Origin of the sequence: Cryobacterium luteum, assembly GCF_900110125.1 — a bacterium.
Lineage (GTDB): Bacteria > Actinomycetota > Actinomycetes > Actinomycetales > Microbacteriaceae > Cryobacterium > Cryobacterium luteum.
The window spans coordinates 1-113,904 of the sequence record NZ_FOCN01000009.1 but is presented as its reverse complement, the minus strand read 5'-3'; the positions used below and the strand labels follow the sequence as shown (position 1 = coordinate 113,904).

Sequence of the window (113,904 nt, the reverse complement as noted above, 5' to 3'; positions counted from 1 at the left end):
CTTGCTCGGCTCCGAATCGGGAGAGCCGGTCACGCTCATCAGCCCACCGACCGCCTGCACGAGCAGGTCATAACCGGGCAACGCAGCACCGCCGGAGCGGCCGAATCCGGTGATCGAGCAGTAGACGAGTTCGGGGCGCACGGTTTGGAGCGCGGCGTAGTCGAGGCCGTACTGCTCCATGACGCCGGGGCGAAAGTTCTCGATCACGACGTCGGCGTTCAGCGCGAGTTCGCGCGCCTCGGTCAGGCCGCTGTCGGTGCGCAGATCGCACACCACCGAGCGCTTGTTACGGTTGACGCTCGCGAAATAGCTGCCCATTTCGTTCTCATCGACCGGCGGCACCCAGGCGCGAGTGTCATCGCCGAGCGGATGCTCGATCTTGATGACATCGGCACCGAAATCGGCGAGCATCATGGTGGCGAATGGCCCCGCGAGCACGCGGGAAAAGTCGGCCACACGGATGCCGTCCAGCGGCCCGGTCGCGGGTGTCACGTCCTCAATACCAATCATTTGGATACTGTATCCAATTCTTCCGAAAAGGGAAAGTGAAGGGCGAATGACCACGCTGTGACACCGGGCTTGGTGGGCAAATGGGGGACAAAAAATGGTAAAGAGCCCGTCATTCTGCGAGACTGAAGCTTTGAGCTTGCCCGGCACCTCGGGTAATCACGTCCAGTACGTCGGGCATCCCAACAAAGGAATCCCATTGACGGATCAAACATTTCAATTAATCGCCATCGTTTTATATCTCGCCGGCATGGTGGCCATCGGCTACTTCGCCTTTCGCCAGACCAAGGATCTTGACGACTACATGCTCGCCGGCCGCGGACTCAAACCGGGCACAGCAGCCCTGAGCGCCGGTGCCTCTGACATGTCAGGCTGGCTCCTCCTCGGGCTCCCCGGTGCGATCTACGTGTCCGGGCTGGTCGAAGCCTGGATCGCCATCGGCCTCACCATCGGCGCATGGCTCAACTGGAAGTACGTGGCCCCGCGGCTGCGCTCCTACACCGAGGTATCCAATGACTCGATCACCATTCCGAGCTTCTTCGAGAATCGGCTTAAAGACACGTCTCGCCTGTTGCGGGTCGTGTCCGGCGCGATCATCCTCGTGTTCTTCACGTTCTACGTCTCCTCCGGCATGGTGGCCGGTGGCGTGTTCTTCGAGGAGTCCTTCGGCTCTACCTTCCTCATGGGCATGCTGATCGTCGGTGGCGTCACCCTGCTCTACACGCTCTTTGGAGGTTTCCTCGGCGCCACCCTCACCGATGTCGCCCAGGGACTTCTCATGCTTGCCGCGCTCATCGCCGTTCCACTCGTGGCGCTCAACGCCACCGGTGGAGTCACGGCGACCCTCGAATCAATCCGCGAGGTCGACCCGAGTCTGCTCTCACTGACCGCCGGCGGTTCCGTTCTCGGCGTCATCTCCGCCGCAGCCTGGGGGCTCGGCTACGTCGGTCAGCCGCACATCATCGTGCGGTTTATGGCCATGCGCAGCCCGCAGGACGCCACGGCCGGCCGTCGCATCGGCATCGGCTGGATGATCGCGACCGCGCTCGGTGCCGTTGCCACCGCCCTGATCGGCATCGCGTACTTTCAGCAGAACCCGGACCTGTCACTGACCAACCCGGAGACGGTCTTCCTGCTGCTTTCACAGACCCTGTTCCACCCCTTCATCGCCGGCTTGGTGCTGGCCGCCGTTCTCGCCGCGATCATGAGCACCATCTCGTCTCAGCTCATCGTCTCATCGTCGGCGCTCGTGGAGGACTTGTACAAGATCGTGGGCAAGGAGGCCTCGCCGAAGCAGCTGGTCATGCTCGGCCGGATCGGCGTGCTGCTCGTTGCGGTCGTCGCCGGACTCATCGCCTTGCAGCAGAACTCGACCATTCTCGACCTGGTCGGCTTCGCCTGGGCCGGGTTCGGTGCCGCCTTCGGTCCGGTGGTGTTGCTCTCCCTCTATTGGAAGAAGCTTTCCACCTGGGGCGCCCTGGCCTCCATGGTCACCGGTGCCGTCGTCGTGTTCATCTGGGGCAGCTCGCCGCTCGGCGACGTGCTTTATGAGATCGTGCCTGGCTTCGGAGCCAGCCTGCTGGTTGCCGTCATCGTCTCGCTGGCCACCTACAAGCCGAACACCGCCATCGACGCCGAGTTCGACGCGGCTGCCGAACAGGCCCACCCGAAGTACCGGTCGCCCGAAAAGGTTTCCGCCTAACCAGCCTGCACGAACTGCAACGGCACGTGCCGTCGACTTCACGGTCGGCGACGGGTGCCGTTGGTGTTGGCGCGAGCGGGGTGGGCGCTAGCGAGGCTGTCTCTGCAGCCAGGGGCGCAGCATCCGGGTGACCCACGGCAGCACGAAGTAGGCCATGAGCGGTGTGAGCACGAGGGTGGTCAGCAGCACCTTCAGCGCCGTGGCGACGTCACCCCAGGCGGGAACCAGCCAGGTCACGAGCAGGGTGAAAGCAAGGTTGACCGGAAAAAAACCGAGCCAGATGCTGATCGCCTGCTTCCAGCGCGGCGGCGGCAGCAGGGCGGGCGTTCCTGGTGGGGCCTGCTGCATGGTGTCGAACCAGCCCTCGATGCCGGTGCGCTTCTCCACGTGGGCGTCGAGCACGAGGTCGGTGCCGGCTTCGAGCCATTCGGTGCGCTCATCCGAGTTCTCCCAGGCTTCGAGGCTCTCGTGGTTGGAGAAACGGTAGAGCATGTTCCAGGTCGCGGATTCTTCGCTGCCACGCACCCAGCCTGACCCGAGAAACCCGGGGTATCTGTGCGCGAGGTTGATGCCGAACTGTACCCATTCGCTGGCCTCGGTGAAGCGCGCCGGGTCGACCGTGCGAGTGATGGAAACGGTCACGGATGCTGACGCGGGCGGTGTTACCGGTGCGAAGGGATCCGACTCTTGTGAAGTCATGGCTCCAGTATCCCCGACCGGGGTGACTGGTCAGTTCTGAGGCTGCACGACGAGCAGATCGTCGATGCTTCCAATGACCGGCGTGTTCGTCGCCGAACCCGACACATAGAGGCTGACCCCGACGCCGCCGGCCGCCTGGAGCGCGGCCGTCGCATCCGTTGTGGATCGCTGCCAGGTCGCGGGTTCGGTCGTGCCGAGCTTCCATACTTTGGCGCGCATCGTGGTCGGGTTCGTTCCGGTGGCCTACACCCGAACCTTGAGCTGATCGCCGGCGGCGAAGCTGAGTCCCGGTGCGTTGATCGCCGACTGCAGCGACACTTCCCCGCCGCCCGACGAATTCACGCGCACGAGTGAAATCCCGACGAGGCCGGTGGAGCGCAGCACGATCTTGGCGCGGTAGGCGCCCACGCCGACGACATTTCGACCGCTGGCCGAGACGTAGGTGCCCGTTCCGATCGGGGCCTTATCGACCGACACGGTGAACAGCAGGTCGCTCGCGGTGGAGGACAGCTGGTTGAGAAAACCGTTTGCCGTCGTGCCTGCCGTAGCGAGGCGCAGTCGGCCGGTGCCGTTGACGGAATACATGCTGGCCGTTCCGGTCGTCGACCAGGTGCCGCCGACCGGTGCCGTTCCGAGGCCATTGGCAACCGTGCGCGTGAACGCGTCGGTCGCGAGCACGGTGGCGTCCGGAGGCTGCGTCGGAGCGACACCGCGCGTGGCGGTCCCGGTCGCGCGGGCATGGTCGGTCACAGTCAGGGTGACTGTGTAGTCACCGGCAATCGCATAGTCGTGGGAGGTGACCCGGCCGGTTCCGGTTGTTCCATCCCCGAAATTCCAGACATAGCCGGAGAGCGTCCCGTCCGGGTCGGACGATTCTGATGCATCCAGGCTGCACGTCAGGTTGGTGCACGATGCGGTGAACGACGCGACCGGAGGCAGGTTTTGCTGCGGACCCCCCGCCGCAATCGTGAAGGAATCCGTGAACGCGCCCGTTGCCGGCACGAATTGGGCGGTGAGTGAGTCTGGGGTGGCTGACACGTCGAGGTTGCCGAAGCTGGGACTGCTGTTGAGTCCGGAGGACGCGGCAAAATAGGGCGCCTCCGGGTCGGTGGCGAACACATCTCGCAGCGGAGTCCCGCCGGTTCCGACAATGGCGAATACCGTTCCGGCTCCCCGAACCAGGGTGCTGTCGTCATCGGCGACGCAGCCGGCGGAGTAGCTGCCTGGCACGATCTGGGAACAGGAAGCGCCGAGGGCCAGCTGCTTACTGCGGGCATACAGGTGCTCATGACCGTTCAGCACGAGGTCCACCCGCTTGCTGACCAGCAGGTTCATCAGCGCAGCCCCTGGGTCACACCCGTACTGCCCGACCGTCAGGCACGGCTTGTGCATTCCCACCACCACCCAGGGAATCGCTGCTGACCTGGCATCATCGATGGTGTCGGCGGTCCATTGATAGCGGGGGCTGCCGAGGGCGTAGGACCAGACCCCATCGGGGTAGGTGAGCGCCGGGGAGATCATGATGAAACGCACGAGCGGATTGACCTGCGGAACATCGACGTAGTATTGCCGCCCGTACGTTCCGACCAATCCCGCGAGCTGATTCGGCAGGCAGGCCGTGAAATCGTTGACGTTGCCGTTCAGACCGTTGCTCTCGTGGTTTCCCGACACGAGTTCAAACGGGAACCCTGCTCCGACCCGCGCGGTGACGAAGTCACACCAGGCCTGCTCGGCGCCGGTCTGACCGTAGGACAGGTCGCCGAGAGCGAAGTGGAGATCCGGAGCGATGGCACCCACCTGGTTGAGTGTGGCCGCTGCCGCCGCACTGGAGGAAATGTCGCCGGAAGCGGTGAAGTGCACCGACGTGGCGGTCGCGGCACCGGCATCGTCGAAGTGGTCGGGCGTCTGGGTCGAGCCCGCGCAGGCGGTCAGAACGAGGGTTGCACCCGCAACCACTGCGAACAATGAATAGACTGCCCTCGTCACCTGAGATCCTTGCGTTCCCAGAGAACAGTAGACCCCGCCGGGGAGTGCGACAACCCCATCCGGTGAGAAGCAGGGGTACGACCTAAAAGATCATCGGACGGTCGTCGTCGTCGTCGCCCAGATCGAGGTCGACGAGCACCGGAACGTGGTCGCTCGGGGCATCGCCCTTGCGCTCATTGCGGTGGATGCTGGCATCCGTCACGAGGTCAGCGAAGACGGGCGAGCCGAGGATGAAGTCGATGCGCATACCCTCGTTGCGCGGAAACCGCAGCTGCTTGTAGTCCCAGAACGTGAACCCCTCCGGCACGATCGGCCGCACCACGTCGGCCAGCCCGGCCTGTTCGAAAGCGTCGAACGCCGCCCGTTCCTCGGGTGAGATGTGGGTGGACTGACCGGGCACGAAACTCGGGTCGCCCATGTCTTCGTCGCGGGGGGCGACGTTCCAGTCACCCATCATGGCCAAAGCGAGCGTGGGGTTTCGGCTCAGTTCCCCGGCCGCGTGGGATTGAAGGGCCTTCAGCCAGGCCAGCTTGTAGGCGTAGTGCGGGTCGCCGAGGGCGCGCCCGTTCGGCACATACAGGCTCCATAACCGCAGTTCGTTCACCGTCACGCCGAGGGCACGCGCCTCGAGCGGCTGATCCGGCCCGACCGCACCCTTCAAAAAGCCGGGCATATTCGGGAAGGCGGTGACGACATCCGTCATGGGCTCACGGCTGGCGAACGCCACACCGTTCCACTGACTCAGGCCGTGGATGGCCAGGTCGTAGCCGGCGTTTTCGAACACCTGCGACGGAAACTGTTCGGGTTTGCACTTGATCTCCTGCATGGCGAGAACGTCGATGTCCTCGCGTTCCATCCAGTCGACGATTCGCCCGGAGCGGGCACGAACGGAGTTGACGTTCCAGGTGGCAATTCGCATTTCACCAGCCTATAAGGGGCAGTGGATGATGCGGGGCAGTGGACGATGACGGGCAGCGGATTATGACGGGCAGCGGCTGGCGCCTTCGCGGTATCGAATGCGCGCCCGCTCGTGTTGCGCTTGAATGGGGACAAAACACCGATGCACAGGAAGGTCACAAATGACGGAGTTGCAGATTGGCTACGCGGCCATGTTGGAGCAGTTCGCACCGGCCGAAGCGGTCGCACTGTCTGCCTACGCCGAGGAGCACGGTTTCACCGGCGTCATGGCGGCCGACCACTTTCAACCGTGGGTTCCCGCGCAGGGCCAGTCGAGCTTCGTCTGGAGCGTGCTCGCCGCGGTCGCCGAGCGCACCAGGGGAGATTTCGGCCCGGGTGTGACCGCCCCGACTTTTCGCTGGCACCCGGCCATGGTCGCCCAGGCCTCCGCGACACTCGCCTCGATGTACCCCGGCCGGCACTGGCTCGGCCTCGGCTCCGGTGAGGCCCTGAACGAACACATCGTCGGCGGCTACTGGCCCGAAGCACCCGAGCGCATCAACCGCATGTTCGAAGCCATCGAGATCATTTCCAAACTGTTCGCCGGATCGATCGCCGGCAAGGACGTCAAGCATTCCGGCCAGTTTTTCAAGCTCGAATCGACCCGGCTGTGGACGATGCCCGAGGTGGCCCCCGAGATTCTGGTCGCCACCGCCGGCCCGGTCACCGCCAAGCGCGCCGGCCGACTCGCCGACGGCCTCATCACGGTGGGTGCGCCGCTCGAGAAGATCTCGATGCTGTTCGGAAAGTTCGACGATGGCGCCCGCGAAGCCGGCAAGGATCCCTCGCTGATGCCCAAGGTGCTGCAGCTGCACATGAGCTGGGCCGAGACCGACGAAGAGGCCATGACCAACGCGTTGCACGAGTGGCCGAACGGCGGGATGAAGTTTCCGAAGGGAGACATCCGTTCGCCGTTCGAGTTCGAACAGATGGCCAAGCTGGTGCGACCGGAGGACTTCGAGGGCCGCATGATCATCTCGGCCGACCCTGACGAGCACCGCAAATACATTCAGAAGTTCGTCGACCTTGGCTTTGATCGCATCTACCTGCACAACGTGGGCCGCAATCAGAAGCAGTGGATCGACGTGTTCGGCGCATCCGTTCTGCCGAAACTCGTTCGGTAAATGCCGCACGACGCGCTGCCCGACGCCGCCGCTGCAGAAGTCGGCGCCATGAACCTGTTCGGCCTCAAGGTGTTCACGCTCGGAGGATTCGGCGAGATCAGGGCCGGCGACGACCTGGCCGCCCTCATCGCGGAGGCCGCACAGTCGCGCCTGCTCGATGGCGACATTGTTGCGGTGACCAGCAAGATCGTCTCCAAGGCCGAGGGCCGCACCGTGCTGGCTGCCGACCGGGAGCAAGCGATCACCGACGAGACCGTGCGCGTCGTGGCCTCGCGGGAGCACCCGGGCGGGGTGACCCGCATCGTCGAAAACCGGCAGGGACTGGTGATGGCCGCGGCCGGCGTCGACACGAGCAACGCGCCCGACGGTCTCGTCTTGCTGCTGCCGGTCGATCCGGACCGGTCGGCACGGGCCATCTGCTCGGCTTTGCGTGAGCGCACCGGGCTGCGACTCGGCGTGCTCATCACCGACACCGCCGGGCGCCCATGGCGCGAGGGCCAGACCGACATCGCCATCGGCGCGGCCGGACTTGCGGTGCTCGACGACCTGCGCGGCACAGCGGATGCCTCCGGTCGCCGCCTCGACGTCACCGTCGCTGCGGTTGCCGACGAGATCGCCGGTGCCGCCGATCTGGTCAAGGGCAAGACCAGCGGTAACCCGGTCGTCGTTGTGCGGGGACTCGGCCGGCTGGTCGGCGACCTCGATGCGGTCGGCGCTCGGGCGCTGCAGCGCCCGAGCGACACCGACATGTTTCGGCTGGGCACGGCGGAAGCGTACGCCGAGGGGTTTGCCGCCGGGCTTAGATCGAGATCGTGAGGGCCTGAATCAGGCCACTGTCGGCGTCGAGCTCGAAGCGGTAGTTCAGGTCGACGCTGCGGCCGGGAAAGTTGCCCTCAACGCGGTTGACGACGGTCGTGGCCGTTTCGTCTTTCTCAACGCGCAGCTGGGTGGTCGTGTACTCGAACTCCGCAGCGGAGCCGGCCAGCCAGGCGGCGATGGCAGCTTCGCCGGTGTAGGTCTTGCCATCATCGACGACGACAGCGTTCTCGGTGAAGGTCGCTCTGGCTGAGGCGGGCTTGGCGCTCGCGCTGCGCTCGAGGTAGGTGACAATCGCCATGGGGAGCGTGCGCGACTGGGTGGTGAGTGACATGGAGCCTCCTGGGCCGTTCAAAGGAACGAGTTCGGGCCGACGGATGTTTGCAGTCGACCCTTCAGGCTACCGCGCGTCGGGGGTGCGCGACGCTGCTAGCGTTTCGCCATGGACGAATTGCGCGCCGAACCACGCTGGGTGGTCGTCGTTCCGGTGAAGGGGAGCGTAGGGGCGAAGAGCCGACTCAGGGGCGTCCCTGGGCGAGCGGCGCTCGCCGACGCCTTCGCGCTCGATACGGTGGCGGCGCTGGTGGCGGCATCCGCGGTGGAGTACGTGTTCGTGGTGACGGGCAATGCACGGCTGGGCGAGCTGCTCACCGAGCTCGGCGCGATCGTCGTCCCGGAACACCCCGCGGCAGAAACCTGGGCGGAAACCTGGGCGGAAACGGGCCAGGCCCGCTTGAACGCCGCGATCGAGCAGGGCCTGGCGGCTGCTCGCCAGACCTGCCCCCAAGCGAATCTGGCCGTGATGACCGGGGACCTGCCCGCCCTGCGACCGGCCGACCTCGAAACCGGATTCGCCCTCGCCGCAGCGCACCCGCGCTCGATGGTGGCCGACGCCGAAGGAGTGGGAACGACGACCCTGTTCGCCCGCGCGGGCGTGGCTCTCACACCACGGTTCGGTCTCGACTCCCGCGCCGTGCACGAGGCCGCCGGCCACGTGGTGCTCGCCCTGCCGGCAAGCTCCTCCCTGCACCGCGACGTCGACACCGCGGCCGATTTAGCTGCGGCCCGCGCTCTCGGGCTCGGGCCGCATACGAGCGCGCTGCTCTGAATCACAGCATCAACACGGCAGCGGCCATCGCGGTCGTCGACGCCAAGTCGGTCATCCACAATGGCACGGCAGCAGAACGGATGTCGGCGGCCGCCAGCGCCGGCAGCGCGGCGGCATCCGTTTCGTCGATCAGCCAGGCATCGAGGAGTCCACCGGCGCTGCGGGCGCCGTAATGCCGGCCGACGGCGAGGGCGCTGGTCTCAACGCCGATCGTGTGCAGGCAGGCATCGGCCATGCCGCGCACCGCCGCGCCGCCGATGATCGGAGACACGCCCACCACCCGGGCCGCCGTGGAACGCAGCGCCTCGCGCACCCCCGGCACCGCGAGGATCGTTCCGACCGAGACGACCGGGTTTGACGGCGGCAGCACCACGAGGTCGGCCGCGGTGATGGCCTCGAGTACGCCCGGCGCGGCCACGGCCTCGGCCAGTCCGCGCTGCTCGAACCTCGTGATCGCGACCCGGGCCCGGTAACGAACCCACCATTCCTCAAAGTGAATATAGTCACCCGCGGCGTGATCGTCGATATTCTCGGCAAGGCATACGTGGGTTTCCACCGGCTGGTCACTCATCGGCAGCAGCCTGGCCCCCGGCTGCCAGCGGCGACAGAGGAATTCGGTCGCCTCGCTCAGAGTTGATCCGCTGCGCAGCAGGTCGGTGCGCACAATGTGCGTCGCGAGGTCGAGATCGCCGAGGGTGAACCAGGACCAGCCGCGACCATAGGCGGCGATCTCGGACGAAGCCCGCCGGGACTCATCGGGACGCCCCCAGCCCTGCTCCTCGTTGATCCCGCCACCGAGGGTGTACATGACGGTGTCCAGGTCGGGGCAAATGCGCAGCCCATCCAGCCACATGTCGTCACCGGTGTTGACGATCACCGTCACGGCCGCCTCGGGCGCCGTGACGGCGAGGTGGGCCAGCAGGCCGCGGGTGAACCGGGCACCGCCGACGCCGCCCGCCAACACGGTGACACGCGTCAGATCGGGACTCATCATGACGCCGCCGAATACACAATGACCGGATGCCCGCCGCGCGGATGTTTCAGGATGAAGCACTCCACCCCGTAGACGTTGCCGATGACCTCGGGGGTGAGCACCTCGGCTGGCGTGCCCGAAGCCACGAGCATGCCGCCGTCGAGCAGAAGAATATGGTCGCAATAGGCCGACGCGAGGTTGAGGTCGTGCAGGGCCATGATCGCCGTCACCCCGAGATCCCGCACCTGGCCGAGCAGCGACAGCTGGGCGCTCACGTCGAGGTGGTTGGTCGGTTCGTCGAGCAGGAGCAAGCTCGGTTGCTGCGCCATCGCTCGGGCAATCTGCACCCGCTGCTGCTGCCCGCCGCTCAGCGTGTGCCAGGAGCGATCGACAAGCGCCCCGGCGCCGACGGCTGCGAGGGCGTCGAACGCGACGGCGTGATCCTCGTGGCCGCTGAACGAACCCATGAGTTTCGTGCGATGCGGAATGCGCCCGAGCAGCACGACCTCGAGCACGGTCAGCTCCACGCTCGGCGCCGCATTCTGTTCGAGCAGGGCAATGCGTCGGGCCGCGTCGCGCCGGCTCAACGAGCCGATCGTGACGCCGTCGAGCGTGACGCTGCCGGCATCCGCTGTGTCGATGCCGGCGATGAGCCGCAGCAGGGTGGATTTACCGGCGCCGTTCGGGCCGAGCAGGCCGGTCACCGTGCCGGTCGGCAGCGACGCCGACACGTCGCGCAAAATCGGGGCGCCGTCGATGGCGAAGGACAGCCGGTCGAGGTCTACGCCCACAGGTGTGACTTCTTTCTCTTGATGAGCAGAATGAACACGGGCACGCCGATGAACGCGGTGATGATGCCCACCGGCAGTTCGCGCGGGTCGAACACCGTGCGGGCGAGCGTGTCGGCGATGACCAAAAACAGGGCACCGCAGACCGCGACGAGCGGCAGCAGCCGGCGGTGTCCCGGCCCGCTGATACCGCGCACGAGGTGCGGCAGAATGAGCCCGACGAACCCGATCGAGCCACTGACGGCCACCATCGAACCGGTCAGCAGGGCGACGGCCCCGAGCAACGCCCAGCGGGTGCGGTTCACGTTGATGCCGAGGCTCGCCGCCGAGGTGTCGCCGAACGCGAACGCGTCGAGCCGGGTCGCCGAGACGAGGATGCCGGTGCCCACGACGGTGACCGCCGTCACCGCAATCGCGACGCTGGTCCAGGTGGCGCCGGCCACCGAACCCAGCAGCCAGTTGAGGATCTCCCGGTAAGAGTCACCCTTGGCCGCCCAGAAGATGATGAATGAGGTGAGGGCTCCCGCGAGCTGCGCGATGGCCAGCCCGGCGAGCACCGCCCGCACCGGAGTGATCGTGCCGCCGACCTTGGCGATGCTCAGCGTCGCCACGAGGGCCAGCAGCGCGCCGGTAAAAGCGGCGGCCGGCAAAACAAAGCCGATACCGAGAATGACCGCGCAGACCGCGCCGACGGATGCCCCGCTCGACAGCCCGAGCAGGTAGGGGTCGGCGAGCGGGTTGCGCGTCACGCTCTGCATCACCGCTCCGCTCAGCGCGAGGCCGACACCGACCAGAGCGGCGGTGAGCACCCGGGGCAGGCGCAACTGCCAGACGATCGAGTCGATGAGCAGCGGCACCGGCTCGGTCGCGAGGCCCAGGTGCGCGCCGATGCTGCCGGCCACCTGCGCGAGGCTCACCGCGGCCGGCCCGATGGTCACCGCCATCCCGCACACCAATATCAATGCGATGGCGGCAGCGACGAGCCACCCGAGGTAGCGAGCCCGAGTCACTCCAGCCTCCGCGAGACGGGGGAGGGTGTCACTCGTTCAGAGCGGCCAGCTGCGCGATGGTCGACGCGGCGGCTTCGACGTTGCGCAGGCCGGCCTCGGTCGAGGCGAACGGCAGGATGATGTAGCGCTGGTTCTTCACGGCGTCGAGCACCTGCGTGGCCGGGTCCGATTCGAGGTGGGCGATCTTCGCGGCGGCCGTGTTCCAGCTGGCATCCACGAGCACGATGATGCCCGGATTGGCCTCGATGATCGACTCCCAGCCCACCGACGTCCAGGTGTCACTGACGTCGGCAAAGATGTTGGTGAGCCCGGCGGCCTCCATGATCATGGCTGGCGAACCGATGCCGGCGCCGACGTAGGGGGTGGTCGTGCCGCTGGAATACCAGAGCGCGGTGGCACCGTCGGTGGATGGCACCAGACCGGCGAGATCGGATTCCAGGCTGCGCACGAGTTCGTCTGCGGCGGGCTGCGCATCGAAGATCTTGCCGGCTTCCTCAATTTCGGAGAACACCGTCGGGAAGGTCAGCGGGTCGGGCATCCGCTCGCCCTTGCACGCGGCCGGTGAGACATAGCTGCCCACGCCGAGCGCTTCGAGGGCAGCGCGTTCACCCACCCCGTCGGCGCTGAAATTGGACTCCCAACCGCCATAGATGAAGTCAGGGTTCAGACCGAGCACGGCCTCCTGGCCGGGAAGGAAATCACTGATCACGTTGAGATCGGCTCCGGCGGTGGCGAGCGATTTTGGCAGCGGGCCGTCGAGGAAGGCCGAGCCCACGATGCGGTCACCGACCCCCAGCGCGAGCAGCAGCTCGGTCGCCGAGGACTTGATCGACACGATGCGTTCAGGGGCCGACGTGACCGTGACGGTCGATTCGCAATTGAGCACCGTGAGCGGGTAGTTCGCGCTGGTCGCCGGGGTTTTGGCGGGCGTGGCGGCGGGGGTGACCGTTGCGGCGCATCCGCTGAGCAGCAGGGACGCGGCGACCAGTGCGGTGACTCCCCCGGCCGTGCGCACGATGATTCGATTCATGAGGTCTCTTTCGGCTCAACTGGCGGAATAAAGGTGGACCTCAGCCCAAATCCAGGCCAGCGGGGCCGGTCAAAGCAAACCGGTGGTCTGCCCTAACCCTAAACCCCTGCCGAGGCCTGCGCCCTCCCGCGGCTACGCCCAGCGCGCCCCGACCGGGTGCACGGTCGATTCGAGCGGATGCGCCGCCGCGGCCAGCGCCTCCGCCACCGGCGTAACGTCGTCGGGCAGGGCGCCGGCGGTCACCCGAATGAACGCGGGGCCATCGTCCGTGGCGAGAAACGGCGAGCCGCCAGCCACCCTAATACCGGAAGCGGCCAGGCGCACGAGGGCGTCACGCTCGTTCTGCACCGGCAGCCAGGTGTTGATGCCGTCGGCCTGCACCACGTCGAGCCCGAACCCGGCGAGGGCGTCGGCGAGGGCGCGCTGGCGGGCAAAGTAGATGCGGCGCGCCTCGCCGACCTGCGCCATGCTCTCGCCGTTGGTGAGCAGGTCGTGCAGAATCGTCTGCAGCATGCGGCTGGTCCAGCCCGGGCCGAGCATGCGCCGCGATACGATCGGGTCGATCAGCGCGGCCGGTCCGCCGAGCGCCGCCATGCGCAGATCGGGGCCGTGCGACTTCGAGAAACTGCGCACGTGCAGGGTGCGGCCGGGCAGCCAGAGCCCGAGACTCACCTCGGGCGCGATGCTGATCTCGGCGGAGTGATCGTCTTCGATCACGATGGTGTCGGCGCTCGCCGGGGTGTTTTGCATCAGCCTGGCCAGTTCCTCAGCCCGCTGCGCGGTCATCGACGCTCCGGTGGGGTTCTGCGCCCGCGGCTGCAGCAGCACGACGGCCGGACCGAGCTTCAGGGCTGCGGCGAAGTCGGCCGGAATGATGCCGTGCTCGTCTACGGGCACCGGCAGGCGTTCCAGGCCGAGCTGGTCGAGCAGGTCGAAAAACGGCGGAAACGACGGGTTCTCCACAATGACCCGGTCACCGAACCGGGTGACCGCGTCGAGGCAGCGAGAGATGGCGTCGAGGGCACCGTCAACGATGGTGATGGCCTCGGCCGGGTACGGCCACGACCCGCGCAGCACCTCGAGCAACTCCGGAAGGATGGGCAGGTCCTGGTAGCTCGGTGTCACCGCCCGCTGCGCCACTCGGGAGAGGGCCGGCCCGAGTGACGGCAATAACCGCGGGTCCGGCGTGCCGCGGGACAGGTCGAGGCGGGCGGGACCAACCGCGCCGATCATTGACTGGCTGCGCGCCGGCAGCCACTTGGGGGCGGCATCCTGCACGAACGTGCCGCCCCGACCACGCGACACGATCAGGCCGACCGCTGAGAGCGCCTGCCAGGCGTGACTGACCGTCGCGGGACTGACACCGAGCTCGCCGGCGAGCACTCGAACGGTGGGCAGGCGATCGCCCGGGGCGAGTCGACCGGACGCGATCAGCCGGCCGATGGCCGCAGCGATGCCTGCGGGCGTGCGCTGCTCGATTTCGTCGATAAAGTTCTGCATTGCTCTTGCCTCTGGCTGCGTCGGGCGACAGGATGATTAATGCGTGCGATACACAGAGAAACACATTTGAAATGTTTACGTCAAATAATAACAATACGAACAGCGCGGTTCGTATCGGCCCTTGACTAACGAAGCAAGTGGAAGGCACAGCATGACTGTTGACACAAGCCAGATTGTTCGAACCGCCATCACTCAGGCCACCTGGACCGGCGACGAAGAATCCATGATCCAGAAGCACGAAGGGTTCGTGCGCACCGCCGCCGCCCAGGGCGTGCAGGTGATCTGCTTCCAGGAACTCTTCCACGGCCCGTACTTCGGCATCGTGCAGGACGCCAAATATTACGACTACGCGCAGGCCGTACCCGGCCCCATCGTCGAACGATTCCAAAAGCTCGCGAGCGAGTTCAAGATGGTCATCGTCGTGCCGATGTACGAAGAAGAACAGCCCGGCGTGCTCTACAACACCGCCGCGGTCATCGACGCCGACGGAACCTACCTCGGCAAGTACCGCAAACACCACATCCCGCACCTGCCGCAGTTCTGGGAAAAGTTCTACTTTCGACCGGGCAACACCGACTATCCGGTCTTCGACACGAAGTACGGCAAGATCGGCGTCTACATCTGCTACGACCGCCACTTCCCGGAGGGCTGGCGTGCGCTCGGCCTGAACGGCGCCGAGATCGTGTTCAACCCTTCGGCCACCAAACCCGGGCTGTCGAACCGCCTGTGGGAACTCGAACAGCCCGCCGCCGCCGTCGCCAACCAGTACTACGTCGGCGCGAACAACCGCATCGGCAACGAACAAGCCGAGTTCGGCGACGAAGCCGTGACCTTCTACGGTAGCTCCTACTTCGTTGACCCCAAGGGCAACTACGTGGGAGAACGCGCCTCGACCGACACCGAGGAGATCCTGGTGCGCGACCTCGACCTCGGCGTAATCCGTGAGGTACGCAACTCCTGGCAGTTCTACCGCGACCGTCGCCCCGACTCCTACGAGCCCCTCGTCGCGCCCTAGTTCGAGCTGACCCAACGGAGGATGCCATGAAGACTTTGATCAAGAACGGTACCGTGGTCAACGCCACCGGCCGAGGGCTCGCCGACGTGCTCATCGACGGCGAGAAAATCGCCGCCGTACTCGCACCGGGCTCGACCCTGCTCGGCTTCGATGTGGCGGCCAACGTCGACCGTGTCATCGACGCCGGCGGCAAATACGTCATTCCCGGCGGCATCGACGCCCACACCCACATGGAGATGCCGTTCGGCGGCACCCAGGCCAGTGACACCTTCGAAACCGGCACCCGCGCGGCAGCCTGGGGCGGCACCACGAGCATCGTCGACTTCGTCGTGCAGTACGCCGGCGAAGACGTACTCGAGCGCTACGCCACCTGGCAGCAGAAGGCCGCCGGACAGTGCGCCATTGATTACGGTTTTCATCAGATTCTCAGTGATGTGCAAGACAGCTCGCTGACGGCGATGGACGAACTCGTCGACGAGGGTGTCACGAGCTTCAAGCTGTTCATGGCCTACAAGGGGGTGTTCCTCAGCGACGACGGCCAGATCGTCAAGGCTATGCAGCGCGCGGCGACGAACGGCAGCATGATCATGATGCACGCCGAGAACGGCAGCGTCATCGATCTGCTCGTGCAGCAGGCGGTCGCCGCCGGCAACACGGGCCCGCTCTACCACGGCCTCACCCGGCCCTGGCAGGCCGAGGAAGAGGCCACCCACCGCGCGATCATGCTCGCCAACCTCACCGGCGCTCCTCTTTATGTAGTGCACGTGTCGGCCAAGCAGGCCGTGGACCAGATTGCGCAGGCTCGCGATAGCGGCCAGAACGTGTTCGGCGAGACCTGCCCGCAATACCTCTACCTCTCACTCGAAGACAACCTGGGGGCAGAGAGCGAGGAATGGGGCAGGTTCGAGGGCGCCAAGTGGGTCTGCTCCACGCCGCTGCGCGCCAAAGCCGAGGGCCACCAGCACCACATGTGGCAAAGCCTGCGAACGAACGACATTCAGATGGTCTCCACCGACCACTGCCCGTTCTGCATGAAGGGCCAGAAAGACATGGGCCTGACCGACTTCTCCAAGATTCCCAACGGCATCGGCTCCGTCGAACACCGCATGGACCTGCTCTACCAGGGCGTCGTCGACAGCAAGATCTCGCTCGAACGCTGGGTCGAGGTGTGCTCAACCACCCCGGCCCGCATGTTCGGCATGTACGGCCAGAAAGGCGTGATCGCCCCAGGCGCCGACGGCGACGTGGTGATCTACGACCCGAACGGACACACCTCCATTGGAGTAGACAAGACCCACCACATGAACATGGACTACTCCGCCTGGGAAGGCTACGAGATCGACGGCCACGTCGACACCGTCATCTCCCGCGGCAAAGTCGTCGTCGACGATAACACCTACCTCGGCACCAAGGGTGACGGTCGTTACATCAAGCGCGGCCTGAGCCAGTACCTCATCTAAGGGGCTGACATGGATTTTGGAGCAGTACTGCAGACCAACCCGCCGTCGGCGCGCACCGTGCAACTGGCCAAACTGGCCGAGGCGCACGGGTTCAGCCACGTCTGGACCTTCGACTCACACCTGCTCTGGCAGGAACCCTACGTGATCTACAGCCGAATCCTGGCGGAGACCAGCAAGATCATCGTCGGCCCCATGGTCACCAACCCGGCCACCCGCGACTGGACCGTCACAGCATCCGCTTATGCGACCCTCAACGAGATGTACGGCAACCGCACCATCTGCGGCATCGGCCGCGGCGACTCGGCGGTGCGCACCACCAACGGCGCCCCGACCACGCTGAAGACGCTGCGCGAGTCCATCCACGTCATTCGGGAGCTCGCCAACTCCCGCCCGGTCGCGTACAACGGTGCCACCGTGCAATTTCCGTGGAGTCGTGGCTCGAGCCTCGACGTCTGGGTCGCCGCCTACGGTCCTCTCGCACTCAAGCTCGCCGGCGAGGTCGGCGACGGCTTCATTTTGCAGATGGCCGACCTCGATGTCGCCGAGTGGATGATCGACAGCGTACGCACCGCAGCCTCCAACGCCGGCCGGGACCCCCTGGCGATCAAGTTCTGCGTCGCCGCGCCCGCCTACATCGGTGAGGACTGGGATCACATGCGTAACCAGTGCCGCTGGTTCGGCGGCATGGTCGGCAACCACGTGGCCGACATCGTCGCCAAGTACGGTGCTGACTCGGCCGTGCCGAAAGCGCTCACCGATTACATCAAGGACCGCGAGGGCTACGACTACAACCAGCACGGCAAAGCCGGCAACGAGCACGCCGCGTTCGTGCCCGACGAGATCGTGGACCGGTTCTGCCTGCTCGGCACGGCCAGGGACCACATCGAGAAGCTCGAGGCGCTCAAAGACCTCGGCGTCGACCAGTTCGCCGGCTACCTGCAGCACGACAACAAGGAAGAGACCATGCGGGTCTACGGCGAAACCGTGATCCCGGCCCTGACCGACGCCATCACGGCCAAGAAATAGCCAAGCGGATGCCCACCCAGACCGAGCGGACCGCCCCGCTCAACCGCGGCGCGCTCGGAGTACCTGAACTGCGGGTACCCCACCGCCGGAGCACCGTTGTGCGCCCGCGCCTGCGCGCGGGCGTGTTCGGTCTGGCCGGCCTGGCGCTGCTCGGCCTGGTCTGGGAGCTCTACAAAACCGTCGGGCCGGCCGACGGCGTTGTGCTCGGCGGCGTCACGGTGCTGCCGCGCACGACCGACCTCGCGATGCCGCACCTCGCGGTCATGTTCGAGCGACTGTTCGAGCCGGTGACGGGCGCGGCATCCGCTCTGCCGCTGTGGCAGGCGGTGCTCGCCGGTTCGCTGTTCACCCTCGGCATCGCAGCGGTCGGCTGGCTGGTCGGCGTGACCGTCGGGCTCGCGCTCGCACTGCTGATGCAGCGCCTTCGCCTGGCCGAGTCGGCCATTCTGCCCTGGATCATACTCAGCCAGACCGTGCCCCTCATCGCGATCGCCCCGCTCGTGCGGCGCTGGGGCGCGCAGCTCCAGTTCGGCGAATTCACCTGGGAAAGCTGGATGTCGGTGGCCTTGATCGCCTCCTACCTCGCGTTCTTCCCCGTCTCGATCGGCGCCCTGCGCGGCCTGGGTTCGCCCGACGCCAACCACGTCGACCTCATGCGCTGCTACGCGGTGGGCTGGTGGAAGATCCTGTGGCGGCTGCGCCTGCCGGCCAGCGTCGGCTACCTGCTGCCGGCCCTGCGCCTGGCCGCGGTCAGCGCCGTCGTCGGCAGCGTCGTGGCCGAGGTGTCCATCGGTCTGCGCGGTGGCATTGGCCGGCTCATCGTGGAGTACGCCGGCGCCGCCGGCGGTGACCCGGGCAAGCCTTGGGCGCCCATCTTCGGATCGATCCTGGTCGGCCTCGTTGCCGCCGGATTTGTCGGTCTGATCGGCCTGTTCCTTCGCCGTTTTCGCAGGGGAGAAGTGTCTACATGAGCACGAGCATGACTAACGATGTGCCCGCGGTACGTGTTCAGGGTGTGACGCGCATCTTCGCGGCCCGCAAAGGCTCCGGCGTCACCGCTCTCGACGATGTGAGCCTCACGGTCGCGCCCGGCGAATTCGTCAGCCTGATCGGGCCGAGCGGATGCGGCAAGAGCACCCTGCTGCGGCTCGTCGCCGACCTCGACGTGCCGACGAGCGGCAGCATCGAGGTGTTCGGCAAGCCGGCCCGACAGGCCCGCATCGACCAGGACTACGGCATCGCCTTTCAGCAGGCCGGCCTGCTGCCCTGGCGCACCGTGGCGGGCAACATCGAACTGCCGCTCGAACTGCACGGGGTCGGTAAGGCGGCCAGGCGGGCGCGCGCAGCCGAACTCATCGCCCTGGTCGGGCTCGCCGACTTCGCGAGCCACTACCCCGACCAGCTCTCCGGCGGCATGCAGCAGCGCGTCGCGATCGCCCGCTCGCTCGCCGAAAGCCCGAGCCTGCTACTGATGGACGAACCGTTCGGCGCCCTCGACGAGATGACCCGCGAGCGCATGCAGAACGAACTTGTGCGCATCTGCGCCGAAACGCAGGCGGCCGTGGTCTTCGTGACCCACTCCATCCCCGAGGCGGTGTTCCTCTCCAACCGGGTAGTGGTCATGTCGCCCAGACCCGGACGCATCCGTTCCATCGTGAGTGTGGGACTGGGCGAAATGAGTGGCCGCGGTGAAGACCTGCGTGAAGACGAAGGATTCTTCCACGCGCTCAGCCAGGTGCGTGAGCTGCTGCACGGTGACGAAGCCGGAATCAACCCGACGGGCGTTCGCGGGGTTGAGACGCGATGAGAACCGCTCAGCCAGGTCTGCTCCAGATCGTGCTCGCGCCGATCGTGTTCGGGGTGGCCGTCATTCTGCTGTGGCAGGGTCTCGTCACCGGGCTCGCCATCAAGGCGTTCATTCTGCCCGCTCCGTTTGCGATCGGCGCCGAATTCACCGCCAACCTGCAGAACGTGGCCAACGGCATGGCGGTCACCGGTCGCAATGCCCTGATCGGCCTCGTCATCGGTGCCCTGCTCGGCATTGCGCTCGCGATCGTGTCGGCGCTGGCCCGCCTGTTCGACGGGATGGCCGCTCCGGTCGTCGCCGCCCTCTCGGTGGTGCCGATCGTGGCGCTCGCCCCGGTGCTCTACACGATGTTCGGCGCCGGCGCTGAGACCGCCCGGCAGCTCGTCGCGGCGCTCGCCGTGTTCGTGCCGGTCTACTTCAACACTCTCAAGGGGCTACGCATGGTGCGCCCGGTTCACCGCGACCTCATGCGCGCCTACGCCGTCACCAACTGGCAGGCCACCCGGGCCGTCACTCTGCCGACCGCGCTGCCCTTCGTCTTCACCGGGCTGCGCATAGCATCGTCGCTCGCCGTGATCAGCGCCCTCATCGCCGAATACTTCGGCGGACCGGTCGGTGGCCTCGGCAAATCGATCACCTCGGCCGCATCGAGCAGCAACTACGGCCTCGCCTGGGCCTACGTGCTCGGCTCCATCATTCTCGGCCTCGCCTTCTACTGTGCAGCTCTCATCGTGGAGACGCTCGTCACCCGCAACCACACACAGCACCAGTAACCAAGGAGGCACCATGAAACACCGCATCAACTGGCTCGGCACCGTCGGCGCGATCACGGCTGTCGGCGCGCTCGTACTGTCTGGCTGCAGCACCGCCAGCGACACCCCTTCACCGGATGCCGCCGGCGAACTCACGCCCATCACCCTGCAACTGCAGTGGGTCGCCCAAGCCCAGTTCGCCGGGTACTACGCCGCCGTCGACCAGGGCTTCTACGAAGATGAGGGACTCGACGTGACCATCGTCGAGGGTGGCCCCGATATCGTGCCGCAGGATGTGCTCGCGGCCGGTGACGTGGACTACGCCATTTCGTGGGTTCCCAAGGTTCTCGGCTCGATCGAGCAGGGCGCGAACATCACCAACGTCGCCCAGATCTTCGAGCGCAGCGCCACCACCCAGATCTCTTTCAAGGACCAGGGCATCGAGACTGCCGCCGACCTGGCCGGCAAGAACGTGGGCAGCTGGGGCTTCGGCAACGAGTGGGAACTCTTCGCCGGCATGCAGCAGGCCGATGTCGCTCTCGATGATATTTCCCTGATCCAGCAGGCTTTCGACATGAACGCCTTCCTCTCCGGCGACATCGATGCGGCCCAGGCGATGACCTACAACGAATACGCCCAGGTGCTCGAGACCGTGAACCCCGACACCAATGAGCTGTACCAGCCCGATGAGCTCAACGTCATCGACTGGAACGACGAGGGTACGGCCATGCTCCAGGACGCCATCTGGGCCAATGCCGACCAGCTGGAGAGCGACGCGGACTACGCCGCCAACACGGTGAAGTTCATCAAGGCTTCCATCAAGGGCTGGATCTACGCCGGCACCAACCCCGAAGAAGCCGCGGCCATCGTGACCGCCGCGGGCTCCTCGCTCGGCCAGAGCCACCAGCTGTGGATGACCAACGAGGTCAGCAAGCTCATCTTCCCCTCGGAAAATGGCGTCGGACTCATCGATGACGCTGCCTGGGCCAACACGGTCGACATCGCCCTCAACACCAAGAACGAGACCGGCGCGACCATCATCACCACCGAACCGCCCGCCACCGCCTACTCCAACGAGTACGTGCAGCAGGCGCTCGACGAGCTGACGGCCGACGGCGTCGACGTGAAGGGTGCCGACTGGACGCCCACCGAGGTCACCCTCAACGAGGGCGGCAACTAACTACACCCGGCCGGGCGGCCCCGACCGGGCCGCCCGGCCCCACAAACTTTCCGATTCACACCACCCACAGAGAAAGCCAGCGATATTCGTGACTGACACCATTACCCAAAGCCTCAACGCGCGCACCAGCGAACTCGACCGGGCGCACGTCTTCCATTCCTGGTCGGCACAGGCGGCATTAAAGCCGCTCGTCATCGCCGGCGGGTTGGGCTGCCGCGTCTGGGATCATGACGGTCGACATTATCTGGACTTCTCGAGTCAGCTGGTGAACGTGAATATCGGCCATCAGCATCCGGCCGTGGTGCAGGCCATCACAGAGCAGGCCGCGCTGCTGACCACCATCGCGCCCTCAACGGCCAACCTCGCCCGTGGCGAGGCCGCCAAACGCATCACCGACCGGGCCCCGGCCGGCTTCAACAAGGTGTTCTTCACCAACGGGGGAGCGGATGCGAATGAGAACGCCATGCGCATGGCCCGCCTGCACACCGGACGCGACAAGGTGCTCTCGCTCTACAAGTCGTACCACGGCAACACCGGTGCGGCCGTGGTCGCGACCGGCGACTGGCGCCGCATTCCCAACGAATATGCGCGCGGCCACGTGCACTTCTTCGGACCATTCCTCTACCGCAGCGAATTCTGGGCCACCAGCGAGGCCGAGGAATGCGCCCGTGCGCTGCACCACCTCGAACGCGTCATTCAGGGCGAAGGGGTAGCGTCGGTCGCCGCCATTCTGCTCGAGTCGATTCCCGGTACCGCGGGGATCATGATGCCGCCGGCCGGTTACCTGCCCGGCGTTCGTGCGCTCTGCGACAAGTACGGCATCGTGCTCATCCTCGACGAGGTCATGTGCGGCTTTGGCCGCACCGGAAACTGGTTCGCCTTCCAGGCCTATGACGTCGTTCCCGATCTGATCACCTTCGCCAAGGGCGTCAACTCCGGGTATGTGCCCACCGGTGGCGTGGTCATCTCCGACGCCATCGCCGCCGACTTCGACGAGACGGTTTTTCCCGGCGGACTCACCTACAGCGGGCATCCGCTCGCCATGGCGTCGATCGTCGGCGCCCTCGACGCGATGGAGGCCGAGGGCATCGTTGAGAACGCCGCCCGCATCGGCCGCGACGTGCTCGAGCCGGGCCTGAAAGCCCTGCAGGCCAAGCACTCGATCATCGGCGACGTGCGCGGTGTCGGAGTGTTCTGGGCGGTCGAACTCGTGACCGACCTCGACACCCGCGAACCGGTGAGCGCCGCCGTCATGGCCCGCGTCAAGGCCGAACTGCTCGGTCGCGGCCTGCTGCCGTTTCTCATGGAGAACCGCATCCACGTCGTGCCGCCCTGTGTCGTCACCGACGACGAGGTGGCTGAGGCGCTCGCCATCTACGACGAGGTGCTCAGCCTCGACCTTCTTTCCTAATCGCATCAACTGAAAGGCACCACTCATGACCGACCTCCCCACCATCACGCACTACGTCAACGGCGCACCGGCCGCCGGCACGTCCACCCGCACCGCACCCGTCTACAACCCGGCCACCGGCCAGGTTGCCAAGAACGTGTTGCTGGCCAGCACGGCCGACCTCGACGACGCCGTCGCGGTCGCCCAGGCCGCCTACCCGGCCTGGCGCGATATGAGCCAGGCCCGCCGCCAGACCATCATGTACAACTTTCGCGAGCTGCTTAACGCGCGCAAGGGTGACCTCGCCGAGATCCTCACCGCCGAGCACGGCAAGGTCACCTCTGACGCGCTCGGTGAGATCATCCGCGGGCTCGAGGTCGTCGAATTCGCGCTCGGAATGCCGCACCTGTCCAAGGGGGAGTACTCCGAGAACGTCTCGACCGGCGTCGACGTGTACACGCTGCGCCAGTCCCTCGGCGTCGTGGGCATCATCAGCCCGTTCAACTTTCCGGCCATGGTGCCGCTCTGGTACTTCCCGATCGCCATCGCGGCCGGCAACACCGTCGTGCTCAAGCCGAGCGAGAAAGACCCGAGTGCTTCGAACTGGCTCGCCGAACTGTTCACCGAAGCCGGACTTCCCGCCGGGGTGCTCAACGTCGTACACGGCGATAAGGAGGCCGTCGACGCGCTGCTCGTGCACCCCGACGTGCAGGCCATCTCCTTCGTCGGCTCCACCCCGATCGCCCGCTACATCTACGAGACCGCGGCCAAGCACGGCAAGCGCGTTCAGTCGCTCGGCGGAGCCAAGAACCACATGCTGGTGCTGCCGGACGCCGACCTCGACCTGACAGCGGATGCCGCCGTCAACGCCGGTTTCGGATCCGCCGGTGAGCGCTGCATGGCGATCAGCGTCATCGTCGCCGTCGAACCCGTCGCCGACGAGCTCATCGCGAAGATCGCCGAACGGGTCAAGGGCCTCACCGTGGGTGACGGAACCCGCAACTGCGATATGGGACCGCTGATCACCCAGGTGCACCGCGACAAGGTCGCCGGCTACATCGACATCGCCCAGGCTGACGGTGCCGACATCGTCATCGACGGTCGCGGTGTCAAGGTTGACGGCGACCCGAACGGCTTCTGGCTCGGCCCGACCCTGTTCGACAAGGTCAGCGTCGATTCGGCCGTGTACCTCGACGAGATCTTCGGCCCGGTGTTGTCGATCGTACGGGTGGCCACCTATCAGGAGGGCCTCGACCTGATAAACGCGAGCCAGTACGGCAACGGCACTGCCATCTTCACCAACGACGGCGGAGCCGCTCGCCGGTTCCAGAACGAGGTGCAGGTCGGCATGGTCGGCATCAACGTGCCGATTCCGGTGCCGGTCGCGTACCACTCCTTCGGCGGCTGGAAGAACTCCCTGTTTGGTGACGCCAAGGCCTACGGCCCCGCCGGCGTGAACTTCTTCACCCGTGAGAAGGCCGTGACGAGTCGGTGGCTGGACCCGAGCCACGGCGGCATCAACCTGGGCTTCCCCCAGAACCAGTAGTTATTGGCCGCTACCGCACAGAAGTGCCCGATTGGACCGTCCAATCGGGCACGTGGTGCATTCTGGCGGAGCTACGGAGCGGTGTGGGCTTGCTGCACCCGCGCGGCCTCGGCGCGCAGGGCCTCAACGACGGTGCGCACGGCCAGCCGTTCGGCTCGGTCGGGGCGCATCAGGGCCACGATCTGACGCTCCGATTCCACACCGCGCAGCGGTTTGAGCACGACGCGGCCGGGCTGCCCGCCGCCCGAGGTGTACCGCGGCACGAGCGCGATGCCCAGCCCGGCAATCACGAACGATTCGATCAGGGCGAGGTCGGCAAAGCGCTGCGACATCGACAACCGCGAGCCGGCTTCCTGCTCGATCGCGTGCAGAATGCGCTCGAACGGGTAGCCGTCGGTCACGCCGATCCAGGTCTCACCGACGAGGTCTCTGGGGCCGACCCAGGCGCGATCGGCCAGCGGATGCCCCACCGGCAGGCCCACATCCAGCGGCTCGGTCATGAGCGGAACGACGCTCAACCCGCGGCCCGCCCAGGACAGCTGGCCGCTCATCGAGTGGGCGAGCACGATGTCATACTCGGCCGTGAACGCGGGAAAGTCGCTCAGTTCGGGGTCTTCGTCGGCGCAATTGAGCACGAGGTCCGCCCCGAGCTGCTTGATCACGCCGGGGAGCAGCATCTGGCCGGCGGTGGGAAAGGTGACCAGACTCACCTCGCCAGAGGCGTGGTTGCGAAATTCGTCCCAGAGCGCGGTGGCCTTCGCGAGTGACACCGCGACATCCGTTGCGCTGCGGGCGAGGGCGCGGCCGGCGTCGGTGAGTACGAGGCCGCGCCCCTGCCGCTGGGTGAGCGGCAGGCCGGCCTCACGTTCGAGCACCTTGAGCTGTTGGGAGACGGCCGAGGGGGTGCGGTGGGTGGCGAGGGCGACCGCCGTGACGCTGCCGCGGTCGGCAAGTTCGCGAAGCAGTTCGAGTCGTTGCACGTCCATGTAGCTAGTCTAAAGAGTTCATGCAGAATAAAGCCATTGTGCTGCACGGTTAGGGGTGATCAAATGAGAGGGTCAAACACGAGCAATGTCGCCTCCGTGCCGGGCCACTCCACCTCCTTCGAAAGGCATCTCGTGTTCGTCCTCATCGCAATCCTGCTCGTTACCATTGCATCCATCGCCGCCCTCGTCGTCGAGGTTCACCGCGACGGCTATCGCCAGACCGAGCGTCGCAACCTGGTGCGCATCTTCTAAGCACCCCCCTAAACTTGCCTGTGTGACTGATACACGGCAGAAACTCATCGACTTCATCTCGGCCGAGGCCGTTTTTCACGGAGACTTCGTTCTCACAAGTGGTAAGAAAGCCACGTACTACGTGGACCTGCGCCGGGTGAGCCTCGATCACCGAGTCGCCCCGCTGATCGGGCAGGTCATGCTCGACCTCATTAAGAACGTTCCCGACGTCGTCGCTGTCGGTGGCATGACTATGGGCGCTGACCCGATCGCCGCAGCCGTTATGCACCAGGGCGCCGCCCAAGGCTTGAGCTATGACGCCTTCGTCGTGCGCAAGGAACCGAAGGACCACGGCCGCGGCCGCCAGGTTGAGGGACCTGACCTCGCCGGCAAGCGCGTGATCGTGCTCGAAGACACCTCGACCACCGGTGGATCGCCCCTCGCCGCCATCGAAGCCCTACTCAAGGTTGGTGCCGAGATCGCCGGCGTCGCCGTTGTCGTCGACCGCAACACCGGTGCCCGCGAAGTGATCGAGGCCGCCGGCTACCCGTACTTCGCCGCGATCTCCCTTGAGGACCTGGGGCTGAACTAGTGTCACCAGACGACGACGAGCGCGGAATCGACTGGCTCGCGTCGCAGCTCGACCCGAACCCCCAGACCGACCCGGCCGATGGCACTATCGACGCTGATGCTGGCCTCGACTCCGAGGAGTCGCCAGCGACACCGACGGCCGCCGAACAAGCGGATGCCCCGGCGCCCGCGACCCGATTCGGTCGCCGCGCTCGTCGCTCCGCTGAACCGGTGGCTGAACCAGCTGTCGAACCGGTCGTCGAACCGATCGTCGAACCGATCGCACCGCCCGTTGCTGCCGCTCCAGCAGGGCCGGCCCCCTGGTGGACGACTCCGCTGCCGCAACCGGTTGCCACTGAGCCCGACGCCGCTGATGCCGCTGACCCCCAGTCCGCTGAGGCCGGCGCTCCTGCTGACACTGTGACCAGTGAGCCTGACCTTCCGCCGGCCGACGTCGAGCCGGAACGGCACGACGCGCTCGTCGTCGAGCCGGCCGCCGTCGAACCCATCGCCGTTGAACCGGTTGAATCAGTCGCTGTCCAGCCAGAAAGTATTGAGCCGCCCTCCGCGATCGCCACGGTGCTCCTGCCCGTCTCTGACACCGAGGCCGACGCGCCCGACCCGGCGCCGGGCATCCGCCTGGGTGAAACCGCTGCCGATCAGCCGACGGTGCTCCTGACGAAACCGGATTCCACCGCCGGCAACGTCGACGCTGGCCTTGAGCCACCGAGCCGCCACCGCTCGCGCCGTAGCGCCCCCGGAACGACCCAGGCCACCCTGATCTGGACGGCCGTCGGGCTGCTCGCCCTCATCGTGCTCGTCGGGCTGTACTTTCTGGGCCAGCGGCTCGTCCCGAGCCCCGCAGCCGCACCGGCACCGACGGCATCCGCTGCGCCGACGCCCACCCCGACTCCAACGCCCATCCCGGAGATCGCGGCCGCGCAGCCCGCCGGTGTGCACGAGTGGAACACCCTGTTCGGGGGCGAGTGCCTCGAACCGTATGCGTCACCGTGGGAGGAAGACTTCACCGTCGTCGATTGCGCTGCCGAGCACACCGCCCAGCTGGTCTATCGCGGAAACTTCGGCGGCGACGCGACCACCGTGTTTCCCGGCGAGGCCGCCCTGGCCGCCCAGATCAACCTGCTCTGCACGGCGCCCGGCATCCTCGACCTGACCGCGGCCGGCGCCTACCCGAACCTGCAGATGCAGGGCAGCTACCCGATCACCGCCGAGCAGTGGAGCGCTGAACCGCGCAACTACTACTGCTTCGTGAGCCGAGCCTCGGCCGAGCCGCTCACCGCGAGCATCAAGGGGCCCGGCCCGACCGCCTGACGCCCGGCCTACAAGGCGGTATAGCCACCATCAATGACGATGGTCTGGGCGGTGCTGTCTGCATGCATGTGTCTACTCCAGGTCTGATGGTGAGTACGAGGTCGTGCCGACGGCGCACCCTACGCCGGCTGGCTCAACAGCCGTTGCGCCAAACCGGTATCGGTGACGAGCGAGGTGACCAGTCCGCTGTCGATTGCACTGCGCACCGCCGCGGCCTTCAGGGTGCCTCCGGCCAGGCCGATGACATCGGGGATGGCATGCAGTTGCGCCGAGCTGATGGCGACCGAGCGGTCGGCCACGGCATCTATTTCCTGGCCGCGTGAATCGAGCAGGGTCGCTGCCACCTCGGCCAGAACGTTTCGGCGGAGGAGGTCATCGAGTACGCCGATATTCCGGGCGTTGTCATACAGCTGGGAATCCGGCGGGTTCCAGCTTCCGATCGCGACGACGGCCTTGGTGACCCCGTCGAAACGTCGAAACGTCTCGTGGATGACCGGATCACTGCGCAGCGCGATCGCTGTGGCGCGATCTTTCACCAGGAGGGGGGCGAAAATCGGATAGGCGTTTCCACCGGATGCCAGGGCGATGCGGCGCACGATATCGATGCCGTTCTCGCGAACCGGCCCGGCAACCCCGGCCAGTTGTACGACCTCGCAGCGGGCGATCTCACCGATGTGGTGCGCCATGTGGCTGAGCGTACGCCCGGCGGTAACGCCCAGGACGTCGCCGTCGACGAGGATTTCGCTCAGCAGCTGAGCGCCGACCCGACCCAACGCCTCTTGCACGACCTCGGGTCGCGGACTGGGGGTCATCACGGCGATCGCGCGTTTGAGCCCGAATCGTTTCTGCAGGGCAATGGACAGGTCGAGGTCCACGACACCGGGCAGGCCGATATCAATCGTGACAATTCCCAGTTCAATGGCCTGCTCGAGCAACCGGGCCACCTTGAATCGAGAGATTCCCAGTTCCTCGGCGATTTCGATCCTCGAGAGGTTGCCAATGAAGTGACGCGTTGCGACGTCGGCCATACGCTCTTCATCGTTCCGTTTCAACGCAACTCTCTTCCATTGAGTTTGCCTGCGCTCAAGGGTAGCACTTCGCTCATTTGTGCATGGTGGTTTCACATATGTATTTTTTGTGGTTAGAGTTTGAAAACATTCGTTTTCGATGGTTGATCGCAAAGAGGCTCTATCGCCAGCTCTCCTTGCACGAAAGGTGAGGCTGATGGCAGATGAACTGGGCACCTTGGAATGCCGCGATCTGACCAAGGCATTTGGTGGGATTCCGGTGCTCAAGGGCATCTCCCTCTCGCTCGCTCCGGGAACGATCACCGCACTGGCAGGTGAGAACGGCGCCGGAAAGTCTACGCTGATGAAGATCGCGTCCGGGCAGTACCGGCCGGACTCCGGCGAGGTGCTCGTGCGTGGCGAACGCCTTCCGAGCGGCAACCCGCAAGCGGCCTACCGGCTCGGGGTGGCGATCGTTCCCCAGGAACTGGCCTCCGTGCTGGAGATGACGGTCTACGAGAACATCTTCATCGGGCGCGAATTGAGCGGACCGTTCGGCCTGCGACGCCGGGCGATGATTGAATCGGCCCGACAGATTCTGCACGTCTTCGGCGTCGACATCGAGCCGACGCGGCGCATGGGCAGCCTCCCCGTCGGTTTGCGGCAAATCGTGGAAATCGTCAAGGCGACCAACACCGGAGCTCGCGTCATCCTGCTCGACGAGCCATCCAGCGCCATCGCCGAGCGTGAAGTCGGAAAACTGATCGAGGTGATGCGCACACTGCGCGACCGCGGTGTGGCCCTGCTTTTCACGACCCACAAAATGGAAGAAATGCGCGCTCTCGCGGACCGCGTCCTGGTCTTGCGGGACGGCGAGCTCGTGCTCGACGAGGCCCTGCGCAACCTCACCGACGATGACATCGTCACGGCCATGATCGGTCGTGAGCTCGAAGGCCTCTTTCCCGCCCTGCCGGAGCCCGGTACGGAAGCCGTGCTCGAGATCGACAACCTGCACGTGTCCGGCGCGGCCGCGCCGCTCAGCCTCACTGTGAGGCGGGGCGAGATCGTCGGTCTGGCCGGACTCGTCGGGGCCGGCCGCACGGAATTGCTGGAAACGGTGTTTGGTATTCGTAAGAGCACCGCCGGTTCGATCAGGGTCAAGGGAACCACGATCAAGGGAGGCACGCCCGCAGCAGCGATTGCGGCTCGCATGGCCTTCGTTCCGGAGGACCGCAAGGGTGCCGGAGCCGTGCTGTCGATGAGCGTACTCGACAACGCCACACTGCCCCGGATGGACAAATTCTCGGTTGGCGGACTGCTTCGACAGGGCTTTCGCCGGTCGCAGGTGCGCGAGGCCATGGACGCCGTCAAGCTGCGCAGCCGCGGGCTCGACCAATCGATGGAGACGCTCTCCGGTGGCAATCAGCAGAAGGTCGTGCTGGCGCGCTGGCTCACCTCCCCCGTAGATGTTCTCATCCTCGATGAACCAACCCGTGGCGTTGACGTCGGCGCTCGCAGCGAGATTTACCGCATCATCGTGGACCTCGCTGAGCAAGGGATGGCGGTGGTCATGGCCTCCAGCGACATGCCGGAGATCCTGAGCTTGTCCCATCGGGCGCTCGTCCTGCGCAACGGCATCATCGCCGGTGAGCTCGATTCCGAGCAACTGGCGCATCCAGGCGTGCAGGACACCATCTTTCGGCTGGCCAGCGGACTCGAGGGCATCGAATCCTCCGACCCCGACCCCGCCGACCCGTCCACGAACAATCAGAAGGACAACTGAGCATGACAATTACCCAGGACACCACGCGGCGTTTCTCCGCAAAATGGTTGCAGGACCTTGCGGTGCGCTACGCGATGGTCATCGTGATGGTGCTCATTATCTCGTTCTTCCTCTATCGCAGCGCCCGGTTCGGGACCGTCGACAACGTCGTCACGATCCTCATCGCTGCCGCACCGTTCGCCCTCATCGCTCTCGGCCAGACCCTCGTCATCCTCACTGGCGGTATCGACCTGTCGGTGGGCAGCATCATCGCCCTCAGCGCCATGTCGGGGGCACTGACCGCCAAAACCTTCCCCGATCGCGTCTGGCTGGCATTGCTGGTTGCCGTGGCCGTCGGGCTGATCGCCGGCTCGATCAACGGGCTGGTGGTCTCGATCATCAACGTGCCACCGTTCATCGCCACCCTGGGCATGCTCACCCTGGCCTCCGGCCTCGCATTCGTCGTCGGTGGTGGCGCACCGATCAACGGACTGCCGGCTGCCTATGGTCAGATCGCCAACACCGAAATCTTCGGGCTGACGATCCCCGTGATCCTGATGATTGTCAGCATCGTGGGTTTCGGAATCCTGATGAAGCGCACCGCCTACGGCATGCGCGTCTATGCGGTGGGCGGCAACCGCCTGGCCGCCGAGATCGCGGGGGTCAAGACGGGACGCATCCTGTTCAGCGTCTACGCGATCAGCGGAGCGCTCGCGGGGCTTTCCGGAATCATGCTCTCATCCCGCGTGATCAGCGGGTCACCGAACCTGGGCCAGGGGTACGAACTCGATGCCATCGCGGCGGTCGTGATCGGCGGAGCCAGCCTGCTCGGTGGCCGGGGCACCATCTGGGGCACGGCGCTGGGCCTTCTGCTCATCCAAACCCTCAACAACGGACTCGACATTCTCACCGTTCCCGCCTACTGGCAGGACGTCATCAAGGGGATGCTCATCGTCACGGCCGTCGCCGTCGACGTGTGGGCCTCCAAACGGCCCGTTTAGTTTCGTCACCACGCACTTGGCCCACGCGCATTCGCGCTGGCGCCACGCACTCCCGGCACCGGGAACCCAACACGGAGGAATCAATGAAGATCACACGCACTATCCGTCGCGCGACCGGAATCGCGATCGCCGGGCTGACAGCGCTCTCGCTCACCGCGTGCGGGGCAGGGGACCCCACCGCCAATCAGGGCGACGACGCGGGCGACCGAGTCACTATCGGTGTGACGGTCTATGACATGTCGTCGTTTATCACCGAGGGCAAAGAAGGCATCGACCGCTACGCCGAAGAGAACGACATCGACATTCTCTGGAATTCAGCGGGAATGGACGTCAGAACCCAGGCCAACCAGATCGACCAGTACATCAGTGCCGCAGTTGACGCCATCGTCGTCGTTCCGGTGCAGCTCGAGACCCTCCAGCCGCAGGTCGCGGCTGCGAAGGCAGCCGGCATCCCCTTCCTCGACGTGAATGCCACCCTGAACAACTCCGAGGTCGCCGGCAGTGTTCAGCCCGACGACGTCGCGGCAGGCGAGCAGGAAGCTGAAATGATGATGGAGGCGCTCGGTGGTTCCGGCAACGTGGTGATCCTGCAGGGACCGCTCGGTGGATCCGGTGAGATCAACCGCGGCCAGGGAATCGACAACGTGCTGGCCGAAAACCCGGGAATCACCGTTCTCGCCAAGGACACGGCCAACTGGAGCCGCGACGAAGCCATCAACAAGGTGAAGAACTGGATCTCCGCGTTCGGCGGCGAGATCGATGGTGTGATCGCTCAGAACGATGACATGGGTCTCGGTGCCGTGCAGGCCCTGCGCGAAGCCGGCATCGAGGGTGTACCGGTCGTGGGCATCGACGGAATCGAAGACGGCCTCAACGCCGTCGAGAACGGCGATTTCATCGGGACCAGCCTGCAGAACGGCACCGTCCAGCTCGCCACGGGTGTCGCCGTCGCTGCCAAGATCGCCCGCGGCGAAGAGGTCGACAAGAACCTCCTCTACCTCATGCCCCCGATCACCACCGACAATGTCGGTGACGCCATCGAGCACGTCGTGTCCGACCGCCCGACCTTCCTCGACGCTCTCAGCGAGCTGATCGCCGGCAACCTCATCACGGGCGATATCGCCTTCGAGAACCTGCCAGGTCAGGGCGAGTAAGGCACCGCCTACCCGAACACAAACGTGGTGCCGCGGTCGAGAATTCTCTCGACCGCGGCACCACGCATTTGCTCCCGGGGGTTCACCTGGCGCGCGGCGCGCCGTCCAACAGCCGCTGGGCCATATGCGAATCGGTGGCCAGGATGGTGACGACCCCGGTGTTCAGCGCCGCCCGCAAGGCCTCCGTCTTCTGGGCGCCACCGGCCACGACGATGACTTCGGGAATGTTGCGCAGCGCCTCTACGTCGATCGCGAGCGTGCGTCCTTCCAGCGCAGGTACCCGCTGGCCGCGTTCGTCGAGCAGGGTCGCGCTGATTTCGGCGCGAACGCCGCGGGCGAGCAACTCGGCGCGCTCGTCGTCGCTGAGGGCGTCGCTCAACTGGGACTCCGGCGGCTCCCAACTGCCGACCGCGAGCACCGCCTTCGTCACCCGGCTCATCCGCTGGAAGGTGGCTTGAACGGATGCCTGGCGCTTGAACGCTTCAGCGGCCTGCGGATCGGAGACCACGAGGGGGGCGTAGATCGGAAACGGTCGACCGCCCGAAATCTCGCAGATGCGCCGCACCAGGTCGCTGGACGTCTGGTTCGGGTCGCCGGCCATGCCGGTGAGCTGCACGACATCGCAGGGCGCGAGCCGGTCGAGTTGGTCGACGATGGCCGTGAGGGTGCGCCCGCTGGCGATGCCAAGCACGTCGGATTCCGTGACGATCTCGGTCAGCAGATTGGCCGTGATCCGACCCAGTTCCGCCCGAATAGCCGGGCTGAGATCGGTGGTCGTGTTGGCCACGATCGCCCGGTTCAGCCCGTAGGCCGCCGCCAGACGGCGAGCAAGTTCGGCGTGCAGGGTGCCCGGCGCGTTCACCCGAATGGTGACGAGTCCGGTCTCTCGGGCTCGGGCCAGAAGTCGCGCGACCTTGAAGCGGGACATGTCGATATCGTCAGCGATTTCAACGAGCGATTTTCCGACACGATAGTGCTGCTGCGCCACATAGGCCATTTGAACGAGCTCGCTGGGACCGATATTCATGACTCTCCTCTGCCTCGCCACTCTGCGCCGAATTTCAGGTTCGCAAGACGATTCTCTCATATGAGCGCGTGACTTGACATTTGAGTACGGCGCCGCGAGGATGAAGATCTAGACAAAAGAGAGCGTTCGGGGTTCATGTGAGCGACAACGGTGTTGAGGTGCTGGAATCCGCGCGCGCCTTCATTCGTCGAGAAGCGGCCGCGATCGACCAGCTCGCGCACTCGCTCGAAGGTTCCCTTGACGTCGTGAACCGGGTTCTCGCAACCACGGGAAAGGTCGTCACCACCGGAACCGGCACGTCGGGCATCGCGGACGACCTGCACGGTCTCGAGGCCGTTGGCCGATTCGCCGGCACCGTGCCGGTCGGCGTGGACGGCGGGGTCACGGGTGCGGTGGCCGCCCTGGCCGTCTCGCGTGGTGCCGGCTATATCGTCTCCGGACGCGGCCTCTTTTTCAGTCCCCACGAATCACATCCTTATCAGAGAGAAGACTAGTCATGGACAGTTCACCCACGCTGCCGACGACAATGCGCACGAGCGTTTTGCTGAAACAACAGGAGCTGACGATTGAGGATCGACCCGTGCCCACGGCCGGTGCCGGCGAGGTGCTGGTCGAGGTCGCCGCGGTCGGCGTCTGCGGCTCAGACGTGCATTACTACCGCGAAGGCCGAATCGGCGACTTCATCGTCGACGCACCCCTGGTTCTCGGCCATGAGCTCAGCGGCACCATCGTGGGGGTCGGAGTCGACGTCGACCCCGCCCGCATCGGGGAACGGGTGGCCGTGGAACCCCAGCGTCCCTGCCGCCTGTGCCGGGAATGCCGCGCCGGTCGGTACAATCTGTGCTCGAAGATGGAGTTCTACGCGACACCGCCCATCGACGGTGCCTTCTGCGGCTACGTGACGATCCAGACCGAATTCGCCCACGCGATTCCCGACTCGGTCTCCTTTGAGGCTGCCGCCCTGCTGGAGCCTCTCTCCGTCGCCATCGCGAGTATCCGTAAGGCCCAGATTGTTCCGGGCTCGTCGATCCTCATCGCCGGGGCCGGGCCGATCGGCATCATCACCGCCCAGACCGCGCGGGCCTTCGGGGCAAGCGAGATCATCGTCTCCGACCTCATCGCGGCGAAGCGGGAGCGGGCCTTGAAATTCGGCGCCACCAGGGTCATCGATCCGGTGGCCGAGGACCCGGCAACACTCAACCTCGACGTGAACGCGTTCATCGACGCGAGCGGGTCTGCGCGGGCCGTTGACAGCGGCATCCGCTCGGTACGGCCGGCCGGCACGGTCGTTCTGGTGGGGCTGGGAATCCCCGAGATGATTCTGCCGGTGTCGCATATTCAGAACCTGGAAATCACGGTCACCGGCATCTTTCGCTACGTGGACACCTGGCCGACGGCCATCCACCTCGTCGCTTCCGGCCAGGTCGACCTCGACTCGCTCGTGACGGGCAAATTTGACCTCGAGCACGTCGCGGAAGCCCTCGACAGTGATCGAAACGACGACAGCCTCAAGTCCATCGTCTACCCGAACTAATTTAGAGAGAAACCGGAGCACCACCATGGACGTATTCAGCCTCGAGGGCAAAACCGCCCTGGTCACCGGCGGCAACCAGGGACTGGGCAAGGCCTTCGCCTTCGCGCTGGCCCAGGCCGGCGCGCACGTCGCGATCGCCGGGCGAAGCGCGGAGCGCAACGCCGCCGTCGCCGTGGAGGCAGCGACTGCCGGCCACGACTTCGTCACCATTCAGGCCGACATCACCAAGGACGATCAGGTCGCGCGCATGACCGAGGAAGCCATCGCCGGCCTCGGCAAGATCGATATTCTGGTGAACAACGCGGGTACCTGCTACCACGCACCGGCGTTCGATGTGACCGATGATGAGTGGGCCGCGGTCTGGGACCTCAACGTGCGTGCGCTCTGGAAGGCGAGCCTTTCGGTGGGCGCGCACATGCGCACTGAGGGCAAGGGTGCCATCGTCAACATCGGCTCGATGTCGGGCATCATCGTGAACCGCCCGCAGATGCAGCCGGCCTACAACGCATCCAAGGCTGCGGTGCATCATTTGACCCGTTCCCTGGCCGCCGAGTGGGCGCCGCTGGGAATCCGGGTCAACGCGGTCGCCCCCGGCTACGTAAAAACGGACATGGCTCCCGTCGACCGGCCGGAATTCCAGCGTTACTGGGTCGAGGACGCGCCCCAGAAGCGGTTCGCCCTGCCCGAGGAGATCGCACCCTGTGTCGTCTTCCTCGCGAGTGAGGCTGCGTCGTTCATCACCGGTTCGGTGCTCGTCGCCGACGGCGGATACACGGTGTACTGATCATGACCGTTCTCACCAACCGTCGCGTCGTCGTGAATTCCGTCACGGACATTGTTCTGGAACGGATAGCGGTACCGGTTCCCGGTGCCTACGACCGCTTCTGGTCGATCTCGACCTGGTGCAGGACCGCGAGCTGACCCTGTGCGGAAACCTGATGTACGTGCGTGAGGACGTGGCTCGGGCCATCCGTTTGCTGCAGACGAAGACCGTGCCGATCGAGGAGATCATCACGGCCACTTTCGATCTGGCCGATGCCGCCAAGGCATTTCGCGCCTCGGACGACCCCGAGCAGGTCAAGGTGCTCGTCACCGTAGGAACGAGCGTCCCCACTACGGCCTAGATCTCGTCGCTCTCGATCGGCTCGGTGACGAGGAGCTCGTGCACGCCGGCCACGATCTCGTCGGGTCGGAACGGGTAGCGGTTGATCTCGGCTTCGTCGCTGATGCCGGTCATCACCAGGATGGTGTGCAGCCCGGCCTCGATGCCGGCGACGATGTCGGTGTCCATGCGGTCACCGATCATGCCGGTGTTCTCCGAGTGGGCACCGATCTTGTTCATCGCCGAGCGGAACATCATGGGATTGGGTTTGCCGACAACGTAGGGGTCCATGCCGGTGGCTTTGGAGATCAGCGCCGAAATGGCGCCGGTCGCCGGCATCGGGCCATCCTTGCTCGGGCCGGTCGCATCCGGGTTCGTCGCGATGAACCGCGCTCCGGCCAGGATGAGCCGAATCGCCTTGGTGATCGCCTCGAACGAGTAGTTGCGCGTCTCGCCGACGACGACGTAGTCGGGGTCGGTCTCGGTCATGATGAACCCGGCTTCGTGCAGAGCGGTCGTGATTCCGACCTCGCCGATCACGAACGCGGTGCCGCCGGACACCTGTGACTTCAGAAAGTCGGCCGTGGCGAGTGCCGAGGTCCAGATTCGGTCCTCCGGCACGTTGAGCCCGCTCGAACGCAGCCGGGCGCTCAGGTCGCGGGGCGTGAAGATGGAGTTATTGGTGAGCACCAGAAACGGCGTGCCCGCGTCGGTCCACTGCTGCAGCAGCTCGGCCGCCCCCGGGAGGGCCTGGTTCTCGTGCACGAGTACACCGTCCATGTCGGTGAGCCAGCATTCGATTTCGTCGCGTCGTGCCATCAGGCGCTCCATTTCGTCGACTCCCAGCCTAGCCGCGCGACGTTTCCCCACGGTTACGGGTATCGCACGAATAAGCGGATGCCCGCCACGCGTCAGGCGGTCACCCAGATGGCGGCGGTCGCAGCGGGCGTGACCAGCCGGCTCTGGCCATCCGCTAAAACGATGGTGAACGGGGCCGCGAGCGTGAACTCGGTGCCCGGCCCGATGAGGTCGGCGGCGAGCTCACGCAGCACAGCCGGGTCGCGGTCGCTGATGCGCAGCACCGTGCCACAATGCCCGACCGCGGCCTCGGCCAGCAAAAGTGCGGGCGGCCGCACCACGGTGCCGTCGGCGGCGGGAATGTGATCACCGTGCGGATCGTGCGCCGGAAACCCGAGCCGTGCGTTGATCGCCTCGAGCAGTCGATCCGAGATGGAGTGCTCGAGAATCTCGGCCTCGTCGTGCACCTGATCCCAGTCGTAGCCCATCTCGCCGACCAGCCAGGCCTCGATCAGGCGATGCCGCCGCACGACGGCGGTCGCACGCAGGCGGCCGGCATCCGTCAAGGCCAGCGGGCCGTACGGAACGTGGGTGATGAGGCCGTTCGCGGCGAGCTTCTTGACCATCTCGGTGACGGATGACGGCGCCACGCCCAGCCGTGCCGCCAGCACGGACGGCGTGATCAGGTCGGGCTGCCACTCGGTGTGGGCATAGATGGTCTTGAGGTAGTCCTCAGCCGCGCCGGTCGTATAGGTCATAGCTGTTTCAGGGTAGCCGTTCAGGCGCCGCTTCCCTTAGAACTCGCCGAACACGAGCACCAGCAGCACCAGGTTCAGCGCCACGAGGGCTAGCGCACACACGGCACCGGCGGCCGTGGTGAACCACCGATTGGTGAAGGTTCCGAGCAGACCGCGCTGGGCGGTGAGCCAGACCAGCGGAATCAGCGCGAACGGAATACCGAACGACAGCACCACCTGGCTGAGCACGAGCGCCTGGGTGGGGTCGAACCCCACGCCGAGAATGATCAGCGCCGGAATCAGGGTGACCAGTCGGCGCAGCAACAACGGGATGCGCACGTGCAGCAGTCCGTGCATGATCTCGGCACCGGCATAGGCACCGACCGAGGTCGACGCGAGCCCCGACGCGAGCAGCCCCACCGCGAACAGGGTCGCGACGATCGGCCCGAGCGTGTCTTTCAGCGCCGCATAGGCCCCTTCTAGGGTGTCGGTTCCGTCCACACCCTGCAAAGCGGATGCTGCGAGCAGCAGGATCGCCAGGTTCACCGTTCCGGCGATCGCCATCGCGATGGTGACGTCCCACTTGGTGGCCCAGAGCAGGCGGCGGGTGGCGACGGTACCCTGCCACTCCGGAAACCGGTCACGCGTGAGTGAGGAGTGCGCATAGATGGCGTGCGGCATGATCGTGGCGCCGAGGATGGACGCGGCGAGCAACACCGAGTTGGAGCCCTCGAACCGCGGCACCAGACCATCGAGCACCCCGCCACCGTCGGGCGGAGAAATGAAGACGCCCGCCGTGAAACCGACGGTGATGATGAGCATGAGCATGATGATGACCCGCTCGAATATGCGCGGGCCCCGCCGGGAGTGCACCATAAGCACGATCATCGAGATGGTGCCGGTGATCACGCCGCCCCAGATCAGCGGCAGGTTGAACAGCAGGTTGAGGGCGACGGCCCCGCCGATGATCTCGGCGAGGTCGGTGGCCATGGCAACCAACTCGGCCTGCACCCAGTACAGCCGCCTGGCCATCGGCCGTTTCATGCGCACCCCGAGAATCTCGGGCAGGCTCGCCCCGGTGACGATGCCGAGCTTGGCCGAAAGGTACTGGATGAGCCACGCCATGACGTTGCCGGCCACGACCACCCAGACCAGCAGGTAGCCGTACCGTGCGCCGGCGGTCATATTGCTCGCAACGTTGCCCGGGTCGAGGTAGGCGACCCCGGCCACGAGGGCCGGACCGAGCAGCCAGAGCAGCCGGCTGGAGGCGACGGTGGTGGGAGCTTGCGAGAGCACGCGGTCGGGGGCCGGGGCATCCGTTTTAGTCATACCGAAACCCTAGCCAGAAGTTAGGCGCACCGAAACCCCGAATTGGGGTGCGGTCGGCAAGATACGGTTGGGTAGTGACAGAATCAGCAGCCCCAACGTTCGCCGCCGACGTGCCGGCCAACGGCAGCCCCACGCCGGAACGCTCGACCTACGGCGTCGGTCCCTGGCCGGGGGAGTGGCCGAGCGAAGATCGGTACGACGCTGACCTGCTCGAGCACGGCGACACTCGCAACGTGATCGACCGGTATAGATACTGGACCATGGCGGCGATCGTGGCCGATCTCGATGAGCGCCGGCATCCGTTTCACGTGGCCATTGAGAACTGGCAGCACGACATGAACATCGGTTCGATCGTGCGCAGCGCCAACGCCTTCGGCGCCGACACCGTGCACATCATCGGCCGCAAGCGCTGGAACAAGCGCGGTGCCATGGTCACCGACCGCTACCAGCACGTGCTGCACCACCCGGATGTCGCCGCGTTCGTTGAGTGGTGTTCTCAGGGTGACCTGCCGATCATCGCCATTGACAATGTGCCAGGCAGCGTCATCATCGAGACGTTCCGCTTTCCCGAACGCTGCGTGCTGCTGTTCGGCCAGGAGGGCCCCGGACTGTCGGACGAGGCCATCACCGCCGCCGATGCCGTCGTCGAAATCAGCCAGTTCGGATCGACTCGGTCGATCAACGCCTCGGCCGCCGCTGCCGTTACCATGCACGCCTGGGTGCTTCAGCACCGGTTCTGATTTTTCTGACCAAACCGCCGCGGCAAGGGCTAGCGTGGCGGTATGACTGCGATCACTGACGATCTTCCGGCCCGGCTCCTCCACGAAGAAAACGCCGGCTGGCAGGCCATCCTGGGCGGCGAGGGCGGCGCGTACTACCAGCGCGAAATGACCGACGACGGCCTGATGATCGTGCCGGGCGCCATTATCACCCGCGACGAGGTCACCGCCTACTTCGACCAGGCGGCGCCGTGGGAGAGCTACGGCATCCACGAACCGGCCATCATCCGGCTCGGCGAGCACGCCGGAGTCGTCGTGTACAAGGCTATCGCCCGCCGCGGCGAGGAGGTCGCCGAACTGAACATGTCGACGACCTACCTGTTCGTCAACGGTGGCTGGCGCGTCGCGGCCCGACAGCAAAGCCAGGCCTAGCGTTCCGGACTAGCGTTCCAGACCTGGTGTTTTAGGCCTGGTGTTTTAGGCCGGCCGGGCCCGTCGCCGGGATGAGGGCACCGCGGCCTTGGTAGGATTCAGTGTGACCGGCGACAATTTGATTTCAGAGCCCGAGACCCTTCTTCCCGCGGAACCGGAGGTGCTCGAGGCCCTGCGCCGAACCGCGAGGAGCCAGCTCGCCACCGTGGTGCAGGTGCACCCGACCTCCCCGCTGGCCTGGGCCGAACTAGCCGATGCCACCCACCACGAGGGTCGCATCCTGGAGTCCTACGCCTACGCCCGGGTCGGCTACCACCGCGGACTCGACGCCCTGCGCAAGGCCGGCTGGCGCGGCCACGGCCCCATTCCGTGGCGCCACGAACCCAACCGCGGGGTGCTCCGCGCCCTGTTCGCGCTGCGCCGCGCTGCCGATGAGATCGGCGAGGCCGACGAAGTTGTGCGCCTCACGGCTTTTCTGACGGATGCCGACGCGAACGCCATTGACATTATCGCCACGCTGCACACCGGCAGCCCGGGTTTCGACCCGGCGCCGCCCACCGAAGCTTTTGTTATTCGAGGAGAAGACTAATGCCCGCGATCGTACTCATCGGAGCCCAGTGGGGCGACGAGGGCAAGGGTAAGGCCACCGACCTGCTCGGCAGCCGGGTCGACTATGTCGTCAAGTTCAACGGCGGCAACAACGCCGGCCACACCGTCGTCGTGGGCGATGAGAAGTATGCCCTGCACCTGCTGCCGTCCGGTATCTTGAGCCCCGGCGTCACCCCGGTCATCGCCAACGGCGTCGTCGTCGATGTCGAGGTTCTGTTCGAAGAGCTCGACGCCCTGTCCGAGCGTGGCGTCGACGTCTCCCGGCTCAAGGTCAGCCTCAACGCCCACGTCATCACCGCCTATCACCGCACCCTCGACAAGGTCACCGAGCGTTTTCTCGGCAAGCGTCAGATCGGCACTACCGGGCGCGGCATCGGCCCGGCCTACGCCGACAAGATCAACCGCGTCGGCATCCGTGTGCAGGACCTGTTTGATGAGAATATCTTGCGCCAGAAGGTCGAGGGAGCCCTCGACCAGAAGAACCACATGCTGGTCAAGGTCTACAACCGCCGCGCCATCGAGGCCGAGGAGATCGTCACCGAACTGCTCGGTTACGCCGAGCGTCTGCGCCCCATGGTCGCCGACACCGCCCTGCTGCTGCACCAGGCGCTCAACGACGGCAAGACCGTCTTGTTCGAGGGCGGCCAAGCCACCATGCTCGACGTCGACCACGGTACCTATCCCTTCGTCACGTCGTCGAACGCCACCTCGGGCGGCGCAGTGACGGGCAGCGGAATCGCTCCGAACCGCATCGACCGCGTCATCGCCGTGGTCAAGGCCTACACGACCCGGGTCGGCAGCGGCCCGTTCCCCACCGAACTGTTCGACGAGTCGGGCGAATACCTGCGCGCCAACGGCTTCGAGTTCGGTACCACCACCGGTCGCCCACGTCGCTGCGGCTGGTACGACGCCCCAATCGCCCGCTACACGGCGCGCGTCAACGGTGTCACCGACTTCGTGCTGACCAAACTCGACGTGCTCACCGGCCTGGCCGAGATCCCGGTCTGCGTGGCCTACTCGGTCGACGGCGTGCGCGTCGACGAGGTGCCCGTCTCACAGAGCGACTTTCACCACGCCGTTCCGATCTACGAGAACTTTCCCGGCTGGACCGAAGACATCACCGGTATGCGCACCTTCGAGGAACTGCCGCAGGCAGCGCAAAACTATGTGCTCGCCCTCGAGTCGATGAGCGGATCGCGCATTTCGGCGATCGGCGTCGGGCCCGACCGTGAAGCCATCGTGGTGCGTCACGACCTGATCGACTAGATTTATCGGCGGGTTGCCGCGAACCGCGCACGATTCCTCACTTTGGCGTGTCACACTGGGCGAGTGAACGCCGTGAGACCCCATTCCCTGACCCTGACCGGTCGCTTTGTTCAGCTGCAACCGCTCGGCAGTGCAGTGCTCCCCGAGTTGGCGCGTGCCATCGCGCACCCGGAGGTGTTCGCCGCCGGCTACGGCGGCGGCCCGGCTGCCCTGCGGCAGGGCGAGGGCTTCATTAAGTGGGCGCACGACTACTTTCAGTGGGAAGGCCTGCCCTATGTGGTGCGCCTGCTCGGCGGTCCGAACGACGGCGACGTCGTCGGCACCACGACCCTCGGTGACATCGACGTCGTCAATGAGGCGATCCATCTCGGCTGGACCGCCTACGACCCGCGCGTTTGGGGCACCGCCGTCAACGCTGAAACCAAACTGCTCGTGCTCGGCACGGCCTTCGACAACGGCTTCGGCCGGGTCAAAATTCAAGCGGATGCCATCAACGCTCGTTCCCGCGCCGCCATCCTCGGCATCGGCGCCACGTTTGAGGGCATCCTGCGCCGCGATCGTCCCCGCGCCGACGGTACCTGGCGGGACAGCGCCGTCTACTCGATCCTCGCTGAGGAATGGCCGGCGGTGCGTGCCGGGTTGGAAGCTCGTCTCAACGCGATGCCTGGCCGATTCGTGACCTACCGCAGCCGGCGCCCGGCTGCGCCCGGCGGCACCATTGTCGGTGGCGGACCGCAGGGCGGAATTCGTGGCGGCCGCCCGGCCGGAACCGACACCGAACGCAATGCCGGGGCCGACGCGTCGTAGCGGGGGCGGCATCCGCTCGTACCCGGTGGGTTTGGGGGTTAATTCAGGAAAAACCTCAGGCGCGAGTGTCTGAGGCACGGAACCGGGCGGGGTGCCGGCGGCCGGCTGGCCGGATTTCCTGAATTGGCCACGGGCAGGGCGTGCGGGCGGCATCCGCTGCCATGTTTCGGCGCTTTTCGGACGTCGAGTTGGTGCCGACCTCCAGCGGGCGACCTGCGCTATAGGCTCGTGGAGTGCCCCAGACCCCTGCAGCCAGCAAGACCCTCGTCGTGGTGCAATTCCTCGGGATGGGCCTGATCTGGGGCGCGAGCTTTCTGTTCATGAAGATCGCCCTCGACGGCGTCAGCTTCGGCCAGATCGCCTGGTCACGGCTGGTTCTCGGCGGGTTGACGCTCGGGCTGATCGTGCTGGTGCGCCGTCCGCGCATCGGGACCGGGCCGGTATTGCCGCGGGAGGGCGTGGTCTGGCTGCACTTTCTGGTGATCGCGGTCAGCGGATGCGTGATCCCACACCTGCTGTTCGCTTGGGCCGAGCAGTATGTCTCGTCGAGCCTGGCCAGCATTTACAACGCGGTCACCCCGATCATGACGGCGGTGATGGCGACGCTCGCCTTTCGGGTGGAGAAACTCGTGCGCGCGCAGGTCGCCGGTGTCGTGCTCGGCATCGTCGGTGTCGTCGTGATCATTGGTCCGTGGCAGTATTCCTCACTCACCGGCGACCTCTGGGGCCAGCTCGCCTGCCTCGGCGCGGCCGTCTGCTACGGCTTCACCTTCGGCTACACCCGCCGCTTTCTTAGTGGGCGGCCGATAGCTGCGTCGACCTTCGCCTTTCTCAACATCGGCCTCGCCGGGTTCATCATGCTGCTGCTCACCCCGGTGCTGGCCTGGAGCCCGGTGGTGCTGACCTATTCGATCGTGCTGTGTCTGCTGGCGCTCGGTGCGCTCGGCACCGGCCTGGCCTACATCTGGAACATCAACGTGTTGCGGGCCTGGGGGCCGACCAACGCGTCCACGGTGACCTACGTGACGCCCGTCGTGGGAGTGGTGCTCGGAGTGCTCGTGCTCGCCGAAACATTCTCCTGGCACGAGCCGGCCGGGGCGCTCCTGGTGCTGCTGGGCATCCTGCTGACCCAAAAACGGTTGCGGCTCGGGTCGTTCGGGGCGCGCGGCCGGGAGGCGGCGGCATCCGCTTAGGGCATGCATTATCGTAAAACCATGGCCGCACACGAGGAACTACCCGCTGATGCCGACGCTGCGGCAATCGAGCAGCTGCACAGCATTCGCGAGAGTATCGACAATATCGATGCCGCGCTCATTCACCTGCTGGCCGAGCGATTCAAATTCACCCAGTCGGTGGGCCGGCTCAAGGCCGCCCACGGACTGCCGGCCGCCGATCCGGCCCGCGAGCTCATGCAGATCGACCGGCTGCGCGGCCTCGCCGAAGAGGCGCACCTCGACCCGGCATTCGCCGAGAAGTTTCTCAATTTCATCATCGCCGAGGTCATTCATCATCACGTGAAAATCGCCGGCGGCCCGGCCGTGGCGCCGGGGCGCGCGGCGGGCGCTGCGCCGGCCGTTTCGCCGATCGTGGCTTCGTAGTCGGGTGAGCTGGAACCCACGCTCGCTGCCCGATCAGGCCGGCAAGACCTTCGTCGTCACCGGAGCCAACGCCGGCCTCGGCTACTTCACCAGCGAGCAGCTCGCCGGTGCGGGAGCGCACGTCGTGCTCGCCTGCCGCAACCCGGTGAAAGCGGATGCGGCGGCGGCGGCCATCCGATTACGGGTGCCGGGGGCATCCGTTTCGGTGCTGCAGCTCGATGTCTCGGATCTGCAGTCGGTGCGCGAGGTCAGCGAGACGCTGCGCGCCTTCCCCCGCCTCGACGGCTTGATTTTGAACGCCGGTATCGTGCACCCGCCGACCGATCGCGTCGTGAGCCTCGACGGCAACGAGCTCGTGTTCGCCACGAACTTTCTCGGGCATTTCGCCCTCACCGCGGGTTCGCTCATGGCGCTCCGTCGCACGCCGGGAAGCCGAGTGGTGTCGCTCGGGTCGCTGATCTCGCGGCTGATGGACTCCTCGCTCGACGACCTGCAACTGGCGACCACGTACAGCGGCTGGAAGGCGTACGCGCAGTCCAAGATCGCCATGCAGGTGTTCGGATTCGAGCTTGACCGGCGGCTGCGGGCCAATGGGGCCGGCATGGTGCAGTCGCTGGTCGCGCATCCGGGATATTCCATTTCGGGGCTGACCTTGGGCATCCGTTCGGTCAATGAGGTGTCGCGTGGCAAACGCGTTCTCGACGGGCTGCAGCTGCTCGTCGGGGCCCAGAGCAAGCAGCAGGGCGCCTGGTCCACCGTGCGGGCCGCGATCGACCCGGATGCCAACGGCGGCGACTACTTCGGCCCGAGCCTGCTGCTGCGCGGCCGCCCGGTGCGTCAGCCCGCAACGCGCACCTCGCGGGACCGAGCGGTGGCCGCGCGCCTTTGGGAGCGCGCCGAGACCCTGATCGGCGACCCCTTCCTCTAGGTCGCGGCGCATTTTTCGCGCCTAACTCCTGCAATTCGTGCGCCGCAGGTGAAAGTCCCGCGTATTTCCGGGGAGAACCCGGTGGCGCTGCAGAAATTGCAGGAGTTATGCGCGGGCGGAGACGCGCTCCAGGTCAGGCGAAGGCGGCGGGGAGGGGCGACTGGTGACGGTTGCGCATCTCGGCTAGGGGCGCGGCGAAGACGTCCTGAACCTCTAGGGCGCGCAGGGTGGCGTCGGTCACTCCGATGCGCAGCACCGGAATGTAGCGGCCGGCACACAGGCCGAGGAACTTCACGTCGTCTTCGCGCGGCACCGAAACGATGACGCGACCGGCCGACTCCGAAAAGAGCGCAGTGGATGCGTCGACCCCGTCCCGATCCAGAATGTCACCCAGCCAGACGCGCGCGCCCACCCCGAAGCGCATCACGGCTTCGGCGAGGGCCTGGGCGAGCCCGCCCTCGCTGAGGTCGTGGGCGCTGTCGATGAGGGCTTCCTTCGAGGCGGCGTGCAGCAGACCGGCGAGGGCCTTCTCCTGGCTGAGGTCCACGACCGGCGGACGACCCCCGAGGTGGTTGTGCACCACACCGGCCCAGGCTGAGCCGTCGAGCTCGAGGCGGGTCGTGCCGAGCAGGTAGATGTTGTGCCCGTCGTCCTGCCATCCGCTCGGGATGCGGCGGGCGACGTCGTCGATCACGCCGAGCACGGCCACGACCGGGGTCGGGTGAATGGGCTGGTCGCCGGTCTGGTTGTAGAACGAGACGTTGCCGCCGGTGACCGGAATCTCAAGCTCCAGGCATCCGTCGGCGAGGGCGGTGACGGCCTCGCGGAACTGCCACATGACCTCGGGGTTCTCGGGCGAGCCGAAGTTGAGGCAGTCGCTGACGCCGGCCGGCACCGCGCCGGTCGCGGCCACGTTGCGGTACGCCTCGGCCAGGGCCAGCTGCGCGCCGCGATACGGGTCGAGCTGGCAGTAACGGCCGTTCGCATCGGTCGCGATCGCGAAGCCGAGGCCGCTCTCCTCGTCGACGCGGATCATGCCGCCGTCGTCGGGAAAAGCCAGCGCCGTGTTGCCCTGCACGTAGTGGTCATACTGGTCGGTGATCCAGCTCGGGTCGGCCAGGTTCGGCGAACCGAGCAGGTCGAGGAACTGCTCACGCAGGGTCTCGCCGTCGAGGGCGCGCGGCAGCACGGAGGCGGTGTCGGCCTGCAGGGCGTCGATCCAGGTCGGGTAGGCGAGCGGGCGCTCGTAGACCGGGCCGTCGACGGCGACGGTGCGCGGCAGTACGTTGACGATTTCTTCGCCGTGCCAGTTGATGATCAACCGACCGGTATCGGTGACTTCGCCGAGCACGCTGGTCTCGACGTCCCACTTCTTGGTGACGGCGAGAAAGCCCTCGAGCTTTTCGGGCGTGACGATGGCCATCATGCGTTCCTGGCTCTCGCTCATGAGAATCTCTTCGGCGGTGAGCGTGGGGTCGCGCAGCAGTACCTTCTCTAGTTCGATGAACATGCCACCGTCGCCGTTCGAGGCGAGTTCGCTGGTCGCGCAGCTGATTCCGGCGGCACCGAGGTCTTGAATTCCCTCGACGAGCTTGCCGGCGAACAGTTCGAGGCAGCACTCGATGAGCACCTTCTCGGCGAACGGGTCGCCGACCTGCACCGCGGGGCGCTTGGTCGGCCCGCCAGCACTGAAGGTGTCGGAGGCGAGAATGGATGCCCCGCCGATGCCGTCGCCGCCGGTGCGGGCTCCAAACAACACGACCTGATTGCCGACCCCCCGGGCGTTGGCGAGGTGCAGGTCTTCGTGGCGCAGCACGCCGACCGAGAGCGCGTTGACGAGCGGGTTGCCCTGGTAGACCCGGTCGAACACGGTTTCGCCGCCGATGTTCGGCAGGCCGAGGCAGTTGCCGTAGAAGCTGATGCCGCTGACCACGCCGTGCACGACGCGTGCGGTGTCCGGGTCGTTGATATCGCCGAAGCGCAGGGCGTCCATCACGGCGACCGGGCGGGCGCCCATCGAGATGATGTCGCGCACGATGCCGCCGACGCCGGTCGCGGCGCCCTGGAACGGCTCGATGTAGGAGGGGTGGTTGTGCGATTCGATCTTGAAGGTGACCGCCCAGCCCTCACCGACGTCGAGAACGCCGGCGTTCTCGCCCATGCCGACCATGAGGTTCTTCTTCATGGCGGGCGTGACCTTGTCGCCGAACTGGCGCAGGTACATCTTTGAGCTCTTATAGGAGCAGTGCTCGCTCCACATCACCGAGTACATGGCGAGTTCGCCGCTCGTGGGGCGGCGGCCCAGAATTTCGCGGATCTTCGCGTACTCGTCGGCCTTGAGCCCGAGCGCGCCGTAGGGCTGCTCCTTCTCGGGCGTCGCGATGGCGTTGGAAACGGTGTCGGCGACGCCGCGGGAGTGGGTGGTGGTAGCAGCGGTCACGTGGCGTTCTCCCAGATATAGCGGATGCTTGACCCGGCAAGTCTACCGGTCCCCTCACCCCTGCCCGCAGGCAGCAAACTGGCGTGGGCATCAAGCAGTTGGCGCCGTGGAGCAGTAGCCGCGCGGCAAACCGTGGATTATTGCTGAAAAGTCGTCGGAGGTAGTCCGCGACCCATATCGCTTCTCGACTTGGTATACCGCGCCATCCGGTGTGCGTGCGAGCATTCCCGCATCGACGAGGTACCGACCTAGAGTCACGACGTCGTCGACGACCAGCGCGAGACGGTCGCTCACCTCGCGCTCCGACATCCGCTTCCCGACGGGCAGAGCCGCGGTGACCCACTCCAGCAGCCACTTTGCACATTTGCGATTAGTCGGGCCCTTTAATGCTTGGACATGAGAGGGCAATGCCCCGCATAGTGGTCTACGTGTCCTCTACTCGAACGTTCGGTCATTCTTCTCGACGATCTTTTTTGGTGGCTGGCGCGGCGGCGGTCGCCCTTGCCGGGTGCACCACACCGAGCCCTGCACTCACCTCGGTGATTTCAAACTTTGGGCGGAGTGTCCGTCAGCTCGAGTCGACATCGGGGGTGATGATTGCCGTGAGTGCAAAGAACGTGCGTTCCGGACGTCAAATCAACCATCGTGCAACCGAGCCTGTGCCGATGTGCTCACTTTTTAAAGTGCTAGCAGTCGCAAATCTGCTCCGCCTACGCGGATATGAAGACCAGTACTGGAACACACCAATTTCTTTCACTGCCGCTGACCTCGTCGTGAATTCACCGGTCGCCACCGCTTCAACGTCGATGTCGATGACGCCGAATCAAATGGCGGACGCCGCCCTCCGATTCTCCGACAACACAGCAGGCAACCTTCTTCTCCGTGAGCTCGGCGGACCAGCAACAATCACGGAGTTTTGCTCAAGCACTCGGCGCAAAGCGAACGCGGCTGGAACGCATAGAGCCTGAACTCAACGAAGGACTTCCCGGAGACGTTCGCGATACCACTACCGCCGAAGACATGGTCGCGATCATGAAAGCTCTCCTCATCGACGGCGATGCCGGCCAACTCGCACGTAGCCGTCTCCAGGATTTAATGCTGCGCAACACCACATCAGGTAAACGAGCTCGTGCGGGCCTGTCCGAGCCGTTCGAGCTCGCAGACAAAACCGGCGCAGGCGATTACGGAATCGTCAACGATGCCGGAGTGCTTTGGCAGGGGCAGCGACAAACAATTGCCATGTGCATTCTCACCCGAACAGAAATAGCCAGCGCGCCGAACAGTAATGACGTCATCGCTGATGCAACCCGCCTTATTGTCTCGGAGCTCGCGGCCTGAGAAAAGTTGGTTGCCTCCGGAAAGAGCGTTCGGCTTCGGCAGCGTGCGTCATCATTCGGTGTCCGCTGGCACCGGGAGGTGGAGGACCTCGAAGCTGAGATCGAAATTCCTAGTCTCGGGGGTGGAAGCGCTTTACACCGCTGACGCATTGTCGTAGGGGTGCTTCGTCCACATCGCAGCGAAGTCGGGGCCCTTGAGCGTGAGCTCGCCGATGAGCTGGGTCAGCTCGGCGTCGTCCTGGTGCTGTGCGGCGATGAACCGCAAAGAGGCATGTCGAGCCACGAAGCAATGGCGGCTCCGGTCGTGCTGGAGACGGCAATGAGGCGCCAGGCCATGGTGCCTGTGGCGACGAAAATGATCGCGGCGGGGGCGTTGAGAATTAATGTGCCGAGTGCGACCCCACTGAGCACAAGTATCACGTTGACGACGAACCAGCCTGCAGTGGCCGCCGGATCAATAGTCCAGTCGGCGGTGATACCCCGAGCGGCGGCGACGGCTCCGGTAATGACGAAGGCGACCCCGACGAGTACGGCGCAGGTCAGCGCAGTCGCGATCACAGGTGGGAAGAGTTTCGGCCGATCAGCATCTGGTGTCGCGCCAGTTCGCCACCCCGGCGGCCGACAAATTTGCGGGACTCAAGGTGACCGAGGACGAAGCCGGCGTGCCGGAAATCGAGGGAGTCCTCGCCCGATTCTCGTGCCGGACCGTGTCGCGCAATCAGGAGGGAGACCACACGATTTTCATCGGCCAGGTGCAAACCTATAAGAAGCTCGACGGCGACCCATTGTTGTTCTTCTCCGGCGGGTACCGGCTCTCCCAAGAGCACCCGGCCGTGCCCAGCCGGCGACAGTAGGCGGCAGTGGCGGCGTGCCAGGGACGGATTTCCCAAACGGTAGGTGGCGCGGTGGCCGAGCACGACGTCGTCGCACCGTCCACATAGGCTGGTTCCATGACAGACAGCGCACTTATCGGGCCCGTCACCGCACCTGATCTGCATGTCATGAGTTTCAACATCCGTCGACGCCTACCGCACCTCAACCCGCGCAGCCCCGATCGGTGGGTGCACCGCCGGTCGCTGCTGAAACGGCTGCTCGCGGCGGAACAGCCCGCGCTGCTCGGCGTGCAAGAAGCACTGTTCGACCAGGCGAACTTCGTGCGTCACGCCCTCGGCGATCGCTACCGCTCGATCGGACATGGCCGGGAAACCAACACGGGCGGGGAAGGCTGTCCGATCGTCTACGATTCCCGTCGAGTGCGCCTGCTCGACTGGGAGCAGACGGCGCTCTCGGACACACCCTTGCGGCCGGGCTCCACCTCGTGGGGCAACCGCACTCCGCGCGTCGTCGTTGACGCGCTCTTTCACGACGTGGCCACCGGCATCGACTTCCGGGCCGTGAACACCCACCTCGATAACCGTTCCCGCACCTCGCGGGTGCGATCCGCCGATGTACTGCTACGAATCGTGGCTGCATCACTGCTGCCTACTGTCGTGACCGGCGATTTCAACACGGATGCGACGACCTCCCCCTACGACCGACTCACTGGCCAGGGTCTGCTGCTGGACACCTGGGACACAGCCCAAGAACGCCTCACCGAGGGGTGGGGAACGTTCCTGGACTACCGTCCGCCGCGCGAGAATCACAAACGCATCGACTGGATCCTCGTCACGCCGCGCGTCACCGTGCTCAAGGCCGCCATAAACGTCACGCGCTATGAGGGCGGATGGCCGTCGGACCATGCCGCGATCCAGACCGTCGTGAGTCTCGGGGCACCACCCCCGCATCTATAGATGCGACCCAGTACTGACCTGTGTTGCGGGAACTGCCGAACTTGGTGGATTGAATTTTACTCGCCGGGTGGCCGTCGATAGCGCCGATTGCGGCTCTGTGGTGGAGCAGTCGGAACCAGGGCACCCTGTTCGATGAGTACTCGCAAGCGAGGGCGCAGGGAGTTTGTGCTGCTTTGTGTAATTGTCACCAGCTCGTTGATGCTGAGTTCATCATTTTGCCCGATGGCCTTCAGAATCCTCTCATCGAGACTACCTTCAGGGTGTTGGGTCGGTGGCACCACAACGTCCGAGAACAGGGTGTTTTCGTTCAACTCGGCATCGAGGAGTCCTGGGCCCGGGCGGTAGGCGCCGCCAGGTTGCGATGGGAATCGAAGCCAGCCGTCGGCCACGAGTGCTCGCAAAATCAGTCGCGCGTCGGTGGAATCCATGCCAAATTGGGCCCGTAAAAGTTGATCTTCGACGTCGTAGCCCCGATGCACCAGAACCAGAGTTCGCTGCGCATCCGGATTGAGCGACGCTGCCCCGATGCCCGACAGCCAGGAGGACATCTCCGGTGTGAGCAATCCATGCCGGTCGAGGGTGACGGTCATGCTGGTGGACGTAGCGGTGAAACGCGGAGCGGGGAGTCCCATTCCACCCAGCACACCAGCCATCCGCAAGATTCCCGACCCAGCGTTTTCACAGACGGTTTCGTCTCTGTCGGGGAAGGGGACTTCTGTGAGCAAACTCGCGAGCACTTGATTGCGAGAGCGAGAGCTGCCGTCGAAAAGATCTACAACCCTGCGACCGCCCCAGATGCCACCCGGGCTCCAGACTTCCAGCCGGTCCGGGTAAATCTCCACTCGCACTTGGTCGCCAAGCGCGAAGTCGCTGTAGTCGCGATGGGTGAGGGCATTGGCAATGGCCTCGCGCACGGCGTCCACCGGGATTTCTGGTTCATCCGCAGCTCCGGCACCACGGGAAACGCGCCGCACCTTGAGATTGCTCAGGACCGCACGAACGGCATCGTCGACCATCACGGGGATCGGACCCTCAACGACCTGTCGGTCGAGCATCCGAATGTCGCCGACGACATCGGCTTTAGTGCGTCCCGGGTAGGCCGCAAATGTGATCATCAGCTGAGGGAAGTACTGCTGGGGGTAGCGCCCCAGCGTCAGGAGCCCCGCGCGCGTCAGAACTCCGCCGGTACCGATGACATTGTGCCGCTGCAGAATATCCGCTGTTGCCGTCAGATCCGCGATCGATCGCGCGCGCGTTCTTCTCAGCCGTGCAATGAATTTATCGACGAGGGCGGGGTCCAAGTCCGTGATCGTCGAGCCGGCAACGAGTGCGCTGTCGTCACGAGGTTGACCGCGGTCCGAGGTCAGGAGAAATATTGCGTAGGTACTCATGCGCCGATCACCATCACCCACCCGCTCGTAGGTGCCAGCCTCGACGCCTTGATTCGTGACGTATGACGGCTTGCTTCCCGGGGGGAGCTCGGCAACGTCGACGATCACGACCTGGGCGCCGTCGACGTCGACTATGTCGATCGCGCCGACGGGGCGTGGACTGATGGGGCCAGCTGGTTCGAAAGGGCCGCGCGGCCGAAATGCATCGGAGATTGAATCACGGATGCGGGCTGCATCAAACCCCTCGGCTGGGTTGAAGCCATTTTCTTCGGAGAGACCGAGAATGATGAGCCCGCCACCATGGTTGCTGAAGGCGCTGACTGTGGGCCAGAGACTCTTGGGCAACTCGCGGACGGCAGCTTTCACCTCGATCTGTCTCAGATCCGTTCCAGCGCGTCGAATGCTGCTGATGACTTCTCTGAGCGATCCCTGACTAGTCTTCACTGCGCCCTCACTTTATCCTCACTGTAGTCTCACTATAGCTATCAGTGAGAAAATGAGTCAGGCCAAAGTGAGCAACTGTGCGGCGTCGTATGGTATTCGGCGCTACTGGGCGGCGGCACGTTCCCGCGCGCGCAGGTCCTTGCGCAGGATCTTGCCCGACGCTGACTTGAGGATCGCGTCGATGAACTCGACCGCGCGCACCTTTTTGTGCGGGGCGACCCGCTCGGTCACGTACGCCATGACCTCCTCGGCAGTGACGGCCGACTCGGCCACGACGACGACGTAGGCTTTGGGAAATTCCTGGCCGTCGGCATCCGCTACCCCGATCACCGCCGCATCCGCGATCTGCGGATGGGTCAGCAGCAGGGCCTCGAGCTCGGCCGGCGCGATCTGGTACCCCTTGTATTTGATCAGTTCCTTGCTGCGATCGACGATGGTCACCTCGCCGATGTCGCTGACCGTGGCGATATCGCCGGTGTGCAGAAACCCGTCGGTCCCAGTCAGCCTCGGTTCAACTCGTCTATGATCGCGCCGAGATCGCCCTGCACGCAGTCGCTGTAGGCGCTGATGTTCATGGCGTTCGTGTTTGCGCCGAAGTCAGCGCCGCCGCCGCGTTCATTCTGCGCCCCAACGATGTAACCCAGCTCCTCTTGGAATGAAGTGGTTACCGTATATCCGGCCTCCTCGAAGATTGCGGCGGCGGTGGCGCTCGCTTTCTCAGCGGCCGGCAGGTCGGCCGGGACTGGCCCGAACCGCAGGGCGCTCCACCGGATGCCTTCACCGCCGGCGAGGTCACAACTGAGGGGGCCCGTCATGTCCTCGGCTCGCCATTCGCCACCCAGCTCGGTCTGCAGGGACTCCATGAGGCTCATGAGGCTTGATTTTGCTTCGTCGGGGGTCATTTTCGCTCCTGATTGGGCACAGCCCGCTGTCGAGAGGGCAAGAAGCAGGCCAGCCGCAACGAGTCGTCGCCGGCGGCGTGAAAGTTTCATTGTGCTGGTCATCCTTTCGTCACGAGGTCGCCACGTCCCAGGCCGATTAGGGCCAGATTGCGCAGGGACTCACTACCTTCCGTGAGGTATTCGGTGTGTCCCGAGATCGGAACGAAGGCTTGACCTGTCACCGGGTCGATGGAATCGCCATCTGAGCCGAAGTCAACGGCACCGAAGCGGTCAGAATCCGGGTCGCCGCGGCCGCTGATGAGCCGACCGAATGCGGCGAGACCGTCCGGGCTGGTGGTCGAGACATAGACCTGCTCCCGGTCGACTTCGAGTTGCTCGACCGATCGTACGCCCTCCGAGCCGGCGGAACCGTACATCGCCAGTGCGTCCACTCCCAATGGCTGTTGCAGGGCGATCAATGCGGTCGTTGTTCCGTATGAGTGCGCGTGCACGCTCAGAAACGGGTCGGTTCCGCGGGCGTCGGTCACGGCGCCAAAGCCGCCCAGTGCCTGCTCGAGCTTGGCCGCTCCCAGAGTGGCACTTTCCGCGTGGCGCACTGAGAGCAGATCGGGGGAGTCGTAGCCGATCCAGGCGACGGTAGCGATTTCACCGTCGATGCCGAGGGCGTCGGCCCAAATCATTTCGGCCTGGTACAAAGCCGCAGCATCGGCAACAGCGTCGGTCATCTTGTCGGTGCCGGAGAACATACCTGACACCTGATAGTTGACGTGCGCCGCGCGGTCCAGATCACCGACTGTGATCGCGGCGAGGGGCCGATCGCCAAGCTCGAGGCTTGCCAGCAAACGTGGGGAGATCTGCTCGTTGGGGCCCAGAGCATCGACAATATTCTCCAGCGCTTCCAGCCGGGGATTGTACATCGCCAATCGCTTGCGCTCGATCTCGATGGCCTCCGTGAGACGAAGGCGGTTCGCTTTGTCCCGACCCCAATAGGCGACACCCTCGAGCGAGCCGACCAGTGACGGCACGGCTGCGATGAGCGCCAGTTGGCCGTCAGAGGCGCTTTCAGCACTCGACCCCAGTGCATGCCACCACGCGGCCACCTCCCCGGCATCCGGTGGCATGTCATCCATGGCTTCGAGAAATTCAGGGTGAGACGCAAGCCACCGTGTGACCTGTGCCGAGGTCAATGTGCCCAGATACGTCAGCGAGTTCAAGGCCCGGTCCGAGGTGCTGGACGCGAAGAGGTCGGTCTGTGAATGCCAGATCGGCATTCCGGTGGCCGGCACGATGCCGAGTTGGCCGAGAGAGCCGGGCGATGGCAATCCGTGCCCGGTGCCGCCCGTGATCGTGCCGAGCGCGAGAATGCAGGCGTCTTCGGCATAGCCGAAGCGGTCGGACAGGTCGGCGACACGCCCCTTCAGGTCCCAGGCCATCGTTTCAACGCTTGCGTCCGAGTAAAACGACGGATAGTCCGGATCCTGTGCCTCCACGGCGACAGCAATCATGCGCAGCGCCGAGATCTCATTGTCGAGCTCGTCACGCTGCGCTTTCAGCAGGGCGACGGCAATGGCGAAAGTCCCCAAAGCGCTTGCGGCAGAGCGCATCGCCTGGGAGTAGTCCTCGGCGACCTCGACCCCCGGTGTGAACGCGGAATAGATGCGGTCCGTTCCGTTCACCGTGAAAACTCCGCTGAGCCCCGACCAGTGTGAGTCCATGTCGCCGGCACGGTCGGTGAAGTCGCGAGCGCTCCGGGACAGCCAATCGGCCGCCTCCTCCAGCCCCGTGGCATCAATGTCGAGTTCGGGCAGGTCGCTCGAATGCGGCAGACGAACGTTCACCATGCGCGTCGCCGGCCAAAGCGCTCGGCTGAAAACGCGCTCGATGGGTCGATGCTTCGTGGCGGGCTCTCACTCATCTCTTCATCGCCGAAGACCACGGCCTCAACCGAAGTGATGAGTGCGGCCGATGCCGACGAGAACGAAAACGCCACCCGCATCGGAGCGGACTCGCGCTCCTCGAGAAACGATGACAGCGCCCGCGACACCGCCGAAGAACCGTGTACCGCCCCCAACGCCAGCACGCCGGCCTGGCCTACAAACGAAGCGGCGTTACACATCTCGGGGCCGTCGGCGTCGACGTCGGTCAGAAGAGTGCGCGTGCCATCGACATCCACGCTCCACGTGCTGCCAGTTGCCACGCTCTGCCCCCCGACGTCTCCCCGGGTGTTCCATCAGGGACCCCGGTTCAGCCAGCTTACGTGGTCACCTCTGCAGAAACAGTGGCCATGACGCGTTCACCTGCCCGTTACCCGGGGCGCCCATGCCGTTCGGGCGACCTGCTTAACGTGAGTGAACGTAATGCCCCCGACCCAGGAAGGTTTCACGTGGCAATCCACAGCGCTCTTTCACGTACCACTTCTCACGCAGCGAAAGCCGCCTTCGCCGCCGGCGCCGCCGTTCTGCTCACCCTGAACCTGGCCTCCTGCTCGGCCGACACGGCCGATGCGACCGGCAATGACACCACCGGCGTGAGCTACGCCGCCGATGAGAACACCCTCGTCTTCGGGGTGGTGCCCGACTCCGTCGACACGCAGACCAACTACCAGCCGCTGATGGACTACATCGAGCAGGAGACGGGCAAGACCGTCGAGTACCACGAGTCGACGGACTACGCCGCCCTGATCGAAGCCGCGATCGCCGGCAAGATCGACGTGGCGTCGTTCTCCGGCTTCACTTACATCACCGCGACCAACAACGGCGCGGCGATCACCCCGATCTCGTCGATCGTGACGAAGGAGGGCGAGGTGCCCGGGTATTACTCCCAGGCGATCGTTCCGGCCGACAGCGACATCACCTCGCTCGAGGAGTTCGCCGGTAAGAAGGTCTGCTTCGTCGACCCGTCATCGACCAGCGGCTATCTGTTTCCCTCCTACAACCTTCTCGAAGCCGGCGTCGACCCGGTCGCCGATGTCACCCCGGTGTTCGCGGGCAAGCACGACGTGAGCGTGCAGAAGGTGGGCGAGGGCAAGGAGTGCGAGGTCGGCTTCGCCGAAGACAGCGAGGTCGCCAAGAGTGACAAGGTCAAGGTGATCGGCGAGACCATGGTTCCCGGGGCCCCGATCGTCGTCTCGGACACCCTTCCCGACGAGTTGAAGACCACACTGACCGAGATCCTCGCCGAGGTCACCATCGACGACATCATCGCCGCCGGCATCGAAAGCGCTGACACCCAGGCTTTCCGCGACACATTCTTCGCGACCGAGCCCGTCGACGACGCGTACTACAACACCATTCGCGACATCTGCGTGAAGACGTCGGCTTCGCAGTGCCAGGGCTGACCAAGCCGTTACAACCCCCGACCGGTTCCGCCCTCGCGGCGGAACCGGTGATCACGGTGCGCGGTGTGACGAAAACCTTCGGGGAGACCACGGCCCTGAAGAATGCATCGCTCACCGTCGCCCGCGGCGAGATCGTGGTGTTGCTCGGGCTGTCGGGTTCGGGCAAATCGACCCTACTGCGCCACCTCGACGGCCTGGACCGGCCCGATACCGGCACGGTGACCGTGCTGGGTGCGACGGTCTCGCGTTTGACGGGCCGGCCGCTCCGCGCCTTGCGCGGTCGGGTCGGCTTCGTCTTTCAGCAGTTTGAACTGGTCGGGCCGCTGACAGTTCTCGAGAACGTGCTGACCGGGGCCCTGTTTCGGGTGCGCGGCCCGCGGCTGGGCCTCTGGGGCTACCGCCGCGAACTCAAGCTGGCCGCCTTGGGCCACCTCGAGCGTGTCGGTCTGCTGGCGCATGCCTACCAGCGCGCCGACACCCTCTCCGGCGGGCAGCAGCAACGGGTGGGCATTGCCCGGGCGCTCATGCAGAACCCCGATATTCTGCTCGCCGACGAACCGGTCGCGTCACTCGACCCGGAATCCAGCGCTCAGGTCATGGCGCTCATTCGGGAGATCGCGATCGACAGCGACCTCACCGTGGTGTGCAGCCTGCACCAGGTAGACCTGGCGCTGTCATGGGGCGACCGCATCGTCGGCCTGCGGCACGGCGAAGTCGTGCTCGACACTTCCACTCAGGGCCTCTCCAAGCAGAACGTGATGGAGATCTACGGCCGGGTCACGACGTCGACCGGTGAGCTCGATGCGATCGAAACCGAAATCGGCACCGTGGAACAGAACGAACCGGAGGAGCCCGTTGAGCCCGATGAGCCCGATGAGCAGGACGAGCTCGACCTGCAGACGTTTGCTTCGGCGCGGGACAACCGCCGATGACCCTCACCCTCGATCGTCGCCGGCCCGGCCAAGCGGATGCCGAAGCCCCGGCCCAGCGCGCCCCGCGGTATCGCGCCCAGCCGGAGAAGATCGCGGCCGGGCTGACCCTGCTGGCGCTGGTCGTAGCATCCGTTCTCTCGCTGATCAGCGTGGATATCTCGCTGCCGCGGATGACAGCGAGCTGGGAAAATGCCGCCCGCTTCTTCGACCGGGTGGGCGTCATCAGCTTTCCCGCGCCGGGCGAGCTGCTCTACCTGACCGCCCTCACGGTGGGTCTCGTGCTGCTCGGCACCCTGTTCGCCGCGTTCTTCTCGGTGCCGCTGGCCTGGCTGGCCGCCGCTAATACCTCCCCTGGCCGGGGCTGGATGGGCCTGGCTCGTTTTCTCGGTGTGCTGGCCCGCTCGGTGCCCGATGTCGTGCTCGCGATGGTGTTCGTGCTGATGTTCTCGTTGGGCACGCTGCCGGGAATCCTGGCCATCGGCATCCACTCGATCGGCATGATCAGCAAGATGTTCGCCGATGCGATCGAGCAGATCGACGAAGGTCCCCGGCTGGCCATTCGTGCCGCCGGCGGCAGCCGCTCGCAGGAGTTCTTCGCCGGAGTGCTGCCGCAGGTGCTTCCCTCCTGGGTCGCCACCGTGCTGCACCGCAACGACATCAATCTGCGCGGCTCGGTCATCCTCGGCTACGTCGGCGTGGCAGGCCTGGGCCTGGAGATGTCGTACGCTTTCAAATCGCTCAATTACTCGCTCGGGCTCGGCATCGCCCTGGTCATTTTCGCGCTGTGCGTGGTGATGGAGATCGTGTCGAGCGCCGTGCGGGTCGTTATGCTTGGCCAGGCGCCGACCGGCCGAGGGCTCGGTGACCGGCTGCTGCGGCGACTCGGCGTCACCGGTGTGACAGCGGATGCCTCGCACCGACCGTGGACCTACGCCCGGGTGCGGAACGCCGTGTGGGGAATGCTCTTCGTGCTGATCGTCGTTGGCAGCGTCTGGATCTGCGACATCAACTGGGGCGACTTTCTCACGGTCTGGTCGTACCTGCCCGAGACCGCCGCGAAGTTCTGGCCGCCGAGTTTCGGCAGCTACACCGCACCCGTCATGCTCGCCGCGATGGGTGAGACGATCGCGATCGCCCTCGCCGCGACCATCCTCACGATTGTCGCCTCGATCGTGGTCGGGTCGCTCGCCGCACGCAACGTGGCACCGTCGAGGCGGGTGCGCAGCGGGATGCGACTGGTCCTCGTCGCCATTCGCGGCATCCCCGAAATCATCCTGGCCATCGTGCTCATCGTCGTGACCGGCCTCGGTGCCCAGGCCGGCACCATCGCCCTCGCGATCGGCGGCATCGGCTTGCTCGGCAAGCTCCTCGCCGACTCGCTCGAAGAGGTCAAGCCCGGTCCGGAACAGGCGCTGACCGCTGCGGGCGCGACCCGCCTGCAGGTCTATGCCGGGGCGACCGTGCCGCAAGGTATGAAAGCACTCGTCGGCCACAGCTTCTACATGCTCGACACCAATATTCGGGCGGCGACCATTCTGGGACTGGTCGGTGGCGGCGGAGTCGGCTACTACCTGCTGAACGCCGGCCAGGGGTCACGCTATGACCTGGTCACCACCATCGTGTTGATGATCCTCGTCTCGGTGCTGTTGGTTGAGGGCCTCGCTGTGTGGATGCGCCGGGTGTTCCGGTGACCGCCTTCGACGTGGTCGTCGTCGGCAGCGGCATCGTGGGCCTCGGGCACGCGCTCGCCGCGATCGACCGGGGCCTGTCCGTGGTCGTCGTGGACCGCGCGGCCGCCCTCCATGGGGCATCCGTTCGCAATTTCGGGCACCTGTGTTTCACCCCGCAGGGCGGACTGGCCCGAGAATTCGCCGCGATGTCTCGCCCGATCTGGCTGCGACTGGCAGCGGATGCCGGCCTCTGGTTGCGCGAATCGGGCACGGTCGTCGTCGCCCGCCACGACGACGAACTGGCGGTGCTGCGCGAGCTGGCCGACGAGCGGGGCAACGCATCGGTCTTCGGCCCCGGCCTCCCCGATGTGCTGCTGCTGAACGCCGCCGAGGTCGAGGCGCGCCTGCCGCTGGCGCCAGACACGGCCGTCGGCGGGGCCCTGCTGCCCTGGGATCTCCAGGCCAATCCGCGCCAGGCCGGCACCGGCCTCGTCGCCTACCTGGCCGGCCGCGGCGTCGTTTTTCGCTACCGCACCGCGGTCACCGTGGTGCGCCCGGGCCGGGTCACGACCTCGCTCGGCGCGATCGACGCCGGAACGGTCATCGTGGCGGTCAACCACGACATTGACCAGTTGTACCCCGAGGTCGCGCTCCGCGACGGCATCCGCCGTTGCGGCCTCGACATGCTGCGGGTGGATGCGGGTCTGCGCGCGCCGCTGCCCGCGCCCGTTCTCACCGGCTGGTCGCTGCTGCGCTACGCAGCGTTTGCCGAGCTGCCGGCAGCCGTCCGGCTCGGCGAACGACTGCGGCGTGAGTACCCGGCGCTCGCCGAACTGGACCTCAACCAGATGTACACCCAGCTGCCCGACGGCTCCCTGATCGTGGGGGACACCCACTATCGCGGGGCGTCCGTCTCTCCATTCCAAAATGAGAATGCGTTCGAGCAGCTGCTGCAACTCACGGCCGAGCTCTTCGGCGTTCCGCGCCCGCGTGTACTCGAACGGTGGCAGGGCCTCTACGCCAGCGGCCGCGACGATTTTCTCATCGACGAACCCGAACCCGGCGTGCACCTCGTTGCGGCCACGACCGGAATCGGTATGACGACCGGTCTCGGCCTCGCCGAGCACGTCATGGCCTCTATCTGCGATCCCATCCCCCACTGAAAGGCACCTTATGAGCACCGCACCCCTTTCCCTCGATCTGGAGCTGGACGATTTCGACACCGAAGACGTCGATGTTGAACTCGTCGTCTTCGACATGGCCGGCACCACGGTGAGCGACGACGGCCTCGTTGAACGGGCCTTCGTGCTCGCCGCCGAGCGCAGCGGCCTGGCCGACACCGCAGACGAACTCGAAGAAGCCGTCGCGTTCGTGCGCGAGACCATGGGGCAGTCCAAGCTCGACGTCTTTCGCGAACTAACCGACTCCGAAGAAGCAGCCGTCGCAGCGACCGCCGCCTTCGAAACCGCCTACGGGGAACTCATCGAGCAGGTCGGCGTGACGGCGATCGACGGCGCCGCCGACCTGTTCCAGGAACTCCGGGACTCCGGAGTGAAGGTGGCCCTCGTCACCGGATTCTCCCGGTCAACGCAGAACACGCTCATCGATGCGCTCGGCTGGAGCGACCTCATTGACGTGAGCCTGTGCCCGGCCGAAGCCGGCCGTGGCCGCCCGTACCCCGACCTGCCACTGACCGCTCTGCTGCGCACCGGCGCGTCGAGCGTCGCGGCCATGGTCGTCGTCGGCGACACTGCAAGCGACGTCCTCTCCGGTCTGAACGCGGGCGCCGGCCTTGTCGTGGGAGTACTCACCGGCACGCACGACACCGAAACCCTCGAGGATGCCGGGGCCGACGTCGTCATCGCGAGCATCGCCGACCTGGCCGAACTGCTCGGCCTGCGTGAGGACACGATCGAGTAGTCATGCCCGAACACGATCCCGGCTTTCGGCACGCGACCATACCAGCCCTCACCCTCGGCCGCGAGGTGGTTCTGCCGCGCGCCGCGGAGGCCATGGTCTGGTCGGGGGTCGGCCTGCCGCTGGACGCCGTGGCGGTGCCCGGCGTGTTGTTGGGCCGAGGAGATGTGCTGGTCGAGGTCGAACTGACCACGGTCTGCGGCTCCGACGTGCACACGGCCCTGGGCCACCGCCCGGCCGACCGGCCCCTCGTACTCGGACACGAGCAGGTCGGGCACATCGTCGCCGTCGCCGAACAGTCATATGCCTCAAATGGAATGCCTCTGCGTGTGGGCCAGCGGGTGGTCTGGTCGGTCACGGTGAGCTGTGGCACCTGCCAGCGCTGTCGCCGCGGCGTGCCCCAGAAATGCCTCCAGCTGGCCAAGTACGGCCACGAACGGATGCGGCGGGGTTGGGAACTGAGCGGCGGCTTCGCCACCCACGTACAGGTGCGTGCCGGAACGGCGGTCGTGGTCGTCGACGAACAGGTTCCGGCGACGGTCCTGGCGCCCGCGTCCTGCGCGACGGCCACCGTTGTCGCGGCGCTGGGTGCGGCATCCGCCCTCGTGCCGCTCGCGGGCGCGACCGTGCTGGTGACCGGCGCCGGAATGCTCGGACTGACGGCCTGCGCGATGGCGACGGATGCCGGCGCTCTCGTCGTCGTCAGCGACCCGGATGCCGCCCGCCGGCAGCTTGCACTCGCCTTCGGGGCCGCGGCCGTCGCTGACCCGGGGGCGCCAACCGAGTCACCGACCGGGGTGGCGAGCGTGCTCACCGCGCTGCTGCAGGCCGGCGCTGCCGAGCCGACTGTCGCACTCGAACTGAGCGGCGCCCGGTCTGCCGTGCAGTGCGTCCTCGACCTGATCGGCGTCGGCGGGGTGGTCGTGCTCGTCGGCAGCGTCTCGCCGGGGGAGGCGGTGCCGCTCGACCCCGAGTCGATCGTGCGCCGCCTGGTCACCGTTCGCGGCGTGCACAACTACACGCCAGACGACCTGGCGCAGGCCGTGACGTATCTCAGTGGTGCCTGGCACCGGCATCCGTTTTCGGCGCTGGTCGGTGCGATCTTCGACCTCAGTCAAGCGGATGCCGCCCTCTTGAAGGCCGCGACCGCCTGCCACCCCCGCGTGGGCCTAAGCCCGCAGCCGCCGGCGACCCTCGGCTGACCGTGCCACTCACCGGGCCCGGGCCCGGAAAGCGATGGGTTCGGGCGCCGCCGCACTCCAAGCGGCTAGCCGGCGCCGCCGGGCGGGCCGAGCGTGAGCAGCGTGGCCATGATTGACACGAGGGCGACGCCCAGGACGCCGGCGAGCAGTGCCGGGCGAGCCAGCATCCAACGCAGCACGGCGCTCACCCGGGTGTGATCGCGGGGGTCGCCGGTGCGGGTGTGCCGCCAGCCGCCGTCGAGCCGGCCGTTCTTCTCGAGCCCGCGGTCGAGCGGAATAGTGCCGAACGGAACGATGGCGGTCACCATGGCGAGCAGGGTGAGGCGCACGCCCCAGTGCTGGTTCACGCCCACGAGCAGGGCCGTGATGCCGAAGGCGATGAAGATCAGGCCGTGCACGAAGCCACCGATCTTCACCCCGAGCTCGCCGACCTGGAACACATATTTCATGAGCATTCCGGCGATCAGCAGCCCCCAGGTGATGGCTTCGGCAATGGCAACGGAACGAAACAGCAGGCGCGGGGTCATGGTGGCTTCCGACTCAGGGCGGGGCAGGGGCGGTTTCATCGTCGCAGCCCCACCTGAGCGACCCCACTGAGCGACCCCACTGAGCGACCCCACTGAGCGACCCCACTGAGCGACCCCACTGAGCGTTGCCCAAGAAACCTGCATTACTGTAATTTTGCAGTTGCGCAAAAACGCAGTGTGCGCAATAATTGTCAACGTGATCATCGAACCGTGCCTGGGCCTGCGTGACCGCAAACGCCTCGAAACACGCCTGCGGCTCGAAGACGCTGCGGTCACCCTGGTGTTGCGGGACGGCCTCGACCACACCACGGTCGACGCGATCAGCGAACTCGCCGACGTGTCACCGCGCACTTTCTTCAACTATTTTGATAGCAAGGATGCCGCGATCCTCGGCCTGCGCCAGGTCGAAATCGCCGCGACCGAGCTGCACGGACACTGCGACCGCGTGGCCGAACACGGCCTGATCGACTCGGTCATCCACCTGCTGCTGACCGTGATCGGCCCGCCATCGACCCGCCCGACCATGAAACAGGACCGGCTGGAGATTGTGCGCCGGCACCCGCAGCTGCTCACCACCCAGCTCGCCCAGTTCACCCAGCTGACCACCGAGGTCACCGGTGCAGTGGCGGCCCTCGTGGCGCGGGACGTGCGGTTCGCGAGCGACTCACCGGCCGAGCTCGCGGCATCCGCTGAACTGGTGCTCGCCCTGTGTGGCGGTGCGGTGCGGGTAGCCGTGAAGGAATGGGCTGAAGCCGAGGCCGATGGCGCGGCCGATCAACTTGAATCACGAGCAATCTCGCTCGCCAGAGAGGTAACCGAAAAACTTTCATGACCACTACACTTTCCCCGCGCGAGGCCCCGGCCTCCGCCATCCCCGGCAAGCGCCACATTCTGCTGGTCTTTGCCGGGCTCATGGTCACCATGCTGCTCGCCTCGCTCGACCAGACCATCTTCAGCACCGCCCTGCCGACCATCGTCGGTGAGCTCAACGGCGTCGACCACATGCTGTGGGTGACGACCGCCTACATCCTGGCGTCAACCATCATGCTTCCGGTGTACGGTAAACTCGGCGACCTGATCGGCCGTAAGGGCCTGTTCATCGGCGCCATCAGCATCTTCATTCTCGGCTCGATCGTGGGCGGCCTCGCCCCCGACATGACCTGGCTCATCATCGGTCGCGCCGTGCAGGGCCTCGGCGGCGGCGGGCTGATGATCCTCTCGCAGGCCATCATCGCCGACGTCGTACCGGCCCGCGAGCGTGGCAAGTACATGGGCATCATGGGCGGCGTGTTCGCGCTGTCCTCCGTGGCCGGCCCGCTGCTCGGCGGCTGGTTCACCGAGGGCATCGGCTGGCGCTGGGCATTCTGGATGAACATCCCCCTCGGCACCCTCGCCATCGTCACCGCGATCTTCTTCCTGCGCCTGCCCACGGTCGACCATGCCAAACCGAAGCTCGACGTGGCCGGCATGGGCCTGCTCGCCCTGGCCTCGACCGGTCTGGTACTCACCACCACCTGGGGCGGCACCACCTACGACTGGGATTCCCTGCTGATCTTGTCGCTGATCATCGGTACCGGCGTCGCCGCAGTGGCCTTCGTCTTCGTTGAGCGCCGGGCCGCCGAGCCGATCATGCCGCTGCACCTGTTCCGCGACCGCAACTTCAATCTGACCACTATGGCCGGCCTGATCACCGGTATCGCCATGTTCGGCGCCCTCGCCTACCTGCCCACCTACCTGCAGATGGTGACCGGCGCGAACGCCACCGAGGCCGGGTTCCTGATGATCCCGATGATGGCCGCGCTGCTGATCAGCTCGATCGGTTCCGGCTGGCTGGTCAGCAAATTCGGTCGCTACAAGTGGATGCCCGTTGCCGGCACGGTCATCGTGGGCGTCGCCCTCGTGCTGCTCTCGACCATGACCCCGACCCTGCCGATCTGGCTGCTGTGCAGCTACCTCGCGATCATGGGCGTCGGGCTCGGCCTGAGCATGCAGATCCTCATCCTGATCGTGCAGAACTCCTTTCCGAACTCCGAAGTCGGCACGGCCACTGCCTCGAACAACTACTTCCGCCAGATCGGCGCGTCGATCGGCTCCGCAGTGGTCGGCAGCCTGTTCGCCGCCCGCCTGACCGAGCTGCTCAGCGAGCGCCTTCCCGCCGGCGGAGCCGGAGCGGCCAACTCGTTCACCCCGGCCATGGTGCGCGAACTGCCCGAGGCCGCCCGCCAGATCATCATCAGCGGCTACAACGACGCGCTCACCCCGGTGTTCCTCTATATGGTGCCGCTCGTCATCGTGGCCGTCATCCTGCTCTGCTTCGTCACCGAGAAGACGCTCGCCACGACTATCGAGCGGGACGGGCTGCCCGAAACGCTCGAAACGGATGGCGCCACCGACGTTCGTCTGGAGGCCTCGGCCGACATTGATGACGCGCCCACAGCATCCGCTCGACCCGCCGCCGCGCACTGATCGAGCTGAGCTGAACAGTGGCCCCGAAGGTCGGTGCCTGCCGCCCGGGACCTTCGGGGCCATAGCCGCACTACAGACCCGGGTGCCGATGTTCGAGCAACCGCTGCTGGGCGGGAGAATCGGTGAGCCGACGCGCCAGAGCCGCTGCCACCGCGGCGTCGGTCCCCCGCCCGAGGCGGCGCAGCAGTTCGGCCCGAGTGGCGTGCAGCCAGAAATAATCGTCGAGCCCGTGCAGAGCGTCAACCGCAGCGAGGGCCTCGAGAACCTGGCCGCATTCGGCGAGGGCAGCCGCCCGGTTGAGTAGCACGACCGGGCTCGGATCCAGCCGCGCCAGCACGTCGTACCAACTCACGATCGCGTTCCAGTCGGTGTCCTCCGCGGTGCGCGCGATGGCGTGGCAGGCGGAGATCGCCGCGACGACGGCGAAACGTTCGGGCGCGTTCCGGCTGCGGCGGATGGCGCTCGCCGCCAGCTCGACGCCCTCGGTTGCCAGCGCCAGGTCCCAGCGTGCGCGATCCTGGTCGGCGAGTAGAACGATATCGCCGGCGGAATCGAAGCGCGCGTCGCGTCGCGAATGTTGCAGCAGCATGGTCGCGAGCAGACCTTCCAGCACGGCTTCACCCGGCAGTAACTGCACCAGCAGCCGGCCGAGCCGCACCGCCTCCTCAGCGAGGGACCGCCGCTCGTGCGCCCCGGCCGAGCGTGAGGCGTACCCCTCCGTGAACAACAAAAATACCGTCGTCGCGACCACGCGCATCCGATCGGGCAGGTCGACGTCGTCGGGTACCCGATAACGGATGCCGGCGGCCGCGATTTTCTGCCGCGCCCGCGTGAGGCGCTTGGCCATCGTGGCCTCTGGCACGAGCAGGGCCCGAGCCACCTCGGCCACGCTGAGGCCGCACAGCACCCGCAGACTGAGCGCAACCTGCGCCTCGGCGGCGAGCGCCGGGTGGCAGCAGGTGAAGATGAGACGCAGCTGATCGTCGCGCAGCACGCCCACCGAAAAATCGTCGGGCGCCTCGTGAAGTTGCATCAAGGCGGCCTCCCGCTCCTTGGCAAAGCGCGACCCCTCGCGGCGCAGCACGTCGATCGCCCGATGCCTGGCCGTGACAATCAGCCAGGCCCGGGGGTTCGGCGGGATGCCGGTTCGCGGCCACGTCTGAAGCGCACTGATCGAGGCGTCCTGCACGGCGTCCTCGGCGAGACCGAGATCCCCGGTGAGGCGGGTGAGCGAGGCCAGAACCTGGCACCGCTCATTCTGCAGAATGTCGGTGAGTTCACGGGAGACCGCACGGGGCCTGGCCGCGCGGTCGCCCGTGAACTCGCCCGTGCTCACTGCGTGACGGTGTCGCTGGTCTCGAGCGAGGGCACCCGCACAGTCATCGGCAGGGCCGGACGAATCTCGACGGCACCGTTCCACGCGCCCGGAATCATCGACGCGACACGGATGGCCTCGTCGAGGTCGGTGCACTCGAGCAGATAGAAGCCGGTAAGGGCCTCCTTCGTCTCGGCATACGGTCCGTCGCTGAGCACGACATCACCGCCCTTGCCGCCGGTCACCCGCACCGTCGTCGCCGTGGGCGTGTGGTACAGCGCGGCGCCGCCGCGGATGACGCTCGCGGCGTCCTCACCGAACGTCTGATACTCGGCCATGCCCTCGGCGTACTCGGGCTGGCTCCAATCGACATCGGGGGTGTAGATCAGTGCGACATAGCTGGTCATGGTGCGCTCCTTTTTGGTTTGAACCATCCGTTGATGGATCTACCTTAGGAACGAACCAGCCCCTGTGAATAGGACAGTCGCAGAAAAAGAATCTGACTAGTGAGCGATGAGCGCCTGAGTGATGACCGAGGTGAAGAAAGTGAGGCCGTCGATGCCGCTCGCCATGGCGTCGTCGGTGTCGGGACCGAATCCGGCCTCGACGGCGTGTTCGGGGTGCGGCATGAGGCCGACGACGTTGCCGCGCGCGTTGGTGACGCCGGCGATGTCGTTCAGCGAACCGTTCGGGTTGCCGCCGATGTAGCGGGCCACGATGCGGCCCTCACCCTCGAGTGCCTTGAGCGTCTCAGCGCTGGCCATGAACGAGCCCTCACCGTTTTTGAGCGGAATGACGATCTCGGCATTGGCGGCGAACCCGCTGGTCCAGTCGCTCGCGTTGTTCTCGATGCGCAGGCCCTGGTCGCGGCAGATGAAGCGGCCCGTCTCGTTGCGAATGAGGCCGCCGTCGAGCAGGTGGGCCTCGGTGAGCATCTGGAAACCGTTGCAGATGCCGAGCACGGGCATTCCCTGGTTCGCCGCGGCGATGACCTCGGTCATGATGGGCGAAAGGCTCGCGATGGCGCCGGCACGCAGGTAGTCGCCGTAGCTGAACCCGCCGGGCAGCACGAGGGCATCCACGCCGTGCAGGTCGTGGTCGCCGTGCCAGAGGGCTACGGCGTCGGCGCCGGCCAGGCGGATCGCACGCGCAGCGTCACGATCATCGAGCGAGCCGGGAAAGGTGACGACGCCGATGCGCATCAGACAACCGCTGACGACGGAGCGCTTTGCACGTGAATGCCGACGACATCCTCGATTACGGAGTTCGACAACACCGTGTCGGCGAGTTCGCGCACGGCGGTGAGGGTGGCAGCATCCGCTTCACCGTCAATGGCGATCTCGAAGCGCTTACCGACGCGCACGCCGGTCACCTTGGCCAGCGCTGACTGGGTCTGACCGAGGCGACCGAGGGCGCCGGCGACGGCCTTGCCCTGGGGGTCAAGCAACTCGGCCTTGGGCATTACTTCGACGACGATCGTTGGCACAGGGCACTCCGCATACAGTCTGGGGCTTATAGTCGTGGCAAATCACAGCAATTCTAAATCACCGTAATTCTACAGGCCGGGTGTGACCCCGCCCGCCGTTCTGGCCGAGCAGGATGCCGCGCAGCACGTCGCGCACCGCGGCGACACCGTCGTAGGTCTCGACGAAGCTCGTGCTCAGCGGGGCGAGGCCCAGCCGCAGCCCGTTCGGTGCTCGAAAATCGGGAATGACGTCGTTGTCCCACAGAATCTTTGTGACCTGCCGCATGAGCGGATGGTTGATGGTCACGTGCCCGCCGCGATGGGTCTGCTCCCGCGGCGAGGCCACGGTGACCCCCATCGGCGCGAGCCACTCATCGACGAGGGTGATCGCGAACTCGGTCAACGCGACCGATTTGGCGCGCACCGACTCGATCGTGGCTTCATTCAGCATGGCGATGGTGTCCTGCATGGCGAGCATGCCCAGCACGGCGGGGGTGCCGCTCATGAAACGACGGATGCCGCTAGCCGGCTGATACCCCGGCCCCATCTCGAAGATGGCCTGCGCTCCCATCCAGCCCTGGATCGGCTGGGTGAGCACCTCGTGCAGGTCACTCCTGACGTAGCCGAACGCCGGCGCGCCCGGTCCGCCGCTGAGGTATTTGTACGAGCAGCCGACCGCGAGGTCCACGTCGCAGCGGTCGAGATCGACCGGCACCGACCCGACCGAGTGGCTCAGGTCCCACAGCACGAGGGCGTCGTGCTTGTGAACGGCGGCTGTGATGGCCTGCATATCGGCGAGGTAGCCGGAGCGGTAGGCCACGTGGCTCAGCAGCACGAGGGAGGTCTGCGGGCCGACCACCTGACGCACCTGCTCGGCGGTCACTCCGCTCTCGGTGTCGGAGTCGATCCAGCGCAGGGTCAGGCCGCGCTCGCGCGCGATGCCTTCGAGGATGTACCGGTCGGTGGGAAAATTGTCGCTGTCGAGCACGATTTCGGTGCGCTGCGGGCGGGAATCCACGGCGGCGCGGGCCAGCTTGTAGAGCAGCACGCTGGTGGAGTCTCCGACGAACACCTGGCCGGGAGCGGCGCCGAGGCAGGCGCGGCCGAGGTCGTCGCCGATTTGCAGCGGCAGGTCCATCCACTGCTCATCCCAGCCGCGAATGAGCCGGGTGCCCCAGTCGTGGTGCAGAAAGTCGGTGATGCGGTCGGCGCTCGCCCGCAGCGGGCGACCGAGCGAGTTGCCGTCGAGGTAGGAGCGCGGGTTGGCCGTGTCGGCGTCGGCGTCGGTGCCGAGAAACCGCGCCCGGTAGTGGGCGAGGCCGTCGATGCGGTCCATCCGCCGGGCATAAGCGAGGTGGGCATCGAGGCCGGTGTTCGGAGTGGGCGTCATGCGAGTTCCTCGAGTTCGGGGCGGGTGAGGGCGCGAGCGGTGACGAGCCAGTCGGCGAAGGCGCCGGGGTCACGCGGCCGTTCGCCCGGAACAAAGGTAACCCGGGTGTCGGCCACGGTCAGTCCGAGCGGTGCCGACGAGCAGAGCGCCGCCAGCACATCGTCAGGGGTCAGGCCGGCGCCGAGCAGCGCCACGATTTCGCGGAGGTTGAGGCCGAGGCGCAGCGGCCCATTACCGAGGTCGGTGCCATACAACACCCGACCTCCACTGCCGTGAAACCGGCGCAGGTTATCGCTCGCGATTTCGAAGGCAGCGGTGCGGGAACCCCAGCCGTGAATGTCGAGGGTGCTGATCCAGGTCATTCGGCCGGCCATCGCGTTGACCAGATCATCGCCAAGGCGTTCCGAGAACGGGGTATGGGCGAACGCGTCGACCCCGGCAGAGAACGCGCGCTCGGCCTCGCCGGCACCCTCGGCGTGCGCCACGACCGGCAGGCCGCGGTGGTGCGCCCGGCCGACCAGCGCCAGCAGGGCCTCGCCGCCGAGCACCGGCCCAGCCTCCGAGTTCAGGGTGATCTTCAAAACGGATGCCCCCGCCGCAGCCTGCAGGTCCACCGCGCCGGCGGCATCCGCTGCGCCAGAAACCGCGCAGGTCCACGCGGGCTCGGCCCAGTCGGCCCGGCTCGGGTAGCCGCCGGGGACGGTCACGAACTGATGCGCGTATGCCAAATCGGGCATAGACGGGCGCGGGCCGTCGGGCAGCCAGCCGCCGAGGTCGAGCACCCGGGCGATGCCGCCGCTTGGCAGCATGACCGGGTCGATCAGGGCGAGGTGCACGTGCGCGTCGAGAAACCCCGGATACACGGCGCCGCGACCGGGTGAAAGGTGGGTGGTCACGTGCCGATCTCCGTGCGCACCGCGAACAGCTCCGGAAAGAAGGTGAGCTCGAGGGCCTTCTGCAGAAAGGCTGCACCGCTTGATCCGCCGGTGCCGTGCTTCATGCCGATGATGCGCTGCACGGTCTTGAGGTGCCGAAAACGCCAGAGCTGAAAGTTATCTTCCAGGTCGACGAGTTCCTCGCAGGCCTCATAGGCGGCCCAGTGCTCGCTGGCATTTTCGTATATTCCCCGGAAGGTATGCACGAGTTCGGGATGAAACGTCCAGGCCTCGGTCACATCGCGCTCGAGTATCGCATCGGGAATGTCGTAACCGGCTCGGTGCAGGTAGCGCAGGAACTCGTCGTAGAGGCTGGGCGCGGTGAAGGTGGCGGTGAGCAGGGCGTGGGCTGCGGCATCCGCTTCGAAGACGGTGAGCATGCGCTGGTTCTTATTGCCGAGCGCGAACTCGACCGCACGGTACTGGTACGACTGAAACCCGCTCGAATTGCCCAGAAAATGGCGGAACTGGGCATACTCGGTGGGGGTGAGGGTGGCGAGCACCGACCATTGTTCGGTGAGGGTTCGTTGAATGTGCTTGACCCGGGCGATGCCCTTGAGAGCCGGCGCGAGCAGGTCCGCGCGCAAAGCCTCGATGGCCGCCTGAAGCTCGTGCAGCACGAGTTTGAGCCACAGTTCGGTGGTCTGATGCTGGATGATGAAGAGCAGCTCGTCGTGGTGCTCGGGAACACTCACCGGCTTCTGGGCATCGAGCAGGGTGGGCAGATCGAGGTAGGCCCCGTAGCTCATCTTCTCGCGAAAATCGGTGACGATCTCGGGGTCGAAGTCGCGGGTGTTGTTCTTGAGGGTCATCGGGGTTCCGTTCGGCTTGGTTGAATTGTGCGCACGTTGCGGCGGTGGGCGCAACACCGAACGAGGGGGGCAGGTCAAAGTTCTAGACTGGAGCGTATGACCTCGCCCACCCGAAAGCCCCAGGAGGGCGTGCCGGTTCCGGCTGCACCCGAGAGGACTGCCCCGGTTACACCCCGGCGCCGGGACGCCCGGCTCAACCGTGATCGACTGATCCTCAGCGCGCGCACCCTGCTCGCGCAGCACGGCGTCGATGCCTCACTCGAGGCCATCGCCCGCCAGGCCGAAGTTGGCGTGGCCACGCTGTATCGCAACTTTCCGACCCGCGACGACCTCGTGCGCGCGCTCTACGACCTCGCCCTCGCGCAGTTGCACGCGGTGCGCGGTGAGATCGAGGCTGCGCCCACCGCGTGGGACGCGCTCGTCGTCTATACCGAACGGGTCGCCGAATGGCTCGTCGCCGACCCCTCGCTGCCGCCGATCCTGCGGCGCATGGCCAGGCTAGACCCGTCGGCGCGGCCGGCGGCGGAGTTCGACGGTTTCATCGCGAGCCTTGTGGCCCGCGCCAAGAAGGACGGCACGCTGCGCCGCGATGTTGACGCGGTCGACCTCGCCGTGCTCGTCACCATGGTCGGATCGCTCGGCAGCCTCGGCGACGGCTACGCCGGCCAGTGGCGGCGGCAGCTCTCCATCGTGCTCGACGGCCTGCGCGCGGCCGACGCGCCGCGGTCCAAGCTGCCGGGCCGGCCGCTCAACGTGAAGGATTACCAGGCCACCGTGCACGGCCTCACCCGCCGGGCGGCGCGCGCCGCCCGCTGAGGTTCAGGGCGTCGCGACCGGGTCTGCGGCGGCGTTCGTGTGGTCCGCGGCGCGCACCAGGATGCGGTTGGCCCACGGGTCGTCGAAGTTGAGGGTCTGCCCGTCGTGACGGGTGTCGACTCCGTAGTGGGTCATCCGCTCGCCCAAGGCACCGATATCGTCGGTGGTCGGCACGATGATGCTGATCTCGCCGAGCCCGAGGGCCAGGCGGCGCTTGCCGCTGCCCGAGCTCTCCCAGGTGTTCATGGCCATGTGATGGTGGTAGCCACCGGCCGAGACGAACAGGGCCGAGGGGCCGAAGTTCGCGGTTGCCTCGAAGCCGAGACGGTTGACGTAGAACTCACGGGCACTCGCAACATCGCCGACCGAGAGGTGCACGTGGCCGACGATGGCGTGGCCGGCGCTGGGTTCCTGTGACATATGCTCAGAAATGAATGCGTTCGGGTCGAGGTAGAGCGAAGCCATTTCGACCTGGCCGTGGGTCCAGCTCCACTGTGTGCGATCGCGGTCCCAGTACAGTTCGATGCCGTTGCCCTCGGGGTCGGTGAAGTAAAAAGCCTGGCTGACCAGGTGATCGGCGCTGCCGGTGAAGGTTCCTGGGGATTTCGTGCCGATCGAATACACGGCGGCGGCGAGGTCGGCCTGCGTGTCGAACAAAATGGCCGTGTGGTACAGCCCGGCCGAGCGCGGCTCCGCGGCCGCGAGCTCGGGGGCGTGGTGCAAAATTACGAGCGGAACGTGACCGCGGCCGAGCACGGCGACGGGGCCGTCGTGGCTCTGCAGCTCGAGGGTCACGATGTCGCGATAGTAGGCGATCATGGCGTCGAGGTTGCCCACGCGCAGGGTCACCGCGCCCATTCCGGTGTCGGCGGCCAGCAGGTCTTTCGCAGTGAGAGTCACAGCAGGCATAACTGCGCTGCCGCTCCGGCTATTCCGCGATGCGCACGTCGCGCCTGCCCCCCGTTCGAGCTTCAGACGCCAGTGAGGCGCTCGAGCAGTTCACGGTAACGGGCTGCGGTCTGCTCGACGATCTCGGTCGGCAGTTCGGGCGGAACGCCGGCGCCGTCCCAGTGTGCGGCGAGCCAATCACGCACGATCTGCTTGTCGAAGCTCGCCATGCGGGCCTCCGGGGTGGTTCCGGTGCGCCAGGCTTCAGCGTCCCAGTAGCGGCTGGAATCGCTCGTGAGCACCTCGTCGGCGAGCACCGTCACGCCGGTCTGCCGGTCGGCGCCGAACTCGAACTTGGTGTCGGCGAGAATGACGCCGGCCTGCTCGGCGATGGCGCCGGCGGCCTGAAACAGGGCGAGGGAGAGGCGGCGCAGCTCGGCGGCGATGGTCGGCCCGACCAGCTCGACCGTGCGTTCAAACGAGATGTTCTCGTCGTGCTGGCCCATCGGGGCCTTCCACGCGGGAGTGTAGATGGGCTCGGGCAGGCGGTCACCGTTCTGCAGACCCTCCGGCAGTTTGATGCCGCAGACCGATTGGGTTTCGAGGTATTCCTTCCAGCCGCTGCCGGTGAGGTAGCCGCGCACGACGCACTCGATCGGGAACATGTTCAGGGTGCGGCAGAGCATGGCCCGCCCGGCAACGCTCGCCGGAATGATCTCCCGCACGGTGCCGCCGACCGGTTCGTGATCGGGGACGAGGTGGTTGGGAACGTCGGTCAACCGGTCGAACCACCACAGGCTCAGGGTGGTGAGCAGCTCGCCCTTGCCGGGGATACCGGGCTCGAGCACGTGGTCGAACGCGCTGACCCGGTCGCTCGCGACCACGAGAACCCGCGAAGCGGTCGCGAGGGAGGGGGCATCCGTTTGTTCACCATCGTGAGATTTAACATAAAGGTCGCGTACCTTGCCCGAGTAGACGGGCGCCCACCCGTCGAGTGCGACGGCGGATGCGGGGGACTCGTACTCAGATTGGCTCACCCGTTCATTCTCCCGCATGCTCGGGGGTGTCTCCCACGAAGATCGCGCGCGTCAGAGCGTGTGATCGGGTCTGCTACGCCCATTTTCGGTGGCTAATTCAGGAAATCCAGGCCGCCATGGGTGGAAGACCGCATGGTTCCGGGCTTCCCCGATCCGAGCAGCACGTTTTTCCTGATTTGGCCACCACGAGGCGGGATGGCACGCGCGAACGGGCGGGCGACGCGGGCGACGCGGGCGGCGCACCCGTCTGGGTCGAGTCAGGCCACCCGGGCGGCGATGTCGGTGCGAAAGTGGGCGCCGGCCAGGGACACGTGCCCGAGGGCTTCGTAGGCGCGGGCGCGGGCCTCGGCGAAGGAGTCGCCGACGGCGACGACGCTGAGCACCCGTCCGCCGGTCGAGACGAGCGTGCCGCCGTCGACCCGGGTCGCGGCGTGGGCGATCGTCACGCCGTCCACGGCCAGGGCGGCGTCGAGCCCGGTGATTTCCCGGCCCGTGAGTGGGGTTTCCGGGTAGTTCTCACTCGCCAGCACGACGGTGACCGCCACCTCGGCGGAGAAGACCGGGCGGGGCAGGCCGCCGAGCGTACCGGTCGCGGCGGCGAACAGCAGGCCGGACAGCGGCGTGACCAGGCGCGGCAGCACGACCTGCGTCTCGGGGTCTCCGAAACGCGCGTTGAACTCGATGACGCGGATGCCGGCATCCGTCAGAATGAGCCCGCAGTACAGCAGCCCGACGAACGGGGTGCCCTCCGCGGCGAGCTGGCGCACCGTCGGCAGGGCGACGGTCTCGATGATCTCGTCGACGAAGGCGTTCTCACTGCCGAACTGGGCGTCGAGCCACGGCAGCGGCGAGTAAGCGCCCATGCCGCCGGTGTTGGGACCGGCATCGTCGTCGAGGGCGCGCTTGTAGTCCTGGGCGGGCGACAGCGGCAGAACGTTCTCGCCGTCGCTGAGCAGAAAGAGCGAGATCTCCTGTCCGTCGAGAAATTCTTCGATCAAGACGCTGCCGTGTTCGAGCCAGAACGTTGCGTGGTCGATGGCGGCGTCGCGGTTGTCGGTGACCAGCACGCCCTTGCCGGCGGCGAGGCCGTCGGCCTTGACCACGTAGGGTGCGCCGAACTCGTCGAGGGCGGTTTCAGCCTCGGCGAGGGTGCCGGCGCGTACGGCACGGCCGGTGGGAACGCCGGCCTCATCCATGATGCGTTTGGCGAAGGTTTTGCTGCCCTCGAGCGCGGCGGCGGCTTTGTCGGGCCCGAACACGGCCACGCCGCGGGCGCGCAGGGCGTCGGCGACGCCGGCGACGAGGGGGGCCTCCGGCCCGATCACGACGAGTTCGACGCCGTGCAGCAGCGCGTAATCGGTCACAGCGACCGGGTCGTTCGGGTCGAGTGCAGTGACCGGCACCGCGTCGGCGATACCGGCGTTGCCGGGGGCGCACGTAACGCTCGGCTGCGGCTCCTCACGAAGCAGCGCGGTGATGATGGCGTGCTCGCGGGCACCGGAACCAAGGACCAGAATTTTCACCGTCTTAGGCTACCCGATGCCTCGGGCCCGCCCGATCGGGCAGACTGGAGCCATGGCACGAGCACGCATCGACGATGGAGCCGGCCGGGTTGCGGTACGGGCGGCGCTCGCCGCTGGCGCCAGCGCGAGCCGAGAGATCCGGGCGCAGGCGGTGCGCTACACCCTGCAACTGCTCGCCGAACAGGCCGAGGGCAACACCCTCGAGGTGCGCGTGCCCCCGTTCGGCGCCGTGCAGTGCGTCGCCGGCCCCCGCCACACCCGCGGTACCCCGCCGAACGTCATCGAAACGGATGCCGCCACCTGGCTCGGACTCGCCACCGGCGCCCTATCGTGGGCCGACGGTCTGGCGAGCGGCGCCATCCACGCTTCCGGCGCTCGGGCGGATCTCACCGGACACGTGCCGGTGCTGCCGGTGCCCCAGCGCGTACCAACCTGCGAAAAAAACAGCAATTCCTCCTGATTCAGCCTTCCAGAACCCGATTTACCTGTCAGCTCCGCAGTTGTGCGCCGTACCCCCCATACGCAGAGTGATTCGCCGAAGCCCCGTCCGTTCACCGGCACGTCACGGACCGGACCCGCGACACACCTAGCTTGAGCGAGACCGCCCATGAAACAAAGGCCTGCTCAGTGCGCATTCTCTCCCGTTCGTTCCGTCCGTCTCTGACCGCGTTGGCCCTCGTGTTGCTGATCGGCGGAGCGGGCGCCATCGCCCCAGCAGTGTCGGCCACGGCAGCCAGCCAAATGGCGATTCCGGCCTCGCTGCAGATCACCGAGATCACGCCGGACACGACCAATGTCGGCTCGGCCGACGGCTACGAGTTCATCGAGGTCTACAACGCCACCGCCAGCCCCATCAATTTCGCGGACTACACGCTCAACTACCTGTATCCGCTCGCGGACCTCACCAATAGCTCAACCGTGCGCTGGCCGAGCACCCCCACCGACGTGGTGATCAAACCAGGCGGCAACCTCGTGTTCTGGATCAAGAACGGCCAGAACGACACGCTCACCGCCACCCAATTCAACAGTCGCTTCGGCTCGGACCTAACCCCAGGAGCCGACCTGGTCGAGGTCTTCGCCGGCGGCCTGGCCAACGGCTCGCCACGCGGCGTCGAGATCCTGACCAATACCGGTTTCAGCGTCAACTCGGCCTATTACAACCTCGCCGGCGCTGACGACGTCGATGCCAACAAGGGGATCCAGTACGGCAACGACAGCAGCAACCCGGGACGTCAGCTGAACCTGGGCAAGGTCGCGGCCACCCCGGGTACCGTGTTCGCGGCGCAGGTACCCGGCGAGGCGAAGACTGTCGCCGCCGACACGACGTCACCGATGATCGTCGATCACACGCTCGGTGAAATTGATCCGGCCAACAACTTCGCTCTGGCGGCCACCGTCACCGACGATGTGCAGGCGCGTACCGTCGAGTTGCACCTCAAGAGCAATATCGACACCGAATTCCTGACGATGAATCTGTCGACCGACGGCGTCGACGGCTACCAGTACGACCTGCAGCGGGTCGACCTCACCGGCAAGCGCTGGTACGAGTACTACTTCACGGCCAGCGACGGCAGCACCGAGGCCACTTCCCCGACAAAGCGGGTCGACCTCACCGGGGTCGACAACTCCCCGGTGCGCCTCAACCTCACCGACAGCCAATTCGTCGCCGGCAGCACGACGGTGTCGGCCGCCGGCGACAGCAGCACCGACGGTATGACCCTGAGCATCGACGACCAGACCGTGCCGACGAATCCCGAGTTGGAGTTCGCACCCCAGTTCGTGTTCGAAGTCACCGCCGTGAACACGTTCTTTCAGAACGGTGTGCTCATCGGCACCGACGTGCTGCGCATCTTCGACGACGGCATTCCCGAGGGCTGGGAGACCATCGCAACGCCGGTGCCGCTGACCTACCTGACGCAGGGGGAAGACCTCGTCGTCAGCGTCTGGGCCGGCTCCAAGGTAGCCCCGGAGATCAACCCGAACGAGAACAACGACGACTTTCAAATTCGCAACCCGCGCCTCGTGCTTCCCGACGGCCGCAGCCTGCAGCCTGCCGGCTACACCGATCCCAGCCTGGCGCTCAACATGGGGGACAGCGCCGGCAAGCTCGACTTCTACAACTCGAGCTTCACGATTCCCGGTGACGCCTACATGGCCGTCGCTCATGCCTGGGACACCACCGCGGTCGCCGACGGCGCGCACACTGTACTCGCGAGCAACGGCGTCGACTCGGTGACTCGCGCCGTCACGGTCGACAACACGGCTCCCGCCGTCACGACATCCGCCATCGCCGGCCAGCTGTACCAGGGCGACTTCATGATCGAGGGCAGTGCGACGGATGCCGGCGCCGGCTTCGACACGCTCGTCGCGACCCTCGACGGCCGGCCCATCGAGTTGCCCTATGCCACCTCATCGATCCAGCTGGCCGACGGCGAGCACACCCTGCTGCTCACCGCCACGGACAACGTCGGCAACGTTGGTGAGCGCAGCACGGTGTTCTCCACCCCGGTCGAGGAACCCGGCAACGAACTGATCACGCCGCTCAACGGTGCGGTCGTCGAAGAGGGACCGCTCGACCTCACGGCGCGGGCGACCGACCCGACCGGTGACCAACTGAACGTCACCCTGCGGCGGGGATTCACGGCATCCGCTGCCGAGAGCAACGTGCGCGCCTACTCGGGCACCACCGCCATCGCCGACGTCACCGATCGGTCTGCCAAGACCCTGTTGACCGATGATCAGGTCACCGCCATGGCGCGACTGGACGGCGCGACCTCGCCGAGCACCTCCGACTCACAGTTTCCCTACCAGCTGTTCGAGGTAGACGTGCCAACGGATGCCGGCGCCGACTTCACCGCGCGGGTGCGCTGGGACGGCACCGCGAACGCCGACGCCAAGGTGCTGCTCTACGTGCAGAATCTCACCACCGGTGCCTGGGAAGAATTCGATCGCCACGTGACCATCGGTGAGGGCGCGACCGCGTTCACCCTCGACGCCATGGTGCCGGCACTGGACCACGTGCAGAACCAGGTCATGACCGTGCTGATCCAGCACTCCGAGGGCTTCGCCGGCGCCGATCTGTCCGACCGGTCGAGCACCCTGCCGGTCAACAACGTGAACGACACGGCGCGGGCGAACTACGACTTCACACTCGCCGTGGAATCCGACACGCAGTACTACAACGACACGTTTTACCAGCGCCAGCTCGACATCCACGACTACCTGCTCGAGCAGCGCGCCGCCGTCAACCTGCAGTACCTGTTCCACACCGGCGACATCGTCGACAACTTCGAAGACGAACACCAGTGGACCAACGCCAACGCGGCGTACAGCATGCTCGACGACGCCCAGCTACCCTACGGCGTGCTGGCCGGAAACCACGATGTGGGCCAGAAAGACGCCGACTATGCCGCGTACAAGGCCAACTTCGGGGCCGAACGCTACGAAGCCAACCCCTGGTACGGCGGCAGTTTCGAAGACAACCGCGGCCACTACGATCTGGTCACGGCCGGCGGAATCGACTTCATCATGCTTTACCTCGGCTGGGCGCCGAGCGCGGAGGGCATCGCCTGGCTCAACGAGGTGCTCGCCCAGTACCCCGAGCGCACCGCCATCCTCAACCTGCACGAGTACATGCTCACCACCGGCGGCCTGGGGGCGGTGCCGCAGCAGATCTACGACGAGGTCGTCGCCCCCAACGCCAACGTGGCCATGGTCTTCTCCGGGCACTACCACGACGCGTTCACCCGCATCGATCAGTTCGACGACAACGGCGACGGCACCCCCGACCGCTCGGTCTACCAGATGCTGTTCGACTACCAGGGCCTGCCGGAGGGCGGGCAGTCCTTTCTGCGGCTGCTGCACTTCGACAACGCCGCCGAGCAGATCAGCGTGCGCACCTACTCGCCCTACCTCGACGTCTACAACTCCGACGACCCCACCCTCGACCTGGAGCACCAGGAATTCACGGTGCCCTACGCGGCCTTCGGTATGACGTCGATGCAGAAATCCCTCGCAACGGATGCCTTCACCGTCGACATCCTGTCGACCACCGCGATCGCCGCCTTCGACACGGTGACAAGCGGCGTGACGGTGACCGCGAGCTGGAACCCGGGCGTCGGCACCCACGGCTGGTATGCCTACTCCGCAGACCCCTATGGAGCCACCGCCTACTCCGAGGTGCGCACGTTGACCGTCACGGCGCCGGTCGTGGTGCCGGAGGCAGCGGTACCCGCGGTGACGACACCGAACGTTTCGGCGCCCACCGCGCCGAACACCTCGGCGCGAGTCGTGGTTCCGGCCGTGCTCACGGCTGCTTCGCAGGCACTCGCCGACGCGGCGGGCGCAGCGCTCGCCGCCGAGATCGCCGCTGCACCAACGGATGCTGCCGCCACAGCCCCGCACGCCGGCACCGACAGCCTCGGCTATGACGGCGATGTCGTGGCTGGGGTCGCAGTCGACGCTGTCGCGTCGTTCAACATCTGGACCCTGGCGCTGATCCTGCTCGGTGCCGTTGCCGCCGCGGCAATCGCCCTGGTCACCATTCGCGTGGTGCGCACCCGGGCCTGACCCCGGGCTACGCGAGGATCGCGTCGACCTCGGCTTTGGTCGGCATCGAGGTGGTTGCTCCGGCGCGAGTCACCGCGATCGAGGACGCCACCGTGGCATAGCGCACGGCCTCGATCATCTGGTCGGAGGTAACCGCGGTGCCGCGCAGGTACCCCGCAGCCAATTGCGCCACGAGCGCCCCGACGAAGGTGTCGCCCGCCGCGGTGGTGTCAATTGCCGTCACCGGGCGGGCCGGCGCGAGGCCGAGGGCTTCGCCGTCGAAGGCCACGACCGCCCCCTCCGAACCCAGCGTCACGATCGCCCAGCTGCCCTCGGCACTGAGCAGCTCGGCCGCGCGCACCGGGTCGCTTTCCCCGGTGAGTTCGGCGGCTTCACCCTGGTTCGGCACGACGAGGTCGACCGAGGCCAGAAAACCGGCCGGCAGCGGCACCACCGGCGCCGGTGTCAGCACGGTGAACACCCCGGCCGCGCGAGCGAGCGCGATCCCCTCGACCAGCACCCGGGTCGGCAGCTCGCACTGCATCACCAGAAAGGCCGCATCGGCAACGACCGCGCGCTGCTCCACACTCAGGGTCGTGACGGTGGCATTGGCCCCCGACACCACGACGATGGAATTCTCGCCGCTGTCCACGACGGAGATGTGGGCGGTGCCGGTGGGGGCATCCGCTGTGGTGAGTTCGGCAGAGCGGATGCCCTCGCCCACCAGCAGCGCACGCAGCTCGGTTCCGTAGGCGTCCGCTCCGACCGCGCCCAGAAAGGTGACGTCGCCGCCGAGCCGGGCTGCGGCGACCGCCTGGTTGAGCCCTTTGCCGCCCGGAACGGTGCTGAAACCGGTACCGAATATGGTCTCTCCGGGCAAGGGGAGGCGCGACTGGCGTACGACGAGATCCATGTTGGCGCTTCCGAGTACCGCAATCGTGTTCATAGAGCCAGTCTCGCATCTGCCCATGGGACAATACGGGGGTGAGTTCTTCTGAGCGGCCCCAGGCCGAGCAACCCCAAGACCCGTCAGCCGACACCGCCGCCGACACCGCCGCCGACACTGCGACCGCCAGCGAGATGCTCCTGGCGGAGACGACGGTGACCGTGCATCGCGCTCCGCGGTACCGCAACTTCATGCTGCTCGGCGCCATTGTCGGTGTGCTGCTGGCCCTCATTCTCACGATTTCCTTCCCCGAGAACGACGAGTACGACCGGGCGCAGATTTTCGGCTTCCTGCTGCTCGGCGGACTCGCCCTCGGCACGACCCTCGGTGCGGTCGTCGCCCTCGTGATCGACCGCGTCATCGGGCGCTCGAACGTGTCGGTCGTCGCCGATAGACTGGGGACGAGCGACATCAATACCAACGACATGCGTACCGCTGAGCCTGGCTCCGGCACCCCCAACGATGATTTCCAAGCGTTCAACGAGAAGTAAAGAGGCTGCGGCTTGCCCGGTGGCGACGGACTGTTAAATCACGATCTCCTTCCCAATGAGAAGGGCCCACAAGATGCTTGTGGGGTCTTCGGTGTCTGGGCTCCCGGCGAAGAGGTAGCCAAACTCAGCTATTTCGGCCTCTACGCCCTGCAACATCGCGGCCAGGAATCGGCCGGCATCGCCACGAGCGACGGCAGTAAGATTCTCATCTACAAAGACATGGGACTGGTCTCCCAGGTTTTCAATGAGGCTTCGCTGAGCACCCTGCTCGGGCACATCGCCGTCGGGCACACCCGGTACTCCACGACCGGTTCGTCGAGCTGGCAGAACGCCCAGCCCACCCTCGGCCGCACCTCGAGCGGAACGGTAGCCCTCGGCCACAACGGCAATCTCACCAATACCGCCGAGCTGCTGCAGCTCGTGCGCGAACGCTATCCGCAGGTTGACGGTGAACTCGCCCGCGGCAACACGACCGACACCGCCGTCGTCACAGCTCTGCTCACCGGTGACCTCGACCACACCCTCGAAGCCACCGCGCTCGAGGTGCTGCCGCGCCTCCGCGGCGCGTACTGCCTCGTCTTCATGGACGAAACCACCCTGTATGCGGCCCGCGACCCCCAGGGCGTGCGGCCGCTCGTGCTCGGCCGCCTCGAACGCGGCTGGGTCGTCGCCTCCGAGACCGCCGCCCTCGACATCGTCGGCGCGAGCTTCGTGCGCGAGGTCGAACCGGGTGAACTCATCACCATCGACGAAAACGGGCTGCGCACGCAGCGCTTCGCGAAGGCCGAGCCCAAGGGCTGCGTCTTTGAATACGTCTACCTCGCCCGGCCCGACACCACCATCGCGGGTCGCGGCGTGCACGAGGCCAGGGTTGAGATGGGCCGCAAGCTCGCCGCGGAGTATCCGGTTGAGGCCGACCTCGTCATCCCCACCCCGGAGTCCGGCACCCCGGCCGCCATCGGCTACGCGCAGGCGTCGGGCATTCCGTTCGGCCAGGGGCTCGTCAAGAACTCCTACGTTGGGCGCACCTTCATTGCGCCGTCTCAGACCATCCGGCAGCGCGGCATCCGCTTGAAACTGAACCCCCTCAAGAACGTCATCAAGGGCAAGCGGCTCATCGTCGTCGACGATTCGATCGTGCGCGGCAACACCCAGCGCGCCCTCGTGAGCATGCTGCGCGAGGCCGGAGCGGCCGAGGTGCACGTGCGCATCTCGAGCCCGCCCATTACCTGGCCGTGCTTCTATGGCATCGACTTCGCCAGCCGCGCCGAGCTCATCGCGACCGGCCTCGAGATCGACGAGGTGCGCCAGTCGATCGGTGCCGACAGTCTCGGCTATCTCTCCGAAGACGGCATGATCGAAGCCACCGAGCAGCCACGAGAACGGCTGTGCACCGCCTGCTTCACCGGCGTCTACCCGATCGCGCTGCCCGAGTCGCAGCACCTCGGCAAGAACCTGCTCGAACGACCGACGGCGTCGAACGGATGCGACCCCGGCCCGGATTCTGATCTGGAAGCCGTGCTGGCACTCGCCGCACGCAAAGAAGAACCCCTCGCCCGCCTGGGCCAGGTGCCGTTCGGTGACCCGGGAAGACCAGAATGAGTAACTCCTCCAACGCAACCTATGCAGCAGCCGGAGTCGACACCCGCGCCGGTGACCTCGCGGTCGAACTCATGAAGTCAGCCGTGTCGAAGACACACGGCCCCGAGGTCTGGGGCGGCGTCGGAGGCTTCGCCGGACTGTTCGACGTGTCGTTCCTCACCAAGTTTCGCCAGCCCCTGCTCGCCACGTCAACCGACGGTGTCGGCACCAAGGTCGCCATCGCGCAGGCCATCGACAAGCACGACACCATCGGGCAAGACCTGGTCGGCATGGTCGTCGACGACATCATCGTCGTCGGAGCCCGACCCCTGTTCATGACCGACTACATCGCTTGCGGCAAGGTCGTGCCCGAGCGCATCGCCTCCATCGTCGCCGGCATCGCGCGGGCCTGCTCCGAGACCGGAACGGCCCTTGTCGGCGGCGAAACCGCCGAACATCCGGGGCTTCTGGGCCAGGACGACTATGACGTGGCGGGCGCGGCCACCGGTGTGGTCGAAGCCGACCAGGTACTCGGCGCTGAGAAGGTTGTCGCCGGCGACGTTGTCATCGCCATGGCTTCCAGTGGCCTGCACTCCAACGGCTACTCGCTTGTGCGCCACATTCTGGCGCAGCGCGGCATCGGCTACACCGACACATCAGCCGAACTCGGCGGCATGGTCGGTGAGGTTCTGCTCGAACCGACCCGCCTGTACACCGGCCCGCTGCTCGACGTGATCAACGATCCCGAACTGGCCGGCGCCATTCACTCGCTCAGCCATGTCACCGGCGGCGGTATCGCGGCGAACCTCGCCCGGGTGCTGCCCGTCGGCTCCTGGGTCGAGGTCGACCGGTCCACCTGGTCGCCCGCCCCCGTGTTCCGGGTGCTCGGCGACATGGCCGGCTCCACGCTGGAAAGCGCGGAGGGAACCTGGAACCTCGGAGTGGGCATGTTCGCGGTCGTTGACGCGGCATCCGCTTCATCGGTCATCGCCCGCCTGGCGACGAGCGGCATTCCCGCCTGGGTCACCGGCCGCGTTTCGCGCGCCGCACACGACCTGACCGGGTTTGAGCAGGGTGCCAAGGGTGTCAACGGCGGCGCCGTTCGTCTCGTCGGGGCCTACGCGAACTGACCCGGGCCCGTCTGGCGCTTCGGCCGGTTATGGCACGCGCCTACGTTAGCGCGGTAGTTTTCTGTAGGTGTTGGCTCACGCAGCTGGCGCGGATGGCCTGCCGGGTGCGCGCGCCACGAACGGCAGCGTAGCCACTGAGTGACGAACCGCGGCGACGACACATTGCGGCAGCGTAAACGTGTGCCGCAAACGGATGCCGCGAACGGACGCAGTGGTCGCCGCCGCAAGCGGACGCCGCCACCCGCCGCCGCGGCCTAGGCGCGCTTCTTCTCGTCTTCGGGGGCGTAGTGATCGACGTAACGGTCGTCGTCGTCGGGATCGTCGTCATCATCAGCGGAATCGCCGGCACCGTCGCTCGCAGCCTTCCGGGCCTTGTCCGCTTCGTACTCCGGCCATTTGGCGAGGTCCTCGTCGAGGCGCGGGTCGGACGGATGCCCGGTGAGCTCGCGTTCGAGCGCGTTGTAGTTGGTATCCGGGCTGAAATATTTCAGCTCCCGAGCTACCTTGGTGTGCTTTGCTTTTTGACGGCCGCGCCCCATGCGTGACCCCCTTACGATGCCAGGCCGAGCGAGTCGCGAGACCCTCGGGATTTGCCGAACGGAATGTGTAAAAACTAGAGTTTAGTTTAGCATGGTGGGCCTTGCGCCCCGCGGACGTCGTTCGCAAGGCTAATCCGTAGGAATGGGGTGGCATGACGGGCAATGTCAGCGTGCCCATCGTCATCATCGGAGCCGGCCAGGCCGGGCTGTCCGTCGCCTACTACCTGCGCCGGTTCGACCTCGTGGCCGGCCATGACTTCATCATCTTCGACCGCGGCCCGGGCACCGGCGGTGCCTGGCAGCACCGCTGGCAGGCACTGCACCTCGGATCGGCACACCGGGTCAACGACCTTCCCGGCATGAAAGACCTCGGACTGAGCTTCGACACGGCCGATCATGATCTGCCGGCGCGGGACGTCGTCAGCGACTACTACCGCGACTACGAACAGCACTATGAGTTGAACGTGGTGCGCCCGGTGACCGTGACGAGAGTGATGCCGATACAGTCCACACTGGTCGTGGACACGAGTTCGACCGTTTTCGGGGACCAGAAGACCGATGCGCGCCTGATCGTCAACGCGACCGGCACGTGGGGTGCACCCTTCGTTCCGCACTACCCGGGCGCGAGTACATTTATGGGCACGCAGGTGCACACGGCGAACTACGTGTCAAGCGACGCGTTCGCCGGTCAACGGGTGGTTGTGGTGGGCGGTGGCACCTCGGCGATCGGCTTCCTGCTCGAGCTTGAGGGCGTCGCGAGCGAACTGACCTGGGTGTCCCGACGGCCGATCGACTTCAGCCACACCGACCAGCTCGCCGAGGTGACCGCCGTGGCGGCCGTGATGCAGCAGGATCGCGCGGCTCGCGCCGGCAGCGCCCTCCCCAGCATCGTCAGTGGCACCGGCGTGCCCGTCACTCGCCGCATCGCGGCCGGCATTGACCGGGGGCTGCTTGTGGCCCGCCCCATGTTCTCGAGCATCGAACCGACCGGTGTGCGCTGGAGTGACGGCACCTTCACCGAGGCGGACGCGATCGTGTGGGCATCCGGTTTTCGGCCGGAATTGCGCCACCTGGCCCCGCTCAAACTGCGGGAGAAGGCCGGCGGCGTCGCCATCGGCTCCGGTGTCTCCTTCACCGACCCGCGCATCTTCTTCGCCGGGTACGGTCCGCAGGCCAGCACGGTCGGTGCCAACCGGGCCGGTCGCATCATCGCCCGGCAGATTATGGCCCAGCTGTAGCCCCTAAAACGGATGCCCGCCGCTATTTGCGCTTGCGCCTTCGGGATGCCGACGGGCGGGACTGCGCGGGGACCGTTCCGACGATCGTGGTCGATTTCGTTGCAGTGTCGATCGTTCCGGTGGGCGGCGCAAGCGGGCGGCGCGACACCGGGCGGGAACGCACGGGCTCGCCGCGCCGGTCCTGACCGGGGATGGGCCGGGATCGGCGGCCGTAGATGAGCTCGGAGGAGTCGAGCAGCCACGGCACGAGGGCGATCGTGACGCCGTGCACGAGCATGAGTTTCTGGCGCAGCCGTCGGGCCTTGTGATTGTGCAGCAGGCCCTCCCACCAGTGGCCGACGATGTAAATGGGCGTGTACACGGTGATGACCTCGGAGCCGTGTTCGTCCCGGCGGCCCTTGATGTAGTTGATCAGCGGCCAGCTGATATCGCGGTAGGGCGAGGCGACGATGCGCAGCGGCACCTGGATGTTCTGTTTGACCCAGGCGCGTTTGAGTTCCTTGGTCTCGGTCGTGTCAATGGAGACGTGCACGGCTTCGAGGCTGACGTGGCGGGCGGCGATGGCATAGTCCAGGGCTTTCAGCACCGGCTTCTGCATCTTGCCGACCAGCACGATGGCATGGTCGCCTTGCGACCCGAAGGTCGTGATCGGGTCGACCTCGATCTCCTTGGCGACGTCGCGATAGTACCGGTTCACCCCCATCATCAGAAGGAACAGCACCGGCATCATCACGAAGACCAGCCACGCGCCGTGGGTGAACTTGGTGATGGTGACGACGATGAGCACGATGCCGGTCAGTGCGGCGCCGAATCCGTTGATTGACAGGCTCAGAATGATCGAGCCGCGATTGGGCGGGTTCGTTTTGAGAAGTTTCAGCCAGTGCCGCACCATGCCGGTCTGACCGAGCGTGAACGACACGAACACACCGATGATGTACAGCTGAATGAGCACGGTGAGGTTGGCCTGGTAGACGATCATGATGGCGCAGGCGGCCAGGGCGAGCAGGACAACGCCGTTGGAGTAGATCAGGCGGTCGCCGCGGGTGCTGAGCGACTTGGGAGCGTACGAGTCGTGCGCGAGCACGGAGCCGAGCAGAGGGAACCCGTTGAAGGCCGTGTTTGCGGCGAGCAGCAGCACGGCCGCCGTGGCAGCCTGAAGCACGAAGAACATGATGGAGAAGTCGCCGAACGTCGCCGCGGCGACCTGGGCGATCAGGCTGCGCTGCGGGGAGGTGGCACATTCGGCCCAGCCGATCAGGTCGCAAGCGCGTTCCGCGTAGTGCACCTGGGAGATGAGCGCGAGCGCTGTCAGCCCGATGAACAGCACAATGGCGATGCCGCCCATCAGGGTGAGGGTGCGTTGGGCGTTCTTGACCTTGGGGTGTTTGAACGCGGGTACGCCGTTCGCGATGGCTTCCACGCCGGTCAGGGCGGAGCATCCGCTCGCGAAGGAGCGCAGAAGCAGCAGGACGAAAGCAGCCTGGGCGAGGTTCTCGCCCTGCACGTCATAGCCGGCCGATTCGGCCACCGGCGCGTCGCCGAGCAGCGCGCGCACGAGACCGACGACGATCATGAGCAGCACACTGCCGATGAACAGGTAGGTCGGCACGGCGAAAGCTTTGCTCGACTCCCGCACGCCGCGCAGGTTGGTCGCGGCGAGCAGAATGATGAAAATCACGGCGAGCTCGACCCGCAGCGGGGCCAGCGCCGGGATCGCCGAAATGATGTTGTCGACCCCGCTGGCCACCGACACGACCACGGTCATCACGTAGTCCACCAGCAGAGCGGATGCGACGACCAGGCCGGCCTTCTCGCCGAGATTCTTGTGGGCGACCTCGTAGTCGCCGCCGCCCGAAGGGTAGGCCTTGATCAGCTGACGGTAGGACGCGACCACGACCACGAGCAGCACGACGACCACCGCGGCCACCCAGGGGGCGAAGCTCAGAAAGGCGAGCCCGCCGAGGGTGAGAATCATGAGAAGTTCCTGCGGCGCGTAGGCCACGCTTGACAGCGGGTCGCTCGCGAAGATGGGTAGGGCGAGGTGCTTGGGCAGCAGCTGGCCGTCCAAATGCTCGGTGGGGAGCGGATCGCCGATGATCCACCGCTTGGGGGAACGACTTTCCGGTACTGGGGCGCTCGCCTCGGGTGTCACGAGGGACGACACTACACCTAAGCCGGCCTCTGTCAAATTGAGCCGTGTTCTTGGGCGATTCCTCAGGTTTGAAACGGATGCCTGTGGGCGCGGCGGCGGGATGTTGAACGGATGCGTGTGGGCCGAGACGACAGGTCACCTGCTGACCTCTGACCGTGAACTTGTTCGTGTGGGCCGCGACGACGGGTCATCCGCTCCCCGCTCAAACATTGAGGTGTTTCGGAGCATCGCGCGAAAAGCGTGCGCAACGCCCCGAAACACCTCAAAACTCGCAACTCCGCGAATAACCCGCCGCCTCGGCGGCGTGCAGATCGCCTCGGCGGCACAGCGCCGGACTTGCGCCAGTATGCGGTAGTTGTGGCCTGGCCAGTACTCCCGCGCCATGCGACGAGCTGGACTTGCGCCAATGCGTGCGAGTTCCGCCTCCCGCGCACTGGCTCAACTCCCGCGCACTGCGAAGCGGAGACAATGGACGGCGGGCGCTGGCGGTCTCGGGGAGGGTGGCCTACGCGTGCAGCGTGGCGAGGATGCTCGCGCGCACCTCGGCGAGTTGCCGGCGGAGCGCCGGCACGGTGTCGCTCGGCACGACCGACCGGGCGGCCTGGGTGCGCAGGTCCGTGCGCAGCTGCTGCCGGAATTCGTTCAATACCATGTCGGCCTCGCGCAGGGCCTGCGTTGATTCCTGGCGCGCGGTCGCGGGCGCCGCGGGTTCGGCGCTCGAGGGTGCCGCGGGCGGCTGCTCGGCGGGCGTCTTGCGCTCCCAGTCCGATGAGCCGGTCGGATCCCACGACTCGGGAGTACCGTCGTAACCGCGCGATTCGGGGGCGGTCGTACCGCGGGCCTGGCGGGCGGCCGAGGCGAGGTCAGCGCGCAGGGTCTTCATGGCGGAGTTGACGCCGGTGCGCACCTGGTCGGCGAGGCGGCGAACCGAGTCGGTCACCTCGTCCTCGATCGCACCGAGTTCGCCGTCGCGGGCGAGCAGTTCGGCACGCCCGGCGTCGGTGATCTCGTAGACGGTCTTGCGGCCGTCGGCCTGCTTGGTGACGAGGCCCTCTTCCTCGAGCTTGGCCAGCCGCGGGTAGATCGTGCCGGCGCTCGGACTGTAGGTACCGCCGAAGCGGTCGCTGAGCGCCTGGATCAGCTCGTAGCCGTGCCGGGGCCGCTCGGCGAGCAGGCTCAGCAGGTAGAGGCGCAGGCTGCCGTGCGCGAACATGGCACTCATGCCGGGTCTGCCTGAGAAGCAGGGGCGGTGTCTGCGGAAGCAGGGGAGGCATCCGCTGCACCGGCCGACGTCGGGCTCGTGGGTTCGCGGCGCACGACCGAGATGTCGCCGGACACCGAGTTGGAACGCACGTCGACCCAGCTGCCGTCGAGGGCGCCGGTGGAGCCCTCGTAGCCCTTGCCGAACGCGGTGCGCACGGTGTGGTCGTCGAGTTGCAGCGTGCCGGAGAGGGTATTGAGGTGGTAGCGCGCGGCGACGGCGGTCTCGAGCCGCACGGTGAGGTTGCCGCTGACCGAGTTCGTCACGATTTGGTCTGGCGTACCGGCCAGGTCGAGGAACACGTTGCTCGAGACCCCGTCGAGGGTGAATTGACGGATGCTGCCGCTCGCCGTGATATCGCCCGATACGGTGTGCACGGAAAGCGCTCCCACATGGTTGCGCACCGAGATTTCGCCGTTCACCGCGTTGAGTTCGAGGTCGCCCTGCACATCGTCGATGACAAGGTCGCCAGAGACGGTGCTGAGTTTGGCGTCATTGCGCAGACCCGAGACGAGGGCGTCGGCTGAGACGACTCCGAAGCGCAACGCCACGTCGCGGGGAACGGAAATGCTCACCTCGGCGCGAGCGGTGCCGCGAAACGAGGCGAAGACCTCGATGAAATTGTCCCAGCGCAGCTGCGGGTGGTCGATCTCGAGGCGGTCGCCGTCCATGGAGATTTTCAGGTCTTTGCCGGTGACGCCGTGCACTTCAATGCGGGCGCCGGGTTCGTCATGGCCGATGATGTCGACCGTGCCGGCGATGAGGCCGACCTTCAGGTGGCGCACCAGTTCGACGTCGATAATCTTGGTCTGCCCGGGGGCGACCAGCCATTTTTCCAGTGACACTGGGTTGTCCTTTCAGAAGGGGAAACTCACGCTATATCGCGTGTCCTGTAAGACACGATATATCGCGTTTCTGAACGGTGCAAGAGGGTCAGTACAGAAAGATGTCGAGCCAGACACGATTGTGCGCGTGCACGAGCACGGCGAACACCACCACGTCGAACAAAAGGTGCACGCAGACCACGTAGGTCAGCGACCGGGTGCGGGCGAAGGTGTAGCCCTGCAGCAGTGCGAACGGCACCGTGAGCAGCGGACCCCACGACTGGTAGCCGAGCTCCCAGAGAAACGACGAGAAGATCACGGCCTGCAGAATATTGGCCTGCCAGTCGACGAAGTGTCGCCGAAGCAGGGCGAACGCGACGCAGATGAAGAACAACTCATCCCAGATGCCCACGAATCCCACGCCCACGAACAGGCGGGCGATTTCGTCCGGCACGGTCACCGCCGGCCAGTTCTGGTACGCGCCACTACCGATGAAATAGCTCGGCAGAATCAGATACCCGATCAGCACCACGATCGGCAGGTAGGCCCGCTCGAGCCTGGTCCAGCGCTGCCCGGTGCGAATCGGAAACCGTATCGCGTGGTCCGTGAAGTAGTACCGCGACAGAAGGTAGGGAACGAGTACGGACAGGCTCAGCACCGTGCCCATGAGCGCAATGTTGGGGTAGCTGATGTTTGCCTCTACCGAGATCGTGCTGATGATGGCGAGGCCCACGGCAATGAGTAACAGGTCGCGAAACAAAGCCCGGTTGATCAGAAAGGCGAGCACGAGCGCTGCGGCGAGCACGACGTAGCCGGCCACAGGCATTCGCAACGCAAACAGCAGCACGGCGGATGCGCTCACCAGCGCCGCCGGGATCAGCCCCCACCGTGATGTCTTGCCCATGCTGCACCCTACCCAGCGCACGTCCCCGTTCGCGAGAGGGCTTAGATTTTAGGGATGACCCGTCTACCCCCTGAGAGCGACCCCGTCGCGATTTTGCAGCAACTCGTGCGCATCGATTCGGTCAACCCCGACCTCGTGCCGGGCGCCGCCGGGGAGGTCGAAATCGCGGCTTGGTGCGGTGAGTGGCTGGTTGCCCGGGGCTTCGAGGTCACCGTGCTGGAGCACATTCCGGGGCGCCCGTCGGTCGTCGGAGTGAAACAAGGCACCGGCACGGGCCGCTCGCTCATGCTCAACGCTCACCTCGATACGGTCGGCGTCGCGACCTACGCGGCAAACCCGTTCAGCGGTGAACTCCGGGACGGCCGGGTCTACGGGCGCGGAGCCGTCGACACCAAGAGCGGGCTTGCGGCCATTCTCGTGGCGGCAGCGCGGGCATCGGCCTTGGGACTCGCCGGCGATGTGATCGTGACCCTCGTCGCCGACGAAGAATTCGGCAGCATCGGCACCGAGGAGGTGCTGCGCACACTGAGCGCCGACGCCGCCCTGGTGATCGAGCCGAGCAGCCTTGAACTCACCACCGCGCATCGTGGCTTTGCCTGGTTCGAGCTCGAGCTCACCGGCCTGGCTGCGCACGGCTCCCAGCCCGAACTCGGCGTGGACGCCATCTGGCACGCCGGCCTGGCCCTCGCCGCCCTCGATGGCCTGCGCCAGCGGCTGAACGCCGAACCGGCCCACGCCACGCTCGGCCACGGCGCCGTGCGGGTATCGAAAATTGTCGGTGGCGACGATGCGGCCACGGTCGCGGCCCGCTGTGTGCTCACCGTGGAACGACGGATGCTGCCGGGCCAGCCGCCCGACCGTGTCGAGGCCGAGCTGCGCGCGCTCTTCACCGCCGTGGCCGTTGGTGAACCCCAGTTTCAGTTCACACTGACCCGACTGGTGGGCCGCGCCGCGTTCGAGGCCGAGCCGCACTGGCCCATTGTGAGAGCGCTGACCGCCAACACCGAGCGGGTGCTCGCGCGACCCGCGGCGACCCGGGGCGAACCGTTCTGGACCGACGCCGGGCTCATTCTGCAAGCAGGCATTGCCTGCGTCGTGTTCGGTGCCGACGGCGAGGGCCTGCATGCGGACACCGAGTGGGCCGACGCGCAGTCGGTGCGTGCGCTCGCCGACATTCTCGAGGGCACGATCACCGACTTCTGTGGGCTCGCAGCCGACTGATCTGCTTGGAGGTTTCGTTAGGCTGGACGGCCCGCGGCATCGACTACGGAACGGGCTCGGGCTCGGGCTCGGGCTCGGGCTCGGGGAGGGGTACGGCGGGGGCGGGGCGCTTGATCGCCAGGAGGGGCATGGTGAGGTTGCAGAGGGGGCCGACCAGCAGGGCGAACAGCACGGTGCCGACGCCGACGTTGCCGCCGAGCAGCCAGCCTGCGGCGAGCACGACGACCTCGATTCCGGTGCGCACGACCCAGATCGGTCCGCCCGTGCGTTTGTGCAGGCCGGTCATCAGGCCGTCGCGCGGGCCCGGTCCGAAGTGGGCCCCGATGTAGAGGCCGGTCGCGACGGAGAGGGTGATCAGGCCGGCCGCGAAGAGAACGCAGCGCAGCCACAGGGCGAGGTCGGCCGGAATTAACCAGAGGCCGACATCCGCTGCCGGGCCAACCAGCAGAGCGTTGAGAATGGTGCCGAGGCCGGGCTTCTGGCGCAGCGGAATCCACAGCAACAGCACGACGGCGCTGGTCAGTGTGGTGATCAGGCCGAAGCCGAGGTGCAGGTGGGCGTCGATGCCCTGGGTGAGCACGTCCCAGGGGGCCACGCCGATGGCACCGCGCACGATCAACGCGATGCCGATTCCGTAGAGAAACAGGCCCATTAGTAGTTGAATCAGTCGACGAGTCACGAGGATTCAGTCTAAAGGTCGGGCGCAGGCCGCGCACTGGCATACTGAGCTGGTGCATTTTCTCGCGGTACTGAGCATGAAGAATCGGGCGCTGATCGCCCTCATCACCATTGTGGCGGCCGTGTTCGGCAGCCTGGCCCTGACCGGGCTCAAGCAGGAGCTGATTCCATCCCTGCAGCTGCCGCAGCTGCTCGTGTCGACAAATTACCCGGGTGCATCGCCCCAGGTCGTCAACGACGACGTGTCGACCCCGATCGAGACCGCCATCCAGGGTCTGGTCGGGCTGGAGACGACGTCGACGACGAGCAACACCAACTCCTCGCTGGTGAGCGCCACCTTCACCTACGGCACCGACCTGGTCAAGGCCGAATCCCGCATCGACCAGGCCATCAACCGCATCCAGGGCGTGCTGCCGGCCGACGTCGACCCGCAGGTGATCAGTGGCAGCATCGACGACTTTCCGGTGATATCCCTCGCGGTCAGCTCGAGCGATACCGTTGCGCTCGCCGACCAGCTCAAGCGCAGTGTGCTCGGTGACATTCGTGACGTGGCCGGCGTGCGTGACGCCGCCCTGGTCGGCGATATCGGCCGCCGCGTCACGATCACGCCCAACGCCGACGAGCTCGCCGCGCGCGGATTCAGCACCCAGAACCTGCGCGACGCGCTGCAGCAGAACGGGTCGCTCATTCCGGCCGGCGCCATCACCGAGGGCCTCACGACACTGTCGGTGCAGGCCGGCTCGAAGCTCGGCTCGGTTGACGACATCGCCGCCCTGCCGCTCGTGGCCAGTTCGGCCGGTTTCACCGGCGCCACAGCGGATGCCGGCCCCACGAACATCGGCGACGTCGCCACGGTCGCCCTCGCTGAGAACCCGGTCGCGAGCATCTCCCGGGTGAACGGCGAACCCGTGCTCACCATCGCCGTCACCAAGGTTCCCGCCGCGAACACGGTCGACGTGTCGAAGGCGGTGCGCGCGATTCTGCCTCAGCTCGAGGCGGCCGTCGCGCCCGCCACTTTCACCGTGGTGTTCGACCAGGCGCCGTTCATTCAGCAGTCGATCGACGCGCTCACCCAGGAGGGGCTGCTCGGCCTCGGCTTCGCGGTGATCGTAATTCTGCTGTTCCTGCTCTCGGTGCGGGCCACGCTGGTCACGGCGATCTCGATTCCCACCTCGGTGCTGATCACCTTCATCGGCCTGCAGAGCGTGGGCTATTCGCTCAATATCCTCACCCTCGGCGCACTCACGATCGCCATCGGGCGGGTCGTCGACGACTCCATCGTGGTGATCGAAAATATCAAGCGGCACCTCGTGGCCGGCGCCGATCGCGCCGCCACGATCGTCTTCGCCGTGCGCGAAGTGGCCGGGGCCATCACGGCATCGACCGTCACGACGGTCACCGTGTTCCTGCCGATCTCCTTCGTCGGCGGGTCGACCGGCGAGCTGTTCCGGCCGTTCGCTCTCACCGTGGCCATCGCTTTGCTCGCCTCCCTGCTCGTCTCGCTGACCATCGTGCCGGTGCTCGCCTTCTGGTTCTTGCGGGCGCCGACCGCTGAACCAGCTGCCGAATCAACGACCGGTGGCGAGCCCGACGCCTCCGATATCGGCGGGGTCACCGTCGGATCGGTGCCCGCAGCGCACTCGCGGCACGCGGCTGCGGCATCCGTTTCGACCGGCCTGCCCACGGGGCTGTCCGCGGCAGCCGAGGCCGGCGAAAACCCGGGACGGCTGCAGACGGGTTATCTTCCGGTCATCCGCTTCACCCTGAAACACGCCGTCGCGACCCTGCTGCTCGCGGTGCTCGTGCTCGGCGGAACGGCCGCGCTCGTGCCGTTCATGAAGGTGAACTTTCTGGGATCAACCGGGCAGAACACCTTCCGGGTGACGCAGACGCTTCCGGTGGGCACCAGCCTGGCCGCGCAGGATGCGGCATCCGCTTCGGTCGAGACCGCGCTTCAGCGCCTCGATGGTATCGACATCGTGCAGCTCTCGATCGGCGGAGGAAGCGCGGCGAGCGCGTTCCGCGGCGGAGCGCCGACCTCGAGCGCCGTGACCTATTCGATCACCACCGCCGATAGGGCCGACGCCGACGCGGTGCAAGATCATGCGCGCACGGCCCTGGCCCAACTGGGCGACGTGGGCGAGATCTCGGTGGCCGCGGCCAGCGGGTTCGGAGCCTCCTCCGACATCGCCGTCGACATCACCGCGGCAACGGATGCCGACCTCGAGACCGCGACCACGTCCATTCTCAGCGCGGTACAGAAACTCGGGGCGATCACCGAGAGCGCGAGCACCCTCGCCGCTTCGCTGCCCTACCTGGCCGTGACGGTCGACCGGGCGGCGGCGGCGGTAGCCGGCCTGAGCGAATTCGCACTCGGCACCCTCGTGTCACAGGCCATGCAGCCCAGCGCAATCGGCTCCATCGTGATCGACGAGACCAACCTCACCGTGTACCTGACGGCGCAGTCGCCTCCGACAACCGCCGCCGAACTCGCCGCCGTGCAGATTCCCACGCGCACCGGATCGGTGGCTCTCGATACACTCGCGACCGTGGAGCAAGTCGATGGGCCGAGCACGCTCACCACGGCGAAGGGGCTACGCACGGCGACCGTCTCGGCGACGCCCGCGAGCGACGACCTCGGCACGGCGAACGCGCAGCTGAACCAGATGCTCGCCGATACTGCGCTGCCGACCGGGGCGACCGCGACGCTCGGCGGGGTCAGCGCCGACCAGGCCGAGGCCTTTCAGCAGCTCGGGGTCGCGATGCTCGTGGCCATCCTCATCGTGTACATCGTGATGGTGGCCACCTTCCGGTCGCTGCTGCAGCCGCTGCTGCTGCTCGTGTCGGTGCCGTTCTCGGCGACCGGCGCCATTGCCCTGCAGGTGGTGACCGGTATTCCCCTCGGGGTGCCGTCGCTGATCGGCGTGCTCATGCTCATTGGAATCGTGGTGACCAACGCGATCGTGCTGGTCGACCTGGTCAACCAGTATCGGCGGCGGGGGCTGTCGGTGCGCGACGCTCTCGTTGCGGGGGCCAGCCGGAGGCTCCGCCCCATTCTGATGACGGCGCTCGCCACGATTTTCGCCCTGCTGCCGATGGCCTTCGGCCTCACCGGCCACGGCGGCTTCATCTCGCAGCCGCTCGCCCTGGTGGTCATCGGCGGGCTCGTATCGTCGACGGTGCTCACTCTCATCGTGCTGCCGGTGCTCTACCTGCTGGTCGAGGGCGCCCGGGAGCGGCGCGCGGCCCGTCGGGTTGTTCGGTAGTCAGCGGCCGAGCACCACGCCGCGCTTCAGAAAGAAGGCTTGTGGGTCGATGCGCACGCCGTCGACTCGAACCTCGACGTGCGTGTGGCAGCCGGTGGACAGGCCGGTGCTGCCCACCCGGCCGACCTGTTGGCCTGCGGCGACCCGATCACCGACAGCGACCAGGGTATCGCTGAGGTGGGCGTAGCCCGTCTGTACACCCTGGCCGTGGTCGAGGAGGATCCAGTTGCCGTAACTCCCAACGGAGCCGGCCGCCCGCACTATGCCGGCGGTGGCCGCAAAGACGGGGGCTCCGCAGCCGGCCCCGATATCGGTGCCGTAGTGGAACGCGCCGACCCCGGGGAGCGGGCGAACCGGGCGCGGGCCGTAGCCATCCGTGATCGGCCCGTGTGCGGGGTTGGCCCAGCCCTGATCGCTCAGCTGGCCGGCGTCGGTGGGAATGATCGGGCGCACGTCGAGTGCGGCAAGGGTTGCAGCAGCGTTCGCGGCATCAGCCGCGGCGGCGACGAGGGCCAGACCCGCCACCTCGAAGTCGCTCGCAGCCGTATCGACTGCTGCCTGACTGGCCTCGACCGTCACCGAGCTCGCGGCGGTGCGCGTCTCGGCGTCCTGCTGATTCAGCTTGATCGCCCGCGCCTGGTCGGCCTCGGCGCGCGCCTGGATCGTCTCGATGTTGTCGGTGCCGCGGTCCAACTGGTCGAGCGTACTGAGTTGGTCGAGCACGTTGTCGAGGGAATGCCCGCCGAGAAAAACGTCAGCGACGCCGACGCCGCTCTGTTGCTGGGCCAGCTTGCGTGCGAGTACGGCGAAGCTGGTCTTGGACTCTGCGGCGTCCCGGGAGGCCTCTACGGCCAGTCGGTGCACGAGAGCGGCGCGGCCCCGTGCGATCGTCTGGCTGGCCAGTGTGGATTCCAGGTCGTCGCGGGCGGTGTCGAGCACGGCCTGGGCGGTTTGCGAACGGGTGAGGGCGACGGCCAGTTCCGCGCCGCGTTGCCCGGCGAGGTGCTGCGCCGTGGCGCGTGCGGCGGCGACTCGTTCGGCCGCTATCGCGGCAGCGGCGCGGGCCGTGGCGGCCGTTTGAGCGGATGCCGCGGTTGCGGCCAACGCGACACTATCGACGGGTGCAGCCGGGCTCGGGGCTCCGCGCGGGTCGGGAGCGATCTTGGGGGCTGGTTCGGGGTCGGTCACCGGCGGGATGGGGCCGTCGCTCGGTTCCGGGGTGGGTTCTTCGGTCGGGGTCGGTTCCGGTTCCGGCGTAGCCGTTGGTTGCGGTGTTGGTTGTGGTGTGGGCTCCGCGGTCGGTTCGGGGCTGGGACTGACCGTGGGTTCCGGCGTGGGTTCGGGCAAGGGTTCGGGCGTGGGGTCCGGCGAGGGCTGCGCGGTGGGTTCCGGGGACGGACCGATGGTCGGTTCCGGCGCGGGATCGCTCGGCGGCTGCGCTTCCGGCGGGGTATCGACGATGGGTGCGGCCGGCGCCCCGGCTGGCAGCTCGTCAGCGCTCGCCGCGACCGGCAGGCCGAACAGTACGAGCGCCGTGATCAGGGCCACAGCCAGCCAACCGTCACGGTACGTTACGGCCCGATCCGGGTGCCGTGCCTGCCGGAAACGCCCGAGCCCTCCGGTGCGACGGCGCTTCGAGGCTGGCAACATTGCGGGACCTGTTCCATTCGGGTAATGGAGCTACGCGGCTCGGATGGGCCGGCGTGGCGCAAGTATGGCACGGCGCCGCACGGGTCACAACGGGGCGAAGCGACCTATCAAGGTCGCTACAAGGTCGGCTAACCCCAGGCCAGATCTGTGCCCGCCGCGTGCCGCACCGCACCCGACGCCACGAGTTGCACGACCGCTTCGATTTCGGGGGAGAGAAAGCGGTCGTGCCCGGGTCCGGGAACCACGGTGCGCACGAGATCACGCACCGCTCCGGTCGCCGCAGCCGGCGTGAGCGGCGCGCGCAGATCGAGCGAACGCGCCGCGGTCATGATCTCGATCGCGAGCACCCGGCCGAGTCCGTCGAGTGAGCGGCGCAGTTTGCGGGCGGCGTGCCAGCCCATCGACACGTGGTCCTCCTGCATCGCCGAGGAGGGGATCGAATCAACGGAGGCCGGCGCGGCGAGTCGTTTGAGTTCCGACACGATGCCGGCGGCGGTGTACTGCGCGATCATGAGCCCGGAGTCCACGCCAACCTCGTGGGCGAGAAACGGCGGCAACCCCTTGCTGCGACTCGCGTCGAGATGACGGTCGGTGCGCCGCTCACTCATGCTCGCGACATCCGCTGACGCGATGGCGAGAAAATCGAGCACATAGCCGAGTGGGGCACCGTGAAAATTACCGTTGGACATCACCCGACCGTCGACGGTGACGACCGGATTGTCGATGGCGCTGGCCAGTTCACGGCCGGCGACGAGTGTGGCGTGGGCGGCAGTGTCGCGCGCGGCACCGTGCACCTGCGGGGCGCAGCGCAGGGAGTAGGCGTCCTGTACCGACGTGTCCTCTGGACCGGCGTGACTCGCCAGCACGCCGGAGCCGGCGAGCAGTCGGCGCAGGTTGGCGGCGCTGTCGGCCTGGCCGAGCTGGGGCCGCAGCTGCTGCAGGTCGGCCGCGAAGACAGCATCCGTTCCGAGCAGGGCTTCGACGCTCATCGCCGCGGCGATATCGGCAGTCACCAGCAGGTTGGCCAGGTCGTCGAGGGCGAGTACAAGCATGCCGAGCATGCCGTCGGTGCCGTTGATCAGGGCGAGGCCCTCTTTCTCGGCGAGTACGACCGGGGTGATTCCGGCTGCGGCCAGGGCATCGCCGCCGTTGGTCAGTCTGCCCGCCCGGTCGCGCGCCTGGCCTTCGCCCATGACGACGAGGGCGCAATGCGCGAGCGGGGCGAGGTCGCCCGAGCAGCCGAGCGAGCCGTATTCGTGCACCACCGGGGTGATCTGTGCGTTCAGTACGGCCGCGTAGGTCTCGGCGGTGGCCGGCCGCACGCCGGTTCGACCGGTCATCAGGGTACTCAGCCGCAGCAGCATGAGGGCGCGCACGACCTCCCGTTCCACCTCGGGCCCGCTGCCGGCGGCGTGCGAGCGCACCAGGCTCGCTTGCAGCTGGGCACGGCGATCGGGCGTGATGAACGTCGTCGCGAGGGCACCGAACCCGGTAGAGATGCCGTAGTGCGGCTCGGTGTCCGACGCGAGGGCATCGATGATCGTGCGAGTCGCCGCGACCTCGCCGAGACTCGCCGGGTCGAGGGTGACGCGCGCGTTGTGCCGGGCGACGGCGATCACGTCGGTAAAGGAGAGTGCGATGGTACCGACGACGACACTCGCCGTGACAGCGGATGCCTCGCTCGAGTCGTGCGCGGATGTGCTGGAGGCGGTCGCGAGGGTCATGCTTCGAGTGCACACCCTCGCGGTCTCCCGCGACAGGGCGATACGCTGAACGATGTCCGGGATACCGGACACCGGCATCCGCTCTGAATGCCCGCTGGCTGAAGGGACAGGATGGCTTCGAAGGTTCCGGCCGCGCAGAACACGCTGCGGGTGCTGATGCATCAGGCCGCCCAGCGCGGACCGGTTCCGGCGGCCACGCTGGCCAGCTCCCTGGGCCTGCCGCGCTCGACCGTGTACCAACTGCTCGACTGTCTCGTGGCTGAGGGTTTCGTGGTGCACCTGCCCGAGGAACACCGCTACGGCCTCGGCATCGCCGCGTTCGAGTTGAGTTCCGGGTTCAGCCGGCAGGAACCGCTCTCCCGGCTCGGCCGCCCCCTGATCGCGCAACTCGTCGACCGGTTGGGGGAGAGCGCTCACCTCGTCGTGCTGCACGGGCGCGATGTGATCTACCTGGTTGAGGAACGCGCCGCGCACCGCCCCTCCCTCGTCTCCGACGTGGGGGTGCGACTGCCCGCCCACCTTACGGCCAGCGGTCGCGCTATGCTTGCCGGCCTGCCCGCCGCGCAATTGCGTGCGCTCTACCCGAGTCAGGCGGCGCTCGAGCAACGCGACGGCCGTGGCCCGCGCACGAGGCTCGAGCTGCGGGCCGTGCTCGATCGCGCGCGAACGGATGCTTACGCCACCGAGAACGGTGAGATCACGCCCGGCATCGCCTCGGTCGCGCTCGCGGTGCGGGACCATGCCGGCTGGCCGGCCGCCGCCATCGCCGTGACCTTCGCGAACGATCGGTTCGACGTGGATCGCTGGCCGGCGCTCGCCGCAGCCGTGGCGGTGACCGCGGCCGAGCTGTCCCGCCGGATCGGCGGCCGGCCGGGCTAAGTCGGCGGTCGACCGCGTTGAACTCGCGGAGCGTCGCGGCACGCCTGCCGGAGGCTGGCAGGTGTTGAAACCCGTGCCAACTTCTCCAACACGGGCCGCGACCGTTGCGCAGCCGCTCGGCGTTCCCGGCCTGGCTGCTCGAGGGTGCCGCCTGAGTTACAGGCTCTTGGCGAAGCAGACGCTGAGCTCTTCGCCGATGTACTGGCCGAACAGCTCGATCTGCTCATAGCCGCGACCGCGGTACAGCGCCATGGCCGCGTGCTGCAGCGTGCCGGTTTCCAACGCGAGAGAGCGGATGCCGCGTTCGGCGGCATCCGCTTCGATGCGGTCGAGCAGGCGGCCGGCGACGCCACGCCCACGAGCAGCCGGGTGTACGAACAGCCGTTTCAGCTCGGCGGCGTGCTCAAGGGAGCGCAGCGGCACCAGGGCGGCCATGCCGCAGGCGGTGCCGTGCTCGTCGCGGGCCACGTACACGGCGACGCCGGCTCGTTCCAGTTCGTCGGTGCTGAGCAGAAAGGTGTTCTCCACCGGGTAGAGCGAATGCGCGAAGACGGTACCGGCGGCCAGCAGTTCGGCGACGTCGGTCTGCCGGGGCGGCTCGATACTGATCGAAATGGTCATGTCTCCAGAATAGGGCGAGGCAATGTGCACCCTTCTGCGTGACTTTTCAGCAAGCTTCCGGTAGCGTAGACAAGTCGGCTCTTGACACCGTGCTGTGCGCGGATGGGTTTGTAAGTCAAGTTGGGCCGGTTTCCCAGTAATCCGCTGGTGAAAAATCACTGTATGTGAACGGCCCCGACCAAGATTGCTCGGGTTCTCAGTTACGTCGCGTGTGCGATGTTGTTCTGCCATGTACTGAACACAACCCAGAGAAATTTTTATGCCTCAAGGCAATTCGCACAACTCCCCCGTCGGTCGCGGCGGTAAGAACTTCGATCCCAAGTACGCCTCCAAGGGCGGATCGGGCCACGGCGGCTCCAACAACGCCGGCAGCAAGAGCCCCGGACACCGTGGCTACCGCGCCGATGAGAGTGCCCCCAAGAAGCAGCGCTGGAACGCCGACGAGCGTGCCGCGCGTGCAAACGAGCGCCCCTCAAGCGAACGCCCGGCCTACGGCTCGCGTTCCGTTCGCCCCGAAAACGGCGGCCGCACCAACAGCGAGCGCAATGAACGCCCGGCCTACAACAACGACCGTCCCCGCACAGACCGCCCGTCGTACAACAACGACCGTCCGGCTCGTACGGAACGTCCCTCCTATGGTGACCGTGCCCCTCGTACTGATCGTCCGGCTTACAACAACGACCGTCCGTCGTATGGCGACCGCAACAGTGCTCCCCGTACCGAGCGTCCCTCTTATGGTGACCGTGCACCGCGCACCGATCGCCCCGCGTACAACAATGACCGTCCGGCGCGCACGGAGCGTCCGTCTTATGGCGACCGCAACGGTGCCCCGCGCACCGAGCGTCCCAACTATGGTGACCGTGCCCCACGCACTGATCGTCCGGCTTACAACAACGACCGCCCGTCGTATGGCGACCGCAACAGCGCTCCCCGTACCGAGCGTCCCTCCTACGGCGACCGTGCCCCGCGCACCGATCGTCCGGCCTACAACAACGACCGTCCGGCTCGCACCGAACGTCCCTCGTATGGAGACCGTAATAGTGCTCCCCGCACCGAGCGTCCCTCCTACGGTGACCGCCCGGCCCGCAGCTTCGAAGACCGCGCCCCGCGTCGCTCCAACGACGACCGCCCGCCGCGCCGCGACTTCGGCAACGACCGTCCGAGCGATGGCGACAGCAAGTTCTACCCGAAGCGCAGCGAAAACGGCGCCAAGCCGAGCTTTGCTGGCGGCGATGATGTCGTACTGGAGCGCCTCGAAGCCATCGCGACGACGGCCTCCGATGTCGTCGGTGTGACCTTCGGCGACCTGGGCCTTGGCGAGAACATTGTGCGCGAACTCGCCGCCCTCGGCGCTCCGTCACCGTTCCCGATCCAGGCTGCGACCATCCCCGACGTGCTCGCCGGGCGCGACGTGCTCGGCCGCGGCAAGACCGGATCCGGTAAGACCATCGCCTTCGGTGCTCCCCTCGTCGAAAAGCTCATGGAGAACAACGGCGCCAAGGACCGCAAGATGGCCCGCAAGCCCCGCGCACTCATCCTGGCACCGACCCGTGAGCTCGCGCTGCAGATCGACCGCACCGTGCAGCCCATCGCCCGCAGCGTCGGCCTCTTCACCACCCAGATCTACGGCGGAGTTCCGCAGTACCGTCAGGTCAGCGCCCTCCAGCGCGGCGTCGACATCATCATCGGCACCGCGGGCCGCATTGAAGACCTCATCGACCAGGGTCGCCTCGACCTGAGTGAAGTCGTCGTCACCGTGCTCGACGAGGCCGACTACATGTGCGACCTCGGGTTCCTCGAGCCGGTCCAGCGCATCCTGCGCCAGACCAAGGCCGGCGGCCAGAAGCTGCTCTTCTCTGCGACCCTCGACAAGGGTGTTGCCTCGCTGGTCAAGGAATTCCTGACCAACCCGGCCGTGCACGAGGTCGCCGGTGAAGACCAGGCCTCCTCCACGATCGACCACCGCGTACTCGTCATCGAGCACCGCGACAAGGGCCGCATCATCGAAGAACTCGTCAACCGCGAGGGCAAGACGCTCATCTTCAGCCGTACCCGTGCTTACGCTGAGCAGCTCGCCGACCAGCTCGAAGACGCCGGAGTCAAGGCCACCAGCCTGCACGGTGACCTCAACCAGGCTCGTCGAACCCGCAACCTGCAGATGCTGACGAGCGGCCGGGTCAACGTGCTCGTCGCAACGGATGTCGCGGCTCGCGGAATCCACGTCGACGACATCGACCTGGTCATCCAGGCCGACGCCCCCGACGAATACAAGACCTACCTGCACCGTGCGGGCCGTACCGGCCGCGCGGGCAAGACCGGAACCGTCGTCACGCTCATTCCCAAGCAGCGCAAGCGCCGCATGGACGAGCTGCTCGACCGTGCCGAGATCGATGCGAGCTACACCTCCGCCACCCCCGGTGACGCGGCTGTGCGGGAACTCGCCAACATCTAGCATCCGCTCGCAGTAGTACGCCTCAGTAAGGGCACCCGCTAATCGGCGGGTGCCCTTTTGCGTACTCAGGCGCCAGCGGGTTGTGCGAACCGGCCCGCATCTGTCAGAATTACTTTCCGAACGGTCGGTAAGTTTCGAGTCGTTCCCGCATGCCCGCGCAGACACCGTCGTCAGGAGAGAACATGGCTGAGGCCTACCTCGTTGGAGGAGCACGCACCCCCGTAGGTCGTTACGGCGGGGCGCTGGCTTCGGTTCGTCCCGATGACCTCGCCGCACTCGTGGTCGGTGAGGCCGTGCGCCGCGCGGGCATCGACCCTGGCCTGATCGAGGAGATCATCTTCGGCGCCGCCACCCAGGCCGGCGAAGACAACCGCAACGTGGCCCGCATGGCCGGGCTGCTCGCCGGACTGCCCGACCACGTGCCCGGCATCACCGTCAACCGGTTGTGCGCCTCGGGAATGTCAGCGATCACCATGGCCGCCCAGGCTATCCGGGCCGGCGACGCCGATCTGATGGTCGCTGGCGGCGTCGAATCGATGACCCGCGCCCCCTGGGTGCAGGCCAAACCCGATCGAGCCTGGGCCAAGCCCGGCGCCCAGTTCGACACCTCCATCGGCTGGCGCTTCGTGAACCCCAAACTGGCCGCCCGCGACAAAGCCACCTTTTCCATGTCGGAGACAGCCGAAGAGGTCGCCCGGCTCGACGGCATCACCCGCGCCGAAGCGGATGCCTTCGCCCTGCGCAGCCATCAGCGCGCCGCCGCCGCCATCGACGCCGGCCACTTCGTCGACGAGATCGTCGGCGTTCCCACCCAAAAGGGCGAGGTGCTCGTCGACGAGGGCCTGCGCCGCGACACCACCCTCGAAGGCCTCGCCGCCCTCCGCCCCATCGTCGCCGGCGGCTCCGTCGTTACGGCCGGCAACGCGAGCTCGCTCAACGATGGTGCGTCGGCGATTCTCGTAGCGAGCGGCGAGGCCGTGGAGAAGTACGGCCTCACGCCGCGCGCCCGCATCGTCGTCGGTGCCAGCGTCGGCCTGGCCCCGGAGATCATGGGCCTCGGCCCGGTCGCGGCCACCCAACGCGCCCTCGAGCGCAGCGGCCTCGCCATCACCGACCTCGGCGCCATCGAACTCAACGAAGCCTTCGCCACCCAGTCCATCGCCTGCATCCGTCGCCTCGGCCTCGACGAAGAAATCGTCAACCGCGACGGCGGCGCTATCGCCCTCGGGCATCCGCTCGGGTCGAGCGGAGCTCGCCTCGTCGTCACCCTGCTCGCCCGCATGGAGCGGGAAAACGCCCAGCACGGCCTCGCCACCATGTGCGTCGGCGTCGGCCAGGGCTCGGCCCTCATTTTGGAGCGTGTCTGATGTCTGTGTCTGAACTCGAACTCGGCGACCGCGGCGAATCGGGCGTGCCCGACCGGGTCGGAGTGCTCGGCGGCGGGCGCATGGGCGCCGGTATCGCGCACGCCTTTCTGCTCGCCGGAGCCCACGTTGCCCTCGTCGAACGCAACGACGTCGAAGCCTCGGCTGCTCGCGACCGCGTGCTGCGCGCCGTCGACGCGAGCATCGCCCGCGGCGCCACCGGCGAAACCCGGCTGGAACTCGAGGCCCGCCTCGCCGTCGGGGCGGACTTCGGCCTGTTTTCCGACCGGGAACTCGTCGTCGAAGCCGTTCCCGAGGTGCGCGCGCTCAAGATCGAGGCCCTGCACAAGGTCGAGGCGCAGCTTTCCGCCGACGCAGCCCTGGCCAGCAACACCTCATCGATCTCGATCGACGACCTCGCCGACGAACTGGCACGCCCGGCCCGCTTTCTCGGCCTGCACTTTTTCAACCCGGTGCCTGCCTCGAATCTGGTTGAGCTCGTCATCGGCAGCGCCACCTCGCCTGAATTGGTAGCGGATGCCCAAAGCTGGGTTTCCGCCCTCGGCAAGACTCCGATCACCGTCAGCGACGCGCCTGGATTCGCCTCCTCCCGGCTCGGAGTCACCCTCGGGCTGGAAGCCATCCGCATGCTCGAAGAGGGTGTCGCGAGTGCCGCGGATATCGATGCCGCGATGATGCTCGGCTACAAGCATCCGGTCGGACCGTTGAAACTGACCGACCTGGTCGGCCTCGACGTGCGCCTCGGCATCGCCGAATACCTGCACAAACAGCTCGGCGCCCGCTTCGAACCGCCGGCGCTGCTGCGCCGGCTCGTCGCCGAGGGCAAGCTCGGCCGCAAGTCGGGCCAGGGCTTCTACCGCTGGGACGAAGCCTGATGGCCGCCCAGGCCGAGACAGCACCCCGCACCCAGCCTGAAGGAGACCCCATGACGACCATTCTGCCCAGCTACGTGCAGGGATCCTGGTGGACCCCGACCGACGCTTCGACCGGCACTGATGTCTGCGACGCCTCGACAGGCGAGGTCGTCACCCGTGTCAGCACGCAGGGCCTCGACCTCGCCGCCGCCCTCGAGTACGCCCGCATCGTCGGCCAGAAGTCGCTCGGCGAACTCACCTTTCACCAGCGTGCCGTGCTGCTCAAGCAGATGGCGCTGGTGCTGACCGAACACAAACAGCAGCTCTACGCGCTGTCCAGCCGCACCGGCGCCACCAAAGTAGACTCCTGGGTCGACATCGACGGCGGCATCGGCGTGCTGTTCAGTTACTCCTCCAAGGGGCGTCGCGAACTCCCCAACGCCCGCGTCTACGTCGACGGGCCGGTCGAGCCGCTCTCCAAGGACGGCTCCTTCATCGCGCGCCACATCTACTCGCGCCTGCCCGGAGTCGCCGTGCAGATCAACGCGTTCAACTTTCCGGTCTGGGGCTCCCTGGAGAAGTTCGCGCCGGCCTTCCTGGCCGGCGTGCCCACCCTGGTGAAGCCCGCTACCCCGTCCGGCTACCTTGCCGAAGCTTTTGTGCGCATCCTCGCCGACTCGGGCCTGCTGCCTGAGGGCTCGCTGCAGCTCGTCTCCGGCAGTGTGCCGACCCTGTTCGACGACGTGCGCCTCGGCGACCTTGTCGCCTTCACCGGATCGGCCTCCACCGCCGAGAAGCTGCGCGCGAGCGACTCGGTGCAGACCGGGGGAGTGCGGTTCACCAATGAGACCGACTCGATCAACGCCTCGATTCTCGGAACGGATGCCGCCACAGGCACCCCCGAATTCGACGCCTTCGTCAAGCAGGTCGTCACCGAGATGACGGTCAAGGCCGGCCAGAAATGCACCGCCATCCGCCGCGTCATCGTGCCGCGCGAGGCCATGGACGACGTCGTCGCCGCCGTGCAGGCACGCATCACCGAACGCATCGTCCTCGGCGATCCCCGAGCTGAGGGCGTCACGATGGGCCCGCTCGCCTCCACCGCGCAGCGCCTCGAGGTACTCAGGCAGGTTGCTCGCCTGCAGGCCGCCGGTGGCGATCTGGTCGTCGGCCGAACGGATGCCCCGGCCGTGCTACACGCCGACGGCACGACCGCGCTCGCTCCCGATGGCGCGTTCGTCGAGCCGCTGCTGCTGCGTTTCGACGATGCTTCGGCCGACGCCGTGCACGAGGTCGAGGCCTTCGGCCCGGTGTCGAGCGTGCTCGGCTACGACACGATTGATGAGGCCATCGCCCTGGTGCGTCGGGGCGGCGGGTCGCTCGTGACCAGCATCGCCACCCACGATCCCATGGTTGCCGTCGCCCTGATGACCGGCATCTCGGCCTTCAACGGGCGGGTGCTCGTGCTCGACCGCGACGACGCCCGCACCTCAACCGGGCACGGTTCGCCGGTGCCGCAGCTCGTGCACGGCGGCCCGGGCCGGGCCGGCGGCGGTGAAGAGCTCGGCGGCATCCGTGCCGTGCTGCACCACATGCAGCGCACCGCCATTCAGGGGTCGCCCGAGATGCTCACGGCGATCACCGGAATCTGGCACCAGGGCGCGTCTGCGCGGGCTGGAAGCACGCATCCGTTTCGAAAGAGCCTCGCCGAACTCGTGATCGGCGATCAGATCGTCTCGGATTCCCGCACGGTGACGCTAGCGGATATCGAAACCTTCGCGCAGTTCACCGGGGACACTTTCTACGCCCACATGAACGAGGAGGCCGCCGCGGCCAACCCGTTCTTCCCCGGCCGGGTGGCCCACGGCTACCTCCTCGTCTCCTGGGCCGCCGGCCTGTTCGTCGACCCGGCACCCGGCCCGGTACTCGCCAACTCTGGCCTCGAGAACCTGAAGTTCGTCACGCCGGTCTCGCCCGGCGACAGCATTCGGGTCGCGCTCACCGCGAAGCAGATCACCCCGCGGGAGACCGACGAGTACGGCGAGGTGCGCTGGGATGCCGTGTTGACCAACCAGAATGACGAACTCGTCGCGTCCTACGACGTGCTCACCCTGGTCGCCAAGCACTAGGCCGTCGCAAACGTAGGGGGCCCGCGTACTGTGCGGGCCCCTTTCTCGTGCCCGGTCCGCGATCTCGCGCGTTCGAGGGGCACCCGGTTTGGGCTGACACGCAGGCCAGGAAGCGGATGCTGCGATCTGTTGCGCCACATAGGATCCAGTGGGGGGCATTGCTCCGCGCGTTCGGACATGCACGCATGACCAACGCTCGCACGAGATCGAAGGTCATCATGGGGAACTTGTTCACACGTATCCGGGAGCATAGCTTCGCGGTCGTGCTCACAGTAGCGGCCGTCCTAACCTTCGGGGCCCTCGCGGCGGCTCCGGCCACTGCGGTCGAGGAGAACCCGCCACTCGCTACGACTGTCGCCGAGAACCTGACGATCTCCGGTACCGTCACCGGGGTGACGCCGAACGGCATCGTTCCGGTCGCCGGTGCATCCGTCCGTGTCCGTGTTGGGCAGTCCTACCGCGGCACAACGACGAAAGTCGACGGGCGCTATGAACTCTCCGGCATGAGCACAGGAGAGGCTATTGTGTCCTTCGCGGCACCGAATGCAGACGGTTTCGGATTTCTCGGTCTAACAACCTCGGTGCCATTGGACGGGGCCAATGTGACTGCCGACTTCCTCCTGGAGCAGGGCAGCGTCATCTCCGGGGTCGTCTCGAAGAACGTCTTGGGAACGACGTCACCCGCAGAGAATATTGAAGTAACCATTCTCGCAGCGGACGGAACCCCTGGCTTCAACGGCATTGACTACACGGCCTCCGACGGCTCGTATTCCGTGAATTCTCTCGCTGCCGGCAGTTACAAGGTGAGCTTCGGCTCCTACGGCACGCCGACGGGATTCGCTGTGGTGTACAACGACAATGCACCCACTGCCGAGGGCGCCAAGAGCATCAAAGTCGCGAAGGACTTCGAGGTTTCAAACATCGACGCAACTCTGGTTCTTGACGGTACGGCCTACCCCATCTCGGGTGAAGTGGCGATCGTCGGTGAGGCTCGTGTGGGCCAGACCCTCTCCGTGGCTGGCCCCTGGACCCCGTCTGACCCAGAGTTGAGCTACGCGTGGCATCGGTCCGGTAGCTACGGCGATGTCAAAACCTCTAGTACGTACACGATTACCGAAGATGACCTCGGCAGCACCCTGAACGTGCGGGTGACCGGGATGGCGACCGGGTCGGCCACGTTCTGGAGTGAGTCTACGAAAGCAGTCCAGCCGGCGAACACGACATCTACGCCGGTCTCACCAGCTCTGCTGCCTCAGACCGGAGGGGTGACTTCCGTCTCCGTCGTCGGACCGAAGAGCGATCGCGTGACCATGCCGCAGAAGACCATCGCCCCGGGAGCGAGCATCCCGATCACCGGCACCGGCTTCGCCCCGTTTGAGGTTGTCGACATCTGGCTGCACTCCACCCCGGTGCTGCTCGGAACCCTCACCGCCGACGCACTGGGTCGCGTCAGCGGCAGCTTCCCCATGCCGGCGAACATCGCGTCGGGCACGCACCACATCGTGCTAGTTGACGAAAACGGTGTCTCTTACACCTCGGCCGCAGTGGTCGTGGCTCTGGCCGACACCGGCACCGACCTCTCGTCGGGCTGGCTCGCCCTGGCCCTCATGGCACTCGGCGGTCTGGCGTTGACCATCCGAGCGCGTCGCCGCACCGCCTTGGCGCTGAAATAGCAGCACGCACCCGCATCGACGGGCGGCCTTCGACGGCTGATGTGTCGAAGGCCGCTTCGTGATGTCCAAAGCAATTCCCGCCACGCGGATGCCGCAGCGCCAGGTCCCCAGACCCGCCGCGATCCCGCCCGCCCGCCGCCGTGCAGCCACGGCCGCGCTCTGGCTGCTCATTGCCTCGTCGATCGTCTTTCTTCCCGACGCGTTCGTGCGGTGGTTCCTGCCGAAGGACGCCCTCGCAGCCATCGCCGTCGCACTCGCCTCGGTCGCGGTCGCACGCGGACGGCTGCCGCGCTGGTTTGTGGCTGCGGCATCCTCTGCCCTCGCCCTCGCACTGCTGAGCGTGCTGATCTCGGCGGCCCCCGGCGTGCAGCTCATGGGGCGCTGGCCGCGTTATGAGGGCCTCGTCACCCTGCCGGTCTACTTCGGTGCGCTGTGGGCGGGCGCGCGTCTGCTTGGCCCCGGCGCTCCTGCCGACAGCCTGCGCACGCTGGTGCGTGCGATCGCGACGGCCGCCATCGCCCTCGGCCTGGTCTCGTTGCTCGAAGCGGTCGGAGCACGGCCCATCGCCACGGACCTGGCCCGCCCCGGGTCCCTGACCGGAAACGCCACCGACCAGGGCGTGCTCGGCGCTATTTTCTGCGCGATGCTGATGCTTCCCGTGTTGCGCGCCTGGACCAACCCGAGAACGGGGTTGGCCGAGCGAGTCTGGTTGAGTACGGCCTTGGTGCTCGCCGTCGCGACCGTCATCCTGAGTGCGTCGCGCGCAGGGCTGCTCGCTGCGGTACTAGTGCTCGGCATTCTGATGGCCCTCGAAATCGTGCGGTCGTCGGGCCGGCAGAGACTTCGCCTCGTGGGGATTGCCACCCTTGCGGGCATGCTCCTCATCGGCGGGGCGCTGGCCGTGCCCTTCACCCGCAATCGTGTGCTCGGCGCGAGCCCGCTCTCGACACAGTCCCTCGAGGGCCGGTTCACGTTTTGGAGCGATGCCGCTGGGGTAGTGGCTGAGCATCCGCTCGGCGTCGGAGTGAGCGGATTCCTCAACGCCAATGCGGGCAACTCCACGAGTGAATCGGTGTTGGATTCTCCGCACAACGGGGTCTTGCAGGTTCTTCTGGCCGGCGGCATTCCGCTGCTCATCGTGGTCGGCGGTCTCTTCATCACGGCCGCGGTGTTCGGTCTTCGCTCCTGGCGACGGTTGCCTAATGCCGAGCCGACTGCGGCAATGCGCGGTCCGGCCGCATCCCCGAAAACGGATGCCGCCCGTCGCGACGTTCTCGCCGGCTCCCTCGCGGCCCTCGGTGGGTTCGGTGTTGCCCTGCTCACGCACTTCACGGCGCCGTCAACGACCATCGTCGCCGCCCTCCTGCTGGGAATCCTCGTGGCAGGCAGGCCGGAAGGCGGGCTGCGAATTCGCCTGCGGTCGAGTTCGCAGCGCAGAACTGCGGCGGCCGGTCGTTCAATTCTGCTGGCGGTTTGGTCAATCTGGCTGATTGTCGTGGTCAGCGCCGAAGTTCCCCTCGCCACAGGCGTCGAGCACGCAGCCCGCGGCGAGATCGCCGCAGCCGAAAGCGCGTTCAGCACCGCCTCCGCCATTCGTCCGTGGGATGCCGACCTCTCCGGAATCGCCGCCCAGTCATTCGCCGCTGCCGCAGATGCCGGCGTTCCCGGAGCCTCCGCACGCGCGATCGATTGGGCAGAGCGGTCACGAGTCGGGCTTCCCCACACCGTGGCTACCGAGCGCGCGCTCGCGGTGGGGCAATTCACCGAGGGTGATGTGGCCGGTGCCGCGAAGACCCTGGCCCCACTGGTGGAATTGGCACCGCAGGACGCTGCCATCGCCGTGCAGAACGCCATCGTTCTTTATACAAACCAGGATGCCGCTGGCGCACGGCGTGAGGTCGAGCGAGCCCTCAAGCTGGACCCGGACAACGAAGTCGCACTCCAACTCGCGGCGATTCTGCGAACCCAGCCCGAATAAGCACGCGCTACACGGACTGAATGAGCCCGGTGTCGGTGCGCGCGATCGTTTTCGCATCGAACGTGGACGTCGGCCGCGCCGCAAGCGTGGTCACCGGCAGGGATCCGACCTCGCTGACGATGACGAGTCCCGGAGCACTGTTGGCTGATCGGCTGAGATCTTCGATCCACTGTCGGTTGAGTGTGGCGGCGTGCCGGCTGGCGAACGTGAAATACAGCGGGATGGCCGGATTGAGCCAGATCGAGCTGCGTCCGGAACCGGCCGTTGCCGAATCCTGCCAGGACAGCAGAAAACTCTCACCCCGGCGCAGCTTTTGCACGATCACGAGTTGCAGGTGAGCAAGGGTGCGATCGTCGATCTCCACGACGACGCGGTTATACGTGAGGGAACCCATGATTGCCTTCCTGATCGTTGCGAAACGATGCTGCTCCGCTCAGTATCTCGGCTGCACGGCCCAAGCACCAGAGTCCAACGTCCCATTCTCCCCGCACTGCGACGGGGCCGGGGCCCCGTCCGCAGGCCCAGTTTCTAACCGGGGCCCGCGGCCACAAGGTTGGCCCGGCATCCGCTCAACCGGCGTCGTCGTCGGTCGTGCCGGCGCGAACGCGCGCAATCGTCTCCCAGGCCGCGACGATGACCAGAACGACGGAGGTCGCGGCACCCAGCCCGAGCGGAGTCAGGAGTGCCCCCGCGGCACCGGTCAGGGCGAGCAGCCCGAGCCCGACGACGTGGGAGATGAGCAGCGTGCGCGCGACGATCCAGCGGAACAGCAGCAGCCCGACGAGATAGAACAGGGGCCCGCCCACAATGGTCACGGCCACCGCAAGCGTCATGGCATCTCCCGGGTGTTCCAGTACCGACTTGTCAGCGACCGAGGTGAGCACAATTCCCGCGATGATTATGGCGTGCACGTAGGTGTAGGCGAGCCGAGCGATCCGACCCGGCTCGCTCGACGCTGAAATCGCCTTGCTCCCGGCGCGCTCTCCGTGATCGAAATAGAGCCACCACATGGCGACGCCGTTCACAAAAGCGAGGAACAAGCCGAAGATTCCAACAACGGATGCCTCCTGGTCGACGAACGCGAACCCGGTCACCAGAAAGGACTCACCGACGGCGATGATCACGAACAGGGCGCTGCGCTCCGCGATATGGGGACCGGAGACGTCCCAGTCATCGACTCCCGGCGCCTTCAATCCGGGAAGGCGAAACCCGAGGCTCGCTGAGCCGTACTCAATCGCGAGGGCGATCAGCCAGGCCGGCAGCCGCAACGACAGTGGCAGGAGGGCTCCGCCGATCCAGAACAAGCTGGCGACCGAGAGCCACACCAGGATGCGCAGAAAAGTCGCGTGCAGGGCTGGGTCATGCCGGGCGAGGGCGAGCACCATGAAAACCGTGCGCCCCAGTTGCAGGGCAACGTAGGCGACAGCGAAGACCAGACCCTGATCTCCAAACGAATCGTAGATCGACGTGCTGATCACGAGGCCCACGAGCGAGAGGCCGATCACGACGCCGCGCACCGGGAGCCTCGCCGGGTCGAGCCAGTTCGTCACCCAGGTGGTGTAAACCCAGAGCCACCATAGAGCGAGCACCAGAATGATCGACTCGAGGGCACCGACCCAGGATTGGTTTGCGTAGAGGTAGCGCGACAGCTGGGTGAGCGCGAAGACGAAGATGAGATCGAAGAACAACTCGATATAGGTGACTCGGTCACTCCGGTCGGAATCACTCGGTCGCAGCAGGCTGCGGCGAAACCCTAGGCGCAAGATCCAGGCACGATGCTCAAGTGGATGCTGCTGCGTCATCTTCCCTGGTCTGCTCACGTTCCCAGTCTCCCCCGCACCCCGTGCGACACGCCCGGGTGGGGTGTGTTTTGACGGGTGGGCTGGGTGGCCGTAATGTATCTATACGTACCCCAAAGGTGCGGAAAGCCGCAGTGCTT

Annotated in this window: 108 protein-coding genes and 1 pseudogene (1 of these 109 only partly in view); 60 read left to right on the top strand and 49 right to left on the bottom strand. The window is 66.4% G+C overall.

Features of this window, described 5'->3' with window-relative positions; translation table 11 throughout:
* On the bottom strand, window positions 1-510 hold the start of the coding sequence (locus tag BMW72_RS10845; RefSeq protein ID WP_092110419.1) for a CaiB/BaiF CoA transferase family protein. Its footprint begins 666 nt before the window's first position; only the first 510 of its 1,176 coding nucleotides appear in the window; it begins with the start codon at window positions 508-510; the stop codon falls past the left edge of the window.
* A 196-nt stretch (window positions 511-706) separates the two neighbouring features.
* Between BMW72_RS10845 and putP the strand changes: the two genes are divergently transcribed.
* Window positions 707-2,209, top strand: a complete 1,503-nt coding sequence (putP, locus tag BMW72_RS10840) for a sodium/proline symporter PutP (RefSeq protein ID WP_092110417.1) — start codon at window positions 707-709, stop codon at window positions 2,207-2,209.
* 87 nt (window positions 2,210-2,296) lie between these two features.
* On the opposite strand, the gene BMW72_RS10835 is transcribed toward putP, so the two are convergent.
* The 4 genes from BMW72_RS10835 to BMW72_RS10820 form a co-directional block, all read right to left on the bottom strand.
* Window positions 2,297-2,908, bottom strand: a complete 612-nt coding sequence (locus BMW72_RS10835) for an antibiotic biosynthesis monooxygenase (RefSeq protein ID WP_092110415.1) — start codon at window positions 2,906-2,908, stop codon at window positions 2,297-2,299.
* Between the two features lie 30 nt (window positions 2,909-2,938).
* Window positions 2,939-3,127 carry a hypothetical protein gene (locus BMW72_RS10830; RefSeq protein ID WP_092110414.1) on the bottom strand — a complete coding sequence of 63 codons (189 nt, stop codon included), beginning with the start codon at window positions 3,125-3,127 and terminating at the stop codon, window positions 2,939-2,941.
* Between the two features lie 24 nt (window positions 3,128-3,151).
* Window positions 3,152-4,894, bottom strand: coding sequence for a PKD domain-containing protein (locus BMW72_RS18740; protein WP_134450424.1), 1,743 nt, complete (start codon window positions 4,892-4,894; stop codon window positions 3,152-3,154).
* An 82-nt stretch (window positions 4,895-4,976) separates the two neighbouring features.
* Window positions 4,977-5,813 carry an exodeoxyribonuclease III gene (locus tag BMW72_RS10820; RefSeq protein ID WP_092110412.1) on the bottom strand — a complete coding sequence of 279 codons (837 nt, stop codon included), beginning with the start codon at window positions 5,811-5,813 and terminating at the stop codon, window positions 4,977-4,979.
* 160 nt (window positions 5,814-5,973) lie between these two features.
* Between BMW72_RS10820 and BMW72_RS10815 the strand changes: the two genes are divergently transcribed.
* Both BMW72_RS10815 and cofE read left to right on the top strand, forming a co-directional pair.
* On the top strand, window positions 5,974-6,975 hold the full coding sequence (locus BMW72_RS10815; protein ID WP_092110410.1) for a TIGR03557 family F420-dependent LLM class oxidoreductase: 1,002 nt from the start codon (window positions 5,974-5,976) through the stop codon (window positions 6,973-6,975).
* A gap of 48 nt (window positions 6,976-7,023) precedes the next feature.
* A complete protein-coding gene (cofE, locus tag BMW72_RS10810) occupies window positions 7,024-7,791 on the top strand; it encodes a coenzyme F420-0:L-glutamate ligase (RefSeq protein ID WP_092110489.1) in 768 nt (255 codons plus the stop codon).
* Here the strand turns inward: cofE and BMW72_RS10805 are convergent.
* A complete protein-coding gene (locus BMW72_RS10805; RefSeq protein WP_092110408.1) occupies window positions 7,775-8,125 on the bottom strand; it encodes a nuclear transport factor 2 family protein in 351 nt (116 codons plus the stop codon). The two genes, cofE and BMW72_RS10805, sit on opposite strands and share 17 nt — an antisense overlap.
* 108 nt (window positions 8,126-8,233) lie before the next feature.
* Between BMW72_RS10805 and cofC the strand changes: the two genes are divergently transcribed.
* A complete protein-coding gene (gene cofC, locus BMW72_RS10800) occupies window positions 8,234-8,899 on the top strand; it encodes a 2-phospho-L-lactate guanylyltransferase (RefSeq protein WP_092110406.1) in 666 nt (221 codons plus the stop codon).
* 1 nt (window position 8,900) lies between these two features.
* On the opposite strand, the gene cofD is transcribed toward cofC, so the two are convergent.
* The 5 genes from cofD to BMW72_RS10775 form a co-directional block, all read right to left on the bottom strand.
* Complete coding sequence (gene cofD, locus BMW72_RS10795) at window positions 8,901-9,890, bottom strand: 2-phospho-L-lactate transferase (RefSeq protein WP_092110404.1); 990 nt, start codon at window positions 9,888-9,890, stop codon at window positions 8,901-8,903.
* The gene (locus tag BMW72_RS10790; RefSeq protein ID WP_092110403.1) at window positions 9,890-10,663 is read right to left on the bottom strand and encodes an ABC transporter ATP-binding protein; all 774 of its coding nucleotides are present in this window, start codon (window positions 10,661-10,663) and stop codon (window positions 9,890-9,892) included. Before BMW72_RS10790 ends, cofD begins: the two co-directional genes overlap by 1 nt.
* On the bottom strand, window positions 10,654-11,670 hold the full coding sequence (locus BMW72_RS10785; protein ID WP_241984005.1) for a putative F420-0 ABC transporter permease subunit: 1,017 nt from the start codon (window positions 11,668-11,670) through the stop codon (window positions 10,654-10,656). Before BMW72_RS10785 ends, BMW72_RS10790 begins: the two co-directional genes overlap by 10 nt.
* Window positions 11,671-11,698: 28 nt before the next feature.
* Window positions 11,699-12,700, bottom strand: coding sequence for a putative F420-0 ABC transporter substrate-binding protein (locus tag BMW72_RS10780; RefSeq protein WP_092110400.1), 1,002 nt, complete (start codon window positions 12,698-12,700; stop codon window positions 11,699-11,701).
* A gap of 132 nt (window positions 12,701-12,832) precedes the next feature.
* Window positions 12,833-14,200 carry an aminotransferase-like domain-containing protein gene (locus BMW72_RS10775; protein WP_092110398.1) on the bottom strand — a complete coding sequence of 456 codons (1,368 nt, stop codon included), beginning with the start codon at window positions 14,198-14,200 and terminating at the stop codon, window positions 12,833-12,835.
* Between the two features lie 151 nt (window positions 14,201-14,351).
* On the opposite strand from BMW72_RS10775, the gene BMW72_RS10770 reads away from it, so the two are divergent.
* From BMW72_RS10770 to BMW72_RS10730, 9 genes are all read left to right on the top strand, one after another.
* Window positions 14,352-15,215 carry a nitrilase-related carbon-nitrogen hydrolase gene (locus BMW72_RS10770; RefSeq protein ID WP_092110396.1) on the top strand — a complete coding sequence of 288 codons (864 nt, stop codon included), beginning with the start codon at window positions 14,352-14,354 and terminating at the stop codon, window positions 15,213-15,215.
* A gap of 26 nt (window positions 15,216-15,241) precedes the next feature.
* Complete coding sequence (hydA, locus tag BMW72_RS10765; protein WP_092110394.1) at window positions 15,242-16,675, top strand: dihydropyrimidinase; 1,434 nt, start codon at window positions 15,242-15,244, stop codon at window positions 16,673-16,675.
* A 9-nt stretch (window positions 16,676-16,684) separates the two neighbouring features.
* Window positions 16,685-17,701 (top strand): TIGR03842 family LLM class F420-dependent oxidoreductase, encoded by a 1,017-nt coding sequence (locus BMW72_RS10760; RefSeq protein WP_092110393.1) that lies wholly within the window; start codon window positions 16,685-16,687, stop codon window positions 17,699-17,701.
* Between the two features lie 8 nt (window positions 17,702-17,709).
* The gene (locus BMW72_RS10755) at window positions 17,710-18,672 is read left to right on the top strand and encodes an ABC transporter permease (RefSeq protein ID WP_092110391.1); all 963 of its coding nucleotides are present in this window, start codon (window positions 17,710-17,712) and stop codon (window positions 18,670-18,672) included.
* A gap of 8 nt (window positions 18,673-18,680) precedes the next feature.
* Window positions 18,681-19,508 carry an ABC transporter ATP-binding protein gene (locus BMW72_RS10750; RefSeq protein ID WP_198410982.1) on the top strand — a complete coding sequence of 276 codons (828 nt, stop codon included), beginning with the start codon at window positions 18,681-18,683 and terminating at the stop codon, window positions 19,506-19,508.
* Window positions 19,505-20,281, top strand: a complete 777-nt coding sequence (locus BMW72_RS10745) for an ABC transporter permease (protein WP_092110388.1) — start codon at window positions 19,505-19,507, stop codon at window positions 20,279-20,281. Before BMW72_RS10750 ends, BMW72_RS10745 begins: the two co-directional genes overlap by 4 nt.
* 13 nt (window positions 20,282-20,294) lie before the next feature.
* The gene (locus tag BMW72_RS10740) at window positions 20,295-21,440 is read left to right on the top strand and encodes an ABC transporter substrate-binding protein (RefSeq protein WP_092110386.1); all 1,146 of its coding nucleotides are present in this window, start codon (window positions 20,295-20,297) and stop codon (window positions 21,438-21,440) included.
* A gap of 88 nt (window positions 21,441-21,528) precedes the next feature.
* Window positions 21,529-22,851, top strand: a complete 1,323-nt coding sequence (locus BMW72_RS10735; protein ID WP_241984006.1) for an aspartate aminotransferase family protein — start codon at window positions 21,529-21,531, stop codon at window positions 22,849-22,851.
* Window positions 22,852-22,876: 25 nt separating this feature from the next.
* Window positions 22,877-24,376: a CoA-acylating methylmalonate-semialdehyde dehydrogenase gene (locus tag BMW72_RS10730; protein WP_092110385.1), complete on the top strand. Its 1,500-nt coding sequence runs from the start codon at window positions 22,877-22,879 to the stop codon at window positions 24,374-24,376.
* 71 nt (window positions 24,377-24,447) lie between these two features.
* Here the strand turns inward: BMW72_RS10730 and BMW72_RS10725 are convergent, their stop codons facing one another.
* Complete coding sequence (locus BMW72_RS10725) at window positions 24,448-25,362, bottom strand: LysR family transcriptional regulator (protein WP_092110383.1); 915 nt, start codon at window positions 25,360-25,362, stop codon at window positions 24,448-24,450.
* A 63-nt stretch (window positions 25,363-25,425) separates the two neighbouring features.
* Between BMW72_RS10725 and BMW72_RS18445 the strand changes: the two genes are divergently transcribed.
* The 3 genes from BMW72_RS18445 to BMW72_RS10715 are packed head-to-tail and all read left to right on the top strand — an operon-like array spanning window position 25,426 to window position 27,495.
* Entirely contained in the window at window positions 25,426-25,614 is a 189-nt protein-coding gene (locus BMW72_RS18445) for a hypothetical protein (protein ID WP_134361236.1), read from the top strand.
* Window positions 25,615-25,636: 22 nt separating this feature from the next.
* The gene (gene pyrE, locus BMW72_RS10720) at window positions 25,637-26,185 is read left to right on the top strand and encodes an orotate phosphoribosyltransferase (RefSeq protein WP_092110382.1); all 549 of its coding nucleotides are present in this window, start codon (window positions 25,637-25,639) and stop codon (window positions 26,183-26,185) included.
* Window positions 26,185-27,495 carry a hypothetical protein gene (locus BMW72_RS10715; protein WP_092110380.1) on the top strand — a complete coding sequence of 437 codons (1,311 nt, stop codon included), beginning with the start codon at window positions 26,185-26,187 and terminating at the stop codon, window positions 27,493-27,495. Before pyrE ends, BMW72_RS10715 begins: the two co-directional genes overlap by 1 nt.
* A 119-nt stretch (window positions 27,496-27,614) precedes the next feature.
* Here the strand turns inward: BMW72_RS10715 and BMW72_RS10710 are convergent, their stop codons facing one another.
* A complete protein-coding gene (locus BMW72_RS10710; protein WP_166787780.1) occupies window positions 27,615-28,523 on the bottom strand; it encodes a sugar-binding transcriptional regulator in 909 nt (302 codons plus the stop codon).
* 196 nt (window positions 28,524-28,719) lie between these two features.
* Here BMW72_RS10710 and BMW72_RS10705 point away from each other — a divergent pair, with 196 nt between their 5' ends.
* The 3 genes from BMW72_RS10705 (at window position 28,720) to BMW72_RS10695 (ending at window position 32,419) form a co-directional block, all read left to right on the top strand.
* Complete coding sequence (locus tag BMW72_RS10705; RefSeq protein ID WP_092110378.1) at window positions 28,720-30,285, top strand: sugar ABC transporter ATP-binding protein; 1,566 nt, start codon at window positions 28,720-28,722, stop codon at window positions 30,283-30,285.
* Between the two features lie 2 nt (window positions 30,286-30,287).
* Window positions 30,288-31,265 (top strand): ABC transporter permease, encoded by a 978-nt coding sequence (locus BMW72_RS10700; protein WP_092110376.1) that lies wholly within the window; start codon window positions 30,288-30,290, stop codon window positions 31,263-31,265.
* Window positions 31,266-31,348: 83 nt separating this feature from the next.
* Window positions 31,349-32,419, top strand: a complete 1,071-nt coding sequence (locus BMW72_RS10695) for a substrate-binding domain-containing protein (protein WP_092110374.1) — start codon at window positions 31,349-31,351, stop codon at window positions 32,417-32,419.
* Between the two features lie 82 nt (window positions 32,420-32,501).
* On the opposite strand, the gene BMW72_RS10690 is transcribed toward BMW72_RS10695, so the two are convergent.
* Entirely contained in the window at window positions 32,502-33,446 is a 945-nt protein-coding gene (locus BMW72_RS10690; protein ID WP_166787781.1) for a sugar-binding transcriptional regulator, read from the bottom strand.
* 137 nt (window positions 33,447-33,583) lie between these two features.
* Between BMW72_RS10690 and BMW72_RS10685 the strand changes: the two genes are divergently transcribed.
* From BMW72_RS10685 to BMW72_RS10670, 5 genes are read left to right on the top strand one after another with little or no spacing between them, the layout of a single operon-like run.
* Window positions 33,584-33,940: a hypothetical protein gene (locus BMW72_RS10685; protein WP_092110370.1), complete on the top strand. Its 357-nt coding sequence runs from the start codon at window positions 33,584-33,586 to the stop codon at window positions 33,938-33,940.
* A gap of 2 nt (window positions 33,941-33,942) precedes the next feature.
* On the top strand, window positions 33,943-34,980 hold the full coding sequence (locus tag BMW72_RS10680; RefSeq protein ID WP_092110368.1) for an NAD(P)-dependent alcohol dehydrogenase: 1,038 nt from the start codon (window positions 33,943-33,945) through the stop codon (window positions 34,978-34,980).
* Between the two features lie 25 nt (window positions 34,981-35,005).
* Window positions 35,006-35,764: an SDR family NAD(P)-dependent oxidoreductase gene (locus tag BMW72_RS10675; RefSeq protein WP_092110366.1), complete on the top strand. Its 759-nt coding sequence runs from the start codon at window positions 35,006-35,008 to the stop codon at window positions 35,762-35,764.
* A 2-nt stretch (window positions 35,765-35,766) separates the two neighbouring features.
* Window positions 35,767-35,901, top strand: a complete 135-nt coding sequence (locus tag BMW72_RS19515) for a hypothetical protein (protein WP_277871557.1) — start codon at window positions 35,767-35,769, stop codon at window positions 35,899-35,901.
* A 17-nt stretch (window positions 35,902-35,918) separates the two neighbouring features.
* Complete coding sequence (locus BMW72_RS10670; protein WP_134361243.1) at window positions 35,919-36,104, top strand: hypothetical protein; 186 nt, start codon at window positions 35,919-35,921, stop codon at window positions 36,102-36,104.
* Here the strand turns inward: BMW72_RS10670 and BMW72_RS10665 are convergent.
* The 3 genes from BMW72_RS10665 to BMW72_RS10655 form a co-directional block, all read right to left on the bottom strand.
* Window positions 36,101-36,901: an HAD-IIA family hydrolase gene (locus tag BMW72_RS10665; protein WP_092110363.1), complete on the bottom strand. Its 801-nt coding sequence runs from the start codon at window positions 36,899-36,901 to the stop codon at window positions 36,101-36,103. The genes BMW72_RS10670 and BMW72_RS10665 overlap by 4 nt on opposite strands.
* Window positions 36,902-36,993: 92 nt before the next feature.
* Window positions 36,994-37,638, bottom strand: a complete 645-nt coding sequence (locus BMW72_RS10660; protein ID WP_092110361.1) for a metal-dependent transcriptional regulator — start codon at window positions 37,636-37,638, stop codon at window positions 36,994-36,996.
* A 36-nt stretch (window positions 37,639-37,674) separates the two neighbouring features.
* The gene (locus BMW72_RS10655) at window positions 37,675-38,946 is read right to left on the bottom strand and encodes an Nramp family divalent metal transporter (RefSeq protein ID WP_092110359.1); all 1,272 of its coding nucleotides are present in this window, start codon (window positions 38,944-38,946) and stop codon (window positions 37,675-37,677) included.
* A gap of 74 nt (window positions 38,947-39,020) precedes the next feature.
* On the opposite strand from BMW72_RS10655, the gene BMW72_RS10650 reads away from it, so the two are divergent.
* The 8 genes from BMW72_RS10650 (at window position 39,021) to BMW72_RS10615 (ending at window position 45,305) form a co-directional block, all read left to right on the top strand.
* Window positions 39,021-39,686 (top strand): TrmH family RNA methyltransferase, encoded by a 666-nt coding sequence (locus tag BMW72_RS10650; protein WP_370448761.1) that lies wholly within the window; start codon window positions 39,021-39,023, stop codon window positions 39,684-39,686.
* 42 nt (window positions 39,687-39,728) lie between these two features.
* Window positions 39,729-40,097: a DUF4440 domain-containing protein gene (locus tag BMW72_RS10645; RefSeq protein ID WP_092110357.1), complete on the top strand. Its 369-nt coding sequence runs from the start codon at window positions 39,729-39,731 to the stop codon at window positions 40,095-40,097.
* A gap of 103 nt (window positions 40,098-40,200) precedes the next feature.
* The gene (locus BMW72_RS10640; RefSeq protein WP_092110355.1) at window positions 40,201-40,686 is read left to right on the top strand and encodes a DUF3151 domain-containing protein; all 486 of its coding nucleotides are present in this window, start codon (window positions 40,201-40,203) and stop codon (window positions 40,684-40,686) included.
* A complete protein-coding gene (locus tag BMW72_RS10635) occupies window positions 40,686-41,972 on the top strand; it encodes an adenylosuccinate synthase (protein WP_092110353.1) in 1,287 nt (428 codons plus the stop codon). The genes BMW72_RS10640 and BMW72_RS10635 overlap by 1 nt, the downstream gene beginning before the upstream one ends.
* A gap of 63 nt (window positions 41,973-42,035) precedes the next feature.
* Complete coding sequence (locus BMW72_RS10630; RefSeq protein ID WP_092110351.1) at window positions 42,036-42,779, top strand: GNAT family N-acetyltransferase; 744 nt, start codon at window positions 42,036-42,038, stop codon at window positions 42,777-42,779.
* Window positions 42,780-43,012: 233 nt separating this feature from the next.
* Complete coding sequence (locus tag BMW72_RS10625) at window positions 43,013-43,972, top strand: DMT family transporter (RefSeq protein ID WP_479684265.1); 960 nt, start codon at window positions 43,013-43,015, stop codon at window positions 43,970-43,972.
* A gap of 21 nt (window positions 43,973-43,993) precedes the next feature.
* Window positions 43,994-44,377, top strand: coding sequence for a chorismate mutase (locus tag BMW72_RS10620; protein ID WP_092110349.1), 384 nt, complete (start codon window positions 43,994-43,996; stop codon window positions 44,375-44,377).
* Between the two features lie 4 nt (window positions 44,378-44,381).
* Window positions 44,382-45,305 (top strand): SDR family NAD(P)-dependent oxidoreductase, encoded by a 924-nt coding sequence (locus BMW72_RS10615; protein ID WP_092110347.1) that lies wholly within the window; start codon window positions 44,382-44,384, stop codon window positions 45,303-45,305.
* A gap of 133 nt (window positions 45,306-45,438) precedes the next feature.
* Here BMW72_RS10615 and purL read toward each other — a convergent pair whose 3' ends face one another.
* Together purL and BMW72_RS19700 are read right to left on the bottom strand one after the other, a co-directional pair.
* A complete protein-coding gene (purL, locus tag BMW72_RS10610) occupies window positions 45,439-47,745 on the bottom strand; it encodes a phosphoribosylformylglycinamidine synthase subunit PurL (protein ID WP_092110345.1) in 2,307 nt (768 codons plus the stop codon).
* A 90-nt stretch (window positions 47,746-47,835) separates the two neighbouring features.
* Window positions 47,836-48,153, bottom strand: a complete 318-nt coding sequence (locus BMW72_RS19700; protein ID WP_092110343.1) for a DUF2087 domain-containing protein — start codon at window positions 48,151-48,153, stop codon at window positions 47,836-47,838.
* Between BMW72_RS19700 and BMW72_RS19695 the strand changes: the two genes are divergently transcribed.
* Window positions 48,132-48,713: a serine hydrolase gene (locus BMW72_RS19695; protein WP_092110341.1), complete on the top strand. Its 582-nt coding sequence runs from the start codon at window positions 48,132-48,134 to the stop codon at window positions 48,711-48,713. The genes BMW72_RS19700 and BMW72_RS19695 overlap by 22 nt on opposite strands.
* Window positions 48,628-49,083, top strand: coding sequence for a serine hydrolase (locus tag BMW72_RS10595; RefSeq protein WP_134450425.1), 456 nt, complete (start codon window positions 48,628-48,630; stop codon window positions 49,081-49,083). Before BMW72_RS19695 ends, BMW72_RS10595 begins: the two co-directional genes overlap by 86 nt.
* 132 nt (window positions 49,084-49,215) lie before the next feature.
* Here the strand turns inward: BMW72_RS10595 and BMW72_RS18735 are convergent, their stop codons facing one another.
* A complete protein-coding gene (locus tag BMW72_RS18735; RefSeq protein WP_338419461.1) occupies window positions 49,216-49,365 on the bottom strand; it encodes an MmyB family transcriptional regulator in 150 nt (49 codons plus the stop codon).
* Entirely contained in the window at window positions 49,305-49,640 is a 336-nt protein-coding gene (locus tag BMW72_RS19580; RefSeq protein WP_092110337.1) for a hypothetical protein, read from the bottom strand. The genes BMW72_RS18735 and BMW72_RS19580 overlap by 61 nt, the downstream gene beginning before the upstream one ends.
* 2 nt (window positions 49,641-49,642) lie before the next feature.
* Between BMW72_RS19580 and BMW72_RS10585 the strand changes: the two genes are divergently transcribed.
* On the top strand, window positions 49,643-49,936 hold the full coding sequence (locus BMW72_RS10585; protein ID WP_092110335.1) for a flavin reductase family protein: 294 nt from the start codon (window positions 49,643-49,645) through the stop codon (window positions 49,934-49,936).
* Window positions 49,937-50,032: 96 nt separating this feature from the next.
* Entirely contained in the window at window positions 50,033-50,872 is an 840-nt protein-coding gene (locus BMW72_RS10580) for an endonuclease/exonuclease/phosphatase family protein (protein ID WP_092110334.1), read from the top strand.
* Window positions 50,873-50,928: 56 nt separating this feature from the next.
* Here the strand turns inward: BMW72_RS10580 and BMW72_RS10575 are convergent, their stop codons facing one another.
* The 5 genes and pseudogenes from BMW72_RS10575 to BMW72_RS10555 form a co-directional block, all read right to left on the bottom strand.
* The gene (locus BMW72_RS10575) at window positions 50,929-52,707 is read right to left on the bottom strand and encodes an ATP-binding protein (RefSeq protein ID WP_092110333.1); all 1,779 of its coding nucleotides are present in this window, start codon (window positions 52,705-52,707) and stop codon (window positions 50,929-50,931) included.
* 102 nt (window positions 52,708-52,809) lie between these two features.
* Window positions 52,810-53,199, bottom strand: a pseudogene (locus tag BMW72_RS10570) (AMP-binding enzyme); the annotation flags it as partial.
* A gap of 8 nt (window positions 53,200-53,207) precedes the next feature.
* Window positions 53,208-53,609, bottom strand: coding sequence for a hypothetical protein (locus tag BMW72_RS10565; RefSeq protein WP_092110329.1), 402 nt, complete (start codon window positions 53,607-53,609; stop codon window positions 53,208-53,210).
* Window positions 53,610-53,707: 98 nt separating this feature from the next.
* The gene (locus tag BMW72_RS10560) at window positions 53,708-55,450 is read right to left on the bottom strand and encodes an alpha/beta hydrolase (RefSeq protein WP_092110327.1); all 1,743 of its coding nucleotides are present in this window, start codon (window positions 55,448-55,450) and stop codon (window positions 53,708-53,710) included.
* The gene (locus BMW72_RS10555; protein ID WP_134361254.1) at window positions 55,444-55,806 is read right to left on the bottom strand and encodes a hypothetical protein; all 363 of its coding nucleotides are present in this window, start codon (window positions 55,804-55,806) and stop codon (window positions 55,444-55,446) included. The genes BMW72_RS10560 and BMW72_RS10555 overlap by 7 nt, the downstream gene beginning before the upstream one ends.
* Before the next feature lie 186 nt (window positions 55,807-55,992).
* Between BMW72_RS10555 and BMW72_RS10550 the strand changes: the two genes are divergently transcribed.
* Genes BMW72_RS10550 through BMW72_RS10525 form a run of 6 tightly spaced genes read left to right on the top strand, consistent with a single transcriptional unit; the run spans window position 55,993 to window position 62,667 of the window.
* Complete coding sequence (locus tag BMW72_RS10550; protein ID WP_241984007.1) at window positions 55,993-56,946, top strand: phosphate/phosphite/phosphonate ABC transporter substrate-binding protein; 954 nt, start codon at window positions 55,993-55,995, stop codon at window positions 56,944-56,946.
* A complete protein-coding gene (gene phnC / locus BMW72_RS10545; RefSeq protein WP_092110480.1) occupies window positions 56,943-57,878 on the top strand; it encodes a phosphonate ABC transporter ATP-binding protein in 936 nt (311 codons plus the stop codon). Before BMW72_RS10550 ends, phnC begins: the two co-directional genes overlap by 4 nt.
* Window positions 57,875-59,569, top strand: a complete 1,695-nt coding sequence (locus BMW72_RS10540) for a PhnE/PtxC family ABC transporter permease (protein ID WP_092110321.1) — start codon at window positions 57,875-57,877, stop codon at window positions 59,567-59,569. The genes phnC and BMW72_RS10540 overlap by 4 nt, the downstream gene beginning before the upstream one ends.
* A complete protein-coding gene (locus BMW72_RS10535) occupies window positions 59,566-60,711 on the top strand; it encodes a TIGR03364 family FAD-dependent oxidoreductase (protein ID WP_241984009.1) in 1,146 nt (381 codons plus the stop codon). The genes BMW72_RS10540 and BMW72_RS10535 overlap by 4 nt, the downstream gene beginning before the upstream one ends.
* A 10-nt stretch (window positions 60,712-60,721) precedes the next feature.
* Window positions 60,722-61,468, top strand: coding sequence for a phosphonatase-like hydrolase (locus BMW72_RS10530; RefSeq protein ID WP_092110319.1), 747 nt, complete (start codon window positions 60,722-60,724; stop codon window positions 61,466-61,468).
* Between the two features lie 2 nt (window positions 61,469-61,470).
* Entirely contained in the window at window positions 61,471-62,667 is a 1,197-nt protein-coding gene (locus BMW72_RS10525; protein WP_092110317.1) for an alcohol dehydrogenase catalytic domain-containing protein, read from the top strand.
* Window positions 62,668-62,732: 65 nt separating this feature from the next.
* On the opposite strand, the gene BMW72_RS10520 is transcribed toward BMW72_RS10525, so the two are convergent.
* Window positions 62,733-63,194: a DUF3817 domain-containing protein gene (locus BMW72_RS10520; protein WP_092110315.1), complete on the bottom strand. Its 462-nt coding sequence runs from the start codon at window positions 63,192-63,194 to the stop codon at window positions 62,733-62,735.
* A 196-nt stretch (window positions 63,195-63,390) separates the two neighbouring features.
* On the opposite strand from BMW72_RS10520, the gene BMW72_RS10515 reads away from it, so the two are divergent.
* A complete protein-coding gene (locus tag BMW72_RS10515) occupies window positions 63,391-64,026 on the top strand; it encodes a TetR/AcrR family transcriptional regulator (RefSeq protein WP_166787783.1) in 636 nt (211 codons plus the stop codon).
* Window positions 64,023-65,660 (top strand): MDR family MFS transporter, encoded by a 1,638-nt coding sequence (locus BMW72_RS10510; protein WP_092110312.1) that lies wholly within the window; start codon window positions 64,023-64,025, stop codon window positions 65,658-65,660. The genes BMW72_RS10515 and BMW72_RS10510 overlap by 4 nt, the downstream gene beginning before the upstream one ends.
* Before the next feature lie 70 nt (window positions 65,661-65,730).
* Here the strand turns inward: BMW72_RS10510 and BMW72_RS10505 are convergent, their stop codons facing one another.
* The 7 genes from BMW72_RS10505 to kynA all read right to left on the bottom strand — a co-directional run bounded on the left by BMW72_RS10505 (window position 65,731) and on the right by kynA (window position 71,577).
* On the bottom strand, window positions 65,731-66,996 hold the full coding sequence (locus BMW72_RS10505) for an RNA polymerase sigma factor (protein ID WP_198416352.1): 1,266 nt from the start codon (window positions 66,994-66,996) through the stop codon (window positions 65,731-65,733).
* Window positions 66,993-67,382 (bottom strand): YciI family protein, encoded by a 390-nt coding sequence (locus tag BMW72_RS10500; RefSeq protein WP_092110310.1) that lies wholly within the window; start codon window positions 67,380-67,382, stop codon window positions 66,993-66,995. The genes BMW72_RS10505 and BMW72_RS10500 overlap by 4 nt, the downstream gene beginning before the upstream one ends.
* A gap of 96 nt (window positions 67,383-67,478) precedes the next feature.
* Window positions 67,479-68,177 carry a phosphoribosylformylglycinamidine synthase subunit PurQ gene (purQ, locus tag BMW72_RS10495; RefSeq protein WP_092110309.1) on the bottom strand — a complete coding sequence of 233 codons (699 nt, stop codon included), beginning with the start codon at window positions 68,175-68,177 and terminating at the stop codon, window positions 67,479-67,481.
* Window positions 68,177-68,461 (bottom strand): phosphoribosylformylglycinamidine synthase subunit PurS, encoded by a 285-nt coding sequence (locus BMW72_RS10490; protein ID WP_092110306.1) that lies wholly within the window; start codon window positions 68,459-68,461, stop codon window positions 68,177-68,179. The genes purQ and BMW72_RS10490 overlap by 1 nt, the downstream gene beginning before the upstream one ends.
* 58 nt (window positions 68,462-68,519) lie before the next feature.
* Complete coding sequence (locus tag BMW72_RS10485; protein WP_092110305.1) at window positions 68,520-69,830, bottom strand: kynureninase; 1,311 nt, start codon at window positions 69,828-69,830, stop codon at window positions 68,520-68,522.
* Complete coding sequence (locus BMW72_RS10480) at window positions 69,827-70,726, bottom strand: amidohydrolase family protein (RefSeq protein WP_092110303.1); 900 nt, start codon at window positions 70,724-70,726, stop codon at window positions 69,827-69,829. The genes BMW72_RS10485 and BMW72_RS10480 overlap by 4 nt, the downstream gene beginning before the upstream one ends.
* Window positions 70,723-71,577, bottom strand: a complete 855-nt coding sequence (gene kynA, locus BMW72_RS10475; RefSeq protein ID WP_092110300.1) for a tryptophan 2,3-dioxygenase — start codon at window positions 71,575-71,577, stop codon at window positions 70,723-70,725. Before kynA ends, BMW72_RS10480 begins: the two co-directional genes overlap by 4 nt.
* A 96-nt stretch (window positions 71,578-71,673) precedes the next feature.
* Between kynA and BMW72_RS10470 the strand changes: the two genes are divergently transcribed.
* A complete protein-coding gene (locus tag BMW72_RS10470) occupies window positions 71,674-72,393 on the top strand; it encodes a TetR/AcrR family transcriptional regulator (RefSeq protein ID WP_092110298.1) in 720 nt (239 codons plus the stop codon).
* A gap of 3 nt (window positions 72,394-72,396) precedes the next feature.
* On the opposite strand, the gene BMW72_RS10465 is transcribed toward BMW72_RS10470, so the two are convergent.
* The 3 genes from BMW72_RS10465 to purD all read right to left on the bottom strand — a co-directional run bounded on the left by BMW72_RS10465 (window position 72,397) and on the right by purD (window position 75,841).
* On the bottom strand, window positions 72,397-73,302 hold the full coding sequence (locus BMW72_RS10465) for a VOC family protein (RefSeq protein ID WP_241984010.1): 906 nt from the start codon (window positions 73,300-73,302) through the stop codon (window positions 72,397-72,399).
* A gap of 62 nt (window positions 73,303-73,364) precedes the next feature.
* Window positions 73,365-74,336, bottom strand: a complete 972-nt coding sequence (locus tag BMW72_RS10460) for a phosphoribosylaminoimidazolesuccinocarboxamide synthase (RefSeq protein WP_092110297.1) — start codon at window positions 74,334-74,336, stop codon at window positions 73,365-73,367.
* A 239-nt stretch (window positions 74,337-74,575) separates the two neighbouring features.
* Window positions 74,576-75,841 (bottom strand): phosphoribosylamine--glycine ligase, encoded by a 1,266-nt coding sequence (purD, locus tag BMW72_RS10455; protein WP_092110295.1) that lies wholly within the window; start codon window positions 75,839-75,841, stop codon window positions 74,576-74,578.
* A gap of 52 nt (window positions 75,842-75,893) precedes the next feature.
* Between purD and BMW72_RS10450 the strand changes: the two genes are divergently transcribed.
* Together BMW72_RS10450 and BMW72_RS10445 are read left to right on the top strand one after the other, a co-directional pair.
* Window positions 75,894-76,301, top strand: a complete 408-nt coding sequence (locus BMW72_RS10450; RefSeq protein ID WP_092110294.1) for a sterol carrier family protein — start codon at window positions 75,894-75,896, stop codon at window positions 76,299-76,301.
* A 167-nt stretch (window positions 76,302-76,468) separates the two neighbouring features.
* The gene (locus BMW72_RS10445) at window positions 76,469-80,410 is read left to right on the top strand and encodes a lamin tail domain-containing metallophosphoesterase family protein (protein WP_092110292.1); all 3,942 of its coding nucleotides are present in this window, start codon (window positions 76,469-76,471) and stop codon (window positions 80,408-80,410) included.
* A gap of 7 nt (window positions 80,411-80,417) precedes the next feature.
* Here BMW72_RS10445 and BMW72_RS10440 read toward each other — a convergent pair whose 3' ends face one another.
* Window positions 80,418-81,335: a ribokinase gene (locus tag BMW72_RS10440; protein WP_092110291.1), complete on the bottom strand. Its 918-nt coding sequence runs from the start codon at window positions 81,333-81,335 to the stop codon at window positions 80,418-80,420.
* 38 nt (window positions 81,336-81,373) lie between these two features.
* Here BMW72_RS10440 and BMW72_RS10435 point away from each other — a divergent pair, with 38 nt between their 5' ends.
* The 3 genes from BMW72_RS10435 to purM are packed head-to-tail and all read left to right on the top strand — an operon-like array spanning window position 81,374 to window position 84,537.
* Window positions 81,374-81,826 (top strand): hypothetical protein, encoded by a 453-nt coding sequence (locus BMW72_RS10435; protein ID WP_092110289.1) that lies wholly within the window; start codon window positions 81,374-81,376, stop codon window positions 81,824-81,826.
* Window positions 81,827-81,838: 12 nt separating this feature from the next.
* Window positions 81,839-83,428: an amidophosphoribosyltransferase gene (gene purF, locus BMW72_RS10430; protein WP_092110287.1), complete on the top strand. Its 1,590-nt coding sequence runs from the start codon at window positions 81,839-81,841 to the stop codon at window positions 83,426-83,428.
* On the top strand, window positions 83,425-84,537 hold the full coding sequence (gene purM / locus BMW72_RS10425; protein ID WP_092110285.1) for a phosphoribosylformylglycinamidine cyclo-ligase: 1,113 nt from the start codon (window positions 83,425-83,427) through the stop codon (window positions 84,535-84,537). The genes purF and purM overlap by 4 nt, the downstream gene beginning before the upstream one ends.
* 254 nt (window positions 84,538-84,791) lie before the next feature.
* Here purM and BMW72_RS10420 read toward each other — a convergent pair whose 3' ends face one another.
* Window positions 84,792-85,076 carry a DUF3073 domain-containing protein gene (locus BMW72_RS10420; protein WP_092110283.1) on the bottom strand — a complete coding sequence of 95 codons (285 nt, stop codon included), beginning with the start codon at window positions 85,074-85,076 and terminating at the stop codon, window positions 84,792-84,794.
* A 152-nt stretch (window positions 85,077-85,228) separates the two neighbouring features.
* Between BMW72_RS10420 and BMW72_RS10415 the strand changes: the two genes are divergently transcribed.
* Window positions 85,229-86,314, top strand: a complete 1,086-nt coding sequence (locus tag BMW72_RS10415; RefSeq protein WP_092110281.1) for an NAD(P)-binding domain-containing protein — start codon at window positions 85,229-85,231, stop codon at window positions 86,312-86,314.
* Window positions 86,315-86,336: 22 nt separating this feature from the next.
* On the opposite strand, the gene BMW72_RS10410 is transcribed toward BMW72_RS10415, so the two are convergent.
* The 4 genes from BMW72_RS10410 to BMW72_RS10395 all read right to left on the bottom strand — a co-directional run bounded on the left by BMW72_RS10410 (window position 86,337) and on the right by BMW72_RS10395 (window position 91,455).
* The gene (locus tag BMW72_RS10410) at window positions 86,337-88,466 is read right to left on the bottom strand and encodes an APC family permease (RefSeq protein WP_092110472.1); all 2,130 of its coding nucleotides are present in this window, start codon (window positions 88,464-88,466) and stop codon (window positions 86,337-86,339) included.
* A 505-nt stretch (window positions 88,467-88,971) separates the two neighbouring features.
* Entirely contained in the window at window positions 88,972-89,688 is a 717-nt protein-coding gene (locus BMW72_RS10405) for a PadR family transcriptional regulator (protein ID WP_092110279.1), read from the bottom strand.
* Window positions 89,685-90,572: a DUF4097 family beta strand repeat-containing protein gene (locus BMW72_RS10400; RefSeq protein WP_092110277.1), complete on the bottom strand. Its 888-nt coding sequence runs from the start codon at window positions 90,570-90,572 to the stop codon at window positions 89,685-89,687. The genes BMW72_RS10405 and BMW72_RS10400 overlap by 4 nt, the downstream gene beginning before the upstream one ends.
* Before the next feature lie 88 nt (window positions 90,573-90,660).
* The gene (locus BMW72_RS10395) at window positions 90,661-91,455 is read right to left on the bottom strand and encodes a CPBP family intramembrane glutamic endopeptidase (RefSeq protein WP_092110275.1); all 795 of its coding nucleotides are present in this window, start codon (window positions 91,453-91,455) and stop codon (window positions 90,661-90,663) included.
* 54 nt (window positions 91,456-91,509) lie between these two features.
* On the opposite strand from BMW72_RS10395, the gene BMW72_RS10390 reads away from it, so the two are divergent.
* Window positions 91,510-92,676, top strand: a complete 1,167-nt coding sequence (locus BMW72_RS10390; RefSeq protein WP_092110273.1) for a M20/M25/M40 family metallo-hydrolase — start codon at window positions 91,510-91,512, stop codon at window positions 92,674-92,676.
* 43 nt (window positions 92,677-92,719) lie between these two features.
* On the opposite strand, the gene yczE is transcribed toward BMW72_RS10390, so the two are convergent.
* Window positions 92,720-93,355: a membrane protein YczE gene (gene yczE / locus BMW72_RS10385; protein ID WP_198416353.1), complete on the bottom strand. Its 636-nt coding sequence runs from the start codon at window positions 93,353-93,355 to the stop codon at window positions 92,720-92,722.
* A 52-nt stretch (window positions 93,356-93,407) separates the two neighbouring features.
* Between yczE and BMW72_RS10380 the strand changes: the two genes are divergently transcribed.
* Window positions 93,408-96,620 (top strand): efflux RND transporter permease subunit, encoded by a 3,213-nt coding sequence (locus BMW72_RS10380; protein ID WP_092110270.1) that lies wholly within the window; start codon window positions 93,408-93,410, stop codon window positions 96,618-96,620.
* Here the strand turns inward: BMW72_RS10380 and BMW72_RS18995 are convergent, their stop codons facing one another.
* Both BMW72_RS18995 and hutH read right to left on the bottom strand, forming a co-directional pair.
* Complete coding sequence (locus BMW72_RS18995) at window positions 96,621-98,168, bottom strand: M23 family metallopeptidase (RefSeq protein WP_241984012.1); 1,548 nt, start codon at window positions 98,166-98,168, stop codon at window positions 96,621-96,623. It lies immediately after the preceding gene.
* 230 nt (window positions 98,169-98,398) lie between these two features.
* Complete coding sequence (gene hutH / locus BMW72_RS10370; protein WP_092110268.1) at window positions 98,399-99,994, bottom strand: histidine ammonia-lyase; 1,596 nt, start codon at window positions 99,992-99,994, stop codon at window positions 98,399-98,401.
* Between the two features lie 111 nt (window positions 99,995-100,105).
* On the opposite strand from hutH, the gene BMW72_RS10365 reads away from it, so the two are divergent.
* Window positions 100,106-100,873, top strand: coding sequence for an IclR family transcriptional regulator (locus BMW72_RS10365; protein WP_092110266.1), 768 nt, complete (start codon window positions 100,106-100,108; stop codon window positions 100,871-100,873).
* A 156-nt stretch (window positions 100,874-101,029) separates the two neighbouring features.
* On the opposite strand, the gene BMW72_RS10360 is transcribed toward BMW72_RS10365, so the two are convergent.
* Complete coding sequence (locus BMW72_RS10360; protein ID WP_092110264.1) at window positions 101,030-101,494, bottom strand: GNAT family N-acetyltransferase; 465 nt, start codon at window positions 101,492-101,494, stop codon at window positions 101,030-101,032.
* 259 nt (window positions 101,495-101,753) lie between these two features.
* On the opposite strand from BMW72_RS10360, the gene BMW72_RS10355 reads away from it, so the two are divergent.
* From BMW72_RS10355 to BMW72_RS10330, 6 genes are all read left to right on the top strand, one after another.
* Window positions 101,754-103,946 carry a DEAD/DEAH box helicase gene (locus BMW72_RS10355; RefSeq protein ID WP_092110262.1) on the top strand — a complete coding sequence of 731 codons (2,193 nt, stop codon included), beginning with the start codon at window positions 101,754-101,756 and terminating at the stop codon, window positions 103,944-103,946.
* A 182-nt stretch (window positions 103,947-104,128) separates the two neighbouring features.
* Window positions 104,129-105,313 (top strand): thiolase family protein, encoded by a 1,185-nt coding sequence (locus BMW72_RS10350; protein ID WP_092110260.1) that lies wholly within the window; start codon window positions 104,129-104,131, stop codon window positions 105,311-105,313.
* The gene (locus BMW72_RS10345; protein WP_092110258.1) at window positions 105,313-106,206 is read left to right on the top strand and encodes a 3-hydroxyacyl-CoA dehydrogenase family protein; all 894 of its coding nucleotides are present in this window, start codon (window positions 105,313-105,315) and stop codon (window positions 106,204-106,206) included. Before BMW72_RS10350 ends, BMW72_RS10345 begins: the two co-directional genes overlap by 1 nt.
* A gap of 50 nt (window positions 106,207-106,256) precedes the next feature.
* Window positions 106,257-108,314 (top strand): phenylacetic acid degradation bifunctional protein PaaZ, encoded by a 2,058-nt coding sequence (gene paaZ / locus BMW72_RS10340; protein WP_092110468.1) that lies wholly within the window; start codon window positions 106,257-106,259, stop codon window positions 108,312-108,314.
* Window positions 108,315-108,577: 263 nt separating this feature from the next.
* Window positions 108,578-109,987, top strand: a complete 1,410-nt coding sequence (locus BMW72_RS10335) for a carboxypeptidase-like regulatory domain-containing protein (protein ID WP_134450426.1) — start codon at window positions 108,578-108,580, stop codon at window positions 109,985-109,987.
* Between the two features lie 61 nt (window positions 109,988-110,048).
* Window positions 110,049-111,965 (top strand): O-antigen ligase family protein, encoded by a 1,917-nt coding sequence (locus tag BMW72_RS10330; RefSeq protein ID WP_092110255.1) that lies wholly within the window; start codon window positions 110,049-110,051, stop codon window positions 111,963-111,965.
* 7 nt (window positions 111,966-111,972) lie between these two features.
* Here the strand turns inward: BMW72_RS10330 and BMW72_RS10325 are convergent, their stop codons facing one another.
* Window positions 111,973-112,359 (bottom strand): DUF7882 family protein, encoded by a 387-nt coding sequence (locus BMW72_RS10325; RefSeq protein WP_174721740.1) that lies wholly within the window; start codon window positions 112,357-112,359, stop codon window positions 111,973-111,975.
* A 175-nt stretch (window positions 112,360-112,534) separates the two neighbouring features.
* Window positions 112,535-113,785, bottom strand: a complete 1,251-nt coding sequence (locus BMW72_RS10320) for a low temperature requirement protein A (RefSeq protein WP_134361274.1) — start codon at window positions 113,783-113,785, stop codon at window positions 112,535-112,537.
* Window positions 113,786-113,904: the final 119 nt, after the last annotated feature.

What these genes read in the sequence shown, in the direction of transcription:
- BMW72_RS10835 (WP_092110415.1), bottom strand. Translation starts at nt 2,908, where the DNA reads ATGACTTCACAAGAGTCGGATCCCTTCGCACCGGTAACACCGCCCGCG.
- BMW72_RS10830 (WP_092110414.1), bottom strand. Translation starts at nt 3,127, where the DNA reads ATGCGCGCCAAAGTATGGAAGCTCGGCACGACCGAACCCGCGACCTGG.
- BMW72_RS10820 (WP_092110412.1), bottom strand. Translation starts at nt 5,813, where the DNA reads ATGCGAATTGCCACCTGGAACGTCAACTCCGTTCGTGCCCGCTCCGGG.
- BMW72_RS10815 (WP_092110410.1), top strand. Translation starts at nt 5,974, where the DNA reads ATGACGGAGTTGCAGATTGGCTACGCGGCCATGTTGGAGCAGTTCGCA.
- cofE (WP_092110489.1), top strand. Translation starts at nt 7,024, where the DNA reads ATGAACCTGTTCGGCCTCAAGGTGTTCACGCTCGGAGGATTCGGCGAG.
- BMW72_RS10805 (WP_092110408.1), bottom strand. Translation starts at nt 8,125, where the DNA reads ATGTCACTCACCACCCAGTCGCGCACGCTCCCCATGGCGATTGTCACC.
- cofC (WP_092110406.1), top strand. Translation starts at nt 8,234, where the DNA reads ATGGACGAATTGCGCGCCGAACCACGCTGGGTGGTCGTCGTTCCGGTG.
- cofD (WP_092110404.1), bottom strand. Translation starts at nt 9,890, where the DNA reads ATGAGTCCCGATCTGACGCGTGTCACCGTGTTGGCGGGCGGCGTCGGC.
- BMW72_RS10780 (WP_092110400.1), bottom strand. Translation starts at nt 12,700, where the DNA reads ATGAATCGAATCATCGTGCGCACGGCCGGGGGAGTCACCGCACTGGTC.
- BMW72_RS10775 (WP_092110398.1), bottom strand. Translation starts at nt 14,200, where the DNA reads ATGCAGAACTTTATCGACGAAATCGAGCAGCGCACGCCCGCAGGCATC.
- BMW72_RS10770 (WP_092110396.1), top strand. Translation starts at nt 14,352, where the DNA reads ATGACTGTTGACACAAGCCAGATTGTTCGAACCGCCATCACTCAGGCC.
- hydA (WP_092110394.1), top strand. Translation starts at nt 15,242, where the DNA reads ATGAAGACTTTGATCAAGAACGGTACCGTGGTCAACGCCACCGGCCGA.
- BMW72_RS10760 (WP_092110393.1), top strand. Translation starts at nt 16,685, where the DNA reads ATGGATTTTGGAGCAGTACTGCAGACCAACCCGCCGTCGGCGCGCACC.
- BMW72_RS10755 (WP_092110391.1), top strand. Translation starts at nt 17,710, where the DNA reads ATGCCCACCCAGACCGAGCGGACCGCCCCGCTCAACCGCGGCGCGCTC.
- BMW72_RS10750 (WP_198410982.1), top strand. Translation starts at nt 18,681, where the DNA reads ATGACTAACGATGTGCCCGCGGTACGTGTTCAGGGTGTGACGCGCATC.
- BMW72_RS10745 (WP_092110388.1), top strand. Translation starts at nt 19,505, where the DNA reads ATGAGAACCGCTCAGCCAGGTCTGCTCCAGATCGTGCTCGCGCCGATC.
- BMW72_RS10740 (WP_092110386.1), top strand. Translation starts at nt 20,295, where the DNA reads ATGAAACACCGCATCAACTGGCTCGGCACCGTCGGCGCGATCACGGCT.
- BMW72_RS10730 (WP_092110385.1), top strand. Translation starts at nt 22,877, where the DNA reads ATGACCGACCTCCCCACCATCACGCACTACGTCAACGGCGCACCGGCC.
- BMW72_RS10725 (WP_092110383.1), bottom strand. Translation starts at nt 25,362, where the DNA reads ATGGACGTGCAACGACTCGAACTGCTTCGCGAACTTGCCGACCGCGGC.
- BMW72_RS18445 (WP_134361236.1), top strand. Translation starts at nt 25,426, where the DNA reads ATGAGAGGGTCAAACACGAGCAATGTCGCCTCCGTGCCGGGCCACTCC.
- BMW72_RS10710 (WP_166787780.1), bottom strand. Translation starts at nt 28,523, where the DNA reads ATGGCCGACGTCGCAACGCGTCACTTCATTGGCAACCTCTCGAGGATC.
- BMW72_RS10705 (WP_092110378.1), top strand. Translation starts at nt 28,720, where the DNA reads ATGGCAGATGAACTGGGCACCTTGGAATGCCGCGATCTGACCAAGGCA.
- BMW72_RS10700 (WP_092110376.1), top strand. Translation starts at nt 30,288, where the DNA reads ATGACAATTACCCAGGACACCACGCGGCGTTTCTCCGCAAAATGGTTG.
- BMW72_RS10695 (WP_092110374.1), top strand. Translation starts at nt 31,349, where the DNA reads ATGAAGATCACACGCACTATCCGTCGCGCGACCGGAATCGCGATCGCC.
- BMW72_RS10690 (WP_166787781.1), bottom strand. Translation starts at nt 33,446, where the DNA reads ATGAATATCGGTCCCAGCGAGCTCGTTCAAATGGCCTATGTGGCGCAG.
- BMW72_RS10680 (WP_092110368.1), top strand. Translation starts at nt 33,943, where the DNA reads ATGGACAGTTCACCCACGCTGCCGACGACAATGCGCACGAGCGTTTTG.
- BMW72_RS10675 (WP_092110366.1), top strand. Translation starts at nt 35,006, where the DNA reads ATGGACGTATTCAGCCTCGAGGGCAAAACCGCCCTGGTCACCGGCGGC.
- BMW72_RS19515 (WP_277871557.1), top strand. Translation starts at nt 35,767, where the DNA reads ATGACCGTTCTCACCAACCGTCGCGTCGTCGTGAATTCCGTCACGGAC.
- BMW72_RS10670 (WP_134361243.1), top strand. Translation starts at nt 35,919, where the DNA reads ATGTACGTGCGTGAGGACGTGGCTCGGGCCATCCGTTTGCTGCAGACG.
- BMW72_RS10665 (WP_092110363.1), bottom strand. Translation starts at nt 36,901, where the DNA reads ATGGCACGACGCGACGAAATCGAATGCTGGCTCACCGACATGGACGGT.
- BMW72_RS10660 (WP_092110361.1), bottom strand. Translation starts at nt 37,638, where the DNA reads ATGACCTATACGACCGGCGCGGCTGAGGACTACCTCAAGACCATCTAT.
- BMW72_RS10655 (WP_092110359.1), bottom strand. Translation starts at nt 38,946, where the DNA reads ATGACTAAAACGGATGCCCCGGCCCCCGACCGCGTGCTCTCGCAAGCT.
- BMW72_RS10645 (WP_092110357.1), top strand. Translation starts at nt 39,729, where the DNA reads ATGACTGCGATCACTGACGATCTTCCGGCCCGGCTCCTCCACGAAGAA.
- BMW72_RS10635 (WP_092110353.1), top strand. Translation starts at nt 40,686, where the DNA reads ATGCCCGCGATCGTACTCATCGGAGCCCAGTGGGGCGACGAGGGCAAG.
- BMW72_RS10620 (WP_092110349.1), top strand. Translation starts at nt 43,994, where the DNA reads ATGGCCGCACACGAGGAACTACCCGCTGATGCCGACGCTGCGGCAATC.
- BMW72_RS19695 (WP_092110341.1), top strand. Translation starts at nt 48,132, where the DNA reads ATGCTTGGACATGAGAGGGCAATGCCCCGCATAGTGGTCTACGTGTCC.
- BMW72_RS10580 (WP_092110334.1), top strand. Translation starts at nt 50,033, where the DNA reads ATGACAGACAGCGCACTTATCGGGCCCGTCACCGCACCTGATCTGCAT.
- BMW72_RS10565 (WP_092110329.1), bottom strand. Translation starts at nt 53,609, where the DNA reads ATGACCCCCGACGAAGCAAAATCAAGCCTCATGAGCCTCATGGAGTCC.
- BMW72_RS10560 (WP_092110327.1), bottom strand. Translation starts at nt 55,450, where the DNA reads ATGGTGAACGTTCGTCTGCCGCATTCGAGCGACCTGCCCGAACTCGAC.
- BMW72_RS10540 (WP_092110321.1), top strand. Translation starts at nt 57,875, where the DNA reads ATGACCCTCACCCTCGATCGTCGCCGGCCCGGCCAAGCGGATGCCGAA.
- BMW72_RS10530 (WP_092110319.1), top strand. Translation starts at nt 60,722, where the DNA reads ATGAGCACCGCACCCCTTTCCCTCGATCTGGAGCTGGACGATTTCGAC.
- BMW72_RS10525 (WP_092110317.1), top strand. Translation starts at nt 61,471, where the DNA reads ATGCCCGAACACGATCCCGGCTTTCGGCACGCGACCATACCAGCCCTC.
- BMW72_RS10520 (WP_092110315.1), bottom strand. Translation starts at nt 63,194, where the DNA reads ATGACCCCGCGCCTGCTGTTTCGTTCCGTTGCCATTGCCGAAGCCATC.
- BMW72_RS10510 (WP_092110312.1), top strand. Translation starts at nt 64,023, where the DNA reads ATGACCACTACACTTTCCCCGCGCGAGGCCCCGGCCTCCGCCATCCCC.
- BMW72_RS10500 (WP_092110310.1), bottom strand. Translation starts at nt 67,382, where the DNA reads ATGACCAGCTATGTCGCACTGATCTACACCCCCGATGTCGATTGGAGC.
- purQ (WP_092110309.1), bottom strand. Translation starts at nt 68,177, where the DNA reads ATGCGCATCGGCGTCGTCACCTTTCCCGGCTCGCTCGATGATCGTGAC.
- BMW72_RS10485 (WP_092110305.1), bottom strand. Translation starts at nt 69,830, where the DNA reads ATGACGCCCACTCCGAACACCGGCCTCGATGCCCACCTCGCTTATGCC.
- kynA (WP_092110300.1), bottom strand. Translation starts at nt 71,577, where the DNA reads ATGACCCTCAAGAACAACACCCGCGACTTCGACCCCGAGATCGTCACC.
- BMW72_RS10470 (WP_092110298.1), top strand. Translation starts at nt 71,674, where the DNA reads ATGACCTCGCCCACCCGAAAGCCCCAGGAGGGCGTGCCGGTTCCGGCT.
- BMW72_RS10465 (WP_241984010.1), bottom strand. Translation starts at nt 73,302, where the DNA reads ATGCCTGCTGTGACTCTCACTGCGAAAGACCTGCTGGCCGCCGACACC.
- BMW72_RS10460 (WP_092110297.1), bottom strand. Translation starts at nt 74,336, where the DNA reads ATGCGGGAGAATGAACGGGTGAGCCAATCTGAGTACGAGTCCCCCGCA.
- BMW72_RS10450 (WP_092110294.1), top strand. Translation starts at nt 75,894, where the DNA reads ATGGCACGAGCACGCATCGACGATGGAGCCGGCCGGGTTGCGGTACGG.
- BMW72_RS10440 (WP_092110291.1), bottom strand. Translation starts at nt 81,335, where the DNA reads ATGAACACGATTGCGGTACTCGGAAGCGCCAACATGGATCTCGTCGTA.
- purM (WP_092110285.1), top strand. Translation starts at nt 83,425, where the DNA reads ATGAGTAACTCCTCCAACGCAACCTATGCAGCAGCCGGAGTCGACACC.
- BMW72_RS10420 (WP_092110283.1), bottom strand. Translation starts at nt 85,076, where the DNA reads ATGGGGCGCGGCCGTCAAAAAGCAAAGCACACCAAGGTAGCTCGGGAG.
- BMW72_RS10415 (WP_092110281.1), top strand. Translation starts at nt 85,229, where the DNA reads ATGACGGGCAATGTCAGCGTGCCCATCGTCATCATCGGAGCCGGCCAG.
- BMW72_RS10405 (WP_092110279.1), bottom strand. Translation starts at nt 89,688, where the DNA reads ATGAGTGCCATGTTCGCGCACGGCAGCCTGCGCCTCTACCTGCTGAGC.
- BMW72_RS10395 (WP_092110275.1), bottom strand. Translation starts at nt 91,455, where the DNA reads ATGGGCAAGACATCACGGTGGGGGCTGATCCCGGCGGCGCTGGTGAGC.
- BMW72_RS10390 (WP_092110273.1), top strand. Translation starts at nt 91,510, where the DNA reads ATGACCCGTCTACCCCCTGAGAGCGACCCCGTCGCGATTTTGCAGCAA.
- hutH (WP_092110268.1), bottom strand. Translation starts at nt 99,994, where the DNA reads ATGACCCTCGCGACCGCCTCCAGCACATCCGCGCACGACTCGAGCGAG.
- BMW72_RS10365 (WP_092110266.1), top strand. Translation starts at nt 100,106, where the DNA reads ATGGCTTCGAAGGTTCCGGCCGCGCAGAACACGCTGCGGGTGCTGATG.
- BMW72_RS10360 (WP_092110264.1), bottom strand. Translation starts at nt 101,494, where the DNA reads ATGACCATTTCGATCAGTATCGAGCCGCCCCGGCAGACCGACGTCGCC.
- BMW72_RS10355 (WP_092110262.1), top strand. Translation starts at nt 101,754, where the DNA reads ATGCCTCAAGGCAATTCGCACAACTCCCCCGTCGGTCGCGGCGGTAAG.
- BMW72_RS10350 (WP_092110260.1), top strand. Translation starts at nt 104,129, where the DNA reads ATGGCTGAGGCCTACCTCGTTGGAGGAGCACGCACCCCCGTAGGTCGT.
- BMW72_RS10345 (WP_092110258.1), top strand. Translation starts at nt 105,313, where the DNA reads ATGTCTGTGTCTGAACTCGAACTCGGCGACCGCGGCGAATCGGGCGTG.
- paaZ (WP_092110468.1), top strand. Translation starts at nt 106,257, where the DNA reads ATGACGACCATTCTGCCCAGCTACGTGCAGGGATCCTGGTGGACCCCG.
- BMW72_RS10330 (WP_092110255.1), top strand. Translation starts at nt 110,049, where the DNA reads ATGTCCAAAGCAATTCCCGCCACGCGGATGCCGCAGCGCCAGGTCCCC.
- BMW72_RS10325 (WP_174721740.1), bottom strand. Translation starts at nt 112,359, where the DNA reads ATGGGTTCCCTCACGTATAACCGCGTCGTCGTGGAGATCGACGATCGC.